Source organism: Winogradskyella ursingii (genome assembly GCF_013403975.1).
GTDB lineage: Bacteria > Bacteroidota > Bacteroidia > Flavobacteriales > Flavobacteriaceae > Winogradskyella > Winogradskyella ursingii.
In genome coordinates this window covers 1-115,343 of the sequence record NZ_JABFDH010000005.1, presented here as the reverse complement: position 1 = coordinate 115,343, position 115,343 = coordinate 1, and the positions used below count along the sequence as shown (strand labels likewise).

General features: G+C 35.5%; 113 protein-coding genes and 1 tRNA gene (1 of these 114 running past the window's edge). 61 read left to right on the top strand and 53 right to left on the bottom strand.

What is annotated here, in order from left to right; translation table 11 throughout:
- Positions 1-11, top strand: partial view of a helix-turn-helix domain-containing protein gene (locus HM983_RS13325; RefSeq protein ID WP_179346169.1) — the end only. 1,021 nt of this gene lie to the left of the window's left edge; the window shows 11 of its 1,032 coding nt (coding positions 1,022-1,032); the start codon falls outside the window, past its left edge; its stop codon occupies positions 9-11.
- 205 nt (positions 12-216) lie between these two features.
- The gene (locus HM983_RS13320) at positions 217-1,266 is read left to right on the top strand and encodes a helix-turn-helix domain-containing protein (RefSeq protein WP_179346167.1); all 1,050 of its coding nucleotides are present in this window, start codon (positions 217-219) and stop codon (positions 1,264-1,266) included.
- Here HM983_RS13320 and HM983_RS13315 read toward each other — a convergent pair.
- A complete protein-coding gene (locus HM983_RS13315) occupies positions 1,244-1,951 on the bottom strand; it encodes an SOS response-associated peptidase family protein (RefSeq protein WP_179346165.1) in 708 nt (235 codons plus the stop codon). The genes HM983_RS13320 and HM983_RS13315 overlap by 23 nt on opposite strands.
- Positions 1,952-2,172: 221 nt before the next feature.
- On the opposite strand from HM983_RS13315, the gene HM983_RS13310 reads away from it, so the two are divergent.
- Positions 2,173-3,222, top strand: a complete 1,050-nt coding sequence (locus HM983_RS13310) for a helix-turn-helix domain-containing protein (protein WP_179346163.1) — start codon at positions 2,173-2,175, stop codon at positions 3,220-3,222.
- A gap of 50 nt (positions 3,223-3,272) precedes the next feature.
- Here the strand turns inward: HM983_RS13310 and HM983_RS15970 are convergent, their stop codons facing one another.
- From HM983_RS15970 to HM983_RS13295, 4 genes are all read right to left on the bottom strand, one after another.
- Positions 3,273-3,407, bottom strand: a complete 135-nt coding sequence (locus HM983_RS15970; protein ID WP_262886487.1) for a hypothetical protein — start codon at positions 3,405-3,407, stop codon at positions 3,273-3,275.
- 208 nt (positions 3,408-3,615) lie between these two features.
- On the bottom strand, positions 3,616-4,065 hold the full coding sequence (locus HM983_RS13305; protein ID WP_179346161.1) for a ferritin-like domain-containing protein: 450 nt from the start codon (positions 4,063-4,065) through the stop codon (positions 3,616-3,618).
- A 149-nt stretch (positions 4,066-4,214) separates the two neighbouring features.
- Complete coding sequence (locus HM983_RS13300; RefSeq protein ID WP_179346159.1) at positions 4,215-5,297, bottom strand: DNA topoisomerase IB; 1,083 nt, start codon at positions 5,295-5,297, stop codon at positions 4,215-4,217.
- Positions 5,298-5,318: 21 nt separating this feature from the next.
- On the bottom strand, positions 5,319-5,753 hold the full coding sequence (locus tag HM983_RS13295) for a hemerythrin domain-containing protein (protein ID WP_179346157.1): 435 nt from the start codon (positions 5,751-5,753) through the stop codon (positions 5,319-5,321).
- Between the two features lie 196 nt (positions 5,754-5,949).
- Here HM983_RS13295 and HM983_RS13290 point away from each other — a divergent pair, with 196 nt between their 5' ends.
- Entirely contained in the window at positions 5,950-6,981 is a 1,032-nt protein-coding gene (locus HM983_RS13290; protein ID WP_179346155.1) for a helix-turn-helix domain-containing protein, read from the top strand.
- A gap of 11 nt (positions 6,982-6,992) precedes the next feature.
- On the opposite strand, the gene HM983_RS13285 is transcribed toward HM983_RS13290, so the two are convergent.
- Genes HM983_RS13285 through HM983_RS13275 form a run of 3 tightly spaced genes read right to left on the bottom strand, consistent with a single transcriptional unit; the run spans position 6,993 to position 7,892 of the window.
- Positions 6,993-7,202, bottom strand: coding sequence for a DUF6327 family protein (locus HM983_RS13285; protein ID WP_179346153.1), 210 nt, complete (start codon positions 7,200-7,202; stop codon positions 6,993-6,995).
- A gap of 3 nt (positions 7,203-7,205) precedes the next feature.
- Positions 7,206-7,553 (bottom strand): phage holin family protein, encoded by a 348-nt coding sequence (locus HM983_RS13280; protein ID WP_179346151.1) that lies wholly within the window; start codon positions 7,551-7,553, stop codon positions 7,206-7,208.
- 3 nt (positions 7,554-7,556) lie between these two features.
- Positions 7,557-7,892 carry a YtxH domain-containing protein gene (locus tag HM983_RS13275; protein ID WP_179346149.1) on the bottom strand — a complete coding sequence of 112 codons (336 nt, stop codon included), beginning with the start codon at positions 7,890-7,892 and terminating at the stop codon, positions 7,557-7,559.
- Positions 7,893-8,074: 182 nt separating this feature from the next.
- Between HM983_RS13275 and HM983_RS13270 the strand changes: the two genes are divergently transcribed.
- Together HM983_RS13270 and HM983_RS13265 are read left to right on the top strand one after the other, a co-directional pair.
- A complete protein-coding gene (locus HM983_RS13270) occupies positions 8,075-9,439 on the top strand; it encodes an NAD-dependent succinate-semialdehyde dehydrogenase (protein ID WP_179346147.1) in 1,365 nt (454 codons plus the stop codon).
- A 10-nt stretch (positions 9,440-9,449) separates the two neighbouring features.
- Positions 9,450-9,602, top strand: a complete 153-nt coding sequence (locus HM983_RS13265; protein ID WP_179346145.1) for a hypothetical protein — start codon at positions 9,450-9,452, stop codon at positions 9,600-9,602.
- A 58-nt stretch (positions 9,603-9,660) separates the two neighbouring features.
- On the opposite strand, the gene HM983_RS13260 is transcribed toward HM983_RS13265, so the two are convergent.
- Positions 9,661-9,738, bottom strand: a tRNA-Pro gene (locus tag HM983_RS13260).
- A gap of 99 nt (positions 9,739-9,837) precedes the next feature.
- Between HM983_RS13260 and HM983_RS13255 the strand changes: the two genes are divergently transcribed.
- The 16 genes from HM983_RS13255 to HM983_RS13180 all read left to right on the top strand — a co-directional run bounded on the left by HM983_RS13255 (position 9,838) and on the right by HM983_RS13180 (position 24,171).
- Positions 9,838-10,938, top strand: a complete 1,101-nt coding sequence (locus tag HM983_RS13255) for a PQQ-dependent sugar dehydrogenase (RefSeq protein ID WP_179346143.1) — start codon at positions 9,838-9,840, stop codon at positions 10,936-10,938.
- Positions 10,935-11,450 (top strand): c-type cytochrome, encoded by a 516-nt coding sequence (locus HM983_RS13250; RefSeq protein ID WP_179346141.1) that lies wholly within the window; start codon positions 10,935-10,937, stop codon positions 11,448-11,450. Before HM983_RS13255 ends, HM983_RS13250 begins: the two co-directional genes overlap by 4 nt.
- A gap of 48 nt (positions 11,451-11,498) precedes the next feature.
- Complete coding sequence (gene udk / locus HM983_RS13245; protein WP_179346139.1) at positions 11,499-12,104, top strand: uridine kinase; 606 nt, start codon at positions 11,499-11,501, stop codon at positions 12,102-12,104.
- The gene (locus tag HM983_RS13240) at positions 12,104-12,430 is read left to right on the top strand and encodes an FtsB family cell division protein (RefSeq protein WP_179346137.1); all 327 of its coding nucleotides are present in this window, start codon (positions 12,104-12,106) and stop codon (positions 12,428-12,430) included. Before udk ends, HM983_RS13240 begins: the two co-directional genes overlap by 1 nt.
- On the top strand, positions 12,423-13,808 hold the full coding sequence (locus tag HM983_RS13235) for a methylmalonyl-CoA mutase subunit beta (RefSeq protein WP_179346135.1): 1,386 nt from the start codon (positions 12,423-12,425) through the stop codon (positions 13,806-13,808). Before HM983_RS13240 ends, HM983_RS13235 begins: the two co-directional genes overlap by 8 nt.
- 3 nt (positions 13,809-13,811) lie before the next feature.
- Complete coding sequence (locus tag HM983_RS13230; protein ID WP_179346133.1) at positions 13,812-14,456, top strand: hypothetical protein; 645 nt, start codon at positions 13,812-13,814, stop codon at positions 14,454-14,456.
- A complete protein-coding gene (gene scpA, locus HM983_RS13225) occupies positions 14,456-16,579 on the top strand; it encodes a methylmalonyl-CoA mutase (RefSeq protein ID WP_179346131.1) in 2,124 nt (707 codons plus the stop codon). Before HM983_RS13230 ends, scpA begins: the two co-directional genes overlap by 1 nt.
- Before the next feature lie 194 nt (positions 16,580-16,773).
- A complete protein-coding gene (locus HM983_RS13220; RefSeq protein ID WP_179346129.1) occupies positions 16,774-17,574 on the top strand; it encodes an HTTM domain-containing protein in 801 nt (266 codons plus the stop codon).
- Between the two features lie 21 nt (positions 17,575-17,595).
- A complete protein-coding gene (locus HM983_RS13215) occupies positions 17,596-18,477 on the top strand; it encodes an SDR family oxidoreductase (RefSeq protein WP_179346127.1) in 882 nt (293 codons plus the stop codon).
- 106 nt (positions 18,478-18,583) lie between these two features.
- On the top strand, positions 18,584-19,351 hold the full coding sequence (locus HM983_RS13210; protein ID WP_179346126.1) for a ParA family protein: 768 nt from the start codon (positions 18,584-18,586) through the stop codon (positions 19,349-19,351).
- Positions 19,351-20,259 (top strand): ParB/RepB/Spo0J family partition protein, encoded by a 909-nt coding sequence (locus HM983_RS13205; RefSeq protein WP_179346124.1) that lies wholly within the window; start codon positions 19,351-19,353, stop codon positions 20,257-20,259. The genes HM983_RS13210 and HM983_RS13205 overlap by 1 nt, the downstream gene beginning before the upstream one ends.
- A complete protein-coding gene (locus tag HM983_RS13200) occupies positions 20,246-20,851 on the top strand; it encodes a DUF5683 domain-containing protein (RefSeq protein ID WP_179346122.1) in 606 nt (201 codons plus the stop codon). The genes HM983_RS13205 and HM983_RS13200 overlap by 14 nt, the downstream gene beginning before the upstream one ends.
- 1 nt (position 20,852) lies before the next feature.
- Complete coding sequence (dapB, locus tag HM983_RS13195) at positions 20,853-21,554, top strand: 4-hydroxy-tetrahydrodipicolinate reductase (RefSeq protein WP_179346120.1); 702 nt, start codon at positions 20,853-20,855, stop codon at positions 21,552-21,554.
- Positions 21,555-21,616: 62 nt separating this feature from the next.
- Positions 21,617-23,221, top strand: a complete 1,605-nt coding sequence (gene lepB / locus HM983_RS13190; protein WP_179346118.1) for a signal peptidase I — start codon at positions 21,617-21,619, stop codon at positions 23,219-23,221.
- A 27-nt stretch (positions 23,222-23,248) separates the two neighbouring features.
- Positions 23,249-23,866, top strand: coding sequence for a WbqC family protein (locus HM983_RS13185; RefSeq protein ID WP_179346116.1), 618 nt, complete (start codon positions 23,249-23,251; stop codon positions 23,864-23,866).
- Positions 23,863-24,171, top strand: a complete 309-nt coding sequence (locus tag HM983_RS13180; protein WP_179346114.1) for a DUF6122 family protein — start codon at positions 23,863-23,865, stop codon at positions 24,169-24,171. Before HM983_RS13185 ends, HM983_RS13180 begins: the two co-directional genes overlap by 4 nt.
- Here the strand turns inward: HM983_RS13180 and HM983_RS13175 are convergent.
- The 8 genes from HM983_RS13175 to HM983_RS13140 form a co-directional block, all read right to left on the bottom strand.
- The gene (locus HM983_RS13175; protein WP_246277515.1) at positions 24,163-24,930 is read right to left on the bottom strand and encodes an endonuclease/exonuclease/phosphatase family protein; all 768 of its coding nucleotides are present in this window, start codon (positions 24,928-24,930) and stop codon (positions 24,163-24,165) included. The genes HM983_RS13180 and HM983_RS13175 overlap by 9 nt on opposite strands.
- 254 nt (positions 24,931-25,184) lie before the next feature.
- Positions 25,185-26,057: a rhomboid family intramembrane serine protease gene (locus HM983_RS13170; protein ID WP_179346110.1), complete on the bottom strand. Its 873-nt coding sequence runs from the start codon at positions 26,055-26,057 to the stop codon at positions 25,185-25,187.
- Between the two features lie 3 nt (positions 26,058-26,060).
- The gene (locus tag HM983_RS13165) at positions 26,061-26,813 is read right to left on the bottom strand and encodes a rhomboid family intramembrane serine protease (protein ID WP_179346108.1); all 753 of its coding nucleotides are present in this window, start codon (positions 26,811-26,813) and stop codon (positions 26,061-26,063) included.
- Positions 26,814-26,816: 3 nt separating this feature from the next.
- Positions 26,817-28,670 (bottom strand): DNA mismatch repair endonuclease MutL, encoded by a 1,854-nt coding sequence (gene mutL, locus HM983_RS13160; protein WP_179346106.1) that lies wholly within the window; start codon positions 28,668-28,670, stop codon positions 26,817-26,819.
- Positions 28,670-28,954, bottom strand: coding sequence for a riboflavin synthase subunit beta (locus tag HM983_RS13155; protein WP_179346104.1), 285 nt, complete (start codon positions 28,952-28,954; stop codon positions 28,670-28,672). Before HM983_RS13155 ends, mutL begins: the two co-directional genes overlap by 1 nt.
- Before the next feature lie 8 nt (positions 28,955-28,962).
- The gene (locus HM983_RS13150) at positions 28,963-29,193 is read right to left on the bottom strand and encodes a hypothetical protein (protein WP_179346102.1); all 231 of its coding nucleotides are present in this window, start codon (positions 29,191-29,193) and stop codon (positions 28,963-28,965) included.
- Positions 29,194-29,435: 242 nt separating this feature from the next.
- Entirely contained in the window at positions 29,436-29,942 is a 507-nt protein-coding gene (gene ribH / locus HM983_RS13145) for a 6,7-dimethyl-8-ribityllumazine synthase (RefSeq protein ID WP_179346100.1), read from the bottom strand.
- A 3-nt stretch (positions 29,943-29,945) separates the two neighbouring features.
- Entirely contained in the window at positions 29,946-30,713 is a 768-nt protein-coding gene (locus tag HM983_RS13140) for a tetratricopeptide repeat protein (RefSeq protein WP_179346098.1), read from the bottom strand.
- Between the two features lie 140 nt (positions 30,714-30,853).
- Between HM983_RS13140 and recF the strand changes: the two genes are divergently transcribed.
- The 7 genes from recF to HM983_RS13105 all read left to right on the top strand — a co-directional run bounded on the left by recF (position 30,854) and on the right by HM983_RS13105 (position 36,830).
- A complete protein-coding gene (recF, locus tag HM983_RS13135) occupies positions 30,854-31,933 on the top strand; it encodes a DNA replication/repair protein RecF (RefSeq protein WP_179346096.1) in 1,080 nt (359 codons plus the stop codon).
- Positions 31,930-32,355: a lipocalin family protein gene (locus HM983_RS13130; protein ID WP_179346094.1), complete on the top strand. Its 426-nt coding sequence runs from the start codon at positions 31,930-31,932 to the stop codon at positions 32,353-32,355. The genes recF and HM983_RS13130 overlap by 4 nt, the downstream gene beginning before the upstream one ends.
- Positions 32,356-32,388: 33 nt before the next feature.
- The gene (locus HM983_RS13125; RefSeq protein ID WP_179346092.1) at positions 32,389-32,685 is read left to right on the top strand and encodes a DUF721 domain-containing protein; all 297 of its coding nucleotides are present in this window, start codon (positions 32,389-32,391) and stop codon (positions 32,683-32,685) included.
- 4 nt (positions 32,686-32,689) lie between these two features.
- The gene (locus HM983_RS13120; protein ID WP_179346090.1) at positions 32,690-33,427 is read left to right on the top strand and encodes a class I SAM-dependent methyltransferase; all 738 of its coding nucleotides are present in this window, start codon (positions 32,690-32,692) and stop codon (positions 33,425-33,427) included.
- Positions 33,428-33,516: 89 nt separating this feature from the next.
- Complete coding sequence (locus HM983_RS13115) at positions 33,517-33,999, top strand: CIA30 family protein (protein WP_246277514.1); 483 nt, start codon at positions 33,517-33,519, stop codon at positions 33,997-33,999.
- Positions 34,000-34,063: 64 nt separating this feature from the next.
- On the top strand, positions 34,064-36,484 hold the full coding sequence (locus HM983_RS13110; RefSeq protein WP_179346086.1) for a penicillin acylase family protein: 2,421 nt from the start codon (positions 34,064-34,066) through the stop codon (positions 36,482-36,484).
- The gene (locus HM983_RS13105; RefSeq protein WP_179346085.1) at positions 36,474-36,830 is read left to right on the top strand and encodes a hypothetical protein; all 357 of its coding nucleotides are present in this window, start codon (positions 36,474-36,476) and stop codon (positions 36,828-36,830) included. Before HM983_RS13110 ends, HM983_RS13105 begins: the two co-directional genes overlap by 11 nt.
- 18 nt (positions 36,831-36,848) lie before the next feature.
- Here HM983_RS13105 and HM983_RS13100 read toward each other — a convergent pair whose 3' ends face one another.
- The 6 genes from HM983_RS13100 to bshC all read right to left on the bottom strand — a co-directional run bounded on the left by HM983_RS13100 (position 36,849) and on the right by bshC (position 43,280).
- Positions 36,849-37,076, bottom strand: a complete 228-nt coding sequence (locus HM983_RS13100; RefSeq protein WP_179346083.1) for a DUF3820 family protein — start codon at positions 37,074-37,076, stop codon at positions 36,849-36,851.
- 3 nt (positions 37,077-37,079) lie between these two features.
- Entirely contained in the window at positions 37,080-37,622 is a 543-nt protein-coding gene (locus HM983_RS13095) for a DUF922 domain-containing protein (protein WP_179346081.1), read from the bottom strand.
- 5 nt (positions 37,623-37,627) lie between these two features.
- Complete coding sequence (locus HM983_RS13090) at positions 37,628-38,029, bottom strand: OsmC family protein (RefSeq protein ID WP_179346079.1); 402 nt, start codon at positions 38,027-38,029, stop codon at positions 37,628-37,630.
- 1 nt (position 38,030) lies between these two features.
- The gene (locus tag HM983_RS13085; protein WP_179346077.1) at positions 38,031-39,932 is read right to left on the bottom strand and encodes a PBP1 and LysM peptidoglycan-binding domain-containing protein; all 1,902 of its coding nucleotides are present in this window, start codon (positions 39,930-39,932) and stop codon (positions 38,031-38,033) included.
- A 98-nt stretch (positions 39,933-40,030) separates the two neighbouring features.
- Complete coding sequence (guaA, locus tag HM983_RS13080) at positions 40,031-41,566, bottom strand: glutamine-hydrolyzing GMP synthase (protein ID WP_179346075.1); 1,536 nt, start codon at positions 41,564-41,566, stop codon at positions 40,031-40,033.
- A 118-nt stretch (positions 41,567-41,684) separates the two neighbouring features.
- Positions 41,685-43,280, bottom strand: coding sequence for a bacillithiol biosynthesis cysteine-adding enzyme BshC (bshC, locus tag HM983_RS13075; RefSeq protein ID WP_179346073.1), 1,596 nt, complete (start codon positions 43,278-43,280; stop codon positions 41,685-41,687).
- A 114-nt stretch (positions 43,281-43,394) separates the two neighbouring features.
- On the opposite strand from bshC, the gene HM983_RS13070 reads away from it, so the two are divergent.
- The 8 genes from HM983_RS13070 to HM983_RS13035 all read left to right on the top strand — a co-directional run bounded on the left by HM983_RS13070 (position 43,395) and on the right by HM983_RS13035 (position 52,219).
- Complete coding sequence (locus tag HM983_RS13070; protein WP_179346071.1) at positions 43,395-45,884, top strand: M14 metallopeptidase family protein; 2,490 nt, start codon at positions 43,395-43,397, stop codon at positions 45,882-45,884.
- Between the two features lie 103 nt (positions 45,885-45,987).
- Positions 45,988-48,828 carry a M16 family metallopeptidase gene (locus HM983_RS13065; protein WP_179346069.1) on the top strand — a complete coding sequence of 947 codons (2,841 nt, stop codon included), beginning with the start codon at positions 45,988-45,990 and terminating at the stop codon, positions 48,826-48,828.
- 14 nt (positions 48,829-48,842) lie between these two features.
- A complete protein-coding gene (locus HM983_RS13060) occupies positions 48,843-49,202 on the top strand; it encodes a bleomycin resistance protein (RefSeq protein ID WP_179346067.1) in 360 nt (119 codons plus the stop codon).
- A gap of 27 nt (positions 49,203-49,229) precedes the next feature.
- Positions 49,230-49,592 (top strand): DUF2200 domain-containing protein, encoded by a 363-nt coding sequence (locus HM983_RS13055; protein ID WP_179346065.1) that lies wholly within the window; start codon positions 49,230-49,232, stop codon positions 49,590-49,592.
- A 103-nt stretch (positions 49,593-49,695) separates the two neighbouring features.
- Positions 49,696-50,406 (top strand): flavodoxin family protein, encoded by a 711-nt coding sequence (locus tag HM983_RS13050; RefSeq protein ID WP_179346063.1) that lies wholly within the window; start codon positions 49,696-49,698, stop codon positions 50,404-50,406.
- 168 nt (positions 50,407-50,574) lie between these two features.
- The gene (locus HM983_RS13045; protein WP_179346061.1) at positions 50,575-51,159 is read left to right on the top strand and encodes an SET domain-containing protein; all 585 of its coding nucleotides are present in this window, start codon (positions 50,575-50,577) and stop codon (positions 51,157-51,159) included.
- 88 nt (positions 51,160-51,247) lie between these two features.
- Positions 51,248-51,622, top strand: a complete 375-nt coding sequence (locus HM983_RS13040; protein ID WP_179346059.1) for a VOC family protein — start codon at positions 51,248-51,250, stop codon at positions 51,620-51,622.
- 54 nt (positions 51,623-51,676) lie between these two features.
- Complete coding sequence (locus tag HM983_RS13035) at positions 51,677-52,219, top strand: DUF4287 domain-containing protein (protein ID WP_179346057.1); 543 nt, start codon at positions 51,677-51,679, stop codon at positions 52,217-52,219.
- A 4-nt stretch (positions 52,220-52,223) separates the two neighbouring features.
- Here the strand turns inward: HM983_RS13035 and HM983_RS13030 are convergent, their stop codons facing one another.
- Together HM983_RS13030 and rimO are read right to left on the bottom strand one after the other, a co-directional pair.
- Positions 52,224-53,345: a M23 family metallopeptidase gene (locus tag HM983_RS13030; RefSeq protein ID WP_179346055.1), complete on the bottom strand. Its 1,122-nt coding sequence runs from the start codon at positions 53,343-53,345 to the stop codon at positions 52,224-52,226.
- A 68-nt stretch (positions 53,346-53,413) separates the two neighbouring features.
- Entirely contained in the window at positions 53,414-54,718 is a 1,305-nt protein-coding gene (gene rimO / locus HM983_RS13025) for a 30S ribosomal protein S12 methylthiotransferase RimO (RefSeq protein WP_179346053.1), read from the bottom strand.
- A 119-nt stretch (positions 54,719-54,837) separates the two neighbouring features.
- On the opposite strand from rimO, the gene HM983_RS13020 reads away from it, so the two are divergent.
- Positions 54,838-55,920 (top strand): serine hydrolase domain-containing protein, encoded by a 1,083-nt coding sequence (locus HM983_RS13020; RefSeq protein ID WP_179346051.1) that lies wholly within the window; start codon positions 54,838-54,840, stop codon positions 55,918-55,920.
- A gap of 51 nt (positions 55,921-55,971) precedes the next feature.
- On the opposite strand, the gene HM983_RS13015 is transcribed toward HM983_RS13020, so the two are convergent.
- The 13 genes from HM983_RS13015 to HM983_RS12955 form a co-directional block, all read right to left on the bottom strand.
- Positions 55,972-57,642 (bottom strand): amidase family protein, encoded by a 1,671-nt coding sequence (locus HM983_RS13015; protein WP_179346049.1) that lies wholly within the window; start codon positions 57,640-57,642, stop codon positions 55,972-55,974.
- A 134-nt stretch (positions 57,643-57,776) separates the two neighbouring features.
- Positions 57,777-58,751: a signal recognition particle-docking protein FtsY gene (ftsY, locus tag HM983_RS13010; RefSeq protein WP_179346047.1), complete on the bottom strand. Its 975-nt coding sequence runs from the start codon at positions 58,749-58,751 to the stop codon at positions 57,777-57,779.
- Between the two features lie 230 nt (positions 58,752-58,981).
- Positions 58,982-59,134, bottom strand: coding sequence for a DUF4295 domain-containing protein (locus tag HM983_RS13005; RefSeq protein WP_115817435.1), 153 nt, complete (start codon positions 59,132-59,134; stop codon positions 58,982-58,984).
- 8 nt (positions 59,135-59,142) lie between these two features.
- Positions 59,143-59,325: a 50S ribosomal protein L33 gene (gene rpmG, locus HM983_RS13000; protein ID WP_179346045.1), complete on the bottom strand. Its 183-nt coding sequence runs from the start codon at positions 59,323-59,325 to the stop codon at positions 59,143-59,145.
- Positions 59,326-59,360: 35 nt separating this feature from the next.
- Positions 59,361-59,597 carry a 50S ribosomal protein L28 gene (gene rpmB, locus HM983_RS12995; RefSeq protein WP_179346043.1) on the bottom strand — a complete coding sequence of 79 codons (237 nt, stop codon included), beginning with the start codon at positions 59,595-59,597 and terminating at the stop codon, positions 59,361-59,363.
- Between the two features lie 78 nt (positions 59,598-59,675).
- Positions 59,676-60,923, bottom strand: coding sequence for a competence/damage-inducible protein A (locus HM983_RS12990; RefSeq protein ID WP_179346041.1), 1,248 nt, complete (start codon positions 60,921-60,923; stop codon positions 59,676-59,678).
- On the bottom strand, positions 60,923-61,264 hold the full coding sequence (locus tag HM983_RS12985) for an Hpt domain-containing protein (protein ID WP_179346040.1): 342 nt from the start codon (positions 61,262-61,264) through the stop codon (positions 60,923-60,925). The genes HM983_RS12990 and HM983_RS12985 overlap by 1 nt, the downstream gene beginning before the upstream one ends.
- Positions 61,265-61,876: a fumarylacetoacetate hydrolase family protein gene (locus tag HM983_RS12980; RefSeq protein WP_179346038.1), complete on the bottom strand. Its 612-nt coding sequence runs from the start codon at positions 61,874-61,876 to the stop codon at positions 61,265-61,267.
- A 97-nt stretch (positions 61,877-61,973) separates the two neighbouring features.
- The gene (locus tag HM983_RS12975) at positions 61,974-62,750 is read right to left on the bottom strand and encodes a 3'-5' exonuclease (protein WP_179346036.1); all 777 of its coding nucleotides are present in this window, start codon (positions 62,748-62,750) and stop codon (positions 61,974-61,976) included.
- A gap of 205 nt (positions 62,751-62,955) precedes the next feature.
- The gene (locus HM983_RS12970; RefSeq protein ID WP_179346034.1) at positions 62,956-64,308 is read right to left on the bottom strand and encodes a dihydrolipoamide acetyltransferase family protein; all 1,353 of its coding nucleotides are present in this window, start codon (positions 64,306-64,308) and stop codon (positions 62,956-62,958) included.
- 89 nt (positions 64,309-64,397) lie between these two features.
- The gene (locus tag HM983_RS12965; RefSeq protein ID WP_179346032.1) at positions 64,398-65,498 is read right to left on the bottom strand and encodes a glycosyltransferase family 2 protein; all 1,101 of its coding nucleotides are present in this window, start codon (positions 65,496-65,498) and stop codon (positions 64,398-64,400) included.
- Positions 65,499-65,504: 6 nt separating this feature from the next.
- A complete protein-coding gene (gene recR / locus HM983_RS12960; RefSeq protein WP_179346030.1) occupies positions 65,505-66,122 on the bottom strand; it encodes a recombination mediator RecR in 618 nt (205 codons plus the stop codon).
- Positions 66,123-66,208: 86 nt separating this feature from the next.
- Positions 66,209-69,214, bottom strand: coding sequence for a VPS10 domain-containing protein (locus HM983_RS12955; protein WP_179346028.1), 3,006 nt, complete (start codon positions 69,212-69,214; stop codon positions 66,209-66,211).
- Between the two features lie 73 nt (positions 69,215-69,287).
- Here HM983_RS12955 and HM983_RS12950 point away from each other — a divergent pair, with 73 nt between their 5' ends.
- Complete coding sequence (locus tag HM983_RS12950) at positions 69,288-70,754, top strand: sodium:solute symporter (protein WP_179346026.1); 1,467 nt, start codon at positions 69,288-69,290, stop codon at positions 70,752-70,754.
- Here HM983_RS12950 and HM983_RS12945 read toward each other — a convergent pair.
- Entirely contained in the window at positions 70,729-71,091 is a 363-nt protein-coding gene (locus HM983_RS12945; RefSeq protein WP_179346024.1) for a CoA-binding protein, read from the bottom strand. The two genes, HM983_RS12950 and HM983_RS12945, sit on opposite strands and share 26 nt — an antisense overlap.
- A 106-nt stretch (positions 71,092-71,197) precedes the next feature.
- Here HM983_RS12945 and HM983_RS12940 point away from each other — a divergent pair, with 106 nt between their 5' ends.
- Positions 71,198-73,666 (top strand): outer membrane beta-barrel family protein, encoded by a 2,469-nt coding sequence (locus HM983_RS12940; RefSeq protein WP_179346022.1) that lies wholly within the window; start codon positions 71,198-71,200, stop codon positions 73,664-73,666.
- Between the two features lie 342 nt (positions 73,667-74,008).
- Here HM983_RS12940 and HM983_RS12935 read toward each other — a convergent pair whose 3' ends face one another.
- The 4 genes from HM983_RS12935 to HM983_RS12920 all read right to left on the bottom strand — a co-directional run bounded on the left by HM983_RS12935 (position 74,009) and on the right by HM983_RS12920 (position 77,462).
- Positions 74,009-74,551, bottom strand: a complete 543-nt coding sequence (locus HM983_RS12935) for a cupin domain-containing protein (protein ID WP_179346020.1) — start codon at positions 74,549-74,551, stop codon at positions 74,009-74,011.
- 73 nt (positions 74,552-74,624) lie between these two features.
- A complete protein-coding gene (locus HM983_RS12930; protein ID WP_179346018.1) occupies positions 74,625-75,428 on the bottom strand; it encodes a helix-turn-helix domain-containing protein in 804 nt (267 codons plus the stop codon).
- A gap of 358 nt (positions 75,429-75,786) precedes the next feature.
- Positions 75,787-76,332, bottom strand: a complete 546-nt coding sequence (locus tag HM983_RS12925) for a hypothetical protein (RefSeq protein WP_179346016.1) — start codon at positions 76,330-76,332, stop codon at positions 75,787-75,789.
- A 119-nt stretch (positions 76,333-76,451) separates the two neighbouring features.
- Positions 76,452-77,462 (bottom strand): 3-oxoacyl-ACP synthase III family protein, encoded by a 1,011-nt coding sequence (locus HM983_RS12920; protein ID WP_179346014.1) that lies wholly within the window; start codon positions 77,460-77,462, stop codon positions 76,452-76,454.
- 217 nt (positions 77,463-77,679) lie between these two features.
- On the opposite strand from HM983_RS12920, the gene HM983_RS12915 reads away from it, so the two are divergent.
- The 3 genes from HM983_RS12915 to HM983_RS12905 all read left to right on the top strand — a co-directional run bounded on the left by HM983_RS12915 (position 77,680) and on the right by HM983_RS12905 (position 82,894).
- The gene (locus HM983_RS12915; protein WP_179346012.1) at positions 77,680-80,130 is read left to right on the top strand and encodes an alpha/beta hydrolase family protein; all 2,451 of its coding nucleotides are present in this window, start codon (positions 77,680-77,682) and stop codon (positions 80,128-80,130) included.
- A 164-nt stretch (positions 80,131-80,294) separates the two neighbouring features.
- Positions 80,295-82,205, top strand: a complete 1,911-nt coding sequence (htpG, locus tag HM983_RS12910; protein ID WP_179346010.1) for a molecular chaperone HtpG — start codon at positions 80,295-80,297, stop codon at positions 82,203-82,205.
- 104 nt (positions 82,206-82,309) lie between these two features.
- Entirely contained in the window at positions 82,310-82,894 is a 585-nt protein-coding gene (locus HM983_RS12905) for a Crp/Fnr family transcriptional regulator (protein ID WP_179346008.1), read from the top strand.
- Between the two features lie 214 nt (positions 82,895-83,108).
- On the opposite strand, the gene HM983_RS12900 is transcribed toward HM983_RS12905, so the two are convergent.
- The gene (locus tag HM983_RS12900; RefSeq protein ID WP_179346006.1) at positions 83,109-88,790 is read right to left on the bottom strand and encodes a T9SS type A sorting domain-containing protein; all 5,682 of its coding nucleotides are present in this window, start codon (positions 88,788-88,790) and stop codon (positions 83,109-83,111) included.
- 294 nt (positions 88,791-89,084) lie between these two features.
- On the opposite strand from HM983_RS12900, the gene HM983_RS12895 reads away from it, so the two are divergent.
- The 5 genes from HM983_RS12895 (at position 89,085) to HM983_RS12875 (ending at position 96,634) form a co-directional block, all read left to right on the top strand.
- On the top strand, positions 89,085-90,146 hold the full coding sequence (locus HM983_RS12895; protein ID WP_179346004.1) for a hypothetical protein: 1,062 nt from the start codon (positions 89,085-89,087) through the stop codon (positions 90,144-90,146).
- A gap of 14 nt (positions 90,147-90,160) precedes the next feature.
- Positions 90,161-93,613 (top strand): pyruvate carboxylase, encoded by a 3,453-nt coding sequence (locus HM983_RS12890; protein ID WP_179346002.1) that lies wholly within the window; start codon positions 90,161-90,163, stop codon positions 93,611-93,613.
- A 10-nt stretch (positions 93,614-93,623) separates the two neighbouring features.
- Entirely contained in the window at positions 93,624-94,259 is a 636-nt protein-coding gene (locus tag HM983_RS12885) for an MOSC domain-containing protein (RefSeq protein ID WP_179346000.1), read from the top strand.
- Between the two features lie 47 nt (positions 94,260-94,306).
- Positions 94,307-95,275, top strand: a complete 969-nt coding sequence (gene rlmF / locus HM983_RS12880) for a 23S rRNA (adenine(1618)-N(6))-methyltransferase RlmF (RefSeq protein ID WP_218841864.1) — start codon at positions 94,307-94,309, stop codon at positions 95,273-95,275.
- 123 nt (positions 95,276-95,398) lie between these two features.
- On the top strand, positions 95,399-96,634 hold the full coding sequence (locus HM983_RS12875; RefSeq protein ID WP_179345998.1) for a DEAD/DEAH box helicase: 1,236 nt from the start codon (positions 95,399-95,401) through the stop codon (positions 96,632-96,634).
- A gap of 65 nt (positions 96,635-96,699) precedes the next feature.
- Here HM983_RS12875 and HM983_RS12870 read toward each other — a convergent pair whose 3' ends face one another.
- Both HM983_RS12870 and HM983_RS12865 read right to left on the bottom strand, forming a co-directional pair.
- Positions 96,700-97,110, bottom strand: coding sequence for a hypothetical protein (locus tag HM983_RS12870; RefSeq protein WP_179345997.1), 411 nt, complete (start codon positions 97,108-97,110; stop codon positions 96,700-96,702).
- Positions 97,097-97,681, bottom strand: coding sequence for an RNA polymerase sigma factor (locus HM983_RS12865; RefSeq protein ID WP_179345995.1), 585 nt, complete (start codon positions 97,679-97,681; stop codon positions 97,097-97,099). The genes HM983_RS12870 and HM983_RS12865 overlap by 14 nt, the downstream gene beginning before the upstream one ends.
- A gap of 200 nt (positions 97,682-97,881) precedes the next feature.
- Here HM983_RS12865 and HM983_RS12860 point away from each other — a divergent pair, with 200 nt between their 5' ends.
- From HM983_RS12860 to HM983_RS12845, 4 genes are all read left to right on the top strand, one after another.
- On the top strand, positions 97,882-98,226 hold the full coding sequence (locus HM983_RS12860) for a DUF6249 domain-containing protein (protein WP_179345993.1): 345 nt from the start codon (positions 97,882-97,884) through the stop codon (positions 98,224-98,226).
- A 102-nt stretch (positions 98,227-98,328) separates the two neighbouring features.
- Positions 98,329-99,303, top strand: coding sequence for a peptidase associated/transthyretin-like domain-containing protein (locus HM983_RS12855; RefSeq protein WP_179345991.1), 975 nt, complete (start codon positions 98,329-98,331; stop codon positions 99,301-99,303).
- Positions 99,296-99,652, top strand: a complete 357-nt coding sequence (locus HM983_RS12850) for a DoxX family protein (RefSeq protein WP_179345989.1) — start codon at positions 99,296-99,298, stop codon at positions 99,650-99,652. The genes HM983_RS12855 and HM983_RS12850 overlap by 8 nt, the downstream gene beginning before the upstream one ends.
- Positions 99,653-99,665: 13 nt before the next feature.
- Positions 99,666-100,865: an MFS transporter gene (locus HM983_RS12845; RefSeq protein ID WP_218841863.1), complete on the top strand. Its 1,200-nt coding sequence runs from the start codon at positions 99,666-99,668 to the stop codon at positions 100,863-100,865.
- Here the strand turns inward: HM983_RS12845 and HM983_RS12840 are convergent.
- On the bottom strand, positions 100,841-101,521 hold the full coding sequence (locus HM983_RS12840) for a M15 family metallopeptidase (protein ID WP_179345987.1): 681 nt from the start codon (positions 101,519-101,521) through the stop codon (positions 100,841-100,843). The genes HM983_RS12845 and HM983_RS12840 overlap by 25 nt on opposite strands.
- A 33-nt stretch (positions 101,522-101,554) precedes the next feature.
- Here HM983_RS12840 and HM983_RS12835 point away from each other — a divergent pair, with 33 nt between their 5' ends.
- The 9 genes from HM983_RS12835 (at position 101,555) to HM983_RS12795 (ending at position 107,815) form a co-directional block, all read left to right on the top strand.
- Complete coding sequence (locus HM983_RS12835; RefSeq protein ID WP_179345985.1) at positions 101,555-102,154, top strand: alpha-ketoglutarate-dependent dioxygenase AlkB family protein; 600 nt, start codon at positions 101,555-101,557, stop codon at positions 102,152-102,154.
- Between the two features lie 457 nt (positions 102,155-102,611).
- Positions 102,612-103,538: an alpha/beta hydrolase family protein gene (locus HM983_RS12830; protein ID WP_179345983.1), complete on the top strand. Its 927-nt coding sequence runs from the start codon at positions 102,612-102,614 to the stop codon at positions 103,536-103,538.
- A 285-nt stretch (positions 103,539-103,823) separates the two neighbouring features.
- Positions 103,824-104,684: an SPFH domain-containing protein gene (locus HM983_RS12825; protein WP_179345981.1), complete on the top strand. Its 861-nt coding sequence runs from the start codon at positions 103,824-103,826 to the stop codon at positions 104,682-104,684.
- Between the two features lies 1 nt (position 104,685).
- Complete coding sequence (locus HM983_RS12820) at positions 104,686-104,865, top strand: hypothetical protein (protein ID WP_179345979.1); 180 nt, start codon at positions 104,686-104,688, stop codon at positions 104,863-104,865.
- Between the two features lie 8 nt (positions 104,866-104,873).
- Positions 104,874-105,032: a DUF4177 domain-containing protein gene (locus HM983_RS12815; protein ID WP_179345977.1), complete on the top strand. Its 159-nt coding sequence runs from the start codon at positions 104,874-104,876 to the stop codon at positions 105,030-105,032.
- On the top strand, positions 105,032-105,535 hold the full coding sequence (locus tag HM983_RS12810) for a hypothetical protein (RefSeq protein WP_179345975.1): 504 nt from the start codon (positions 105,032-105,034) through the stop codon (positions 105,533-105,535). The genes HM983_RS12815 and HM983_RS12810 overlap by 1 nt, the downstream gene beginning before the upstream one ends.
- A 5-nt stretch (positions 105,536-105,540) precedes the next feature.
- Positions 105,541-105,720: an Arc family DNA binding domain-containing protein gene (locus HM983_RS12805; RefSeq protein WP_179345973.1), complete on the top strand. Its 180-nt coding sequence runs from the start codon at positions 105,541-105,543 to the stop codon at positions 105,718-105,720.
- Positions 105,721-105,783: 63 nt separating this feature from the next.
- The gene (locus HM983_RS12800; RefSeq protein WP_179345971.1) at positions 105,784-107,049 is read left to right on the top strand and encodes a DUF819 family protein; all 1,266 of its coding nucleotides are present in this window, start codon (positions 105,784-105,786) and stop codon (positions 107,047-107,049) included.
- A 52-nt stretch (positions 107,050-107,101) separates the two neighbouring features.
- Positions 107,102-107,815 carry a DUF4369 domain-containing protein gene (locus tag HM983_RS12795; protein ID WP_179345969.1) on the top strand — a complete coding sequence of 238 codons (714 nt, stop codon included), beginning with the start codon at positions 107,102-107,104 and terminating at the stop codon, positions 107,813-107,815.
- 76 nt (positions 107,816-107,891) lie between these two features.
- Here HM983_RS12795 and HM983_RS12790 read toward each other — a convergent pair whose 3' ends face one another.
- The 6 genes from HM983_RS12790 to HM983_RS12765 all read right to left on the bottom strand — a co-directional run.
- Positions 107,892-108,158 (bottom strand): hypothetical protein, encoded by a 267-nt coding sequence (locus HM983_RS12790; protein WP_179345967.1) that lies wholly within the window; start codon positions 108,156-108,158, stop codon positions 107,892-107,894.
- Between the two features lie 316 nt (positions 108,159-108,474).
- Entirely contained in the window at positions 108,475-108,885 is a 411-nt protein-coding gene (locus HM983_RS12785) for a 6-pyruvoyl trahydropterin synthase family protein (RefSeq protein ID WP_179345965.1), read from the bottom strand.
- Positions 108,885-109,409, bottom strand: coding sequence for an isopentenyl-diphosphate Delta-isomerase (gene idi / locus HM983_RS12780; protein ID WP_179345963.1), 525 nt, complete (start codon positions 109,407-109,409; stop codon positions 108,885-108,887). Before idi ends, HM983_RS12785 begins: the two co-directional genes overlap by 1 nt.
- A 103-nt stretch (positions 109,410-109,512) precedes the next feature.
- Positions 109,513-111,504: an OmpA family protein gene (locus HM983_RS12775; RefSeq protein WP_179345961.1), complete on the bottom strand. Its 1,992-nt coding sequence runs from the start codon at positions 111,502-111,504 to the stop codon at positions 109,513-109,515.
- A 10-nt stretch (positions 111,505-111,514) separates the two neighbouring features.
- Positions 111,515-112,441: a PorP/SprF family type IX secretion system membrane protein gene (locus HM983_RS12770; protein WP_179345959.1), complete on the bottom strand. Its 927-nt coding sequence runs from the start codon at positions 112,439-112,441 to the stop codon at positions 111,515-111,517.
- Between the two features lie 28 nt (positions 112,442-112,469).
- The coding region (locus HM983_RS12765) for a DUF7507 domain-containing protein (RefSeq protein ID WP_179345957.1) at positions 112,470-115,343 on the bottom strand (2,874 nt) is incomplete at its 5' end.

The following is a 115,343-nucleotide window of genomic DNA, read 5'->3' as shown; positions in this document are numbered from 1 at the left end:
AAACTGCTTAACGAGACATCCTGTTATATACTATAAATCAAAGACTTGTATAATTATTTAGGGTCTTAAACTAAACAGAAACTGCCCAATACTGTTAGTCTTCGTTTCAATATTGTTAATGCCATTCATTTCAATTTCTTTTTTTTGTAACGCACTCAAAACTATTAGTTGAGCTATTTGGTGCGTTAAAATAATTCGAAAAAAGGGATCAAAAAGATGGAACTAATTAATATAGATCTTTCAATCAATCAACCCGTACTAGAACAAATTAATCATTTTATAAATGGCGATTTAAAAAAACTGCACAACGAGCAAACTTTAAAGTTTAACAACCATCTCGGAAAAGGCACTATTAGAAATATTATTTTCGAATGGGGAATTGCTCTAATTGATTATGATGTTCTTTTTAAAACAAACGTGAAGTTTAACTACAATTTATCTTCATCAAATCCTATTGAGTTCATTTTTGTTTCTGAAGGCAATTTGTCTTATGCCTCAGAAAAGAAAGGTGATAATCAAGAATTATTAGAGCTACAACGTTACCAAAATATCATTCTTTCTAACCTACCAAAATCTCAAAACATTTTTTCGTTCCCAGCGGGTCAGGTTGTTAAACTTAACGTTATACAAGTTTTTGCGAATGATAATTCTGAAAAATCTGGTAATAGTTTAGATAAACTTCAGAATTCTCTCCGATCTATCTTAGACGGAAAAGAAACAAATTTACCGTACAAATATCTAGGCAATTATAACTTGAAGCTTGCTGAAATTATAGAAACTTTAAATAATGAGGAAAATGAAGGTATCGTACGATTTTTGAATATTGAAGGTCAAATCAACCTTATACTGGCTCTACAGATATTAGAACACAAAAGTTTTGAAAATAAGTTATCGCTACCAAATTCTATATCTAAAGAAGATTTGTTAAAAACCAAACTGGTCAGTGATGACATCAATCAAAATTTACAGAAATCTTACACCATAGCAGAACTAGCTAAAAAGTACAACTTCAGTGCCAAGAAAATGCAACTTGGTTTTAAACTTTTATATAACCAGTCTGTTAATGAATATATTAGACTAAAAAAGCTGGATTTGGCCCAAGAGCTAATCAAAAATACAGATCTATCAATTTCTGAGATCGTATATCGGATAGGTTATAAAAGTAGAAGTTATTTTTCGAAAATCTTTTTTGAGAAATATAATATTCTCCCTGTAAAATATAAGGAATTAATAAAAGAGGGACTTATTGCTTCAGAGAAAGAATAGGTAAACCTTTGTATTTGGCAGGCTCTAAAATAGAATCGTATATAATATCATTTTTATAAAATTCTTTTGAAATGGTATGTGCTTCAAAATTCATTGTCTCCCAATAGTCGGGATGATTTATTAATGCATTAATATCCACATCAAACCATTCGTTATAGTTGTCACGGCTAAATGTTAAAGGAAAGTTTTTACCTAAATTATGTATATCTGTCAGTTGGTTATTACTTTTTGAGGTGACGATGGAAAACGACAAAAATCCATCATTTAATATTGAAAAGATACCCGCTATAGCAAACGGTTTATTGTTTTTTAAATGAACGTAAAAAGGGTAGATTTCTCCTTTATGAAGAAAAGTTGTAAAATATCCAGTTACTAAAATGATACACCTCTGCTCATTTGGCAATGCTTTAATCCAAGACAAATTAGAAATGTCCTCTAATGAGATATTTAATGTATTATTTATATTTTGAAAGTTTTTCCAATCTTCATTAAAAGATTGCGGCAATAATCCCCAAATAGCAAAATCGATAACTTTAGAATTTCTTTTACTTAAAATAGGCAACGACTGTTCAGACAATCCGTTGATAATTTCATTTTTCTGGTATAACAACGGATATTTAAATTTTGCATCAAAAGCCGACTCCATGTCCACCACTTCAGCTGTATTTGATAGTTTATAAAACATCGTTTTTATTTGCAATTTCGTGATAATTCTTACTTAAAATTGCCTTGAAAGCACTATATACTATCTCAAAAGATATTAATACGAAAAAGATTATTTACCAAATCATGTAAAATGTCCCCTTAATAACGTTAAAGAAAAATTTTTTTATGATAAAAACTGACAATTAGGATATTAATTTTACATGGAGAGAAATTAACTTTCTCATTTATAATTAGAGTGCTATGAATCATCCATTGTTTTCGACACCAGCAAAAACTCAATTCCTTAATCTTAATGATCTAAGGCAGTCAAAACCAACCCAACATATATACGATTACAATGTTCCACTTAAAGAGGGGAAAGGAATTATAAGATTTTTAAAATTGGATCTTGGCTTTAGGATAGTGGAAATTGATGCCTTTTTTAAAACGAATATTCAACTGAATCTATATCAAGAAGAGAATTACCTCTATTTTATTTATAATACTGAAGGGCAGGTCTTTCATCAATTTGATAAGAGCAAAAAAATTCATCATATTGAAGAATTGAAGCCTACAATTGTTGGCAGCAATAGTAAAGAAAAAGGCGCCTTATTATTTAAACCCAATTCATCGGTTAGGGTGAGTATGATCTGCATAGATCGATCTGTAATTTTTAAGGAATATGAAACTGAAGAATTAAATAATAGAGACGAAGTTAAATTATCAAAAACTGAAGGTTTATTAAAAGCTCTAAATAAGTTAAAAGAAAAATTATATAAATGTGAAATAAATCTTCCTTTGGCAGAACAGTTAAGAGCTATTGAACCTATGGAAATTCCGGATGAGTTTATAGAGCTACTAAATGTAAAAAGTAATTACGAAAAAGTACTCTCCATATTTTTAAACGAGTTTTACAAAGAGCAATATCTAGAAGCTAATCAAACAAATTTAAGTCATCTAGAATCTCAACAAATAAGAAAAATATCTGAATTTGTAATAGACCATATAGAAATTCAGCATAGTATAAAATCACTTTGCAGAGAATGCGGTCTATCACCAGCTAAATTACAAGAAGGTTTTAAAGCAATGCACGGTACAACTGTGTCGGATTTTATAAGAAATAAAAGATTAGAAAAAGCCGAGCGACTCTTTAAAACCACTGATCATAACGTATCTGAGGTGGTTTATATAGTAGGTATTACGAGTAGAAGTTATTTCTGCAAAATTTTTAAGAACAAGTTTGGATATAGCCCAAGCATGTTCATTAAAATGCACCGATCTAAGAATCGACATACACAAATTAGCGTATAAAAAAAGGCCTTGTTTTCAAGGCCTTTTTTTGTTTGTAAAAACGTGTTTATTTAATCTACAGAATCTTCTACGTCATCCACTACATCCTCTACATCGTCTGCCACATCGTTATTAGTTTCTCTGCAACTGGTAAATGCAGTTGACACTGTAAATAATAAAGCAAACATTAAAAGTAATTTTTTCATAATAATTGATTTAAATTAGTAATTGGTTGATATATATAATTGACTATAAATTTCGAGATTTTCAATCAACTATACATGCTCTAAGATAACAAAAATTGACTGATATGCTTAAATTATTTGAGTTTTCCAGAAAATAAATTGCAGTATGCACAAAAAAAAAGCGATTCAACATTGTAAGTTGAATCGCTTTCTTTTACTACTATCTAGATTATCTTAAATTTTCTAAAGACTTAATTTGAGATAAATCTGTTGAAATTTTATTTTTGTGAGCTTCTAAAACCGCACGAGTACTGCTTGGTAAGCTTGCTTCTTTTAAGACATCACTATATTCATCTACCGATGCTTTCTCCCCTCGTATAGCCTCTTCAAGCATTGACTCTGCATCATCTGCGCTAAACAAAGCTTTTACATCCATCCAAGCTCTATGCATAGCACCTGTCACACTACCACCTTTATCTACCTCTTTACCAAAGGATCTAATTTCTTGTTTTATTTCATGTCCAAAATCTCTTCTTTGATTGGATTTTCTTTCAAAAAATGTTTTTAAACCAGAATGATCCACATTTTCAGCAGCTTTATGATATCCTTTTTCGGCATCATAATTCTTCTCTAGCAAATCATTTAATTTGTTTCCTATTTCTTCAGAGTACGTTTTCATATTTATTTATTTTTTTAGTTGTAAGGATAGCTGACGCTAAGTGTGTATCCCATTAACACTTTATAGCATGATTTATACTATTATCATAAAGTTAAGGTCAAAACACTTCAAACCTTAATCCGTTTAAAACAGAAATTAACACAAACAAATTATGCCTTTAAATTAGGCTTGTAGGTACTTATTAATGACAGCATTGAAGACTCTGTATGATTTAAACCAGAGTATTTTTTGGAATATTTTTTTGAGAAGTAGGGAGCAATAGTTGAGTCTATATAACTTTCGGTAATCAGTGGGTGTGCGTAGTACTTTCTTACAACGTTTCTAGTATTACCCAGAGCTTTTGCTGCAGCGTCAATAGCAGTAAGTACATTTTTTTTTGCCTTATCCTCATTCTCCTCCAAACCTATGGACATGAGTGTTTCAAAACAGATTTTACTTGCGCCCCAAGTCCTAAAATCTTTAGCAGTAAATAAATCTCCCGAAATGTCGTGGATATAATTATTAACCATGGTACTATTTATGGTATGCTTTTCACCATGCTTATCATAATATTTAAATAATTCCCAACCTGGGATTTCTTCGCATCGTTCAACAAGTCGAATCAGTTTCTTATTCTTAACTGTAACACTATGCTCTTTTCCTCGCTTACCGACAAATTCAAACTTCATTCTATTGTTATAAATATCTACATGCTTGCTCCTTAATGTTGATAAGCCATAGGTGTTGTTGGATTTAGCATAATAAGAATTACCAATTCGTATATGAGTTTCTTCGAGCAACTTAACCACTAAAGCTAAAACTTTTGTCAAATTCCAATCCGAACCTTTTAAATCCTTATTTACGCGACGTCTCAGTTTTGGGAGTTGCTCTCCAAAAGCATACATTTTAAAAAACTTCGTTTGGTTTCTAAGAGTGCTCCACAGCTCATGATATTTATATTGTTTCCTGCCTTTTTCATCTCGTCCAATTGCTTGCATATGAGCTTTTGGAATGGAGGCAATTCTCACATCCTTCCAGGCTGGTGGAATAACCAAATTATTGATACGGCTTATGGTTTGGTCAGAGGAAATTTTTTTACCGTTTTTAAGATAGAAGAAATTACCGTCTCTAAGGCGCCTTTCTATATCGAGAATTTCATCAGAGGCATATACTAATCCAAAATTATCTATTAAAAGTTCAGGATCTGTATAGAGCTGGTTGGCAAATTCTAAGTTTATCTTCTGAGATTTCATTAAATCACGTAGTGTACTTAATTACCTATGCTCTTCCATATAGTTGTTATAGGCAATAGCTAAATCAGTCTTCTGTTTTTCTGTTAAGACCTTACCAGAAAGTTGAAAAAAAGTGTGCTCTTCATCCTCTAGGTGATGTTCCACTTTATGTTTTAGCTCTTTCGCAGTTTTTAGCCAAGCAGAAGAATCCTGCCCTGTATCTTCCAATTTTTCTACCAGCTCGTCGATTTCATGGTGTTCAGCAATACCGTGTCTAGCATGTTCCTGCATCATATCACTCGGTATTAACGGCTTATAGAAGTGACGTTCTTCTGCATTGGCATGAAGATCTAGCTCTTTTCTAAGCTCCTTGAACAAATGCGTACGTTGCTCCGTGTCGCCAGAGGTTTTTACTAGTTTATCTAACAAATTTCTTTGAATGTCGTGATCCTTTCTTATAGCTTCAAAAATGGTCATAGTATTAAATTTAATAACAAAGCTATAAAAACTAGACCTACGGCTTTTAGCTCAAAGACTTAAAAATTTAACTTGTTTAGGTCGTTTGCACCTAACATGTTTAATTCAATTTAATATTTGTTTAACAAAACAATAGTTAGTCTAACCTTAAGTTTGGCTAAATTTGCTTAGAATTTATATTTATAAAAATTTGAAAATGATAGAAATCGCAGTTCATCCATCTGATAGTAAAGATTTATTATATCAGATTAGTCAACAACTCAATGCCGAAATTAATGAGCGTTGGGGCGAGCATGTTTTAAATGTTAAAAACAATTTGGCTATAGGTAAAATAACGTTTATTCCTTTTGATTGGGGCGTTAATTTATTGGATTTTGACATTACCTTTCAGAAAGATTTTGTTTTAAAAATTGAGGCAGAGGATTTTAATCCGATAAGGTTTATCTACAATCTGGAAGGCTCGTTTACACATCGTTTTAGCATTGACAACAAAGAGCACAAAACGGAACAATTCCAATCGGTAATTTTCACCAATAGATCAGAAGGCAAAAGTTTTATACATTTTCCTAAAGGAGAAAAACTTAAAATAAATATCATCCAAATTGTCCGTAAAGATTTTCTAAAAAAGCGTACAACCAATGTTTCAAGCTTAAATAAGAAACTTTATGATGTTTTTATGGACCAAGATTACGAGAAAAGATTTGCCCATTATGGTGAACTTAATTTAAAAATGGCAGACCAAGTTAAAGCCATACATAAAATTAAGAGTAAGGGCATGCTTAAAATTTTAAAAGTTGAAGCAAAGGTGTATGAAATTTTATCAATGCATATACAGCAGCATGAGCGTTCTACAACCGGCAGATCCATACCACCATCTTTAACCAAAAAGGAGTTAACCTTAATCAAGCAGATAAGTAACGTTATACAAAAAGAACCGGCTAGACCGTATTCGTTAGATTTACTCTCATCTAATTATGGTCTGTCTCAGTCTAAATTGCAGGATGGCTTTAAATTTTTATTTAAAAGAACTGTTACTGAATTTATTAGGCACGTAAGACTAGAGCAAGCTAGAGATCTAATGAAATCCTCCGATCTCAATATCTCTCAAATTGTTTATACAATTGGCTTTACGAGCCGGAGTTATTTTTCTAAAATTTTTAAGGAAAAATTTGGAATATCACCTAACGAATTCAAAAAGCAGATTGTCTCTAAGGTGAAATTAATGTAAGTTTTTTTTAATTATTTTCTGAAGAATATTCTTTTAAGAATTAGCATAATCCCATATTTACTGGTGAATTTGAGCGCAGAAGTAATCCAATTTAAAGGTTTTAGCTCATCCTTATACTCGTTTTTAACTAATTTAAGCTCCTCCCAAGCAATATCTCGTTCGAGCTTAAAGCGCTTTAGGTCGCTTTCTATTTGTTCAAATGTGGTATATACTTTACTCATAAATTATTTAAAAAATTTCATGGATATTTTGCTAATGATTTTTCTATCAATTACAGACTTACAGAAAAAAGCGATTAGCGCTAATATTAGATAAATTAGACCAACAACGATATAACCCATAAATCTATTCTCCATTTCATCACCAATATATATGGCTAATGAAACGGACAAAAAAAGTATACCAACAAACGCTAAGCCTCCAATAATCAAAAGTTTTAACAATAAACTAATCGAAAAGGTTAACTGCTGAAATACTTTAAGCTTAAAATATTGGCGAGACGTTTTTATATAACGCTCACCAATATCAGTTGCTTTATCTGTCGTATCACCAAATGATTCAAAAACACTCATATATTATGATGTCTTTTTTTGCAGATTCTTATTTTTTTGTTTCAAATCCTTAAGTTTGGCCTCGAGAGTAGTTATAACGTCTTCAGCTTTATAGCTCGCATTGGAAACAATAGATTCAACTTGATCTTCTAGATTACCTTTCTGATTTGCTAAAGTATTTCCAATATTATTTCTTATTTCAGAAGCTCTGTCCACTACAACGTCTCGTCCATGTGCTGCTTCTTCTGCTATTCTTCTTCTAGTTTCGCTACCTCTATCTGGTGCAAACAATATTCCTAATGCTGCTCCTATTGCTGTACCTGCAAGTACACCTAAAAATGTATTTCCGTTATCACTCATTGTATTATGTTTTTTTTGTTAATTTCTATTAGTACAAATCTCGCTTAAATGTACTATATCTCTTAACTCTTAAGGTACAATTTTTAACTTGAATAATAAATATTATTTGCATTAAGTTTTTAAGTAAACGCACTAAGTTTCAATAATTTCTATACCTAAATTTGTACTTAAAACTAAGGATTATGAATAAGACCGTCCAAACACGAAATCCATATAACAATCAAGCTTTAAAAACTTACAATATCCATACCAAGGAAGAAGTGAAAAAGAAGCTTCAGTTGGCAGAAAATCAATTCAATGAATGGAAAAAGTTAGAGATTCAAGACAGAGTGGATTTACTCATTAAGCTCCATGACGAAATGCAGAAGCAAAAGAATAATCTCAGTGAATTAATGACTTTAGAAATGGGCAAACCCATCAAAGAAAGTGAAGCTGAAATTGAAAAATGCATGCTTTTAATAAAATTTTATATCACTAATGCTGAAGACTTTCTTGCCGACGAGTTAATTGAAACAGATGCTCATGAAAGTTTTATAAGTTATGATCCAATGGGTTGTATACTCGCAGTGATGCCATGGAACTATCCGTTTTGGCAAGTTTTTAGATTTGCCATTCCAACTTTAACAGCTGGCAATGTTGCCATGCTTAAACATGCAACAAATGTGACTGGTTGTGCTCTAGCAATTGAGCAATTATTTCTTTCGGCAGGATTTCCCAAAGGCACATTTCAAACACTTATTGCAGAGCACGAAACAATAGACGATATTCTAGGAGATGATACCATAAAGGCCGTGTCTTTAACAGGAAGCGAAAAAGCTGGCAGACATATTGCCGAAATTGCAGGTAAAAACCTAAAAAAATCATTGTTAGAGTTGGGAGGTAATAACGCATGTATTATATTAGAAGATGCAAACTTAGATGAGCATATTGAAACCATTGTAAAGGCAAGAATGCAAAATTCGGGTCAAAGTTGTATTGCCGCAAAACGATTTATAGTTATAGACAAAATTTATGACGAATTTTTAGATAAATTTACAGCGGAAGTTAAAAATTTAAATTACGACGATCCTTTAAAAAAATCAACAACAATGTCTTGTTTGGCAAGACCAGATTTAGCTGATACATTAGAAGAACAAGTTGAAAAATCAATTGAAATGGGAGCAAAAGTTCATTATGGTAATAATCGGAAAGATGCCTACTATGAACCAACAATTTTAACTGAAGTTACAGATAAAATGCCTGTATTTAAAGAAGAAACTTTTGGGCCAGTTGCTTCAATTATAAAAGTTAAATCAGCAAAACAAGCTTTTGAATGTGCATCTGATTCCAAGTTTGGATTAGGCACAATGATTTTTACAGAAGATCATAAAAATGCATTGAAGCATACACTCGAAATTGAAGATGGAGCATTTTTTATAAACGAAATGGTGAAATCAGATCCTCGACTACCTTTTGGAGGTACAAAAGCTTCAGGATTTGGAAGAGAATTGTCTAAAGAAGGAATCATGGAGTTTGTAAACAAGAAAACCGTATTTATCAATAAATAAACTAAACATTATGAAATTTGTAAAAGAAGACGAAGAAGAAAGAAGAGATTATATTCTTCAAAAAGATAAAACCACTATATTTACTGCAAGGTTTGTCATTATTGCACTAGTTATATTAATCATTGCTGTGGTTGCCTCAGGCATTCACTTCGAATGGTTTTAAAAATAAAAATAATAAAAACAAAAAAAGCTCAGTTTTACTGAGCTTTTTTTAGAATACTTGGTCGGGGTGGCAGGATTCGAACCTGCGACCTCCGCGTCCCAAACGCGGCGCGATAACCGGGCTACGCTACACCCCGAAATTATAGTTGAATTTCGGATTGCAAATATATAGTTTTTCTTTAGAAACCAATAACAATTCACTAACTTTAAAATTCAACTTTTTTATAATTTTCAACATGAAACTAAAGTTCCCACTATTTTGCATCATTGCCATATGTATACTCACATGTGCCCAAGACAAAAATCCAGTAAATACCAAAAACACCCATGAAGTTGTTGTTGATGAGCTTAATATTCCATGGGGTTTTACTTTTCTTCCTGATGGAGCAATGCTTATAACAGAAAAAGCAGGAGAATTGATTCACTTTAAAAATGGTAAAAAAACAAGTATTTCAGGTTTACCTGATATTTATGTACGTGGCCAAGGTGGATTTATGGACATAATCCTACATCCAAATTATGAAGAAAATGGATGGATCTATTTTTCATACGCTTCAGAAAAAGGTGAAGGTGACGGTGGCAACACCGCCATTGGTCGCGCTAAATTAAATGGCAATTCTTTAAACAATTTAGAGGAACTGTATAAGGCAAGTCCCAATTCAAAACGCGGACAGCATTTTGGCTCACGGTTGGTCTTTGATGAAAATGGCTACTTGTTCTTTACCATTGGTGAGCGTGGCGACAGAGATACCAACCCTCAAGATATAACACGTGATGGCGGCAAAGTTTACAGAATTCATGATGATGGCAGAATCCCTGAGGACAATCCTTTTGTTGATAAAGCAGATGCCAAAAAAGCCATCTGGTCTTATGGTCATCGGAATCCACAAGGCATGATCAGGCATTACAACACCAACGAAATTTGGACTCATGAGCACGGACCTAAAGGTGGAGATGAAATCAACATTATTAAAAAGGGTGCCAATTACGGTTGGCCAGTGATAAGCTATGGTGTCAATTACAGTGGAACAAAATTCACGGATAAGACTAAAATGGAAGGCATGGAGCAACCACTTCATTATTGGGATCCCTCTATAGCACCGAGCGGAATGGCTTTTATAAGCAGTGATAAATATGGCGACTGGAAAGGCAATCTACTGGTTGGTTCTCTAAAATTTCAATATTTGGATATGTGCACCATAAAAAATGGCAAGGTAACTAAAGAAGAAAGACTGCTCGACGGACTTGGGAGAGTAAGATGTGTAGAACAAGGCCCAGATGGTTATATTTACGCTGGTATCGAAAATTTAGGGATTGTAAAACTATTAAGAAAATGATAAAATATTTAAAATTTGCATTAGCACTTTCGTTAATTGTGTCATGTAACTCGAATGACAAAAAGAGTAACAATGCCGCAAAGCAATCGTATCCGGTTGCGGCAAAAACAAATTCAGAAAATGAAATTAAGAAAATAGAGGAAGAAACACCGAAAACGCAAGATCAAAAAACATTAAAAGCCCAAAGTATAGAGCGTGGTAAAATGGTATATGACGATATGTGCATTACCTGCCACATGGCAAATGGAGAAGGTGTACCAAAAGCGTTTCCTCCTGTTGCAGATTCAGATTATCTTAGGGAAAAGCAAACAAAAAGTATTATAGGTATCAAAAAAGGTATGACGGGTGAAATGGTAGTCAATGGTGTTACTTACAACAGTGTTATGTCTCCCCTGGGACTTAGTGACAAAGAAGTTGCAGATGTTATGAATTACATTAATAACGCTTGGGGAAATGAAATTGATAATTTTGTAACTCTAGAGAAAGTTTCAAAAGCTTTGGCTTCTGATTAAGTCTAAAAAAATTAAATTTGTGGGTCTTAACCCAAATATAACGCAGTCATGTTAATTATAGGAATTGCTGGTGGTACTGGCTGTGGCAAAACCACGGTCGTCAATACTCTTTTAGATGAGCTTCCCGAGGGTGAAGTTGGTGTTATTTCGCAAGATTCATATTATAAAGACACCTCTCACCTTAGTTATGACGAACGTGTAAAAATCAATTTCGACCATCCGCGTTCTATAGATTTCGAACTTTTAGAAGCACACCTAAAAGAATTAAAAAAGGGCAATTCGGTAAATCAACCAGTTTACTCCTTTATAAAACACAATAGAACGGTAGATGTCATTGTTACCCAACCTAGAAAAGTGATGATCGTAGAAGGTATTCTCATTCTTTCGCATGCTGAAATCCGGGATCTTTTCGATATTAAAATATTTGTACATGCCGATTCGGACGAGAGATTAATCAGACGATTAAAACGTGACATCTCTGAACGCGGGCGCGATTTGGACGAGGTTTTAACACGTTACCAAAACACCTTAAAACCAATGCATCAACAATTTATAGAGCCTATGAAAGAATATGCAGACATCATAATTCCCAACAACAAATACAACACTGTAGCTGTAGATATCGTTAAAACTATAATTAACGAAAAATTATAATGGCAAAATTCAATTCAAAATATCTAAAACCCTTCAAGAATATATATATTCTGGTATTGGTGGTATTTGTGATTTGGATGCTTTTCTTTGATGCACACTCATGGCTGTTACATCACGAACTCAACTCAGATATTGATGAGCTCAATTACCAAAAAGAGCATTACCGAAAAGAAATGATTAAGGATAACAAAGCAATTAAGGATTTGAGTTCTGAGGAAGGCATTGAGCGTACCGCAAGGGAAACCTATTATATGAAAAAGGCCAATGAAGATATTTATATTATTGAATACGAAGACAGTTTGAAAAACGATAATGAAGATGAGTAAAAAATTATTCAACGAATTTGAACCTGTGTCACCCAAAGTTTGGAAACAAAAAATCCAAGTTGATCTAAAAGGTGCGGATTATAACGAAAACTTAATTTGGAATAGTAACGAAGGTATCGATGTAAAGCCCTTTTACCATTCAGATGATTTTGAAAAGTGGCCAGAAATATCAAACACAAAGGCTGCTGAATGGAAAATTTGCCAAACCATTGAAGTCAAAGATGCCAAAACCGGAAACATTACTGCAAAAGATGCTATTCATCGTGGAGCAGAAAGTATAAATTTCATTTTAAATTCTGAAGAAATTTCAATTGAAGATTTACTCCAAAACATTGATTTGATTACCATTCCTGTTGAATTAAAATGTAATTTTCTATCCGAAGATTTTGTCGAAAAAATCAAATTTGTCATTTCGAGCAATAGCAAGAAATCCCACAACCAAATTTTCTTACACAAAGACATTATCCACAATTTGGCCAAAACAGGTAATTGGCACAACAACCTAAAAGATGACCATTCAAAATTTGAAGCTATTGTAAAACAGACCAAACAATTAAGTGTTGACCTCAGCCTTTATCAAAACGCAGGAGCAACAATGGTGCAACAATTAGCTTACGGCTTGGCTCATACAAATGAATACCTCAATAGTTTTAAAGAAAAGAAAGACTGGTCGCTTAGCGAAGTCGAAGTAACCTTTAATGTTGCCGTGGGATCGAACTACTTTTTCGAAATAGCTAAACTTAAAGCACTCAGACAACTCTGGGCAACTTTGGCTCCAGAATATGGTATTAATGGAAATTGCAGAGTAATAGCCACACCAACCAAGCGCAATAAAACAATTTACGATTACAATGTAAATATGCTTAGAACCACAACCGAATGCATGAGTGCAATTTTAGGTGGTGCAAATATCATAAGCAATTTACCGTACGATGTTTTATATCACGAACCAAATGAATTTGGCGAACGGATTTCAAGAAATCAATTATTGGTTTTAAAAAATGAAAGCTATTTTGACAAGGTTAATAACCCATCTGATGGAGCTTATTATATCGAAAGTTTATCAGAGCAACTAGCGGAAAAAGCCTTAGAACTTTTTAAGGATATTGAAAAAAACGGAGGCTTTTTAAGCCAACTAAAAGAAGGGACCATTCAACGAAAAATAAAGGAAAGTGCAGCAAAAGAACAATCTGAGTTTGATGAAGGACAACTTACACTTTTAGGCACCAACAAGCATCCAAATCCTGCTGACAAAATGAAAAATGAACTGGAAATCAGTCCATTTTTGAAAAAAGAAATAAGAAAAACATTAATTGAACCAATTATTGAAAAAAGATTGTCGGCTAATTTGGAAATCAGTAGATTAAAGAAGGAATAAAACATGGTATTGAGAAAAACTATAGTGGGTGTTTTTTATGTAATTCTACTGAGTTCAACTTCTTGCATAGAAATAGCCAAAGGTATTAACGATTGGACCCAAACACAAGATGTTAATGAGGTAGAAAGTAAGATGCATTATCTCGGAGATGATGGAATAAAATTGTTTCTTCCTGTTACTTTTAAAAACTATCCTACTATAGATTATTTAAAACTTTTAGATTCTCTTGTTGTAGATAATAAGCAAATGGAGATAGAGCGCACCCGAGTAAAATTTATGAGAGAACTAGAAGGCAATCATTATATATATTTTGATAATACTGTAAATGCTACTTTTACACTCAACACTGTTCCCTATCTTCCAATTTATCGTCAAGATGCTAAATTTATTTTAGGAATGATGAGAAAAGGTCAAGAACAGATGTCTGAAGAAACAGAATTGGTATACGAGAAAATTACAGCAAAGCATAACGATAATGGGACTACCCAAATCTTCAAAGCTATTTTTAAAGTTGAAGACACAAAACTTCGACAACAATCGTTTCAGCATGCCTATTATATCTCATCCAATAACAAGACAGTATTAATTCACTTATTAGCTCCGTTTCAAGCCAACTTTGACCCTTACATCGAAAAAATGATAATGTAATGAGTAGAACAAACCTTCAACATATAAAATTAAAGTCTGAAGTCAAAAGCCAAAAGCAGGAAACCAAAGAGGCTTTCCAAACGGCTGAGAATATCGACGTAAAATCAACGTATTCAAAAGAGGACATTCAAGATTTAGAACACCTCAATTTCGTGGCTGGTATAGCACCAAATCTTCGTGGACCTTATTCTACAATGTATGTGCGCAGACCTTGGACCATTAGACAATATGCTGGATTTTCAACAGCCACTGAGAGTAACGCATTTTACAGACGTAACTTAGGAGCAGGACAAAAAGGCTTGTCCGTTGCATTTGATTTAGCAACACATAGGGGTTATGATTCAGACCATGAGCGCGTTGTAGGTGATGTTGGCAAAGCAGGTGTAGCTATTGATTCGGTTGAGGATATAAAAATATTGTTTGATCAAATTCCGCTGGATAAAATGTCCGTTTCCATGACCATGAACGGAGCCGTTTTGCCCATTATGGCATTTTACATTGTGGCAGCAGAAGAGCAAGGTGTAAAGCCAGAGCAGTTGGCTGGCACCATTCAGAATGATATTTTAAAGGAATTCATGGTGCGTAACACCTACATTTACCCACCTACTCCATCCATGAAAATCATCTCGGATATCTTTGAATATACAAGTCAAAACATGCCGAAATTTAATAGTATCAGTATTTCGGGATATCACATGCAAGAAGCTGGAGCAACTTGCGACATTGAACTCGCGTACACTTTGGCAGACGGATTAGAATACATAAAAACAGGTTTAGAAGCTGGCATGGACATCGATTCTTTTGCTCCTCGCCTATCCTTCTTTTGGGCGATTGGCATGAATCATTTTATGGAAATCGCCAAAATGAGAGCTGCGCGTATGCTTTGGGCAAAATTGGTAAAGCAATTCAATCCTAAAAATTCAAAATCTTTAGCGTTAAGAACACACTGCCAGACCTCGGGATGGAGCTTAACAGAACAAGACCCATTCAACAATGTAGCAAGAACTTGTATTGAAGCCTCAGCTGCGGCTTTTGGAGGCACACAAAGTCTACATACAAACGCTTTGGATGAAGCCATCGCATTACCCACGGACTTTTCGGCAAGAATTGCGAGAAACACACAAATCTATTTACAAGAAGAAACTCAAATTACAAAAACAGTAGATCCTTGGGCTGGTAGCTACTATGTTGAAAAGCTTACTCATGACATCGCACATAAAGCTTGGGAACTTATTGAAGAAGTTGAACAACTGGGTGGAATGACAAAAGCCATTGAAGCCGGAATTCCAAAATTACGTATCGAAGAAGCTGCAGCCAGAAAACAAGCACGCATCGATTCAGGACAGGATATCATCGTTGGAGTCAATAAATACCGATTGGAAAAGGAAGATCCAATCCAAACCCTGGAAGTGGATAACCAAACTGTCCGAAATGAGCAGATTGAGCGTTTAAACGAAATCAAATCCACACGTGATAGTGATGCGGTTAACCAAGCACTTTCAAAATTAACGCAAGCCGCAAAGTCAGGTAGAGAAAATTTATTAGCTTTAGCAGTAGAAGCCGCAAGACATCGTGCGACTTTAGGCGAAATCAGTGATGCATTGGAAGCCGAATTTGGACGTTACAAAGCGCAGATAAAATCATTTAGTGGAGTGTACAGCAAAGAGATAAAAGACGATAGCAGTTTTAAGCGAGCAAGGGAATTAGCAGATCAATTTGCCGAGCAAGATGGGCGACGACCGCGAATTATGATTGCCAAAATGGGACAGGACGGCCATGACAGAGGTGCAAAAGTTGTTGCAACTGGTTATGCAGATGTTGGTTTTGATGTTGATATTGGCCCACTCTTCCAAACACCAAAGGAAGCCGCAAAGCAAGCCGTTGAAAATGACGTGCACATTCTCGGAGTGTCTTCTCTTGCAGCTGGGCATAAAACGCTTGTTCCGCAAGTTATAGAAGAACTCAAAAACTATGGAAGAAATGATATTATGGTGATTGTTGGTGGAGTTATCCCAAAACAGGATTACCAATATTTATTTGATGCTGGTGCAGTTGCAGTTTTCGGTCCTGGTACTAAAATCAGTGATGCTGCAATTCAAATTTTGGAGATATTGATTGATTAATTGTTAATTTAAAAAAAATTGAAAAACAACTACGTTTTCTTCATTAATAAAAAAACAGATACTTTCCTGTTCATTGCAAGCGTAGTCGTGTTAATCGCTTTATCAACAACACTTCGAGTTTATCACAATTTTGATAATTCTATGCAAAAGAAATCCAAGGTTGAGAGTATCAAAAACAACTAATCTATCATTCCATGTCAACTGAAAAAATTGATAGGTTTTTATTTTCAGCTATTCATCCAAAACCACTGATAATTTTCCGAATTCTGGTCGCGGTCATGATTGCATTCATGTTTGCTCCAAGAGATTTGAATCCTATTTATCCATTAACAGAATTTCCAAGTCTTATTTCGGTTGTATTTAGCGACGTTTATCACGTTATCATTTACATCTTAATTATTCTGTTCGCTCTCGGCGCGAAGTCACGTATTGCTGCACTCATTTTGTTCATTCTATTAGTACCTCACGATTTTCTCAACGAAGGCAGAAAAAGCAAACAGGTCATCCTCTGTGTCTTAATGTGCTTTGTGTTTTTAAAGTCATTACCTATTTGGCAATTCAACAAAAAGAATTTTGATACAACTATTTTGAGCCCAATGTGGCCAATGCGTTTAATTCAAATTCAATTATCACTAATTTATGGAATAAATGCGATCGCTAAATCAACACCATATTATTTAAGCGGAGATGCTTTGATAGACATGTCTACTGCCTATAAAAACTTCCATGTCGATTTTTCCAGTGGCTTTTATGATTTGGGATTTGTTGAAGTTCCAATTGTTGTTCTTGCTATTTCCAGTGTTTTAATTGAATACTTTTTGGCTATCGGTTTTTGGTTCAAAAAAACTAGGTGGATTGCTCTGATTGTGGGAGTTGGTTTTCATATATATTTAACAACAATAATGAGTATCTTTATGCTTGACTATGTGAGTATATTTCTTTATCTCGCATTCATCATTCCCTTTCAGTTTAAACCAAAGAATACCTTATCTTAGAATTTTAAAAGCAAATTTTCAATGAATAATACAAAACAAATGCTCAGAGATGATGCCCTTAAAGGTAAAACTATAGTCGTTACCGGAGGCGGAAGCGGACTAGGCAAAGCCATGACCAAATATTTTTTAGAACTTGGTGCTCATGTTGCCATCACCTCGCGCAATTTAGACAAGCTCAAAAACACAGCAAAAGAACTAGAAAGAGAAACTAATGGTAAATGTCTGCCTGTGCAATGCGACGTGCGTGAGTATGACCAAGTCGAAGCCATGCGAGATACTGTCATTGAAGAATTCGGAAAAGTAGATGTGCTCCTGAACAATGCTGCTGGAAATTTTATTTCCCCTACTGAACGTTTATCTCACAGAGCGTTTGATGTGATTTTGGATATTGTTTTAAAAGGTACCAAAAACTGTATTTTGGCATTCGGTAAACATTGGATAGACAACAAACAAACCAATGTTAATGTTTTAAATATCGTCACTACCTATTCTTGGACAGGTTCAGGATATGTGGTGCCAAGCGCAGCAGCGAAAGCGGGTGTTTTGGCAATGACAAGAAGTTTGGCAGTAGAATGGGCAAAATACGGCATGCGTTTTAATGCCATTGCACCAGGACCATTCCCAACCAAAGGCGCTTGGGATAGATTGATGCCAGGCGACCTTCAGGAAAAATTTGATATGTCCAAAAAAGTACCGTTAAAACGTGTTGGAGAACATCAGGAATTGGCAAATCTTGCCGCTTATTTAGTATCTGATTTTTCAGCTTATGTTAACGGTGAAGTTATTACTATTGATGGTGGTGAGTGGCTAATGGGAGCGGGAGAATTCAATATGCTTTCTGAAATAACTGAAGACCAATGGGATGATTTGGAAAAAATGATTAGAGCCAAAAAAAATAAGTAATCATAAATTTTATTTGTGTTGGAGTTGCTAATAACTATTAACAACTTCAATTTCCCAAACTCATAAATAATCGTATTTTTAAACCCTTAAACAACCAAATCATTTAATGGGTAAAATCATTGCAATTGCTAATCAAAAAGGAGGTGTGGGCAAGACCACAACCTCAGTAAACTTAGCGGCTTCCCTTGGTGTGCTAGAAAAGAAAGTCCTACTTATAGATGCAGACCCTCAAGCCAATGCAAGTTCTGGTTTAGGTATCGATGTCGATAATGTAGAAGTGGGTTCATACCAAGTTTTAGAACACACAGTAGACGCAAAGGATGCCATTATTGAATCCAACGCACCTAATGTGGACATTATTCCTGCGCATATAGACCTCGTAGCCATCGAAATTGAACTAGTCGATAAGGACGAACGAGAATATATGCTAAAAAAAGCCATTACAGACCTCAAATCAGATTACGACTATATCATTATAGACTGTGCACCATCATTGGGATTATTAACTTTGAATGCTTTAACAGCTTCAGATTCTGTAATTATCCCTATTCAATGTGAATATTTCGCACTGGAAGGCTTGGGTAAACTTCTTAACACGATTAAAAGTGTTCAGAAAGTGCATAATGAGGCCTTGGATATTGAGGGCTTATTATTAACCATGTTTGATTCTCGTTTGCGCTTATCAAATCAAGTTGTTGAAGAAGTGCAAAAACACTTTACAGATATGGTTTTTGACACTATTATTCAACGTAATGTACGATTGGGAGAGGCACCGAGTTATGGTGAAAGCATTATTAACTATGACGTAAGTAGCAAAGGAGCTGCCAATTACTTAAATTTGGCAAAGGAGTTGATTAAAAAAAATGAAGGATAATGGCGAAGGCGACAAAAAAACAGGCATTGGGTCGTGGACTTTCAGCATTATTGAAAGATCCAGAGAACGATATAAAATCTGCTGAAGATAAAAATGCGGACAAAGTTGTAGGTAATATAGTGGAATTGGAAATTGATAGCGTTGAAGTGAATCCGTTTCAACCAAGAACCAATTTTAATGAAGAAACCCTACGAGAACTAGCTTCATCCATCCGTGAACTTGGAGTCATTCAACCCATAACTGTTAGAAAATTAGCATTTAACAAATACCAGTTAGTATCTGGTGAACGTCGTTTTAGAGCTTCAAAATTAATTGGGCTTGAAACCATTCCTGCATACATACGTATTGCCAATGACCAGGAATCGTTGGAAATGGCCTTGGTAGAAAATATTCAACGTCAAGATCTAGACCCTATAGAAATAGCATTATCTTATCAACGATTAATTGATGAAATTAATCTCACCCAAGAGCAAATGAGCGAACGTGTTGGCAAAAAGCGCTCTACGATCGCTAATTACTTAAGATTATTAAAGCTAGACCCAATTATACAGACCGGAATGCGCGATGGTTTTATAAGTATGGGACATGGTCGTGCAATGGTTAATATCGAAAGCCAAATTGACCAATTGGAAGTTTATGAAAAAATCATAAGTAATAAATTATCCGTAAGAGCAACCGAAGCTTTAGTCAAGAGTCTAAATAATGATGCTCCTGAAAATGAAACCAAAACCACTTCACCTGAAATACCAAAATATGTTAAGAAAGGCATAAAGGATTTTTCTGAATACTTTGGGCATAAAATAGACGTTAAGGTAGCTAAGAACGGAAGCGGCAAAATTACAATTCCATTTCATTCGGAAGAAGACTTTAACCGTATAAAAAAATTAGTGCAACGTGCTAAATCATAAAGTTTACACACTTCTATTTGTCTTTTTTTTGACATGGTGTTCCTTTTCGCAAGTTATCCAAGACAGTACAAACCTAGGATTGGACGAAAGTGTCGTAGTGCTTGAAAAAGAACAAATAGTACAAGAGGAAATCGATCCTTTGAGACCTGCAAAAGCGGCTTTTTACTCTGCTATTTTCCCTGGTTTAGGACAAGCTTACAACAAAAAATACTGGAAAATCCCGATTGTTTGGGGAGCTATTGGTACAGGCGTTTACTTTTATGTCCGTAACGACAAACAATTTGATCGTTACAGAGACGCATACAAAAGACGGTTGGCTGGATTTAATGACGATGAATTTTCTGACGCTAACGGAAATCCTTTAATCTCCGACGATGGACTAATTAGAGCACAACAACAATTTAGGAGAAATAAAGAAGTGGCTTTATTAGTCACTTTTGGTCTTTATGCATTCAACATTATAGATGCCAATGTAGATGCACATTTACTTCAATTTAATGTGGATGAAAACTTGAGTCTCGCACCACATTACCAATACAATCAGTGGGAAAATACAGGTGATTTGGGCGTCACTCTAAATTTTAAATTTTAACATGAATATAGCTTTACTCGGTTATGGCAGAATGGGAAAAAGCATTGAAGCCATTGCTTTAGAACGTACACACAACATAACCTTAAAAATTGCTAATGAAAATGATACTTTCAACTTTTCTGACGTAGATGTTGCTATAGATTTTAGTGTACCAACTGCTGCCGTTTACAATATTAAAAAAGCTTTAGATGCTAATGTACCTGTAATTTCCGGTACCACAGGGTGGCTAGAAGAATACGATGCAATCATCGATTATTGCAATTCTAAAAACGGTACGTTTCTTTACGCTTCAAATTTTAGTTTAGGCGTGAATCTTTTTTTCGAAGTGAACAAAAGATTAGCACAACTTATATCCAAAGTAGAAGGTTACTCTACTAAAATGGAAGAAATACACCACACCCAAAAATTGGATGCACCAAGTGGTACAGCCATTACCTTGGCAGAACAGATTATTGAGGAAACCAATTACACAAAATGGACTTTGGATACACCTAATTTAAATGAGATACACATAGATGTCAAACGTATTGAAGGTGTTCCAGGTACACATGAAGTGAATTACAATTCTGAAATAGATTCCATAAGTATTAATCATACAGCCCATAGTAGAAAAGGCTTTGCCTTAGGCGCAGTGATTGCAGCGGAATGGATTAAAGATAAAAAAGGCATCTACACCATGAAAGATGTGTTAAACATTGGTTAATTTGCCAAAACTTTGAAACAAATTAAAATAATTTTCAACTTACACTAGAAATATCCTTAGTTATGACTTGGACCCAATGGTTTATTTTTTTACTCATTATACAAATTATTCATGGTCTTGGCACATGGAAACTCTATATAAAAGCTGGCAAAAAAGCCTGGGAAGCGTTTGTACCAATTTACAATGCAGTAATTCTCATGAAAATAATCAGTCGTCCATGGTGGTGGGTAATTCTTTTGTTTTTACCAATCGTGAATTTGATTATGATTCCTGCTGTTTGGGTAGAAACCGCACGTAGTTTCGGAAAAGACAGCAAACTTGATGCGTTAATAGCCATCGTAACTTTAGGATTTTACAATTATTATTTGAATTATGCCGCAGACGTCAACTATATAGAAGATCGTAAACTCAAACCAAAAACCGCTGCTGGAGAATGGATTACTTCCATTCTTTTTGCGATTGTTGCAGCTACAATAGTTCACACTTATTTCTTTCAACCATTTGTAATTCCTTCGTCTTCTTTGGAAAAGTCACTTTTAGTAGGAGACTTTCTCATCGTGAGCAAAATTCACTATGGTCCAAGAGTACCAATGACCACTATTGCAGCACCGATGGTACACGATACAATACCTGTTCTCGGAGTAAAGTCTTATTTACACAGTGACGAATATGAAAAAAGAAACACGTCTTGGAAAAACATGTTTCAATTACCTTATTTAAGATTACCTGGATTTGAAAATGTAGAACGTAACGATATTGTCGTTTTTGGACAACCTGCCGATACTTTGCTGGACATGAATAAGTTTGAACCAGACCGTAATTACTATAAACCTATTGACAAAAAGACCAATTTGGTGAAGCGCTGTGTTGGTTTACCTGGTGATACCTTAGAGCTCAGAGATGGTTATGTATTTATTGACGGTAAACAAAACATATTACCTAATAGAGCAAAAATTCAATTTTCGTATGAAGTCACTTTTAAGCGTGCATTACAACCAAATAGAATTCTTAGCATATTAAAGAATCACGATATTACAGATGGTGTTGGTCGTGGCTCTTCCGAAAATTCATATTATGTTTCAGCAGCTTCCGACGAAGCTATTGCGCGATTAAAAAATCATCCTGAAATTTCCGGTATTTCTTCCATCAAAAGAACTCCAGACACGAAAGAAGATATTTTTCCTCGCGACGATAATTACAATTGGAATATAGACCAATTAGGGCCAATTTATATTCCAAAAGCAGGTGATAACGTTGCGTTAACCATGGCAAACTTGCCCATATACAAACGTGCCATTTCAGAATATGAAGGAAATAAAATAGTTTCACGTGGCAATCAAATTTTTATCAACGACAAGCCCGCTACATCCTACACCTTTAAGCAGGATTACTATTGGATGATGGGTGATAACAGACACAATTCTATTGATGCAAGATTTTGGGGCTTTGTGCCATACAATCACATTATCGGTAAACCTGTATTTATTTGGATGAGTATTGATGGTATAAACGACGGTCTAAAGAACTGGAGCGTCCGCTGGGACCGTGTCTTTACTACTGTTGGTGGCGAAGGAGAACGTACGTCTTATCTCATTCCTTTTTTAATTTTGCTGGCTGCCATTTATGGTTTCAACAAGTGGAGAAAGAAAAAGAAGACCAATTCTTAAATAATTTCATTAAATTTTAAGGACAATATGAATTGTCTTTTGCATCCCACATACTTTCCCAATATTGCACATTTTGTGGCAATGATAAATGCTGAAAATATTTATTTTGAAGTATGGGACAATTACCAAAAACAGAGTTACAGAAATCGCACCGAAATCTATGGGGCTAACGGCAAACTAGCACTGACTGTTCCTGTTATCTATACTCAAAAGAATCGACAACTCTATAAAGACGTTTTAATTGCTAATAAAGAAAACTGGCAGTTATTACATTTAAAATCTTTACAATCCGCTTACCGCATGTCACCTTTTTTTGAATATTATGAAGCGGATTTGATGCCTCTATTTGAAAAACGGTTTAACTATTTATTGGATTTTAATTTTGAATGTTTTGACATAGTTTCAAAGTGCATGGAATTAAAATTGCATTTTCAAGAAACAGAAACGTTTGAGAAAACACCAAATGATAAAACAGATTTCAGGAATTTAGTCCGCAAAAAAAACGAGGTTGACACTCTAAAACCATATACTCAAGTATTTACTGAGAAACACGGTTTTATACCTAATTTAAGTATATTGGATTTACTTTTTAATGAAGGCCCAAATACAGAACTTTACCTTAACAAACAAATACTCGCAACATGATACAGCCTTTGATCCATTACGGCTTGCATTTTGGATTACCTCTTCTGGTTGCTTTATTGTTTTTTGGAAAACAATGGCTCAAGGCATATGGCATTATGCTATTGGGTCTTATAATTGATTTGGATCATCTATTGGCAAATCCAATGTTTCAACCAAATCGGTGCAGCATTAATTTTCATCCTCTCCACTCTTATTATGCTATTGCTATTTATCTTGGTTTATTGATCCCTAAAAAAACAAGAATATTCGCAATAGGCTTAATAATTCACATTATTGCAGATGCAACAGATTGTGCCTTAATGTAATTTCAGCGTAGCTTTAATGGGATAATGGTCGGATAGTCGTTTTTCATATGTTTTGAAAGCATTTACTTCAAAAGCTTCATCAACCAAAATAAAATCAATCCTAACAGGAAAGAACTTAAAATCGTAAGTTCTACCAAAACCGTTGCCGGCTTCCTCAAAAGCATCTTTGTAATCCCCTCTTAATTCTTTGTAAACGTAAGAGTAGGCCGTGTTATTAAAGTCGCCTGCAATGATGGTTTTGTAATTGGTTGCGGACATGTGTTTTAATAACAATTCAGCTTGATTCTGTTGCGCCTTAAAAGTTGAACTAATTCGTTTAAATAAATGTTCGGAAGATTCTTTTTTTAATGCTTCAATCTTTGTATTGATTCCTGAAGACTGCAGATGTACGTTGTAAACTCTAATAGTATCTTTATTCTTAACTACATCGACAAATAAAGCATTGTTCGTTGAATTCGGAAATTCCAATGATCCAGAATTTACAATTGGAAATTTTGAATAAATACATTGTCCTCCCTTAACTTCTTTGGTATAAGTGGCATTGTATCTGTTATAACCTTTAAGTCTTACAGGCTTACCTCGCGTGTATTCCTGTAGGCACAAAATGTCGGGTTGCTCATTGTAAATAAAGTCAACAATGTCTTCTTTCACGTTTTTATTCGGAAGCCAACGGTATTCATTAAACAAACGAACATTGTAAGTCATAACGGTAAAATTTCCTGAATCCTCAACCAGTTTTGATGCCTTGAATTTATACATGAGATTAACGTAAGAATAGCTTAACAATAAAGCTATAAGGGACAATAGCATTTGCTTCTTAACCTGAAATAGCCAATACAAAAAAAATAGTAAGTTGATTATTAACAAAAAAGGCACTCCAAGACTTAAAACAGATACAAAACCAAATTGCTTGGGTGAAACATAAGGTAGTAAATAAGATAACAACAATAAAAAAGCGGCCAAGGAATTGACCAGAAATACAATTTTATTAATAAAACTCAATCCTTTCATAATTAATCTTTACCGACCTCAAACAAGAATTTTTTTTCTTCTGCAGAAATACTCTCGTAACCACTTTTACTGATTTTATCGAGAATGGCATCTATCTTTTTCTGTTTATCTAACACGTCGGAAGATTTTTTATTGGAAGGCTTATTATAACTGGTTTTAGCTTTAGTCTTATGAACGGTTTTAAGTTTCGATTTTGGTTTGAACCAACTTGCCACGGTGTCCATTATACTTTCAAAACCTTTACCTATGTCCTGTCCTTTTTGTAGTTTTATTGCATAAAAATAACCCAATAGAGCGCCTCCCAAATGTGCAATATTCCCACCTTGATTGAGTCCGAATAAACCCAATAAATCAAAAATAATGAGCGCAATGGCAATATATTTCAATTTAATATTGAACATTAAAATCCGAACTTCCGATTCCGGCATATAGACTCCTAAGAAAATTATAAGTGCCCTAATACCTGCTGAAGCACCGATCAATCCTAAAGTTGGCACCAACAAATGACTTGGCAGAACATTATAAACAAACAGGAAGGCAAAACCACCAACAATAATTCCCAAAAAGTAAATATTCAGTGCCATTTTTGGCCTAAATAGATTGAGTAACATTCTAGAAATATAATAAAGCACCAACAGATTAAATAGCAAATGAAAAAAACCATAGTGCGTAAAACCATAAGTTATTAACGTCCATGGCATAAGTATAAAATCGAAAAAATCAGCTGGTAATTTAAGATAATGCAATGGGTCGCTTTCACGCCCAAATACGGCAATTAATTTACCAATTATAAACACCACGATGTTGATGACTATAATTTTTTCAAACGTATTGAAATTGTTAAACTTATATTTTAAATCATCAAAATTACTCATAGCCTAGTTCCATCGGTATTTATCAGATTCGTTCTTTTTCCAAAAGTACATCAATAAAAACCCTGTTAATGCACCACCAACGTGAGCCATATAAGCGGTATTACTTGGGCTAAAAATAGATTGCCCTGTTAATCCCGAAAATAAATCTAAAGCAATTATCGCTGGAATAAAGTACTTTGCTTTAATAGGAATTGGTAAAAATATCAGCATCAATTTTGATTCTGGAAATAACATGCCAAAGGCGACCAATACTCCCATAATAGCACCTGATGCACCTACCATTGTTGAATTAAAAGCACCCACGAAACTTTGGAAATTATCACCCAAAATAGATTTCCAAGCAGTATTATATTTTCCTTCGCCCAATATACTTAACACTTCTGCCTGAGAAGCTCCGGCTTCAATTAAAGTTTCTAATCCAGTATTGAATTGAAAATACAAAAATGCCACTTGAATTACTGCCGCTCCGAGACCTGACAGCAAATAAAAAGTTAAGAATTTCTTCCAACCAAAAATCTGCTCAACTGCCGTACCAAACATCCATAAAGCAAACATATTAAATAGGATATGCATAAATCCTCCATGCATAAACATATGTGTCACTACTTGCCATGGATGAAATAAAGGGTTCTTGGGAAAATACAGAGCAAACCATTCATAAAACGCCTCGCCATTACCAATGAGCATTGTGCCCACATACATGACCACATTAATTATCAATAGATGCTTTACCGCATCGGTTATTCCTTGTCTCATAAACTACATAAATTTCTTTTCGATATCATCCACTCCAAGCGTAATAAACGTTGGTCGGTTGGTTGGTGATACATTGGGTTCTTTGCAGGCAAACAAACTATCTACAATATGTTCTTGTTCTGTACTGTTAAGAGCTTGTCCGTTTTTAATTGCCAAACTCTTTGCCATAGATTTAGAAAGCAAATCAGCCGAACTAAAATTAGCATCAGGCACATCATTTTCAACATCACTTATCAATTGCTCTAAAATAATTGACACTTCGCTTTCTGGCACTCCAACAGGTACTCCTGTAATTTTCACCTCTTTTTTACTCAACTCATAGAATACAAATCCGGTATGTTCTAAATCTGCTTTAAGTTGACTTATAATATTAGTTTCATTTGGTGTAAAATGAAGTTGCAACGGAAATAATAACTGCTGACTTGTGGCTTCTTTAATTGTTATATGTCTTAGAAAGTTTTCATACAAAATCCGCTGGTGAGCTCTGTTTTGGTCAATAATAAGCATCCCAGATTTCAGGGTGCTTACAATATATTTTTGCTGCAGCTGAAACGTAGTTTTCTTCGTTTCTAAAGCTGAATCACCGTTAAAAATGGATTTGGTTTCGGCCTGACTTTCAAAAGTCATTTCACCAAAATCCTGAGGCGTGTTATTACCTTTTGATTCTAGACCAACATAAAGACTTTCCCACGAAGCCGACGGTGCTTTCTTAAAAGATTGCTGATTTTTATTATGCTGAGTACCGTCATTAGCAAAAGGGTTAAAGCCTCTATCGACTTCTATCGCAGGCGCCATAGCACTTTTATTTTTATAATTGTAGGGTGTGTTTAGGTTGCTTTGGTGTTCAAAATCCAAAACTGGTGCAATGTTAAATTGCCCTAAACTATGCTTAACGGCAGAACGCAAAATAGCATACAGCGTATGCTCATCGTCAAATTTTATTTCGGTTTTTGTGGGATGAATGTTAATGTCTATGGATTTTGGATCCACGGTTAAATTTAAAAAGTAACTGGGATGATAACCGTCCTTTAGCAAACCTTCAAACGCTGCACTAATGGCATGGTTGAGATATGGACTTTTAACAAATCGATTATTGACAAAGAAAAATTGTTCAGACCGTGTTTTTTTAGAATATTCTGGTTTACCAACAAAACCTGAAATCTTAAGTACTTCAGTATCTTCATTGACTGGGACTAACTTTTCATTAGTTTTTGTACCAAAAATATGCACCACGCGTTGTCTATAGTTCTCGCTTGGCAAGTCGAACAGTTGGCTTCCGTTATGATAAAACGCAAAAGCTATATTAGGATGCGCGAGAGCCACGCGATGGAACTCATCCGTAATATGCCTCAGTTCCACAGTATCGGATTTTAAGAAATTTCGTCGTGCTGGAATATTAAAGAACAGATGTTTTACGGCCACCGACGTTCCCGCGGGAGTTACAGTTACTTCTTGCGATTTAACATCAGATCCTTCAATTTCAAGAGCAGTACCCAATTCATCGTCTGGACGTTTTGTTTTTAATTCTACATGAGCAATCGCAGCAATACTGGCTAAAGCTTCGCCTCTAAAACCTTTGGTGTGCAAGCTGAATAAATCTTCGGCAGAGCTAATTTTGGATGTCGCGTGACGCTCAAAACTCAACCGAGCATCCGTAACGCTCATACCCTTTCCGTTATCTATGACTTGAACGAGGGTTTTTCCAGCATCTTTAATAATAAGTTTTATTTCTGAAGCATCTGCATCTATGGCATTTTCAAGTAGTTCTTTAACTACAGAAGCGGGACGCTGAACCACTTCACCAGCTGCAATTTGGTTGGCAACATGGTCTGGTAAAAGTTGAATAATATCTGTCATTAGCTGTTTGGCAAGAAGATGGACAGGTCAAAATCTATAATAAAAAGGAATAGTAATATCAGCACACCCACAATTATAAGCACACGTTTATTAACGCTGTCATCTGGGTTGTGTTTATAATCGTCAACCGCAGCATTAATTTTTCCTTTTATCCCTTTTGCTGGGCTAACCGTTTTTCGGTATTCGTCAAATTTATGTTTGAGTTCATAAGGACTTCCTTCGCCTTTATAATAACGTGGTGTATAATTAAATTTTTTGTTTTTTTTCAGTTTCATCAATCCCATAATAGCTTCTATTTAATATATCCGTTGAGGATATAGATTAAGACAAAAAGTGAAATGAGCATGACGATCAATACTGGCAAGGATGTAAAAATGTTGCCACGACGATTGGTCGTTTTTTTGATCTCATTCCATTTCTCTTCAAAGTCGTCCTTCGACTTCTGCTCCCGATGGTTCTCGGAATTAGAATCCTGAAAGCGAGGCTTGTAATTAAATTTCCTATTCTTTTTTTGTTTAAACAAAACGAACAAATTTTTATAGCCTGATTATCTCAAAAGTACTTAAAATACTAGGAAATACTTCCAAAGAATTCCTTAAAATTATCAACAAAAAGGATGCCACATACTGAATTTGCAGTCGAAGTTGAAAATGAAGTTGAAATATCAGCACTCAAATCAAAACTATAATGAAATTGATATTTTCAAAGTTTCAAACTTAGCATACCTTATATTGCAACTGAGTACTGCTGACCGAATACCGTCTACTAACTGGTCGTCTTACGAAGATGTGACATTTTTATAGCTGCGATAGCGGCTTCAGTACCTTTATTGCCATGCTTTCCGCCAGAACGATCAATCGATTGCTGCATATTATTATCTGTAAGCACACAAAAAATGACTGGTATATCCCCTTTTAGATTAAGATCTTTAATGCCTTGAGTAACACCTTCGCAAACAAAATCGAAATGTTTGGTTTCACCTTGTATCACACAACCAATCACAATGATGGCATCAAGCATACCAGAATCTGCATAGAAACTTTTGGACATTCTAGCAGCACCGTAAGTAAGTTCAAATGTACCTGGTACATTCCAGCGAACAATATTTTCTTTTACCGCACCACAGTCTATCAATGCATCAAACGCACCTTGCCACAGACCTTCCGTGATTTTATCGTTCCATTCTGAAACAACAATCCCAAACCGAAAGTCTTTCGCGTTTGGGATTGTGGATTTATCGTAATTGGATAAATTATGATTTGCCGTAGCCATAGTTTATGAGCTTGCTGCTTCTGCTTTTCCTATCAACACTTCTGTATTACTAGCTTCAGTAGACGTTGGAAATTCGTTTTTAATTCGTTTTAAATAATCCAAGGCTGTATCGTACTGTTCTAGATCCATCGCTACAAGAGCCGCTTTCATTAAGTACAATGGTGTTGTAAACTCGTTGGTATTTGCTTTAAAAGCCTTTTCGTAATATTCTAAAGCTTCTGGTAATTGGTTCAACTGCACAAATGCATCACCAATACCACCTTTAGCAATTGGGTCTAACATGACATCATCACTTTTAAAATCACTTAAATAAGTAATGGCATTCTGATAATCTTTCATATTTAAGTAAGCCATACCAGCATAATAATTGGCTTGGTTTGCCGCTGGTGTTCCACCATATTCGTTGATGATATCCAACATGCCGTATTTACCTTCACCTCCGTTGAGTGCCATATTATAGAGAGAATCCGAAGACACACCGCTTACAGCATCATCAAAATATTGTTTTGCAGTGTACATTTCGTTCATTGCTTCCTTTTCAGCAGGTTCAGCAATAAATTCATCGTAACCCAAATAGCCCAAAACAACCAAAACTATGGCGCCAATAACACCGATAATGTATTTTTGATTTTTTACAACCCATTCTTCTGTTTTGGAAGCACCTTCGTCCAAAGTATTAAATACCTCAGCTGTTGTTGAGTTTTCCTCTACAACTTCTTCCTTCTCTTTTTTATTTTTGGGTTTGTAGCCTCTTTTCTTATACGTTGCCATATGCTTGTCTATTTGTGCGTGCGCAAAAATAAAATTTTTATTGGGATTTAAAAGCCTATTTATTTGTTATTTTTGAATAATCCAAACCACATTAAAATGCTTTGCTAAGCCACTAAAATTGGGCAAACCATTCTATATTTATGATTCTAAACACCCTCTCGCTAGTCAATTACAAAAATTTTGAAACTCAGGTTTTTGATTTTGACGCCAAAATCAATTGCTTTGTTGGCGCCAACGGTATCGGAAAAACAAATGCATTAGATGCAATCTACCATTTGGCATTTGGAAAAAGTTACTTTAATCCCATCGCTTTACAAAATATAAAACATGGTGAAGAATTCTTCATGATTGATGGCAATTTTACCAAAAATGACCGTACCGAAAAAATAATTGTGTCATTAAAGCGTGGGCAGAAAAAAATCATAAAGAAAAATGGTAAAGCTTACGAAAAATTCAGCGAGCACATTGGGTTTATTCCACTTGTAATAATCTCGCCAGCAGATCGTGATTTGATTATTGAAGGTAGCGACACACGACGTAAGTTTATTGACAGCGTGATTTCACAAAGCGATAAAACCTATTTAACTGAACTGATTAATTATAATAAAGTGCTTTCTCAAAGAAACGCTCTGCTAAAATATTTTGCTCTCAACAATACCTTTAATGCAGATACACTGGCCATTTACAATGAGCAGATGCATACGTTTGGCACAGAAATTTTCAAAAAGCGAGATGCGTTTTTACAAACTTTTATTCCTATCTTCAAACAGCGCTACGAGCAAATCAGCCAGAGCAAGGAAGATATTAATTTGACTTATAAAAGCGATTTATTTGATGATGAATTGATTTCAATATTAAAAGCAAATATCAATAAAGATAAAGCTTTACAATATACTAGTGTTGGGACACACAAGGATGATTTGGTGTTTTTAATTGATGAACATCCGATTAAAAAATTTGGCAGTCAAGGACAACAGAAATCATTTTTAATTGCATTGAAACTGGCACAATTCGATTTTATAAAACAACAATGTGATGTTGCTCCCATTCTTCTATTGGATGATATTTTTGATAAATTGGATGAAAATAGAGTAGCGCAAATTATTAGGTTGGTAGATAATGATGAATTCGGACAAATTTTTATCAGCGACACCCATGCCGAACGTACTGAGGATATTGTGAAACAGATTCATCAATCTTACAAAATTATTAAACTATGAAAAAGTTATACCTACTGATTTGTATTTTGGTTATCAGTTGCTCAAAAAATCCTGAAACTTACCTTGAGCACCTCGAAGGTTACTGGGAAATTAAATCTGTGACTATGCCAGATGGAAAAGAAAAAGATTATCGATTCAACGAAACTATAGATTATATTAGCTTTAACGACAGTTTAAAAGGTTTTAGGAAAAAGTTAAAACCTGGAATCAACGACACTTATTTAACTTCGGACGATGCTGAAGCATTGACCATAAAACTAGAAAATGACAGTTTAAATATTTATTATTCAACTCCATTTTCAAATTGGAAAGAAACCATTTTAAATGCTACCCAAACAGAGCTCAAAGTGGTAAACGAAAACAATATTGTATATTTATACGAGCGTTATGCACCTATTATTTTAGATGTAGAAACTGATTGATAAAATAAAATAGCTTCCAAATAGAATTTAAAAATGGCAAAGCGAAACAACGACAATCAACCAATACAAGATATTCTAAAAGAGTTTGTTAAATCAAATAATTTACAAACTGGATTGGACAAGGTTAACGTGCGCGAAGCTTGGGCAAATTTAATGGGTAACGGAGTTAATAATTACACCACGGCCATTGAACTAAAACACGAAACACTTTACGTACAACTTAGCTCTAGTGTTTTACGCGAAGAACTTAGTTACGGCAATGCAAAAATCGTTAAAATGCTCAATGAGGCTATTGGTAAAGAAGTGGTGAAAAAATTAGTGCTCCGCTAAATTCATGAACCAACCTTTAAATTATTCAGACAATCAAGAGCCAAATTATATAGGTCACAAATACCCAATACAGTGGTCTATGAGTAGAGCCGAAAAAGCTACTCTCATTGAAATACTTAACTATATCAAACCAACAGTTGCCATTGAAATTGGCACATACAATGGTGGAAGTTTACAGGTCTTAAGTGACCATTCAGAGAAAGTTTATGCGATTGATATAACACCAGATCATCGAGATTCACGATGCGATAATTTTGAAAACGTCACTTATCTTATTGGTGATTCTAAAACTGAACTGCCAAAATTGATTCATAAAATTGCTAAAAATGAAGAAATTATTGAATTTATATTAATAGATGGTGACCATAGTACTGAAGGTGTTCTGCGGGATTTATATAATGTATTACAAATTGTACCGAAAAAACCTGTGACTATTATCCTTCATGACAGCTTTAACCCAAATTGCAGAGCGGCGATGAAAGCTTTTGATTACAATAGTAATCCTTATGTTAATTACGTAGAACTGGATTATGTAACTGGAGCTTTTAACCATGATGGCCTTTTTAGAGAAATGTGGGGAGGATTTGCGTGTATTCAAATGCAGCCCGATAAGCGTCAAGTAGATTTAGTAATTTCAGAATATCAAGCCAAGCTGTATAAGATCATCTATTATAAGTCTAAACATTTCTACAAGAAATTTTTCGGGTTTTTAAAACCTTTCTATCGCATATTTAAAAAATAGTTTCTTTTGTAAATTGCTTTGTATCTTTACATAAAGAAAAATTCATGCGCTATTTAAGTATATTTATCATTAGCATACTCCTACAAACTATGACAATTTTTGATTTTAACACTGAGAGCAATATTAATAACTGGAACATTGTTGATGATGTCGTCATGGGAGGAAAATCCAATGGGCAATTTGAATTAAATGATCAAGGACACGCGGTATTTTCTGGCAAAATTTCATTAGAAAACAATGGTGGTTTTTCTTCTATACAATACGGTTTTGAAACTATTGAAACCAATTCGTATTCCAAATTTTTGATACGCGTTAAAGGTGATGGAAAGAAATATCAGTTCAGAGTAAAAAATACCAAAGACCAAAGGCACTCTTTTATTTACGAATTTACCACCACCAAGGAGTGGCAGAATATTGAGATTCCTTTTTCTGAAATGTATCCCGCTTTTCGTGGCAACCGATTGGATATTCCAAACTATGATGGCGAGCAAATGGCAGAAATCACCTATCTTATCGGAAACAAAAAAGAAGATCGTTTTCAACTTCTCATCGATTTTATAAAAATTCATTAATTCAAACATCTAAATTTTAAAGTAAATATTATTTAGTATTTTGATGTCCTCTTAATTTTCATACATGAAATATTTTAAATTAATTGTAACATTACTGCTCGTTATACTTGTGTTCTATGGGCTTAATACCAAATTTGGATCAGTTCCACCGTTAGGTAAATTCTTAAACCCGTATACAGGCATATGGCAAAATGAAACCGATGAATCCTTAACCGGAAACATTTCAATTTCACATTTAAAGGATGATGTGACCGTACATTATGACGAACAATTGATTCCACACGTTTTTGCCCAAAACGAAACCGACCTTTACAGAGCACAAGGTTATTTAACCGCAAAACACCGCTTATGGCAAATGGAATTTCAAACCTATGCGGCAGCGGGTAGACTTTCTGAAATTATAGGAGAAAACGCACTGGATTACGACCGTCAAGAACGCAGACGCGGCATGGGTTACGGAGCAGAACAAGCACTAAAAAAAATGAAAGAAGATCCGGAAACACAAGCCTTTGTTCAGGCTTATGCCGAAGGTGTCAATAGTTATATTAATCAATTAAATGAAAAAACTTACCCTGTAGAATATAAACTATTGGATTACAAACCAGAAGCATGGACACCTAAAAAGACTGCTTTATTACTTATGTACATGACAAAAATGTTAGCAGGTGGTGATGACGATATGGTGAACACAAACGCGCTACGCCTATTAGGCAAAGAGCGATTTGATTTGTTATTTCCAGATTTTTTCGACATAACTGATCCCATTATTCCAAAGGAAACCGATTGGAGTTTTATTGATGTACCACAAACTGAAAATCCAAATACTGAGGTCGTTCTAGATTCCATAGCCGAAATTATTGATCAACCCAATCCGGATAATGGCAGTAACAATTGGGCGGTTTCAGGTGATAAATCATATTCAGGAAACCCTATTTTGGCAAACGATCCTCACTTGGGTCTTAATCTACCTGCCATTTGGTTTGTGATGCAACTGAGTACACCAAACCACAATGTATTTGGAGCAACAATTCCCGGCGCTTTGGGAGTGATCTCTGGGTTTAACCAAAAAATTGCTTGGGGCGAAACCAATGCCACTCGAGATGTAATTGATTGGTATAAAATTGAATTTAATGAAGATAAAACAAAATATAAATATGATGGAGGCTGGAAAGACGTATCCTATAGAATTGAGGAGATTAAAATAAAAGGACAAGAAACTTTCAGGGATTCCATTTGGTTTACGCATCATGGTCCTGTGGTGTATGATAGCAATTTTAAATCGAATCTCGGAATGGCTGGCTATGCCATGAAATGGGTTGGGCATATTGGCGGTAACAATCAAAAAACATTTTTAGAATTAAATAAAGGTGAAAATTATGACGATTACGTTAAAGCACTGAGTCATTACACAGCACCTGCACAAAATTTTGTATTCGCTTCAACGGAAGGCGATATTGCCCTTTGGATACAAGGATTATTGCCTAACAAATGGGAAGGCCAAGGTAAATTTATCATGGATGGTAGCCAACCTGAAAATGACTGGCAAGGGTTTATTCCGCAACAATTTAATGCGCATGTGAAAAATCCTGAACGTGGTTTTGTGAGTTCTGCAAATCAGCATCCTGTGGATGAAAACTATCCGTATTATGTTTTTAATGACGGTTATGAGACATATAGAAATCGTGTGATTAATGATTTTTTTAATTCAAAGGAAAAATTTGACATCCAAGATTTTAAGGATCTGCACAATAATAATTATAATCTTAAAGCGGCTGAAATTGTACCATACATGTTAGAAAATATGGATGTTTCAAATTTAACCGCTGAAGAAAAAGCAATATATAAAGAAATTAAAAATTGGGAATTTAACAATGACATTGAAGAAGTTGGGCCAAGTATTTTTAGGCAATGGTATGGCAATGTGTATGATTTGGTTTGGGATGAGTTTGAGGCGGACAGTACGGCACTTTCAACACCATTCACATATCAAACCACTTATTTGTTAAAAAACCATGGTGAAGACGAATTTATGGATATCGTTGAGACACCAGAGAAAGAAACCGCTAAAGATCTTTTTCTTTTAGGTTTTAAGAAAGCTGCAGAACGGTTAATGGAAATAAAAGACGAAAAAGGAGATTACACTTGGCAAAAATACAAAGCCACTTATGTTGGTCACTTGCTACAAGCATTACCAGCATTCTCACGTTTTGATGTACCAATTGGAGGAGATCGAAGCATAGTGAATGCTACTTCCGAAAATCACGGACCATCATGGCGAATGATTGTTGAAATGACATCTCCGCCTACTGCTCTAGGAATTTATCCGGGTGGACAGTCAGGAAACCCAGGCAGTAAGTATTATGACAACTTCATAGACGATTGGGCAGCTGGCAAATACCATAAGCTCAACTTTTTACAATCCAATACCGCAACCGATGCTATCATTGGAACACAAACTTTAAAACCTATTTTTAATGAGCAATAATATTCTCAATTTTATAGCAACTATAGTGCTCGCCTTCATTTTATCCTTATTTATGGGATGGCCTTCTGTGATGACAGCAGCATTGGCTACAGCTTTATTTATTCCATTAAAAAAAGCGAGTGTATTTTTTATTCCTTTTCTGGCCATACTACTGTTTTGGATTGTTTATAGTTTTATCTTGAGTAATGGAAACGACTTTATTTTAGCAAAACGCATAGCTACATTGTTATCTTTAGGAGGTAATGCTTATCTATTGATGCTAGTAACCGGAGTTATTGGAGGTCTCGCTGCAGGAGTAGCCGCTATGTTTGGAAAGCAGTTGCGGTTAGTGTTCGGAAAGAATTAAGTTCTTTTTAGTTAAAAATCACTTTTTAAACTCTCGTTTAATCGTATAGATTAATTCTTCTAAACCATTGATTTTTATATCATACATTTGCGTCATCATTCTGCCTAGCTTCCCCTCAGGAAAGCCTTTTTGTTTAAACCAGGTGAAGTAATACTCTGGTATATCTACTAAATAACGATCTTTGTATTTACCAAAAGGCATTTTATAATGAGCAAGTTCTATAAGTGCTTCTTTGCTACCTTCCAAGGCTCAGACTTTGAAATTATCAAGTTTCTTTAACTCTAACTCTATGAAAAGTTCCCATTTCTTCTGCATTTCAGGATTCATAGAATGGTTGCTTTCAAAATCGTATCGCTTTTGGGTTTTGTCCAAAGCCTCATTGATAGAGTTATGAAGCCTTTTCAGTTGACCCTTAATGTTTTGGTTCGGTTTTAATTTTGATAATTTTTCCCTAAACATCCTTGCATACAATTCAGTTATGTCAAAATGCAGCTGCTCATGCGCCAAAATATAATCGTCTGCCATAGACTCAACGTACCAAGATTTATTTGGATAAAAATGTGACTCTACAGTCGCTGTAAAGTCCACAACACGATTACGATTCGTGGTTTTAATAGAGAAACCAAATGTAATACCAGAAGCAGTCAATGCCACAGCATCCGAGTTTGGGTTTGGTGCAGACTTAAAATCAGACCAATCCAATTTTTTTGATTCAGTCCAAAGCATCGGCTCTTCGTTGGATGGATTTCCAACTAGAAAGAAAAATGATAATAGTGCTATGAGAATTTTCATCTATTTTACTCCCAATGAAATGTAATATTTTTTTCAATATCTGGATGCAAACTGTAATGCACAGGGCATGTACTTGCTGTACGCTCTAATATGGTTTTCAATTTATCATCAGCTTTAAACGGAAAGTTAATGACAATGTCAATTTTTGAAATCCTTCGTGGGTCACTTGCCATAGTTTTTGTAACCTCAGCAGTTGTGCCAGACATATTCACTTCTAAATCTGCCGCCTTTATGCCCATAACCGTGAGCATACAATTGGCCAACCCTGTTGCTATAGTGTCTGTTGGTGAAAACGCTTCACCTTTACCATTATTATCTATTGGTGCATCAGTAATGTAGGAATCCTGAGATTTGAGATGAACATTTTCAGTTCTTAAATTACCGATATAAGTTACTTTTGATGTCATATTAATTTGCTTTAACAATTCTAAGATCATCGTATTTCACGATATATACAGCCTCGTTCACGTAACCTCCAAACAATGATTTATTGTATCTGAATTTATTTTCCACGTACTCAGTCTCGATGGACTCGTCTGAAGCTTGAAACAAATCGTCTTTATAAGCTAAACGCATCAGAACATCTAACGTTATATCAAAACCACGTACTGCATACTTACTTGGCGAAACACCATATTCTTTGCGGTATGCTTTAACAAATCCATTGGTACTATTTTCATCAAAATCTTTGTTCACGGATGGATAATGAAATTTGAGGTTTGATAAATGGTAGTTATCGATATTCTTACCTTCAAAAGCTTTATTCTTATCTAAAGTGGCCAAAATGAGTTCTTTTTTCAAATCAATTAAACCATTGAGCATACTTATAACACTAGATGCAAAGGCATTACTATCCGTTTCTAAAAAAACAATCGTTTTTCCTAAGGTAAACACATTTTCCAAATCTGTTGGATATATGAAGTGGGCATCATTACCTTTTTTATCTTTTCTTGAAAAAATAAGTTTAGCCGAAGGAAATTCTCTTTTCAGCATTTCGCTTCTTGCACGATTGGCTTGATCAGAAATAATAACAATCTGATTTAAAAGACTATCTGCTTTTACAAAATCTATCATAGCTTTTTGCAACAACTTATCTTCTGGTATCGTTTGAAAGACGTTATTATAAACGTCTTTAGGTTTATTCATTGCGGCAATTACAGGGACTTTATCTCCCCTGAGCGCAGAAGCCACACGATCAAAACTTTTTTCTTCCATAGGACCAATTACTGCATCATATTCGGAAAAATTGTTTTCACTTAATAACTCCCTTATATGTGAAGCTTGATAACGCGTATCAAACACCCTTAACTCCGTTGAAATTCCCAGCTGTTTTGCTGAATCTAAAGCCATTATTGCACCAGCATGAAAATCTAACACAATAGGTAATAATCTATTGTCTTTAATCATTGCCTTTGTTTCTTCAATTGAATCTGTATCTATCCTATCTAAACGAAAAGGCATCATTAAAGCAATCTTTTTCTTTTTAAAATTAGTCAATCGTTTTTCCAATGACGTCATTTCCACATCTCCCAATATTTCCATTACATCTACCGATGCAGGTACTTTTAGAACCATGCCGTTTTTAAGTCCCGTTTCTTTAAGATCAGGGTTTAGTTCTTCCAATTCTTCTTGAGTTAATCCTAACTTTACTTTAAGCCGGAAGAAACCTTCTGCTGGTTGTACTTCGTAATAATTATATTCAGATTCAATAGCCTTTTCTTCATTATCCGAAATATTTGGAACGTTCAATTCATCTCCAGGTTGTATCACGTCCTTCATTCGTGGATTTAATGCTTCCAGCTGTTCTACTGTAATCCCGAATTTGTAAGCGATTCGCCATTTGCCTTCTTTTGGTAATACGGTATATTTTTTTACCGTATTATTTAATGTCTGCTTAGAAATGATAGTTCTGTATTTAGGTATTTTAATTCTATCCCCTTTCTTTAAATTCTCAGAATATAATTGACGGTTTGCTTTTTTAATTTCGTCAATAGTGACATTGTATTTCTGTGACAAGCTAAAAAGTGTTTCCTTACGTCTTACCTTATGTTTTTCGTAACCGATGAGCTCACGCTTTTCTTCTACAATATCGTCATTCTTAACGCGCGTATCTGGAATAATTAATACAGAATTTGGTTGAAACTTTCGTTTGGCATCTGGATTAAGCGCATATATGTCAAAAGGAGTTACCATGTATTTTTTGGCAATAGTCTCAATGGTTTCACCTGGCTGTACTTTGTGCGTTTTGTAATCTTGAGCGTTTAAGCTAATTACAAATGCCAATAATATGATGGATATAAAATTTTTCATGTTCTATTTATTAGATATACGCTTTGACATTATCAATGGACTTCAATAATTAAATCCATCATTATTTACAAAGAGATCCAGCTTCCACTGAAATTTATTTATTCCCATTCAATGGTTGCTGGTGGTTTTGAGCTGATATCATAGACAACTCTGTTCACACCTTTTACTTTATTTATTATTTCGTTTGAAGTTTTTTGCAAAAACTCATAAGGTAAATTTACCCAATCTGCCGTCATTCCATCCGTACTTTCAACAGCTCTTAACGCTACGCACTTTTCATATGTACGTTCATCTCCCATGACTCCAACGCTATTTACCGGCAGCAACATTGCACCGGCCTGCCAAACCTTATCATATAAATTCCAAGACCTTAGATTGTTGATAAAAACAAAATCTACCTCTTGTAATATACGCACTTTTTCTGGCGTAATGTCTCCCAAAATCCTAATGGCCAAACCTGGTCCGGGAAATGGATGACGACCTAATAATTGTTTGTCCATATTCATAGATGCACCAACGCGTCTCACCTCATCTTTAAACAATGCTTTCAATGGCTCAACAACTTTCAATTTCATAAAATCTGGTAATCCACCAACATTATGATGACTCTTTATAGTAGCACTTGGACCTCCTGTTGCTGAAACACTTTCTATTACATCTGGATAGATGGTACCTTGCGCTAACCACTTTACATCTTTTATAAGATGTGCTTCATCGTCAAAAACCTCAATGAACACACGACCTATCGTTTTTCGTTTTTCCTCCGGGTCGCTCTTTCCTGCCAAAGCATCCAAAAAGCGTGCCGAAGCATCTACACCTTTAACGTTTAATCCCATGCCTTCGTATTGGGTAAGCACATCTTTGAATTCATTTTTTCTTAAAAGTCCATTATTTACAAAAATGCAGTATAGGTTTTTACCAATGGCTTTGTGCAACAACATGGCCGCTACAGAAGAATCTACTCCACCAGATAAACCTAAAACTACTTTATCATCACCAATTTTATTCTTTAGTGATTCAACAGTTTCTTCAACAAAAGCATTCGGTGTCCAATCTTGATCAACCTTAGCTATTTTTACTAGGAAATTTTGAAGTAATTGATGCCCATCTGTTGTATGATAAACTTCAGGATGAAACTGGATTGCATAGGTTGCTTCATCTTGAATTTTATAAGCTGCATTTTGAACATCATTTGTACTAGCCAATAAAATCCCACCTTCTGGTAATGTTTTTATGGTATCGCTATGACTCATCCAAACTTGGCTGCCTTTATGTATATTCTCAAAGAATTCCTCATCTGGTTTTACATATTCCAAATTGGCCCTTCCGTATTCTCTTGTATTGGACTCTGCTACTTCACCACCTGAAAAATGTGCTAAATATTGTGCACCATAACAAACGGCAAGCATAGGTTTTTTACCTCTGATTTTTGAAAGATCCGGATGCAGAACGGCTTCTCCTCTCACGGAATTTGGACTACCAGATAGAATTACCGCTTTAAAACTATCGGAATCGGTTGGAATCTTATTAAAAGGGTGGATTTCGCAATAAATATTTAATTCTCTCACACGACGCGCTATAAGCTGTGTGTACTGCGATCCGAAATCTAAAATTAGGACTTTGTTGTGTTGCATGTGCAAAAATAAGGATTGATGGGGAATTTATGATTTACGATTTACGATTTTTTGAATAGTTTTTAACAGTTTACAATGATAAAATCCAAATTCAAAGCTAGTAGAAATGACTTTTGAATTATATTGTGATTATTGCAAACTCACTCTTTAATGGCTCAAGTCTATTCATTAATTCCGGGATTAAATCTTCTCCATATTCCAAATACAATTCCGAAAAATTAGTGTTTCGCTCCTGTAAACTCTTATTAGGAAACAATTGTTCTTGCAATTCTGTGCAACGACTAATTTGATCTGCTAGTTTCTTTTTCTGTGCTTTTAACAGCCGTTTCTCAAGATGTTTCAGGCCTTTAACTTGTTTTACTTCTTGTGCTTTTACTGCACCCAAAAAGGATTTATCGGTTTGCTCCGCCAGTTGATATAAATCTTCAAATTGTTTTACCAAAAAGTTGGCCTGCTCAGAAAAATCAATATCTATGTTTGAAATTTTACGGACTTTCTTATTAATAAAACTTGCTCTATCCAAGAATAAATCCGCATCCGAAATGTCGAGGTTTTTGAGTTTTTCAGATTGTTTAATTGTTTTTATTATGGCTGAATTTCTCAATAATAACATAGGAAACGGAACACTCTGTGCCTCAAAGTTAGATTTTAGTTGCAGCCAATAAATCAGTTCTCCTCCACCACCAATGTAACAGAGGTTGGGTAAAACTACCTCTTGATATAGCGGACGCATGATCACGTTTGGCGAAAAGCGCTCAGGAAATTCTTCGACGTGTTTTAGCAATTCTGTTTCGGACCACCTTATATCCGTATCAAGCACTTGATAGATTCCATCTATATTAACAATTCGTTCACGTAGTCCGTCTTTGAGGTAGAAAAGGTTAATTTCCCTTGGATTTACTTGAATCGTTAGCTCTAAACCCTCAAGTTTTTTATTCGTTTCAGTAACTGTTTCAAAGGCAGATTCTTCCAAAATCTCTTTCTTCATCTGTGGAAGGAACAAACGTTTTAACCTTTTGTCGTCTGCATCTAAAACGACCAAACCATAATTCCCAAACAATTCGTTAGCTAAATAGCGCGTGGCATCAGCTAAATTATTGTGATTGAGGTAGGCCTTTTTGAACCATTCTTTTAATTGTTCGGCATGTTTTCCTGGGCCGAATTCAGCTGAAACAACCTCAAAAACAGCGTCTAAACCTTCGGTATTAAAATGACCTACAGCTCCAGTTTGCTTACTGTTCCATTGAATCTTTTTTCCTTTAAAATTAAAATAATTAATTTCCTCAAAATCATGATCTTCGGAAGCAATCCAATAAATTGGAACAAAATTATAATCTGGAAAATTCTGCTTTAATTCTTTCGTTAAGTTTATAGTTGAGATAATTTTATACAAGAAGTATAGTGGTCCTGTAAATAGATTTAACTGGTGGCCAGTGGTAATCGTAAAAGTGTTTTTTTCTTTTAGGCTTTCAATGTTATTAGAAGTAAGTTCTGAAGCATTAATATTTTGATATTGATCTTTAAGAACTTGTGTTATGATATTTCTAGGCTCGCTACTAAATGACAGCGATTTTTCTTCAATCTGCGTTTTAAAATTTTCCAACTTGGGAAACCTATTGTAAAACGGCTTTAATTCTGTTTTTTCATCAAGGTAATCACAAATAAAATCAGAGAAATAACCCGTTTCCCTAAACGAAATGAAGTCGGTTGGCATAAAAATGTTAATTAAGCCCTAAATATAATACCATTCGTTTTTTTAACTGCTAAATTTTAGTTAATTCGCCTATGCTTAGTATATTTACTAGCATTCAACTAAACTATATTTTAAATGCAGAAATTAATTCTTGTTCTCTTCGTTGCCCTCAACTTTCAAATCTCCTCATTTTCACAAACTGTTCAATCCCCAAGCGCTTTTTTAGGTTATGATATTGGCACACAATTCAGCCGGCACCATCAAGTTATAGATTATTTTAAAAGTGTTGCCAATGCAGTTCCAAATCAGATGAAACTTGAAAAGTATGGCGAAACCAACGAACGTAGACCATTGTATTTGGCCTATATTTCAAGTGAAGAAAACATTAACAATCTTGAAACTATCCGAGAAAACAACCTTAAAAATGCTGGTTTGGCAGATGGCCAACCTAGCTCAACCGATACCGCTATTGTTTGGTTAAGCTATAATGTTCACGGTAATGAAGCCTCTAGTACAGAAGCTTCTATGCTCACGTTATACAAGCTACTGACAGAAAAACAGGAATGGTTAAAAAATACAGTCGTTATTATGGATCCATGCATTAATCCAGACGGTCGTGACCGCTACGTCAATTGGTTTAATGAAACGGCAAGCAAGCCTTATAATGTAGACCGTCAAGCCAGCGAACACCAGGAACCTTGGCCAGGTGGAAGACCTAACCATTATCTTTTTGACCTTAATCGTGATTGGGCTTGGGCTACACAAGTTGAAACCAAGTCGCGCTTACAAGTATATAATAAATGGATGCCACATATCCATGTCGATTTTCATGAACAGGGCATCAATGAGCCATATTATTTTGCTCCTGCTGCAGAACCCTTTCATGAAGTTATAAGTGATTGGCAACGCGACTTTCAGACACAGATTGGTCAGAATCACGCCAAATATTTTGACAAGGAAGGTTGGTTGTTTTTTACAAGAGAGCGTTTTGATTTGTTTTATCCGAGCTACGGAGATACCTACCCAACATACATGGGCGCGATTGGCATGACTTACGAACAAGGAGGACACGGTATGGCTGGACTTGGAATTCTGAATGACGAAGGTCATGTACTAACTTTAGTTGAAAGACTTACACATCATACCACGACTGGACTTTCTACCGTCGAAATTGCTTCGAAAAATGCTGAAAAATTGAATACTGAATTTTCTAAATTCTTTGATAATTCAAATTTAAAATACAAAAGCTACGTCGTTGCAGGTAATCCTGACAAACTGAATAGTTTAAAGGAACTATTGAATAAACACGAAATTAAACACGAAAGTGCCACAGGAAACAAAGTTTCAGGTTATAATTACAAAACAGGCACTCAAAGCAATATGGAAATTGATGGTAATACCGTAGTTGTGCATACCAACCAGCCAAAAGGCAAAATGGTTAAAGTCCTTTTTGAGCCAGATGCAAAACTATCGGATTCGCTTACTTACGATATTACAGCTTGGTCTATACCTTATGCTTATGGATTAGACGCTATCGCGAGTACCTCTAAAGTAGCGAGCAAAACCAACGTTATTGGTAAAATGCCAACAGTACTTCCCAATGCTTATGGATATGTAAGCAAATGGAATTCTATGAAAGATGCTAAATTTTTGGCCGAATTACTTAAACAAGATTTTAGAGTGCGTTTTACCGAGAAGCCTTTCAGTTCAAATGGTTCTAAATTTGATCGTGGCTCGCTGATTATCACAAAAGGTGACAATTTGCAGATGAAAGATTTTACTTCAAAATTAAATGTAATAGTACAAGAGCATAAACAAACCTTGACGTCAATCAACTCGGGATTTTCAGATACATTTCCCGATATTGGCTCACCTGATATTAAGTTAATTAATCCGCAAAAAATAGCTGTACTTTCTGGAGAAGGTACTTCTTCGTTGAGCTATGGTGAGATTTGGCACTTTTTTGAACAACAACTTAATTATCCTCTGACATCAATTAATACTGATAATTTGGACCGTACAAATCTGGATAAATTCAACGTTCTCATTATGCCAAATGGTTATTATGGCAGTATTTTAAATGATGATAACATGAAAAAAATAAAAAGCTGGGTACGCAGTGGCGGAAAGGTTATAGCCATTGATGGTGCATTACGAAGTTTTGCAGGAAAGGACGGTTTCAGCTTGAATTTCAAAAAAGCAGATGAGTCAACAGAAGAAGAGAAAAAAGATAATCTAACTCCTTACGCAGACCGCGAGCGCGAATACAGTAACAACCTCATTACAGGTGCAATCTTTAAAACAGAAGTAGATAAAACTCACCCTATGGCTTTTGGTTATGGTGATGACTATTTTACTCTAAAATTAGGTAGTTCTGCATACAGTTTGCTAGACAATGGTTACAATGTCGCTTATTTAAAAGATACCAAAGTATATTCTGGATTTGCTGGTCAAGAAGCATTAAAAAATTTAGATAAAACTTTAGTTTTTGGAGAAGAACCAATGGGAAGCGGTAGTTTTATTTATATGGTCGATAATACGCTTTTTAGAAGTTTTTGGGAAAACGGGAAATTGTTTTTAGTAAACTCAATTTTCTTTGTTAATCATAATGCGTATGAACTTTAATTTTTGATATATAGACTGAACTTCAAAATTGTTCGCTAAAATTAATATCACTCCAACCCATATCGTTAATAATTCGATTTAAAAATCAATAAAAAATTAAACTATGAAATCCATCAAATCAACGTTTTTATCCTTAATCGTTCTGTTCTTAATCGCATCCTGCAAACAAAACGAGAAAAAAGACACAGCAGAATTTAGAGTCGATTACGAAAAATTTACTTTGGATAATGGCTTGCAAGTCATTCTTCATGTAGACAAATCAGATCCTATTGCCGCAGTAGCGTTGACCGCTCACGTAGGTTCTGCACGTGAAAAAGAAGGCAGAACCGGTTTTGCTCATTTATTTGAACATCTTTTGTTTTTGGAATCTGAGAATCTCGGTAAAGGTGGTCTTGACCAAATGAGTGCACGTATTGGTGGCTCAGGTGCCAATGGTTCTACAAGTCGTGATCGCACCAATTATTTTCAAACGGTTCCAAAAGACGCTTTGGAGAAAATGATCTGGGCAGAGGCTGATAAACTTGGTTACTTTATTAATACTGTCACAGAACCCGTTTTGGCAAAGGAAAAACAAGTCGTAAAAAACGAGAAAAGACAGGGTGTAGACAATCGTCCTTATGGTCACAACTCTGCGGTTATAAATAAAAATCTCTACCCTGAAGGGCATCCTTATAGCTGGGAGGTTATTGGTTCTTTGGAAGATTTACAAAACGCCACCTTAGATGACGTAAAAGAATTTTACAGACGCTGGTATGTGCCTAATAATGTAACCCTAACTATTGCTGGAGATATAGATGTAGAACAGACTAAAACATGGGTAGAAAAGTATTTCAACGAAATTCCTCGTGGAGAAGATATCCCAAAAATTGAAAAGCAGCCTGTTATATTAAAAAATTCTAAGCGACTTTATTACGAAGATAATTTTGCCCGTGCACCTAGATTAAGCATGACGTGGCCTGGAGTTCCTCAGTATCATAAAGATTCTTATGCGTTAAGTGTACTATCAGATTATTTGTCTAACGGAAAAAAAGCACCACTTTATAAATCTATAGTAGAGGACCAGCAATTGGCAAGTAATGTCGGAATGGGTCAATATAATTCTGAAATTGCAGGTCAGATAATGTTAAATGTTACTGCCTATGACCAAAAAGATTTAAATAATGTAGCTGCCGCAATCAACGAAGGTTTCAAAAATTTTGAAGTGGATGGTATTTCTGAAGCAGATTTAAACAGAATAAAAGCCGGACAAGAAACCGATTTCTACAATGGGCTTTCAAGTGTATTGGGCAAAGGTTTTCAACTCGCTCAATACGAAATTTTTGCTGGAGATCCAGGTTTCATCAATCAAGATGTAAAGAATATTTTAGCCGTTACATCAGAAGATGTAATGCGCGTTTATAACACCTACATTAAGGACAAAAACTTTGTAGCCACTAGTTTTGTGCCAAAAGGGCAAAAGAATTTGGTGTTAGATAATTCACAATTGGCAGAAGTAACAGAAGAAAAAATTATAGAAGGTGCAGAAGAGACCTTTGATCCAAGTATTGCAGCAGAATACGAAAAAACGCCAAGCAGCTTTGACCGTAGCGTAGAACCTGATTATGGCGAAAGTCCAGATTTAAATATTCCAGAAGTTTGGAAAAAAGAACTAGAATCTGGGATTAAAGTATTTGGTATTGAGAATGCTGAAGTACCGTTAGTTCAATTTGAAATGCAAATTGAAGGTGGGCTCTTACTTGAGAATACCGATAAAGTTGGTGTGTCCAACCTCTTAGCTAACCTTATGACTAAAGGTACGAAGAACAAAACACCAGAAGAACTTGAAAATGCTATCGAAAGTTTAGGTGCTCGTATCAATGCCTACGCTACAGACAACAGCATTGTTATTTCCGGCACGACATTATCAAAACATTTTGATGCAACAATGGATTTAGTAACAGAAATTTTATTGTTGCCACGTTGGGACGAAAAGGAATTTGACTTGCTGAAGCAGGGCACTATCAGTAGCATACAACGTAGCAAAGCCGATCCAAATAGTATTGCAGAAAACGAGTTCGCCAAGATACTTTATGGCGACGATAACATTTTTGCTCATAATAATAGAGGTTCTGAAGATTCCGTCAAATCCATCACTATGGCAGATTTACAGAATTATTACAATGCCAATCTTTCACCGAAACTAACCAATATGCACATTGTTGGGGCTATTGACGAGAACAAAGTGATTTCAGCACTAAAAATTATAAATGAAACATGGGAACCCAAAGACGTTGCGATGCCTGAAATTTCGATGCCGTTATACCCTGAAAAATCAGCCGTATATTTTTACGATGTTCCTGGTGCTAAACAGTCTGTCATCCGTTTTGGTTATCCTGCCTTAAAAGCAACACACAAAGATTATTATCCAGCCAACGTAATGAACTATCGTTTGGGAGGTGGCAGTTTTGCTTCGCAATTAACACAGCAATTACGTGAAAACAAAGGTTATACTTACGGAATTGGTTCGAGATTTTCAGGTACAGAATATAAAGGTGAATTTATAGTCGGTAGTGGTGTCCGTTCTAATGTTACCTACGAATCTGCTGCTTTAGTAAAAGAAATCTTGGAAAATTATGGTGCAAATTACTCTGAAGAAGATCTAGAAGTCACTAAAGGCTATACTATAAAAAGTAATGCCAGAGCTTTTGAAACTTTGGGTGCAAAATTAGATATGCTTACTAACATTAGTAATTATGGCTATGAAGATGATTATGCAAAACAACGAGAAAATCTAGTGAGCGAAATGACCGTAGATGATATTAAAACACTTATTGAAAAATACATCAGACCTAACCAAATGATTTATTTAATCGTTGGTGATGCTCAAACACAGTTGGATAAATTAGAGAATTTAGGATTTGGAAAACCAACTTTATTGAATGGAGAGAATAATACTTTAAAATAATAACATGTAATATTATGTTCACAGATATCCATCCAAAATTACCGATGCGCAATAAAGCAATTACCAAAGATTATTACATCAATAAACTAGGTTTTAAAGTGTTGGATAGCGAGGATTTTGATGGATACTTAATGATAACAAAGGAAACTATTGAAATCCATTTTTTTGAATTTAAAAAATTAAAACCCAGAAAGAACTATGGTCAAGTCTATATTAGAACGAATAATATAGAGCAGCTATATCAGGAATTTTTGGACCATGACATAGTAATTCATCCTAACGGAAAATTGTCCATACAACCATGGGGACAAAAAGAGTTTTCCCTACTTGATCCAGATTCTAATTTGCTCACGTTTGGACAAGGGATATCGTAAGATGCCAGATTAATATATTTTTAAACTATGAAACCAACAGCAGCACATAATGAGCGTATGGCTAATATGACTTTCTCATCGGTCTATCCACATTACGTAACTAAGGTAGAAAAGAAAGGCAGAAGTATAGATGAACTACACCAAGTCATCGAATGGCTCACTGGTTTTAACGAAGAAAAGCTGAACAAATTGATTGAAGAAAAAGTGACATTCAAAACGTTTTTTGAACGTGCTCAATTAAACCCAAATGCAAAACTTATCAAAGGTGTAATTTGTGGCTATCGTATCGAGGAAATAGACAATCAACTCACTAAAGAAGTAAGGTATTTGGATAAGTTGGTAGATGAATTAGCAAGAGGGAGAAAGATGGAAAAAATATTACGCTCTTAAGAACGGCTATTAGCATTTTCCATCTTATCGCATCAAACTTATGGCTGGTATGTTACCAGTTTTGAAGCAGTTATTGTTATCTTTAATTATAAAATAAGATATTATGACTCAACCAGATTTTTCTAACTTAAAAGCTATTTACATAAACTGCACATTAAAAAAATCGCCAAGACAAAGTCATACCCAAGGCTTAATTGATGTCTCAAAAAAAATAATGGAAAAGGAACAGGTGCAAGTCGAGGAAATTCGATTTGTAGATCACAATGTGCCACCTGGAGTTTATCCAGACATGACGGAATACGGTTGGGATAAAGACGAATGGCCAAAATTATTTGAACGTATTTTTGATGCGGATATATGCATTATTGGCACACCCATATGGTTGGGCGAAAAATCTTCTGAAACCACTAAGCTCATTGAGCGTTTTTATGCCATGAGCAGTGAGCAAAACGAAAAAGGACAATACAAATTTTATGGTAAAGTTGGCGGTTGCATCATTACCGGTAACGAGGATGGCATCAAACATTGCGCCATGAACATTCTTTATTCGCTACAACATATTGGGTATTCCATTCCGCCACAAGCCGATTGTGGTTGGATTGGAGAAGTTGGGCCAGGCCCAAGTTACCTAGACGAAGAATCTGATGCAAAGAATAGTAATTTCACAAATAGGAATACCACTTTTATGACCTATAATCTAATGCATCTTGCTAAAATGCTTAAAGAAAATAACGGTTATCCTGCTTATGGAAATTTACCCGAAGCATGGGAAGATGGTACGCGTTGGAATTTTGAAAACCCAGAATATAGATAATTTTATATGTTTTGTCTTAAGTCGGTCCGAGTGATTTTAGTCTCGAACACTTTAGAGAGTAAAATTGTATCGAGAATCTTTATTCAATAAATTCTTTCTTATTGTTAACTGAAAATTCAACCAAAGTGACGAATTTTATAAATATATAACGCGATTAAAAGAAGTTAAATGATACATCCTAAAACTGAACTGAAATTCATAAATGATACTATTGGCTATGGAGTAGTCGCCAAAGAATTTATTCCTGCAGGAACAATTACCTGGGTTTTAGACAAATTTGATAGAGCATTCAGCCAAACGGAAGTACAGGCTATGGATGGGTTTTATCAGGATATAATAGACACATACGCTTATAGAAATAACAAGGGAGAATTCATCTTATGCTGGGATAACGGTCGATTTGTCAACCATAGTTTTAACTCAAATTGTTTAACCACGGCGTATGATTTTGAAATTGCAATACGTGACATCCAAAAAGGGGAGCAATTAACGGATGACTATGGTTACCTCAATGTCTCGGAACCTTTTGATGCTTATGATGAAGGCACGGAAAGAAAAACCGTTTACCCAGATGACTTAGTAAATTTCCACAAACTATGGGATAAAAAATTATTGCATGTTTTTGGAAAAATCATCCAACAAAACCAACCTTTAAAAGTTTTGATTTCAGACAAATTATGGTCGAAAATTGAAAATATTATTAAAGGTGATGAGGAAATGGACTCCATTCTAACTAATTATTTTAGAGGTTGAAATCGTTTTGCAATTCTAAATATGAGCATATTTCAAATTTATTTGATTTAACTTTATTAAATTTGAATTATTTAAAACCCTCATTATTATGAAATTAGGATCATTTTCAATAAGTCTAGCAGTAAAGGATATAAAAGCATCAAAAGCATTTTACGAAAATTTAGGATTTTCTGTTTTTGCCGGTCAATTAGAGAAAAATTACCTCATCATGAAAAACGAATCGACCTTAATTGGTTTATTTCAAGGAATGTTTGACAATAACATTCTAACTTTTAATCCCGGTTGGGATCAGGATGCCAATACTCTTGAAAATTTTGATGATGTGAGAGATATTCAAAAGCATTTAAAAAACCATGATGTTACATTTGCCAGTGAAATTGACACTAGTAGCGATTCTGGCCCTGCAAGTTTTGTGATTTTAGACCCAGATGGTAATGCCATATTGATTGACCAGCATGTTTAATCACATATTTTTTGGAATCTTAAAAAAATAATTATCAATCAAAAAAATAAATTTATGGATGCTGCACTACAAACAATGGTAAATAACATGCCGGAGAAAACTGGTAAATCATTGTCAGAATGGAAGAAAATCCTTAAACAGGAAAAATTCACAAAACATTCTGAAGGTGTTAATTTTTTAAAAAAAGAGCATGGAGTTACACATGGTTTCGCTAATACAATTGTTTCATTATCGAAAGAAGAAAATAAATCTGATGAGGATTTAATAACCTCTCAATATCAAGGAAAGGAAAACCTCATCCCTATTTACGAACAACTAATTGCAACAGTAAAGGGATTTGGCAAGGACGTTATCATAACGCCTAAGAAAACATCTGTTAGTGTGGTAAGAAAACGCCAGTTCGTTCTGATAAAACCAGCAACCAAATCCCGGATTGATTTAGGTCTTAAGCTTCCTGATAAACCAATTACCGATAGACTCAGTAATTCTGGACCATTTGGCACTATGTGTACACACAGAGTGCAACTGACTTCAGTTAGTGATGTTGATGAGGAATTGACCGAATGGATGCATGAGGCATATGAATTGGCCAAATAAAAATTTATTTAATTGGTTTAACTAAAGATTCATGCATAAAACCTTGAAGTGAATCATTTACTTTTAAATGATACCAACGGTTATTTTTAGCAATAACAATCACCGAAGTTTTGTCATTTAAATCTTGAATTTTTTCATTATTCACTCCTGCCCCAAGTCTTAACTCATTATTTTTCAAACGTGTAACTCCCTCATTTATCACGTCTAATTTCTCAAATCCTGGAACCTCTGTATGTTTAACAAACGGATACGGATCAACAGCTCCACCTCTAGTATAGATTCCAAAATGCAAATGAGGTGCCGTAGTTTTAGCATTTCCTGTATTACCTACAAAACCGAGCGTATCTCCAATTTTTACGCGCTTACCACTTGCAACAACTATACTATCCAAATGTGCATAATAGAGCGATTGCCCAAATAATCCATCTCGTAACCAAACTTGTTTGCCTCCCAGACCTCGATTTCCAGTATTTGAAATAAATCCCTCTGTAGCCGCAACCACAGGTGTACCTCGTTTTGCAAAAATATCGATGCCTTTGTGAGATCGCGTTCCACCACCACGTGGAGCTCCCCAAAAACTTTGAACTGCCCTATTGTTTTTCCCACTAACAGGAAAAGCTAAAGTCGGCTCTGTATAAAACTTAATAGAAAAATTTATTGTTTTGGAAAATTCCGGAAGAATTACAACCTTATACTTACCGGTTTTGATCACATCAAAATCAATTTTGTTTGATTCTGGTTCGTTAGTAAGTAAAGGCTTTTCAGACATTATAGAGTCAGTTTCAAATTCGAATACATCGATGGCCAATTGCAAACTATCCGCTATAATATCAGATTCAATTTTTAATCGTTCTCCTCTCTGCAATTCAATAGTATAAGATAAAACGCGAAAATCTAAACTGTCGGATTTAGCAGATAGTACTGAGGGTAATTCTAATTTAAGCCTATTCTTTTTGGCATTTGAATACAAGAATTCGTAGCGTTTAACCAACGTATCATTGTTCTCAAAAGTTCTTTCAAAAATTTCTCTTGCAGAAGGATTGGTAATAGCATCAGAAACTTTCTGGACTTGTTTACATGATGCTAAAACTATAAAAACAAGAACAAATCTAAAGTGCGATTTCATACTTGTAATTAAGCATAAATCGTACCAAAACAATATCCTAATTGATTGAAATATTTGCTTAAATAGTATTACAAGACTACCTCACCGTAAAGATCAAAGTCCTCCGCTTCAGTGACTTTAATAGTTGTAAACTCACCAGTTTTCAAATAAGTCTGAGTAGCATCAATCCGCACTTCATTATCTACATCTGGCGAATCATATTCTGTTCTACCAACAAAATAGTTTCCTTCTTTACGGTCTATAACCACTTTAAATTCCTGACCAATTTTTGCCTGGTTGAGTTCCCAAGAGATCTGGGATTGGATTTCCATTATTTCATTGGCCCGTTGCATCTTCACTTCTTCTGGTACATCGTCTTCTAAATTATAAGCGTGTGTGTTTTCTTCATGAGAATAAGTGAAGCAACCTAAACGCTCAAAACGCATGTCTTTTACCCATTGCCTTAGAGTTTGGAAATCTTCTTCCGTTTCACCAGGATAACCAACTATAAGAGTGGTTCTAATAGTCATTTCCGGTACTTTATTCCTAAACTCTTTCAACAAATTAGTGGTTTTTTCTTTGGTAGTACCACGACGCATACTTTTCAAAATTGAATCTGATATGTGCTGAAGCGGTATATCTAAATAATTACAAACCTTTGGTTCACGCTGCATTACGTCCAAAACGTCCATTGGGAACCCTGTAGGAAATGCATAATGTAAACGAATCCACTCGATGCCTTCAACTTTTACCAAATTCTCGAGTAACTCTGCAAGATTTCTTTTTTTATAAAGATCTAATCCGTAGTAGGTCAAATCTTGTGCAATAAGTATCAATTCTTTAACTCCATTGGCCGCCAGTTTTTCGGCTTCTGTGACCAACTCTTCAATTGGTGTAGATTTATGCTTACCTCGCATCAAGGGAATGGCGCAGAAGCTACAAGGTCTGTCACATCCTTCGGCAATTTTTAAATAGGCGTAGTTTTTTGGAGTTGTTGTTAAACGTTCACCAATCAATTCGTGCTTATAGTCGGCTCCTAGAGCTTTTAATAAACCTGGTAATTCTGTGGTTCCGAAATACTGATCCACATTTGGGATTTCCTTTTGTAAATCTGGTTTGTAGCGTTCGCTCAAACATCCCGTTACAAAAACCTTATCCACTTCGCCAGCTTCCTTTTTCTGCATGAATTCCAAAATTGTATTCACGCTTTCCTCTTTCGCATTATTTATAAAACCGCAGGTATTGATAACAACGACATTACCTTCCTCCTCATGTACAACATCTTTTCCGCTCGCCTTTAATTGGCCCATTAGCACTTCACTGTCGTAAACATTTTTACTACAGCCAAGGGTAACAACGTTGATTCTATTCTTCTTTAAGGTTTTAGTTCTCATGGCAATTTTAAATCAGTTTGCAAAGATACGTAACTAATTGTGATTTACGATTTATGGTCAATAGGATTGTATCTTTTAAACCTTTTTATAATTTCGATGTCCTATTAAAAAACCAAATCATGAAACCAGCGCGCTTAACCTATTTATTTTTTGGCTTTCTATTGCTAGTGGCTTGCTCATCAAGAGACAATACCAATCAGGAAGAAGAAGAAAATACTTCTGATAATATTTATTTTCCACCTCTTAATACTGATCAATGGGATACAAAATCCATCTCGGAACTTGGTTGGAATGAAAATGAACTACAACCTTTATTGAATTACTTAGAAGAAAAAAACTCAAAAAGTTTCATCATTCTACATGAAGGAAAAATAGTTGTTGAATCTTATTTTAATGGTCACAGCTCAACATTACCATGGTATTGGGCCAGTTCTGGCAAAACATTGACAACAGCAATTACTGGTATTGCTCAAGTAGAAGGATTGATAGACATTAACCATCCTGTCTCTGATTATATCGGGTCGGGCTGGACAAGCGCCCCAACAAACAAAGAAAGTTTAATTACTTCTAAAAATTTATTGACTATGACCTCTGGGTTAGATGACAGCTTAGGAGATAATGTATCTTCAGAAAATCTTCAATATGAAGCTGACGCCGGAAATCGCTGGGCATATCACAACGTTTACAGGAAATTACAAGATGTTGTTGCAACGGCTTCTAACAAAACGTTTACTGAATATTTCAATATAAAATTGAAAAACAAAATCGGGATGACTGGTGCTTGGCTCGAAACAGAAAATTTTAACGTATATTGGAGTAATACAAGAAGTATGGCTCGTTTTGGGCTCTTGACTTATGCAGGAGGAAAATGGAAAAATGAACTGATTCTTCCCGAAAACTTTTTGAATGACGCCATAAACACGTCACAGAACTTGAACGAAGCTTATGGATATATGTGGTGGCTTAATGGAAAAGCCACTTATAGATTACCACAAACACAACTGGAATTCAGCGGTAGCTTAATACCGAATGCACCAACTGATATGTATTGTGCACTTGGTAGGGATGATCAAAAGATTTACATCGTTCCTAGCAAAAAATTAGTTCTAATAAGAATGGGCAATGCTGCAGATGACGAAAATTTTGCACTTTCTGATTTTGATGATGAGCTCTGGCTACGAATAAATGCTTTGATTGATTAAAACATCAATTAATAGCCACTATACATAGCATAATATGTGAGTTACGCTATTTTAATTATAGTTCTTTGGTGCGACCCGCATTTTTGATGCCTGCTCATACACATAAGCCCAAGCCAACAATTGCTTTTCAGTTAAAGGCTGAGAAATAAATGTCAACCCTCTCGGCGCACCCTTTTTGGTATAACCCATAGGGACAGTCAAGGCAGGATATTCTGCCACTGCCGCAAAACCTGCGTGATAATTGTTGATGGACAAGAATCCATCGAGATCATGAGCTCTCATTGGCTTATCAAAATATTGACGACCGTTAGTTTTTAAAGTATCCTTAATACGCTCCAAGAACTCTTCATCGCCAGTTTCGTCAGCAATACCTTGAAATAGTTTTTGACCATACGGCATTGTATTAAGAGAATCTTTAATGTTGTAAGCCATCATATCTGCAACAGTACGTTCTTTAATATTTTTGTTGGCGTAATTTTCCATATAAGCTGGCAGATCTTTTTTCATGTCTAAATTGAGAAGTCTAATAAAATTTGGCAAGTTTAATTTCTCCTCATCAATTTCTACAATTGTTGCACCTTGTTTTTTTAGAGTTTCTAATGCACTTGTGTACAAAGTATCTTCCAACAATCGTTTTGGTGCACCGAACCTCTTTCCCCGTAGAGATGTATTTTTTAAATCCTCGAAGAAATAACCATCGTCCCATTTTTTAGCCATGGACTTTGTATCACTCTTATCCTCACCGTAGATTGCATCCATTACAATGGCATTATCCTTAACCGTCCTGGTAATTGGACCAGCCGTATCCAAAGTTGAAGAAATTGGCACAATACCGCTTCTGCTCACCAATCCGATGGTAGGTTTGAGACCAACTGTAGAATTTTGACTTGCTGGTGATAATATAGATCCTGAAGTTTCACTGCCTATGGCTGCCGCTGCAAAATTGGCCGCAACGGAAACTCCACTACCTGAACTTGAGCCACCTGTGTCTATAGTTCTTCTACCATATGGATTTAGAGTTTGCCCACCAACAGCAGAATACCCACTTGGGCATTCTCCACAGAAAAAATAGGCCCATTCACTCAAATTTGCTTTTCCTAAAATCAAAGCTCCTTTTGACTTTAATTGACTTACTATAAATGCATCTTCCGTAAAATTATTCTTTAACGCAACAGCACCAGCTGTGGTTGCCATATTCTCAGTATTGATATTATCTTTTAACAAGATTGGCATTCCGTAAATTGGATGACTAACATCGTCTTTATCTTGATCTAATTTTTGAGCCTGCTTAATAACGTTCGGGTTAATTGCAATTACTGAATTCAATGATAACTTATTTTCGCGATCAAACTTTCTGATGCGGTATAAATAGAATTTAGTCAATTCTTCATAGCTAAATTTATTTTTAGAAATATGATTCTGAAGTGTCTCTATATCCTGTTCAAATATTAAAGGTTTTAACCGCTCGTAGTCATCATCCGTGAAATCCGTCATTTGGGGATTGATAGTTTCCCATATTTCAGCTTTTGTAAGATTTTTAGAATCTAAAACTTTAAATTCCCTAAAATCCTTAGTAGAAATAGAACTTAAGTCATCATCTCCAACCTCAGTATTATCTATTTTGGTTTTTGATGCATCTTTTGGTGTACGAGGGTCTGAAGAGTTCGTGTTTTTACAAGAAAAAGCTATTAATAAAACGAGAATGAAAAGATAGTTACGCATAGTGGATATTTTTTATAAAAATACGAAATGAAATGAAATAATTGTTAACGAAAAAGACCTCACAGCTTTTGAAACTTGTAAGGTCTTTCCATATAATAACTAAATTATAATATGCTCTTATATTTCGCAGAAGTTTATTTGAAGAAAGAATCCACAAACTCGTATTTATTAAATACCTGCAAGTCTTCAATCCCTTCACCGACTCCAATATATTTCACCGGAATCTGAAACTGGTCAGAGATACCAATAACGACTCCTCCTTTTGCAGTCCCGTCTAATTTGGTAACTGCCAACGAAGTAACTTCTGTCGCTGCCGTGAATTGTTTGGCTTGTTCAAAAGCATTTTGTCCTGTAGAACCGTCTAGAACCAACAACACATCATGTGGTGCGTCACCAATTACTTTTTGCATGACACGTTTTACTTTGGTGAGCTCGTTCATTAAATTGACTTTATTATGAAGTCTTCCTGCTGTATCGATAATAATAACATCTGCATTTTGATTGACACCAGATTGAACAGCATCGAAAGCTACTGAAGCTGGGTCACTTCCCATTTTTTGTTTTATCATTGGTACCTCTACACGATCCGCCCAAACTTGTAATTGGTCTATTGCCGCAGCTCTAAACGTATCTGCTGCACCAAGCACTACTTTTAAGCCTTTCTTTTTAAATTGATATGCTAGTTTACCTATGGTTGTGGTCTTACCAACACCATTAACACCAACCACCATTAATACGTAAGGTGTTTTTGAGCCATCGTCTTGTTTAGGTAAGTCAGGAATTTTATACTCCGTTTCTTCTCCAGACTTCGTTTCAGAAAGTAAAGCTGCTATTTCTTCTCTTAAAATTTTATTTAGTTCTGAAGTGCCTAAATATTTGTCCTTTGCAACACGTTCTTCAATACGCTCAATGACCTTTAATGTTGTATTAACTCCGACATCGCTGGTCACTAAAATTTCTTCAAGATTATCCAAGACATCGTCATCTACTTTAGACTTTCCTGCAACAGCTTTATTTAATTTATTAAAAAATGAAGATTTGGACTTTTCCAGTCCTTTATCCAGTGTTTCCTTTTTTTCTGAAGAGAATATATTTTTGAAAAAACTCATATTTTTATTTCATTGTCTTTTCGACTTACTTCGCAAAGTACTTTCCATCAAATTATTATTTGATCACAGCAAAGCTCAATGTGATTGTCTTATTACTTTTATATGGATTCTATAACAACAACCTTGCCCGTATAGTATTACTGCAAAGTTGTCAGTCTTTGTCTCAAATATAGCCATAAAAAAACTGCTTTCAAATGAAAGCAGTTTAGTAATATCTTTATTCTAAAAGATTATTTCTTGTTTAAAAAGTCATCAACAAATTCTGGTGCCATAACCGATTCTACGAACATGTAAGCTCCAGTTTTTGGTGACTTCACCATTTTTATCGCTTTTGTCAAACGCTTTGATCCTGTCTGTAAAGACGCTACTGATTTCTTTGCCATGTCTTAAGTTATTTAATTTCTTTATGAACTGTCATACGCTTAAGAATAGGATTAAATTTCTTAATCTCCATACGGTCTGGCGTATTCTTTTTATTTTTGGTTGTAATATATCTTGAAGTTCCTGGCTTACCAGAAGCTTTGTGCTCTGTGCACTCTAAGATTACCTGTATTCTATTTCCTTTTTTTGCCATAATATTGCCACGCCCTTAACGAGGTATGTTTTATGTTATTTGTAAAATCCTTTTGCTCTAGCTTCTTTTAACGCTGCAGAAATACCAATTTTATTGATGGTTTTAAGTGCAGATGTAGAAACTTTTAACGTTACCCACTTATCTTCTTCAGGGATGTAAAAACGCTTTTTTACCAAGTTGGCATTGAACTTGCGCTTTGTTTTGTTCATAGCGTGAGAAACGTTGTTTCCCGTCATTGCTTTTTTTCCTGTAAGTTCACAAACTCTAGACATTTTTCCTCTTATTTTTAAACAGGGTGCAAATTTAGTAAAACTTTACGTTTCAACAAATATAAAATATTACTTTTTTTATTAAATACCTTCAATTTCTTTTTGAAGCATTTCAAACGATTTGTTAGCAGCCTTCATTATTACCTTTTCTCTGTGGTTACTAAAATTGAAAACTTCTGATCGTACACCAGCTTTTGTGGCAATAGCAATCCACACCGTTCCGACCTCGGCATCAGAATCTCCTTTGCTTGGCCCAGCATTTCCTGTGGTACTTATAGCAAAATCTGTATCAAACAATTGCCTTACGTTTTTTGCCATAGCTTCAGCAATTTCTTTGCTCACAACGGAATACTTCGAGATTTCATTTTCAGGAATATTTAAAATATTCACTTTAGATTTCGTGGAATAACTCACAATGCTACCCTTAAAATATGCTGATGCTCCTGCATTTGCTGTAAATGATTGTGATATTCTTCCTCCTGTACAACTTTCAGCTATGGATAGGGTTTTCCCTAATTCAGTAAGTTTCTTGCCAATAATAGCTTCAATTGATAAGTCTTCTTCAAATCCAACAAATATGTCTTGGAGTTGTGGCAATACCAAATCTATTTGGTTTTGGATTTCTTTTTCCACAATCGCTTTGTCCAACGATTTGCCGGACAAACGCAAACGTACTCGACCAAGACTAGGCAAATAGGCTAATTTTATAAAATCCGGAAGTGCGTCTTCCCATGCTTCGATACGCTCTGCAATGGCACTTTCACCCAAACCATAGGTTAATAGTGTCCTGTGCATAATAAAGGGAAAATTGAATTTTTTACGCAATCTGGGAATGACCTCATGGGTTATCAAAGCCTTCATCTCATAAGGTACTCCTGGCAGAGACACAAACACTTTACCATTTCTCTCAATCCACATGCCTGGTGCTGTACCAAATTGGTTCATCAACACTTCTGCCTTAGAAGGAACCAAAGCCTGTTGTCTATTAAGATTGGAAATTGGCGTGCTTATATATTTTGCAAATAGCGCTTCTACATTTTTAAGAACGGCCTTGTCCTCAACTAAAGTATCGTTAAAATAGTCGCAAATAGTGTGTTTGGTAATATCGTCCTTTGTGGGACCGAGTCCACCAGTGATAATAATAATATCAGCATTTTCCTCTGCTTCTTTTAAAGCCTTTAGAATATGCGCCTTATCATCTTGAATGGAGGTGATTTGATAAATTGAAATACCAAATTTGTTGAATTCTTTTCCTAAAAAAGCCGAATTGGTATCTACAATCTGGCCAATGAGAATCTCATCGCCAATAGTAATGATTTCTGCTTGCATTATAGCCCGAAATCTGATTTCATCTCATTTGTAGCATCTTCTACTCCCTGTAAGAGCACTTGCAATTCTTGATCAACGTTATTGTCCGTTTGCTCAAATTTACCCCAATCCTGTATTTTTATTAATTCGTCATATACACTTAGCTCGAACAAATCAATGGTGGGTTTCATTTTATGAGCTGCCTGATAGGTTTCTTGGAAATCTTTGGCTGGAACAGCTTTCTTAAGTCGCGCCGCATCTTCTGGAACTTCTTCAATAAAAGCGGCTGCTAATGCTGCTACGAAATCTTCATCGTTATCGGCCATTTCGCGAACGCGATGCAATTTGTAATGTTGTGGCATTTATTTAATTTTTATGGAAAACATTTCGTCATTTTCAATGTATCCTGTTAACCTGTCATCTGCAAAAACTTTACCAACACCTGCTGGTGTTCCTGTAAAGATAATATCTCCAATTTTTAAAGTGAAATATTTTGACACATATTCTACAAGTTCATCGATTTTCCATAGCATTAATTCTGTATTTGCAGATTGAACGACCTCCTCGTTTTTCTTTAAACTGAAGTTGATATCGTTAACATCCTTAAATTTGGATTTTGACAACCATTTTCCAATAACAGCAGCACCATCAAAGCTTTTGGACTTTTCCCATGGTAGTCCTTTTTCCTTTAATTGCTTTTGAAGATCACGCGCAGTGAAGTCGATTCCGAGCCCGATTTCATCATAATATTTATGTGCGAATTTTTTGTCTATATACTTGCCAACTCTATTGATTTTTATCAAAACTTCAACCTCATGATGCACATCATCCGAAAAATCAGGTATAAAAAACGGTTGTTTTTTTAGCAGTATGGCAGTATCTGGCTTGATAAACACAACAGGATCTGTTGGTTTTTCGTTTTCTAGCTCTTTTATGTGGTCGGTGTAATTGCGACCTATGCAGATTAGTTTCATGACAATATATTTGTTCTTCCGCACTTGATGCGAAATCAATTTCGTTAAACATTAATTCCTAATTTGTGGATTCTGCCGTAGGTAGAAATGACAATAATTAGCTTAATTTATTATTAAATTGTCTCAGCTTAATCGCTGTCAATACTTTTTTGGTATAAAGCGGAAAATCTGCATTAAGCAACCACCCAAAATAACCTGGCTCCTGCTCCATCACGTCCAAAACACGTTTGCCTTTATGCTTACCAAACGAAAAGCATTCTTCTCCTTTTTTATTAAAAATCAAGAAGCCAGCAAAATCAGCGAATTTTTTACGAGAGCTAAATTCCGCTAAAAACTTAGTGTCATTTTCTAATGACTCGTACTTATCTAATTGTGCTTTTAAAACTTCATAAGTTGCTTTGGTGTCAGCTTCTGCACTGTGTGCATCATCTAAGTTTTTATCGCAGTAAAATTTGTATGCTGCACTTAGCGTACGTTGCTCCATTTTGTGAAAAATGGTTTGCACATCTACGGACTGTCTACCCTTCATGTCAAAATCTATTTCTGCTCGTAGCATTTCCTCTGCCAAAAGCGGAATATCGAAACGGTTGGAATTAAAACCTCCTAAATCCGAATCCTTAATCATATTGTAAATTTCTTTTGAGAGCTCTTTAAATGTTGGTTTATCAGCCACATCTGCATCGGAAATACCATGAATGGCTGTTACCTCTGCTGGAATTGGCATTTCAGGATTTACAATCCAGGTTTTGCTATCCTCCTTTCCGTCTGGATAAATTTTTAGAATTGAGATTTCTACAATTCGGTCTTTTGAAATATTGATGCCTGTTGTTTCCAAATCGAAAAAACAGATGGGTTTGTTTAAATTGAGTTGCATATTTACTTTCTTATTGTAAAGGTAATTAGTTATTTTGAACTTGATCTTTAAGTTTATGATAAACCCAAAGAGTATTAGCTCTGATAGATTTGACATTTTAAAAACAAAAAAAGCACAGTCCTAAAAATTGTGCTTTTTATTTTCGTTGTAAGTTACTAAATCAACCCGCAAATTATCGGGTTTTAGTAATAACTCTATTTTAGCATTAAATCTCTCGATTCACATCCCAAGCTTCTAAATAATCTTTAACGGCTTTTACAAACTGCCCACCAAGTGCACCATTGACAACTCTATGGTCGTAAGAATGAGATAAAAACATTTTATAACGAATGCCTATAAAATCTCCTTCTGGCGTTTCTATAACAGCTGGTACTTTTCTAATGGCACCTAATGCTAAAATGGCAACTTGCGGCTGGTTAATAATTGGTGTACCCATAATACTGCCAAAAGTACCCACATTGGTTACAGTGTAAGTTCCACCCTGAATGTCGTCAGGACTTAATTTATTTTCTCTGGCCCTTTTGGCTAGATCATTCACTTTTTTAGCCATACCCAATAAATTCAATTGATCTGCATCTCTGATTACAGGTACAATTAAATTACCATCTCCCAATGCAGCAGCCATACCTAAATTGATATGTTTCTTTTTAATTACTGTATCACCTTGCACGGAAATATTAATCATCGGGAAATCCCTAATGGCTTTCGCCACAGCCTCCATAAATATTGGCGTAAAGGTTAGGTTCTCTCCTTCACGCTTTTTAAAGCTTTCTTTGTGCTTGTTTCTCCAATTCCAAATATTAGTAACATCTGCTTCAATGAACGATTGTACATGTGCAGAAGTCTGAACAGAATCTACCATGTGCTTTGAAATGAGCTTGCCCATTCTGGACATTTCTATGATTTCGTCTTCACCTGAACTTTTAGGAGCTACAGTTGGTTTTTCTGAATTTTTATCTTTTACGGGTTGTTGAATATGTGTTTTTTGAGCTGGAACTGCAGGTGAAATGGATTCTTGTGGTTTCTCATTACCACGAGATTCTACGTATCCTAAAATATCATTCTTAGTTACACGACCATCTTTCCCAGTCCCGTCAATACTATCTAATTCAGATTGAGAAATCCCTTCTTGTTTCGCGATATTTCGCACTAAAGGTGAATAAAAACGCTCTCCAGAAGATGTAATTGGCTCAGTGGTTTCTTTGGCAGCAGTTACAGATTGTGTAATTTCTGCAGCTTCTTTTGGCGGTTGTACGTCAGTTTGTGACTCTTCTTTCTCTTCTACCTTCTTTTCTTCAACTTCGCCGTTATTATCACCGTCGGTTTCAATAATAGCTATGGTTTGACCCACTTGAACTACGTCGTCTGCATTAAATAATTTTTCAACCAATACTCCGTCCACCTCACTTGGTACTTCACTATCTACTTTATCGGTAGCGATTTCCAAAACAGCTTCATCGGCCTCAATGGTATCTCCAACTTCTTTGAGCCAAGAGGTAATCGTTGCTTCTGCAACACTCTCTCCCATCTTAGGTAACTTAAGTTCAAACTTTGCCATATCTATAATTTGAAGGTCTTTATTGTATAATTGACTGCAAAATTAGTAAAAAAACACTTGTTTTACTGAATTTTATTCAATTTAAATCATCAGAAATGGAGCACTTCGCCTCTTTGGACGCTGCTATCACTTCCGATGATAAATGTACTATTTTTTGGCAAAATCCTATATGAAATAGATTTTGAAGTGTCACTCGATTTCATATATTCGATGATTGCCTTATAACCAAGATGATTTGCGTCTAGAACAACTTGGGAGTTTTCTGAGATTTCAGGTAATCTAGAAACCTGAGTAAACGGTTGCTGTAATTTTGAAGTCATTGTCTCAAAATTTCCGTTGGAAACTAGAATAGATTTTTTAATTTTTATTTTCTTCAATTTTGGAATGGATTTCCCCTTCTGAGACCCAACCTTTATTGCTAGTTTTACCATTGCCGTAAAGAGCGAATTTCGTTCAAAATGTTTTCTGTAAAAAATAGCCATAGCTTGGTAAAATCGTTTAGCATATACTTTATCTTTGAAGGTACTCTCTCCTTTAAAATGGATAATGGATGTTTTACCAAAATAAAAATTGCTATATCCTGCTTTCAATATTTTAAAGGATAAATCGATATCCTCTCCATACATAAAATAATCTTCGTCAAAACCACCGACTTCATTATAAACATCACGTCTTAACATCATAAATGCACCAACTAAAATGTCGGTTTTGCCCACATCATCATTTTCAATATTTCGATTGTAATAATGGTCGGACTTGCCCATCATTTTTTGGAATGCAATCTTTGCTGTAGGTATATGTCTTTTACTTTCAGGGAGAAATTTTCCCGTTCCATCAATTAATTGACAGCCCACTATACCGAAGTTAGATTTACTTTTAGCAAATTCAAGGATTTGAATAAAAGTATCTTCGGCAATAACAGTATCCGGATTAAGTATGCAAATGTATTCGCCCTTAGACTCTGCCACTCCTATATTATTCCCTTTCGAGAATCCTAAATTTTGTGTATTTTCTATTAATTTTACTTCGGGAAATCGCTCTTTCACCATTTCGCAACTATCATCAGAGGAGCTATTGTCGACCACTATAATTTCTGCCTCAATGGACTTGAGTGCGTCTTGAACACTCTGGAGGCAAAGCTCCAGAAAATAGCGCACATTATAATTGAGAACAATAACAGATAGCTTCAAAATAGTTTAGGACTTTAGTGAGGTTTCAAAAGGCACTCTGTCTATAATACTGCGACCCAACGTGATTTCATCTGTGTATTCAAGTTCGTTTCCTGCTGCTACACCTCTAGCAATTGTTGAGGTGGTCACTTTATAATCTTGGATTTGTCTAAAAATGTAAAAATTTGTTGTGTCACCTTCCATTGTTGGACTCATTGCAAAAATCAATTCTTTAACCTCTCCCTCCTTCACTTTATTCACCAAAGTATTTATGTTTAAATCCTGTGGTCCTATGCCATCCATCGGTGATATTTTACCTCCTAACACGTGGTACAGACCTTTAAATGAGCTGGTATTTTCAATAGCCATTACATCTCTCATATCTTCAACCACACAAATTAGTGCTCTATTTCGGTTTGGGTTTCGACATATTTCGCAAAGTATATCGTCGCTTATATTATGGCACGATTTACAGAAATTAATTTCTGCTCGCACTTTGCTCAGGGCATTTGCCAATTGATAGGTCTGCTCTTCTGGTTGGCGCAGCATATGCAAGACTAATCTCAATGCCGTTCGTTTACCAATACCTGGCAATTGCGACATTTCGTTAACTGCATTTTCCAATAATTTAGATGAAAATTCCATGATTACGAAGTTACTTAATTTTGAGCATAAAAAAATCCAATTGCAGAAGAACTACAATTGGATTCATTTAAATATGATTATAGAGATTAATTAAGAATAAGTTTCTTAGTCACTTCTCCTTTTGTAGTATTCAATTTTACAAAATACATACCTGATCCGTAGGCCGAAGTATTAATTTTTAGCCCATTTTGTAAGTTCACCTTTTTTGTGTAAAACATTAATTTACCAAGTGTGTTATAAATCTTAACACTTACATCTTCAGATTGATTCCATTTCAAATTAATTTCATCATTACCAGGATTAGGATACATCGACAAATCTTGGATATTAAAATCATTTACACTGAGTGCCGGATTATAAATATCTGATCTCCAGAGACCTCTTCCATAGGTAGCTGCGTATATTTTATCGTCGGCCGTATTTATCTCCAACTCATTAATTCTTACGTTAGGCAATCCATTACTAAAGGGCGCCCAAGTATTTCCTAAACTGTTATCGGTATAATAAATTCCGTAATTCATGCCCACATACAGTCCGTCTTCACCATTATCTTGCCACGCTAATGCTTGCGCGGAAAAATTTGGTAAATCAAAGCGCATAGATGTCCACGTTGCACCATTATTTGTACTCACATAAACTTTATCGCTATTTGTCGTAGCAATTGCCACCTTGCCTGGATCGGTTGGGTGTACAGCGATTTGATTTATTCTTCCTCCATTTAAGTCTAATCCTGATTGTCTCCATACGCTACCACCACTTATGGTATACCAAAACGCACCATTTATTGCCAAATACATATATTGATTATTGCTTGGTGCAATTTTTAAATGATCTATACTCGCGTTAAAATCTGGTGATATTGTAGTCCATGAATTTCCTCCATTTGTTGATTTATAGACTAAATCAAAAGCACAATAAAGCGTATTCTGAACTGTTGGATCTTGCTCAAAAGGGACAATCCAATTCCAGTTATTTTGTCCGCCTTTACCATCTGGTTGTCCCATACCAAATACGCTATTTCCTCCGTTAAAAGATTTTATAAAAGAACCAAATTGAGAAGTCCCATAGATAAGATTTGAATCGTTTTTATCTACAAAACCTTCCATACCGTCTGCTCCCCACCAATCTCTCCAGACACCGTCTGCTCCTAGCACTGTCGATCCATTATCTTGTGAACCTCCAGTAACTATAACAGGGTTAGTTTGGCTAATTCCAATTTTATAAAATTGTCTAATACCTAATCCCGGTGTTAAATCGGTGTAGTAATTACTATTGATCACCGTAGGATTTTCTGCTTTATAAATACCTCCATCCGATCCAACAAATAGTTTAGGATTATTTCCATCTTTCACAAACATTAATAAATCAATATCTGCATGGCAATAACCAATATTTTGTCCATTAGCACTATTTGGCGTCCATTGGGAAGTTATATTAAAACTAGTTCCTCCATCAGTAGAACGCCATGTATTAATTCCCGCAATGTGTACATCATTTGCATTATCTGGATTAACTGCCACATCCATATCTCTTGGAGCTTGACCACGACCTGCATCGTTACTATCTTCAGGGTCTGAAGAGTAGCCAAAATAATTTTTATTTGCGTGATTTAATTTCGAAAAATTCTGACCTTGATTGGTAGATTTGTGAAATGCTCCAAATGCACCACCAGCCGCCTCTACTACATAAACAACATTCGGATCATCTTCAGAAACTCCGATCATTTTAGCTCCTGATGAAAATTCATTAGGTGAAGATTCAAAACCGTCTGAAAATATAACACCATTATTTGGAGTTTCTATCGATACATCATCTAGAGTCAAGCCTCTTCCCCATTTTGAAGTGCCCTCAAAGGCTAAATAATAATCAGCAGTAGGATTAGGGAGAGCTAATGTCACATCGTTCCATATGTTTGATTCTGTAGTATATTCCGCCAATTGCACCCAACTTCCGGCTGAAGAAGTTTTGTAAAAAACTCTCAACTCATCAACATCGCCTGCCCAATTCACATTTGTAAAAGAGAACTTAACTTCTGGACTGGCAGCACCACCTAAATCCATTGAAGGAGTTACCAACTTAGTCCTATGCTGATTAAAATTACCAACATAAAAAAGTGCCATCCCAGTGCCTGTGTTTGGACTAACTGTATTGTTTTGGTTAGAAGATGCTGTTGTCCAGCCTGAATTGGCATTCTCAAATTCCTGAGTCCACGCACTCAAGCCATCAGGAGCTGTAAAAGTTGTGCCTCCATCTGTAGAAATGTAGAAATTATTTCCAGAAGCATATATGGTATTAGGGTCACCAGGTTTAAACTCAAAATCGTATCCATTTGTTGCTCCATTGGTAATTATGGACCAAGTAACACCATTATTTGTTGATTTATAAAGACCTGCACCCTCAGCACTAGCATATATTTTTGAGTTATCTGTTGGATGTATAAGTATTCTATTAACATTACCTCCAGGCAAACTACCTTGAAGTGTCCAAGTTGCACCACTATCCACAGACTTAAAAATAGAACCACTTTTTGAACCCCAATAATAAGTTGAATTATCTAGCGGATCTATAGCCAAAGCATACACATCGATATTGGCTAAATTATCAGTCAATACGGTCCAATTTGTTCCACCATCTATTGTTCTCCATACTCCACCTGTTTCACCACCAACAATAATATGGTTAATGTCACCATCCTCAACGGCAATTGATGTGATTCTCCCAACACCTGGATTATAACCAGAAGTTGCATTCCAATAGGTTGGACCCATTTCTTCCCACGTACCTACCACTGTTCTATCTGCAATACCCTCCTCTACCATTCTCGCATTGTAAGCTTCAAGTTCGTTGTAATAAAATTCTGGTGATTTTAGTTTTCCTGTTTCGTCCATTGCGCGTTCAGCAAAATACTGCCAACGTTTAAATGGTTTAAAGCCTGTTCCTCTTTCTCTCCCTACGGTATCGAAATGACGTTCTGCAACTTCGCTAATATATTCAACCGTGTGTGTGCCTTCTGCTATTAAAGTTCTATAATCCTGAGCGTAGGATAATGTTCCCACCAAGATTACTGTAAGGATCAGTGTAATTCTTTTCATATTTAGTTTAATTTTTAAGGCTTATTATGGCAAAAGTACTATTTTTCATAAAATTTTCTTAAAAAATTATTTTATGACCCCATTATCCATTCTATTATTAATCGCAGCTTATTTCGGCGTCCTTATTGTCATATCCTATTTTACTGGTAAAGAAGACTCAAATGCTGCTTTTTTTAAGGCAAATAAATCGGCTCCATGGTATTTAGTTGCCTTTGGAATGATTGGAGCATCACTATCTGGAGTGACCTTTATTTCTGTACCAGGAGCTGTTGAAGCCAAACAGTTTGGATATATGCAAGTAGTGTATGGCTATATTTTGGGTTATTTGGTTATAGCATTTGTATTACTACCATTATATTACAGACTCAATCTCACTAGCATTTACACCTACCTCAAAGACCGTTTTGGAAATGTAAGCTACAAAACTGGATCTGTAGCGTTTTTAATTTCTCGTACTGTTGGTGCATCTTTTAGATTGTTTTTGGTAGCCAAAGTACTTCAACTTTTAATCTTTGACCGCTTTGGAATTCCGTTTCTTATAACGGTGATCATTACCATTGGGTTGATTTGGCTTTATACTTTTAGAGGTGGCATTAAGACTATAATTTTTACTGATACGCTTCAGACGTTGTTTATGTTAGTTTCTGTTGTGGTGACGATTGTTTTTTTGGCTTCTGCGTTAGATTTGAATTCCTTTTCTGAAGTTGTGACTAATGTAAAAGATAGCGCTTTAAGTAAAACATTCTTTTTTGATGATGTCAACGATCCTCAATATTTTTGGAAAAGCTTTCTCTCAGGAATTTTCATCACAATTACCATGACTGGTTTAGACCAGGATATGATGCAGAAAAACCTGACCTGCAAAAACCTACGTGAGGCTCAGAAAAATATGGTCTCATTTACTATTGTTCTCGTTTTTGTAAACCTACTTTTTATGGCGCTTGGTTTAATGCTCACTCAGTATGCTGAGGCCAATGGTATTACAGCAAAAAAAGATGATCTTTTCCCGACAATAGCCATGCTTCCAGAAATTGGTGTAGTGACTTCTGCATTTTTCTTGTTAGGACTAATTGCTGCTGCATATTCCAGTGCCGATTCTGCACTGACTTCACTGACGACTTCATTTTGTATAGATATAATTGAGATCGACAAAAAACCTCAAGCTGAACAGAAAAAAACACGAAAGAAAATCCATGTTCTTTTTAGCGTAATTTTAGTATTGGTCATCATATTATTTGATGTAATCTTTACTGATGTATCTGTTATATGGGAGTTATTTAAAGCAGCCGGATATACTTACGGCCCACTATTGGGTCTATTTGCTTTTGGTTTAATTACCAAATCGCAAATAAAAGACAAGTGGGTTTGGGTCATCGCTATTGCAGCACCATTGATTTCATACGTTTTAAACCTCAATTCTAAGGAACTGTTTAACGGTTATGAAATCGGTTTTGAAATCTTAATCGTAAATGGTCTGTTGATGTTTATAGGATTGGCGCTGTTGAGAAAGAAGTCTAATACTGATTCGTTGCCAGCATAACCAATGTACAGGCGACTTCAACTTCAATATTATTATCTTTTAAAATTGCATAAAAGTATGGGTTTTCTGTACCTGGATTGAAAATTACACGTTTTGGATTTAGTCCAACAATGTATTCATAGTAGGGTTCTTGCCGCTTTGGGTTGAGATAAAGAGTTATTGTATCAAGCTCCTTATATGCTTTTAATTCTGTATCTATTTTTACTCCATTCACTTCACCTTCCCTCAATCCAAAGGCTTTGACTTCATGGCCAGAATTTTTAATTCTATTAATTGCAATATTGGAATAACGGCTTGGATTGAGCGATGCTCCAATGACGAGTGTTTTCTTTTTCATTTTGTTAAAACCTTGTTAAGTTATGTTAAAGAGGGTAACGTAATGTAAAGATAGTCGTCTAGCTAGAAAGAAACAAACATCAATCAATCAAAAAAATCAATCAAAAATGAAGCATTTCCTTCTAATGCTTTTAATGGTCTCATCAGCCATTTTAAGCGCACAACCCAAATCAAATTCAGACATTAAAAACGGTTCAATATCTGGTCGTATTATAGACGCTCAGCTCAACGAGCCCTTACCTTACGTGAATGTCATCGTCAAAGATTCTGCAGATAAGATTATTACAGGTAGCATCACTAATGCCGATGGCACTTTTAATATTGAAAAAATTCCTGAAGGCGCTGTAAATATTGAAATAAAGTTTATTGGCTATAAAACTATTTTAAAACAAGTAACCATCGGAAACGACAATTACCAAATTGAAATGGGAGACATTCTTCTAGAAGAAGATATCGAAAGTCTGGACGAAGTCACCGTCGTCGCAGAAGTCTCAACCATTCAACAAAAAATAGATCGGAAGGTTATTAACGTTGGAAAAGACCTCACTACCACAGGCCCAACAGCCTCAGATATAATGAATAATATACCGTCCGTGAATGTGGACCAACAAACAGGTGGTATTTCACTTCGTGGTAACCAAAATGTTCAGGTCATGATAGATGGAAAATTATCCAACATTCCTGCGGCTCAATTATTGAAACAGATTCCTTCAACCTCCATTAAACAAATCGAATTAATCACCAATCCATCAGCAAAATACAATCCTGAAGGAATGAGCGGTATTATTAATATCATTCTACATAAAAATGTAAACATTGGCTTTAACGGTAATGCAAATGTTGGATTGAGCTATCAAATTGAACCAAAATTCAATAGTTCTATTGATGCAAATTACCGAAATGGTAAGCTCAATTTTTATGGAAGTTATGGCAATAGTTTTTCAGACAATGTAAATGAAGGTAGCGTATCACAAGTAGAAACCGGACTAACCCAAGAGTTAGATATCTTAAATGAAAATAATAGCCACCTATTTAAAGTGGGTGTTGATTATTACTTAAACGATAAAAATACATTCTCGTTTTTTACAAATCAGAATCTTTATGATGGCGGAGCGTTGGTAAATACCGCAGTCATTTCATCAAATAATGCAGCTACACAATTACAGTCTATTGATGGTACCAGTGAAAACAACAGCGAACAATACAATTTTAATTACAAACTAGAATTTGATGAAGGTCATAATATTGAGCTCGAAGCAGATTACAATACGTACGATGGCAACTCAACAACATTAAATCTCTTCAGTGGCGTAATTGTACGTCCCAATTTTATAGAAAACACAGATATTGATCGTACCAACACCACGATTAATTTAGATTACGTGAACCCATTAACTGAAAAATCAAAACTCGAAGTTGGGCTACAGGCCAGGTTGTTTGAAAATATAATTAACTATAATTCAGATGCTCGAGTACGTGATGATAATGGTAATTACATTCCGACACAAACTTCATTTGATTATACTCGTGATATTTATTCTGCTTATGCTAGCTATGGCTTAACATTAGAAAAATGGTCATATAAATTAGGCATTCGAGCAGAAATGGTAGAAGTTGACGCCTTTGCTGTTGATACTGATTTAACGGACAATACCACAACTGATTTTCCTTTTGAAAACGACTATTTTCAGGTGTACCCATCGGCATTTGTTACGTACTCGGCTTCGGATAAAAATTCTTATCAGTTCAGTTTTAGCCGTCGTGTAGATCGGCCAGGCGTTGGACAGGTAAATCCAATACCAGAATTTAACACTGCATTGATTTCACAATTTGGGAACCCCGAATTAACACCACAGTTTACAAATTCGTTAGAAACAAATTACACTCGTAATCTTGAAAAAGGCAGTATTACCGCTGGTGTATTTTATAGATTAATTGAAGACGAAATTAACCAAGTCGTGATTGTTGATCGATCGGATTTATCTTCTGGACGTGTAATTTTAACCAACGGCAATTTTGACACCACGAACGCTTACGGTATTGAACTTTCAAGCAATTACAGGCCAACCAAATGGTGGAGTTTTAATGCCAGTTTTGATTTGTACAACCAGAAACAAAAAGGTATTGCCGAATCTATTGACCCGACCATAGTTAATCCTGTAGAAAGTGATGTGATACAAACTACGGTAGAGGTCGACAACTTGGTTTACAACTTTAGAGTATTTAACAATTTTAAAGTCACTAAAAATTTATCGCTTTCGGCATTTGGGTTGTATCGAGGTAAGGAAACCGGGCTTAATTTTGAAGTGGACCCAATTTACTTTGTGAATCTAGGCTTACGTTATAATTTCCTAGAAGACAACAGAGCAACTTTTAGCCTTAACTTTAGCAATGTCTTTGACACTCAAGAAATAAGTGTTTTAAGTGAGCGTCCCTTTGTACAGAATGTAAATTTTGAAGGTGAATTTAAAACCATTTATGCCGGTTTATCTTATAGATTTGGAGGCGGTAAATACAGAGCAAAATCTAGAAAGGATCGTGATGACAATGAAAAAGATGGAGGAGGTTTCTTTTAAGAAATAAAGAAAATTGTCACACTGAGCGCAACATAAGTGTTTTTTAATTAAAGAAAACATATTTAATAGTTCACATAAATAGTTGATGGTTAGTGTTAATGTGAAACTATTAAATTAGAAAACCCTGATGACTTAAAGTTGTCAGGGTTTTTGTTAAATATGCGTTAAACTTAAAATTCCATGAAATAAAACCGAAAGTTTTACGTCTATATGGGTGAGATAAGTTTTAAGTAATAGTAATTATAAATTAATTTTTATAATAGTGTTAGTTAAGTTGGTTAATAGCGAGAAAGCCCAAACATTAAATGTTTGGGCTTTCTTTTTGACATAGTTAGTGGTGTTTTAAACAAAGTTAATACCATACTTTCCGCAAATTTCCGTTACCTTTTTAAAATCAGGTGGTCCAGAAGGCAGTTTAGCTAGTTCTATAAACATATGCTCTATTCCTGCCGGAAAAGCAGACGTAATCATTTTGGCTTTTTCTGTACCAACAATTTTCCAAGCATGCACTATATTTTTTGGAGCAAAAGCGATATCTCCAGCATTTAAAATTTGGGTTTTTCCATCAACCATTATTTCAACTTGACCTTTTACCACCCTAAAAATTTCATCTTCCTTAGTATGAACATGTGGCGGAATACCAACGCCGGGCTCGACATTATCTACCCATTCAACAATTTGGTTTTCTGTATCACTTCCTACTAATTTATGTGTTTGTATGTCTCCAATAACATTGAGAATAGTACCTTCTGAATCCTGAACAATTTTAGGATTATTAGAGAGAAAGTTTATTTCTTTGAATTTTAAATCCCCCTTTAAAATACTTGGTATCAACGCCAATCCCAATCCAAAACCAGATGTTTTTAAAAATTTCTTTCTATCCATGATTTAGTTTTATTGCAAGGTATACTAACCAATAAAGTGAATCAATGTGAAAAACTCGGTAAAATCTTAGAATTTAGGCTTGTCTAAGAGCCGAAGGTGTTGTTCCCGTATGGGTTTTAAAGAAATAACTAAAGTAATCGGGTGAAGAAAACCCTAAGTCAAAACCTATTTCTTTAATGGTTTTGTTAGTGAATTTTAGAGCGTAACGCGATCTCATTAGCAGCTGCTCTATGATGATGTTTTTTGAACTTACTCCCAAAACTTCTTTTACACATTCATTCAAATATTTTGGTGAGACATTAAGCTGATCGGCATAATAAGACACTTCATGGTCGTTCATAACTTTTTCGTCTACTAATTTTTTGAAACTATACACCAATTGGGTTCGAGCATTATTATTAGACGCCACAGACTTAATATTACATTGTCCATCACAATACACAAAAAAGGTATTCAGCAGCGATAAGATAGCGTCCTCTTTATGGTTAAGCTGTGAGCCTACCAATTCATCAATCATTTCCAAGATGGCTTGGGTTCGTTTTTCAATACCTGGACTTAATTTAAACAAAGGAATTTCACCCGTATTAAACAATCGCACCTTATTGATATGAAGCTTACTCAAAAGCGGATGATCCAACACCTTATTCGGTAGATATAAAATATAGCCAGAGGATTTAGTAGTATTACCTTTTAAAACCTTCCACCGATATTTTGGATCTAGAAACAGAATAGAGTTGGACACATTATGATAAAGCTTATGGTTTATCTTTAAGCCTTCGACCTCATCTTTTATCCAGCATATTACAAATGTTTCACTATCTCGGTTTGAAACCGTGTCATTTAAAATTTGTGATATTTTGATTTTATCGATTTGCATATGCAATTGAAACCTATTCTATTCTTAATCAAGATCATAATTGATTTATAAATTTATGAAATTTTCAATTGAATAGCAGTAACCTTCTTGAAAGAGAAAAATTAAGTTTAAAATTAGAAACAGAAGTCAGAATATGATAGCACTAATTTCTAGTTTATAATTACTGTACACCAGAAAAAAAGAACCGCCAAAAAATAGCACCTTCCAAATCGCAAGAACCCGACCAAAAAATGAAATTTCTTTATCGTACAACTTTCTATTACGGTTTTGTTTGCTATTATTTTCGGGCTACATGAACGTTTTCAAATATTACAGGTGGACATGTTTGAATTTTTGAATTGCTACCTTCTGGTATTTTCTATTCATTATCCAATTCGTCCCTGATTATATGACGTATGTTTTTCCTTTGAATTTTGTTCCGTGCAGATTTATCTTTTGCTACATATTGATTCTTATCCTCCTTAAACCACATATGATTTTCAGTTAATCCAGAACCTTGTTTAATCATAAGTCCATTGTACGGACAATTAGCATATCCGCAATTATGTTTGGAATATTCCCCGAAATTTCTGTGTTTTATTCTTTTTTCAGCTAATATTTTTTGTTGATTTACTTTTATATCGTCCCAAAGCTGTCTTGCATCAGCTTGGGTTAAATCCATTCCAAGAGTTGTCAAATCAAAATTAGTTTTAGGATCTTTGAGTTGATAAAAATTAAATGTCTTTCCGAAAGTAGAATTGGCATAATCACGAATTTCAATTCGGTCATCCAAATTCAATTTTTCATTTTCACAAATCGAGCGATACATACCCAAAGTGTTGAAATCAGTGTATTTTTTATGATTGTCAATAAAATGAAAATATTCACTCTTGTGTAATTGGTTAAATTTCCTTCCTATTTTCATTTTAAATTTGTAGTCAACACTTCACTAAAACACATGCTCTAAAATCTTAAAGCAATTCAATATAATGAGGTAAGCGATTTTTTTTAAAAAGGGAAAAACTAAAAATTGTTTCTAACTGCCTACCATTTAATAATCACACTTCCCCAAGTAAAGCCACTACCAAAAGCAGCTAAAACTACCGTATCGCCCTCTTTTACTTTACCTTCTTCCCAAGCTTCAGTAAGTGCTATGGGTATTGATGCCGCCGTGGTGTTTCCGTAGTTCTGAATATTATTAAATACTTGGTCATCCGACAAATCAAACTTACGTTGTATAAATTGTGCTATTCTCAAATTTGCCTGATGCGGAATAAGCATATCAATATCTTCTTTTTTCAGATTGTTCTTCATCAAGCCTTCCATAATCACTTCGCTAAAACGCACTACGGCATTTTTAAATACAAACTGACCGTTCATGTATGGAAAATAGCTTTCGTCATTATCATCATTTTCCTCTAAAATATCCGTAACCCAACGTGTTCCCATTCCTGGTGCTTTGACTACCAGTTCTTCGGCATGTTCTCCCTGGCTGTGCAGATGGGTAGACAGAATACCTTTTGAAGTATTTTCTTCTCGAGTTAAAACTGCCGCTCCTGCTCCGTCTCCAAAAATCACAGACACTCCTCGACCTCGAGTAGTTTTATCCAAACCGTGTGAATGCAGTTCGCTACCAATCACCAACACATTTTTATACATGCCCGTTTTTATAAAATTATCGGCAACTGATATGGCGTATACAAACCCAGAACATTGGTTACGCACATCCAAAGCTCCTACAGTTTTTATATCTAGCGCATGCTGTACCTGTACACCTGGTCCAGGAAAATACATGTCTGGACTCAACGTTGCAAATATGATAAAATCTATGTCATCTTTATCGATTCCGGCTCGTTCAATAGCTTGCTTTCCAGCTTTCACGCCCATAGTTGCTGTTGTATCACCATCTCCGTCCTTTACCCAACGTCGTTCTTTGATTCCTGTGCGTTCCTGTATCCATTCGTCACTAGTATCCATAAGTTTGGACAAATCTTTATTGGTGACTACATTATCAGGAACATATTTACCTAAGCCTATTATTTTTGAATTGTACATCGAAAATTTATTTTAGTTTCCTCAGTTTACAACGAACTCGACGATGTAAGAGTGGGAATCTCATTAAACACATAGACCGCAAATTTAACCTATTTACTACTATACAAAAGCCAAATCGTTATGCATGCATAACAGTAGTCCTAATTTTAACATCTCTCTCACATTTAGCCATTTCAATTTTAAGTACCTTCAAGGCTCTAATCAATTTAAATAAAACATGAAACTAATCTTAAAAATTCTTGTGTGTTTTACACTTGCAAGTGGCTTCGCACAGCAAAATTTAACTTACCAACAACCCTCTGAAGAAATAATGAAACTGGCCGATGTAGAACTCGCTCCGAGTGTACAAATTGACAGTAAAGGCGAAAACATGGTGCTGCTTTACAGAGACCAATACAAATCTATTTCAGAGTTGTCCGAAACCGAATTAAGGTTGGCAGGGTTGCGAATTAATCCTGTTACAAACATTGGGAGTAGAACTAGTTATACCACTAATCTTAAAGTAAAGAAAACTTCAGATAAAGATGCTAAACAAGTTACCGGGCTACCAGAAAATGCTAGACTATCTGATTTCAGATGGTCACCAGATGAATCCATGATTGCTTGCTTAAATACTACAGATAAAGGTGTTGAAGTATGGGTTTTAAACATCAACGACGCAGAAGTAAACAAAATAACCGATGCCTCAGTCAATGCAAACATGGGCAGCACTCTCAATTGGTTTAATGACAACCAACATCTTTTGGTAAAAATGTTACCAAGCGATAGACAACCATTGATAGATGCTGATACAGCGGTACCTACGGGACCGACTGTTTCTGTAAGTGACGGTTCAAAAGCACAAAACAGAACTTATCAAGATTTATTAAAAACACCAAATGACGAATTTAATTTTGAGCAATTATCACGTTCAGAAATTAAAAAAGTATCCGTTAATGGGGCCGCCAGCGATTTTCTTGGGTCAGACATGTATCGTGGCATTGATTTTTCGCCCAATGGTGAATATGTAATGATCACTACAATAGATCGTCCTTTCTCTTATTTGGTAACCTATAGTAGATTCCCTTATGAAGAAACCATATATGACACCAATGGCAATGTAGTTAAAACTGTCAATAAAGTCCCTCTAGACGAAGTAAGACCACAAGGTTTTATGGCAACAAGAATGGGTAAACGTAATATGAATTGGAGAGCTGACCAACCAGCAACTCTAGTTTGGGCCGAAGCTTTAGATAAAGGTGATCCTGAAGTAGAAGCAGAATATAGAGATGCAGTCTATCAACAAAAGGCACCGTTTACTGGAGATCCAAAGTTACTTTTAAAAACCAAGCAACGCTTTTCTGGTATAACTTGGGGCGACGAAAATACAGCCATAGCTTACGATTATTGGTGGAATACAAGAAACACTAAAACGTATTTATTCAATCCATCCAAACCAAACGAAAACGCTAAAATCATCACAGATAGAAGTTATCAAGACGTGTATAGCGATCCAGGAAATTTTGTGACAACAAAAAACAAAATGGGAAGCTATGTTTTAGAGATGGACGACAACAAGCTTTACCGCATGGGAGAGGGCTATTCTAAAGAAGGACAATTCCCTTTTATAGATGAATACAATATTAAAACAGGAAAAACAAAACGCCTTTATCAATCTGAATATACAGATAAATTGGAGAGTTTGATGTCTGCAATAGACATGGAAGACGGAGAAATCTTAGTGAGAATAGAATCTCAAACCGAATATCCTAATTATTATATCAGAAACATAAACAAGAACAACGATCTAACTGCCATTACAGACTTCGAAAACCCATTTAAAAGTCTGGCAGATGTAAACAAGCGTGTAATTAATTACAAACGTGACGATGGTTTGGATTTAGATGGTACACTCTATTTACCACTTGACTACGAGGAAGGCAAAAAATATCCAATGATTCTTTGGGCTTATCCTCGAGAATACAAAGATAAAGCTACTGCTGCGCAAAGTACTTCAAATCCAAACGAATTTGTATATCCATCATGGGGCTCACCTATTTATTGGGTGACCCAAGGTTATGTAGTATTGGACGATGCCGCATTCCCAATCGTAGGAGAGGGAGAGAAAGAGCCTAACGACACATTTAGAGAACAATTAGTAGCCAACGGGAAAGCTGCTATTGATGCCGTTGACAATATGGGCTATATAGATAGAGATAGGGTCGCAGTAGGTGGCCACAGTTATGGTGCTTTTATGACAGCCAACTTATTGTCACATTCAAACTTATTTGCAGCAGGTATTGCAAGAAGTGGCGCATATAATAGAACATTGACGCCATTCGGATTTCAAAGTGAACAGCGCAGTTATTGGGATTCACCAGAAACGTATTATAACATGTCGCCTTTTATGCATGCTGACAAAATGAAAACCCCTTTACTTTTGATTCATGGTGTGGCAGATAATAATTCTGGTACTTACCCTCTACAAAGTGAACGTTATTTTAATGCGCTCAAAGGTCTCGGAGCTCCTGTAAGATTGGTTATGTTACCAAAAGAAAGCCATGGTTATAGAGCTAAAGAATCTATTATGCACATGCTATGGGAGCAAGATCAATGGCTCGATAAGCACGTGAAAAACAAAGAAGAAAAAGAAGAGCCTATTGAGAATACTGAAAAGATGAAAAATTAATTTTAATTTCATATCAATACATAGCCGCTCAATTTGAGCGGCTTTTTTTATGTCATCTTGTCACAAATGTTTAGTTGGTATTTTATTTGTCTAGTAGTTCAACATAATTAAAACAATATATAATTAGATTTCTGCTTACGCAGGAATGACAAAAACTACATATTATGGCAAAAGGAAACATTAACGTATCGGTAGAAAATATCTTTCCGTTAATTAAAAAGTTTTTATACAGTGACCACGAAATCTTCTTACGTGAGCTCATTAGTAATGCAACAGATGCGACATTAAAAATGAAGCACCTCACCAGCATAGGTGAAGCAAAGGTTGAATATGGTAACCCAATTATCGAGGTAAAAGTTGATAAAGAAGGTAAAAAACTTCACGTCATAGACCAAGGTGTGGGTATGACAGCAGAGGAAGTTGAAAAATACATTAACCAAATTGCATTTTCTGGTGCTGAAGAATTTTTGGATAAGTACAAAGATTCAGCTAAAGATTCTGGTATTATAGGACACTTCGGTCTTGGATTCTATTCTGCATTTATGGTGGCAGATAAGGTTGAAATTATTACTAAATCTTATAAAGATGAACCTGCCGCACATTGGACGTGTGATGGTTCACCAGAGTTCACTTTAGAGAAAGCAGATAAAACTGAAAGAGGTACGGAAATCATTCTTCACATTTCTGAAGATTCAACTGAATTTTTGGAGGAAAGTAAAATCCGCGAGTTGTTGAACAAGTACAACAAGTTTATGCCAATTCCAATCAAATTTGGAACAAAGGAAATAAACGATCCAGATTTTACGCCTAAGACCACAAAAGATAAAGACGGCAAAGAAACTACCGAGCCACACAAAAAAATTACGGTTGATGATATCATCAATAATCCTGATCCAGCATGGACCAAACAGCCATCGGAATTAGAAGAAGAGGATTATAAAAAATTCTACAGAGAACTGTATCCAATGCAGTTTGAGGAGCCGTTATTTAATATTCATTTGAATGTGGACTACCCATTCAACCTAACGGGAATATTATATTTCCCAAAAATGACGAATGACATCAACATTCAAAAAGATAAGATTCAGCTGTATCAAAATCAAGTATTTGTAACCGATAATGTTGAAGGTATTGTACCAGAATTCTTAACGATGTTGAGAGGTGTGATTGATTCGCCAGATATACCATTAAATGTGTCCCGTTCTTACCTACAAGCCGATGGTAATGTAAAGAAGATTTCATCTTACATTACACGAAAAGTGGCAGATAAGTTAAAATCCTTATTTAACAATAACCGGGAGGATTTTGAAAAGAAATGGGACGATATCAAAATTGTAATTGAATACGGTATGCTTTCCGAAGAAAAATTCTTTGAAAAAGCAGACGCATTTGCACTCTATCCAACAGTAGATGGAAAATATTACACTTTTGAAGAGTTAACCAACGCCATTAAAGCAAAGCAGACTGACAAGGATGATAAAATGGTAATTCTGTATGCTTCCAATAAAGATGAGCAACACGCTTACATTGAAACTGCAAAGGCCAAAGGTTACGAGGTATTACTTTTAGATTCACCAATCGTTTCGCATTTAATTCAGAAATTGGAAACAACAAAAGAAAATATTTCATTCGCACGCGTCGATGGTGATCATATAGACAACCTCATCAAAAAAGAAGAAAATGCCATCTCAAAATTATCTGATGAAGAAAAAACTAAATTAGATGAATTACTGAAAGATGTTGTGCCGTCAGAAAAGTTCATGGTACAATTAGAAGCTATGGATAGCGATGCTTCACCATTTATCATTACGCAACCAGAATTTATGCGACGTATGAAAGAAATGCAAGCCACTGGTGGCGGAGGCGGTATGTTTATGGGCAATATGCCGGAGATGTACAACCTTATAGTGAATACAAATTCTGAATTGGTCGGAGAGATTTTAAACACCAAAACCAAAAAGAAACAAGAACGTTTGATTAATCAAAGTTTAGATTTGGCACGTTTGTCACAAGGGCTACTCAAAGGTGAAGAGCTTACGAACTTTATCAAGCGAAGTTATGACATGATAAAATAAGAATTTTAAATAACAGAATAAAAAACCACTTTGTTAATTCAAGGTGGTTTTTTTATATTAATGAAATTTGAATTAATTATTATACTTTTAATAAAAACTAAAAAATGTCTCAACAAGATTCGCATATAAATACAATTTTTAAAAATGTACCATTATCTGACGAAGAACTTGAAAGAATTGATATAGTTCTTCATCACGAAGAATATAAGAAAGGGGAAAAAGTTTTCGAATCTGGAGATATCGTCAACAACATGTATTACATTTGGAGTGGCTGTCTTAGAACTTACTGTATCGAAGAAAATGGCAAAGAGCATACATTACAATTCGGAATTAAGGATTGGTGGATCACAGATTTTTCGGCTTTTTTCTCTCGGTCAGAAGCAATGATGAATCTCGAAGTGATTGAAAATGCGAAGATCTACAAACTTTCCATTCAAGATTGGCAAAACCTCTGCAACGATATAGTAAGCATAAACACTTATGGCAGAAATAAACTAGAGAGTGCCTTTAGTATGTTTCAGAGAAGAATACTGTCTAACATGTCTCTGTCGGCTCAAGTACGGTATAAAAATTTTGTCAAACAATATCCAGACATAGAGGCAAAGGTGAAAAATTACCATATAGCTTCCTATTTAGGTATAACAAATGAAAGCCTTAGCAGAATAAGAAAAGAAATTTATAAAAAATAATTATCGTTATTATCATATATCAATTTATGGTTCAATCATTTAGTATAGTTTCGCACCTGTACTTTAAACCCTAAATAAAAAAGTACAACATTAACAATCCCAAGTTGGTTAATAGCTAAAAAGCGTAAGTTTAAAACACTTACGCTTTTTTAGTTATTACAAAATACCATTAAAAAAGACCACCTTTAGATGGTCTTTTCTACTTAAGAAGTAATTAATCTAAAACTAATTTGTGAGAAGTTCTACCTTTGTCAGTAGAAACATTTACAATGTATATACCTGAAGTCATTCCGGTAATATCCAAATTGTTTATACCATTACCTAAGGCCAATTTCTGAACCAGTTTACCGGTCATTGAAATAATTTCAACATTTATATTCCCAGAAACCGAATCGTTAATGACAATATTAAATTGTCCTCTTGTTGGATTAGGATAAATATTCAATACAGATACTTTATTAAAGTCCTCGACAGACAATACTTCTTGAGCTTCAAAAGCACCTATATCACGTGCATCTCCAAATACGGCCTGATCAATTTGATCATTAAAATTGTCAGCCGGATCACCTGCATCATAAGCTGGAGATTCTGCTAATAGCTGATGCGTAAATGTTGTACCACCATTATCTTGCAATGGACCTAACATTGGATTACCTCCTAATATATTAAAACCATTGTCTGCAATTGTACCCGAAGTATCATTATCAGAACCAGCCGTATTTAATGCAACAATAGAGTTCTTTAAGGATACACTACTACCTGCATTAATACCACCACCATTTCCAGATGTCGTATTCATAGCAACCGTAACAGCATTAAGATCTAAACTTGTACCATTATTGGTTAAACCACCACCAGAAGTTGATGCTGAATTACTAGACACTGTACTTGTCATAACCGTTGTAGCTCCACCAGTTTCGTTATAAACTCCTCCACCTTCGCTAGCTGAGTTTCCTGAAATTTCAGAAGTTGTAACCATCATAGATGATCCAGCATTCCAAAGTCCACCACCTTCAACGGCAACATTATTTCTTACAGTACTTAATGATACTGTTGCTGTAGCAGCTCCACCTAAATGAAGTCCACCTCCATTACCTGGTGCAGCACCTGCATTATTATTACTTAAATCTGTACTAGACATGTCCAAGGATCCTGCAGCCATTTCTATACCACCACCTGCTCTATTAGAAGTGTTACCAGTAATTGTAGCACTAGAGACAGTTACTGATCCTCCATCAACACCTTGAATACCACCACCAGAACCAGCAGCTCCTGTGGCTGTATTATTGGTTATTGACACACCATTTTGAACAATTAGCGTTCCACCATTATTAAATAGTGCTCCACCACCATTTGAAGCGTCATCTCCTTGAGCATCATTTTCACTTAATGAAGTTCCATCAACGGTCATCGTTCCTGAACCATTCCAAAATCCTCCACCTTCTGCAGCAGCACTATTCATTGATACAGTACCTCCAAAAATCAAGTTATCTCCAGGTCCTGTTACATGGATCGCTCCTCCGTTTCCAGGTCCTCCATCGGCTGTAAAACTACCGTTGTTCAATCCTGCGGTATTACCTGTGAAATTAACATTAGTTAATGTATTTACATTGGCGCTCAATGACCAATCCTCAAGTCCACCTCCAGCTCGGCTGGCTGCGTTATCCGAAATTGTCACAGGAGATCCTTCCGTTCCATTGATGGTCAACATTGTACCTGTTGCCATGAGGATTCCACCACCGGAACCTTGAGTTCCTGAAGCGAAGTTTCCTGAAATAGTTGTTCCTTCATTGATTACAACAGATCCCATACCGTCTTCGGCGAAGATACCTCCACCTCCAACAATCTCTACATTCTCACCACCAACAAAGTTACCTTGCGCATCGTTTCCTGATATAGTAGTACCATTAATAGTAAGTACTCCTTGGTTGTTCCAAAGTCCACCACCTTCTTTAGCGGCTATGTTACCATTTACAGTTCCTCCCGTGATAGTAACAGGTGCTGCTCCACTAACGTGAAGTCCTCCACCATTACCAGGTGCTCCTGCACCAGTAACAGCTCCCGTAAAATTATCATCCAGGTTGACATTTGTAAGCTCTACCGAACTGTCACCATTGGTCTCAATTCCACCACCTGCACGGTTAGATGTATTGCCAGTTATTGAAATTCCATCTGCAATTAAAATACCTGCAGCATTTAAAATTCCACCACCTGTTGATTGTGCTCCATCGGCCACGTTATTTGTTATTGCCGTTGAACCTAATAAGTTTAAAGTACCGCCTTCATTAAAAAGTCCGCCACCACCAGCAGCTCCAGCTACCTCAACATCATTTCCTGATGCTGTATTTTGATCTATCGTAGTATCGGCAATGCTCATTGTACCAGAACCGTTCCAAAATCCACCACCTTCGTTGGCTGCCATATTCATAACTGCAGAGCCACCACTGATCATGTTATCTCCAGGTCCCGTTACGTGGATCGCTCCACCGTTTCCAGGTCCTCCATCGGCTGTAAAACTACCGTTGTTCAATCCTGCGGTATTACCTGTGAAATTAACATTAGTTAATGTATTTACATTGGCGCTCAATGACCAATCCTCAAGTCCACCTCCAGCTCGGCTGGCTGCGTTATCCGAAATTGTCACAGGAGATCCTTCCGTTCCATTGATGGTCAACATTGTACCTGTTGCCATGAGGATTCCCCCACCAGAACCTTGAGTTCCTGAGGCGAAGTTTCCTGAAATAGTTGTTCCTTCATTGATTACAACAGATCCCATACCGTCTTCTGCAAAGATACCTCCACCTCCAACGATTTGTACAGGAGGGCCAGCAACGAAATCACCTTGCGCATCGTTTCCTGAAATAGTAGTACCATTAATAGTAAGTACACCTTGGTTGTTCCAAAGTCCGCCACCTTCTTTAGCGGCTATGTTACCATTTACGGTTCCTCCCGTGATAGTAACAGGTGCAGCTCCACTAACGTGAAGTCCTCCACCATTACCAGGTGCTCCTGCACCAGTAACAGCTCCCGTAAAATTATCATCCAGGTTAACATTTGTAAGCTCTACCGAACTGTCTCCATTCGTCTCAATTCCACCACCTGCACGGTTAGATGTATTGCCAGTTATTGAAATTCCATCTGCAATTAATATACCTGCAGCATTTAAAATTCCACCACCTGTTGACTGTGCTCCGTCGGCCACGTTATTTGTAATTGCCGTTGAACCTGATAAGTCTAGCGTACCTCCTTCATTATAAATTGCACCACCACCAGAACCGCCTGGCACTTCATCATCATTTCCTGATGCTGTATTCCCATTTACTGTATGGTCAACTAAGGTCATGGTACCAGAACCGTTCCATAAGCCACCACCTTCGTTTGATGCAGTGTTTCCGTTTGTTGTACCTCCTGTAATTATTGAATTTCCAGGACCAGTCATATGCAAACCACCACCATTTCCTGGTGCAGATGCTGTTGAGTTATTGTTTAACGTTACATTTGTTAAAGTGATTGTTCCCACGGCTTCATTTGAGGAATTATCCTCAATTCCACCACCTGCTCTATTGGCCGAGTTATTGGTAATTATAGCACCTGTAACATCAATTGAGCCTCCAGCAACATTTTGAATTCCTCCACCAGAACCCGATGTTCCGCTAGCTATGTTATTTACAATATTGGTTCCGCTCGCAACAACTAACATTCCTCCATTATTGAAGATTCCGCCTCCACCATTATCGGCAGAATTACCAAAAGCTTTGTTGTTGTCTATAAAAGTGTTCTCATAAAATGTTCCACCTTCAATACTCATTGAACCTCCGTTGTTCCAAAGCCCACCACCTTCTGATGCTGCTTCGTTCAAAAATACTATACCACTAATCGTAACATCTGCAGAGTTGCCAGTAATATGAACTCCACCACCATTTCCAGGATTTGGTGCTCCTCCAGTGGCTAAACCATTCACATCATTTAAAATAAGTGAAATATCGATTAAGTTTGCTGTACCGTTTATTATTTCAATAGCACCACCTGCTCTATTTGCTCCATTAGAAGAAAGAAAGATTGTATCAGTATTTAAAGTACCACCTGTACTCAAAATTGCACCACCTGACCCTGAAACACCAGTTGCTACATTACTAAATATATCTGCAAATGAATTTACATTCATTGTACCTCCATCATTATATAAAGCTCCACCACCTTGCTCTGCAAGATCACCAGTAGCTTCATTTTCACTTAATTGTGTGTCAAAGCCTGTAACGGTCATAGTTCCAGTACCGTTCCAAAGCCCACCACCTTCTACAGCAGTGTTGCGTTCTACTAAGCAATCTGTAAATGTAGAGTCTCCACCACCACTAATGTGATAAGCACCACCATTACCTGGTGCTCCATTTGCTCCTGTAGCAACATTATTTCTAAAAGTAACATCGTTAAATGTATATAGTTCGCCAGGAATTGATGCTATCTCAATTCCACCACCTGCTCTATTTGCAGTATTGTTTGAAATTGTTAGACCATCTACATTTATGGTACCTGGAGTTAAGCTAAAAATTCCTCCACCAGAACCGGCAGAACCTGAAGCCATGTTGTTTGTAATTAAAGTGCCGTTTCTAACAATAAGCTCACCTCCATTGTTAAAGATACCTCCACCTCCATCATCGGCAGCAGCTCCTTGTGCATCGTTTCCATTAATTTCAGTTCCGTCGACGATCATTGTACCAGAACCATTCCATAATCCACCGCCTTCTCTAAAAGCAATATTGCTGTTTACTGTACCGCTGGTAATTGTTGCGTTACCTGGTCCAGTAATATGAAGTCCACCACCATTTCCCGGCGCTGAACCTGCTGTGTTATTATTAAGATTTACGTTGGTTAAAACTAATGTACCAACGCCATTAGTAGAGTTATCTTCAATACCACCACCTGCTCTATTGGCTGAGTTACCTGTTATTGAACTCATCGAAACTGTTACAGTTCCTCCATCAACATTCTGAATTCCGCCACCAGAACCAGCCGCTCCAGTAGCTGTGTTTCCGCTAAGTGTAACATTATTCTGAACAATTAAAGTTCCACCATTATTAAATAAAGCTCCACCACCATTGTCTGCAGCAGCACCTTGTGCATCGTTACCGTTTAAAATTGTTCCGTCTACTGTCATTGTTCCAGAACCATTCCACAGGCCTCCACCTTCAGAAGCTGCAATATTATTGTTAGCCGTACCACCAGTAATCATTGAATCACCAGCACCTGTAATATGCAGGCCTCCTCCATTTCCTGGAGCAGCAGTTGCACCCGATCCGATACCGGCACTATTGTTATTTAAAATTACGTTGTTAAGCGTAATTGCCAAACCAGCTCCAGAGTTATCTTCAATACCTCCGCCAGCTCTGTTGGCAATGTTGTTTGAGATTTCTGAGTCATTAACAATTAGAACACCACCTACATCAACAAAAATTCCACCACCTGAAGGTGCTGGAGTCGCTGATCTAATTGCTTTATTATTAGTTATAACACAATTATTAATTGTAAGTGTTGCGTCAGAGATTTTAATTCCGCCTCCATCGACACAAACACCATTTGTTATCGTAAGGTTATTAAACTCTACAGTTCCTGCTCTCAATCTAAAGATTCGATTATCAAAATTGGCATCGATAATAACAGTTCCTCCTGAGGGACCGCTTATTGTAAGATCTTTATCAATCTCTAAATCATCATATATAGTTACTGTAGTAACAGCTCCATCAAAAGTAATTGTGTCTCCGTTGGATGCATCTACAATTGTTTGCCGCAGTGATCCTGGTCCGTCATCTGCACCGCTCGTAACGACCTGTGCAAAAGAAGTTGTCGAAATAAAAAATGCCATTGCGGAAGCAATAACAAGAGTAATTTTGTTTCTCATTGTGAAATAATTTTGGTTAATAGGTTTAGCTGTTGCCCCTTTTGGGTTTGAGACATAATACCTACGATAATCGAGAAGACGGAGTTTTATAATTTTCAACTGTTAACATTTTTTTAACACTTAAAAACGATTAATCGTCATTAATATCGATAAAAGAATGTTTTTTTGATAAGAAAAATACATTTTTGGTATTAATTTGACAATTAGTGGTTTTTCACATTTATATTATATGTAATAATTTCTATTGCTTTTATGTGAATTAAAATTTACCTTATGCGCATCGAACTGTATTAAATGGACAAAAAGCTTATTTCAAAAAAAAAACCAGCCTATCCGATAAGTGATTTGCTATCCAATTATCTAAGCGAACAGGGTCGAAATATAAAAATCCCAATTTTTTATGATGATCTTTTAAGATTTCAAGGTGCTGTTGAAATATTTGACGATAATGGTGATGACACTTTATGGATAAGTTGTTATTATGCAGAATACGAGAGAGACGAAATCGAGAACAGCCTTAAACAAATGTATTCCATTCTGCACTCAGACGGTAGTGACAGCATTATACCATATCTCAATATAGATAGTATTGATTTCTGCACCTTCGGAAACACAAAACCATTCAGAGTAAAAGTCAGAAACATCCTCAATGACAACTATATCTTTCTTTATGTTAAAAAAGCCGATGCCTCGCGTATTTACGGTTTAGAGTTAGAACATTTATTATCACCAAACCATATTACTTTTTTAGTCCATAAAGACACATTAATAGAAGAACATATTTCTGGAATTCCCGGTGACACTTTCATAAGCAACCATCTCGATACGCTTCCGGAACAGGATAAGCGTGCTTTGGCAAAAGAATTTGTAAAATTTAACGAACGCTGTTTCGTAAGGCTATTGGCAGATATGCGCTCTTATAATTATGTGATTGTTATAACCCATGATTTTGACAGAATACAATATAGAATTAGAGCTATAGATTTTGACCAACAAAGTTACGAAGGCAACCCAAAAGTCTATAAACCCCAATTTTTGAAGGAGAATAATCCTTTGGTAAAAATGAGTTTAAATGTATTGGCGCAAGCATCCATAGAACAATACGAAAAAGAAGAACGTTCGTTACTCGCTAAACGTGCAACGAGCGAACACGAAAGATTGGAAGAGCTAGTAAATTGCATGAAGGTTGATACCATTTCAACTCCAGAAAAAATAAAAGAGCTAAAATCTGGCCTTTTCAAATTAACTGGTGATGTTAATTTCAAAAAGTCGGAAAACATGGGAGAACTGCTCAATAACGCTCTAGATTTTATAATCAGAAACTACGTAAACGAAAACCCTTATATCATCAAATAAATCCAACCACAAACATGAAAATCAAAAAGGTTTTAGTCGCCAACCGAAGTGAAATTGCCATTAGAGTTTTGCGCGCTTGCGCAGAATTGAACATTGCCACAGTAGCAGTTTACACTTATGAAGATCGCTACTCGCAACATAGAAACAAAGCTGATGAATCTTATCAAATTGGTGCCGATAACGACCCTTTAAAACCTTATCTAGATATAGAAGAAATTGTGGCTTTAGCAAAAGCTAAAAATGTAGATGCTATACACCCTGGTTATGGCTTTCTCTCTGAGAATTCAGAATTTGCCAGACATTGTGCTGAAAATGACATTATCTTTATTGGGCCAGATCCAGATGTAATGGATGCCCTTGGAGACAAAATAACAGCAAAAAAAATAGCTGTAAAATGTAACGTTCCAATCATTGAAAGCAACAAAAAACATCTAGATTCACTTAAAACCGCACTTTCCGAAGCGCACACTATAGGATATCCATTGATGTTAAAAGCAGCATCTGGTGGTGGTGGTCGTGGAATGAGAGTTATTAGATCTGATGAAGATTTAGAATCTAATTTTAATTCTGCTCGTAACGAAGCACTCAATGCCTTTGGAGATGACACCATGTTTCTTGAAAAATATGTCGAAAATCCAAAACATATCGAAGTTCAGATTGTAGCAGATAGACATGGAAATATCAGGCATTTATTTGAGCGTGACTGCTCTGTGCAGCGACGGCACCAAAAGGTGGTAGAAGTTGCACCTTCCTATAATGTAGCTCAAGATGTCAAGGATGCACTTTATAAATATGCAGTTGATATTGCATCGGAAGTTAATTATAACAACATTGGGACGGTAGAATTTTTGGTTGATCAAGAGGATAACATCTATTTTATAGAAGTCAACCCAAGAATTCAAGTTGAGCACACCGTTACCGAAATGGTTACAGGTATTGACCTCGTAAAAACCCAAATCTTTGTAGCTGGTGGCTATAAATTATCGGATCAACAAATTAAAATTTACGGACAAGAGTCACTTGCTACATATGGTTTTGCTTTGCAGTGTAGATTAACTACTGAAGATCCCGAAAATAATTTTACACCAGATTATGGCACTGTTACCACCTATCGAAGCGCTTCAGGTATGGGCATTAGATTAGATGCAGGTAGCATTTACCAAGGTTATAACGTTAGCCCATTCTTTGACTCTATGCTTGTAAAAGTTTCAGCACATGGCAGAACATTAGATGGAGCTGTTAGAAAAATGGTGAGAGCTTTAAGAGAGTTTAGAATTAGAGGTGTTAAAACCAACATCCATTTTTTACAGAACGTTATTCAGCACGAAACTTTTAGGGATGGAAAAGTTTCTGTTAATTTTATTCAGAATACTCCTGCTTTATTCGAAATCAAGCTACCGCAAGACCGCACTTCGAAAGCTTTAAATTATTTGGCAGAAGTGGTTGTTAATGGCAATCCTGATGTAAAATATATCGATCAGAATAAAGTATTCAGAAACCCTTCCACACCAAAATTTAGCACTAAAGATGCCTTTCCAAAAGGTACTAAAGATTTGCTTTCTGAACTTGGCCCTGAAAAGTTTTGCGAATGGTTAAAAGCCGATAAAAAAATTCATTACACAGATACCACGATGCGAGATGCGCATCAATCTCTTTTGGCAACACGAATGCGCTCATTCGATATGCTAAAGGTTGCCGAAAGTTTTGCCAAAAACCATCCAAATACGTTTAGCATGGAGGTTTGGGGAGGTGCTACTTTTGACGTGTGTTTACGTTTTCTGCACGAAAGCCCTTGGACAAGGTTAAGAGAATTAAGAAAAGCTGTTCCCAACATTCTATTTCAGATGTTGTTAAGAGGCTCAAACGGTGTTGGCTACAAAGCATATCCTGACAATCTTATTGAAAAATTTGTTGAAAAATCTTGGGAAAATGGTGTGGATATTTTTAGAATATTTGATTCTTTAAATTGGGTCAAAGCCATGGAACCAAGCATTAATTATGTAAGGAAAAATACTGGTGGCATCGCCCAAGCTGCACTAAGTTACACAGGTGATATTTTAGATACCAAACAGACCAAATACAATCTTAAATATTATACACAACTCGCCAAAGATCTTGAAAATGCAGGTGCTCACATGATAGCGATTAAAGATATGGCAGGTTTATTAAAACCATATGCAGCAACTGAGTTGGTCGCAGCTCTTAAAGACACTGTTAATCTTCCCATTCATTTGCATACGCATGATACGTCTTCATTACAAACAGCCACTTATTTAAAAGCTATTGAAGCTGGAGTAGATGTGGTCGATGTGGCTCTGGGTGGGCTCTCGGGACTTACCTCGCAACCCAACTTTAATGCGGTTGTAGAAATGATGAGATACCATGAACGGTCGCATGATTTTGACATCAACAAACTAAATCAATTCTCAAACTTTTGGGAAGACACCAGAGAATTATACTATCCATTTGAATCTGGACTAAAGGCTGGTACGGCAGAAGTGTTTCAGCATGAAATTCCTGGTGGTCAATATTCAAATTTACGTCCTCAAGCTACGGCTTTAGGACTAGGAGATCGTTTTGATGAAGTTAAGAAAATGTATGCTGCCGTTAATAGTATGTTCGGTAACCTGATTAAAGTGACACCGAGTTCTAAAGTGGTTGGCGATATGGCTATATTCATGGTGACTAACAACCTTACTCCTGAGGATGTGATGTCTCGAGGTGAGGAAATATCATTTCCAGAATCCGTAATTAATTTTTTCAAAGGTGACCTGGGACAGCCTGTAGGTGGTTTCCCTAAAAAACTTCAAAAGATTATTCTAAAAAACAAGGAGTCGTATACGGACAGACCCAATGCACATTTAGAACCAATTGACTTTACAAAAGAATATGCTACGTTCAAAAAGAAGTTTCAAAAAGGTTTTACCCGAGCTATTGAGATAGAAGATTTCCTATCATACACATTATATCCGAAAGTATTTGAAGCAGCACATGAAAATTATAAAAAATACGGCAACATTGCTTTGATACCAACCAAAAATTTCTTCTATGGCATGAAGCTGAGGGAAGAAATATTAATAGAGTTGGAAATGGGAAAAACCATTATAGTAAAACTTCTTTCGGTTGGTATTCCCAATGATGAAGGGGTAAGAATTGTATTCTTCCTGGTTAATGGCGAAAACCGATTTGTTGAAGTGCTCGATAAATCCATGAACATCAAAAAAATTGAAAACACAAAAATAGATCCAGAAAACGCAGGTGAAGTTGGCGCACCACTTCAAGGTTCACTATACAAAGTATTGGTTAAAAAAGGACAAACCGTAAAAGAAAACGACCCACTTTTCGTCATTGAAGCCATGAAGATGGAAACTACAGTTACAGCACACAAAGCTGGAAAAGTAAAGTCCATTTCGCTCAGTGCTGGCAGCATGGTGAAGCAAGACGATTTGGTAATCACGATTGAATAATAGAAATTGAATGAAAATCATTTCTACCAATATTGCCAAACCAAGAACATTTTATCATAACGGAAATGAAGTTACTACTGGCATTTATAAGAAGCCAATTGATCACTCTATTTATCTTGGAAAGGATAATGTGAAAGGTGACGAAGTTTCAGATCGACGTGTACATGGAGGTGAATTTAAGGCATGCTATCTGTTTTCAGCAACACATTATCCGTATTGGAAATCACGATACCCAGAATTAGGCTGGACATATGGCATGCTGGGTGAGAATCTAACGGTTGAAAATTTGGACGAAAAAAAATTAATTGTTGGTGACATTTATAATGTCGGAGAAGCCCAAATACAAATTACCATCCCTAGAGAACCTTGTTTTAAGTTTGCCCATAAATTTGGTACTGATGCAGTTTTACAACAATTTGTTGAGCATGGCTGTCCTGGAACCTATGTTAGAATATTGAATGAGGGTAACGTAAAAAACAACGACAACTTTAAATTGGTTGAAAGATCTAAACACAGTATTTCAATTCATGAATTGTTTCAACTTCTATATGCTAAAAACAAAAACGAATCTCATATAAAATTAATGATTGAGCATGATGCTGTTCCTGAAAAATTAAAAAAGAGATTAAACTATTTTTTGAAATGATATTGGAGTTTCTTTTAATTTATCTTTGACCACAAATTAATTTCGTTTTGCAGAAAAAAGAACATCCCAAAATAAAATCACAGCTTCATCCCAGAAGTCGCCACAGAGAACGCTATAATTTTGATGAATTAATAAAGAGTTCTCCAAAATTGGCAGCCTTTGTCGCACCTAATGACTACGGTGACGATTCTATCAATTTTTTTGATCCTGAAGCCGTAAAAGCACTGAACAAAGCACTTTTAGTCCATCATTACAATTTAGAATTTTGGGATTTACCTCAGCATTACTTGTGTCCACCAATTCCGGGACGTGCAGATTATATTCATAATATAGCTGACTTGTTACACGAAAGCGCACAACACTTTGGCAAAACCGAAATCCCAAAAGGATCAAGAATTAAAGGTCTTGATATTGGCGTTGGTGCTAATTGCATTTACCCTATTATTGGTAATCATGAGTATAGCTGGTCTTTTGTGGGTAGCGACACGGATGAAACTGCTGTAGCTTCGGCCAAAACAATAGTAGAAAATAATACAAATCTAAAATCTAATATTGAAATTAAACTTCAGGAACAGCCTAATTCAATTTTAAAAGGCATAATTCAACCCAAGGACCAATTTGATTTCACTATTTGTAATCCGCCATTTCATGCTTCGCTTGATGAAGCGCAAAAAGCAAGTGCTAGAAAAAATAAAAATCTTAGAGGTAAATCCAATCTTAAACCTGTATTGAATTTTGGTGGACAGCATAACGAGTTATGGACTAAAGGTGGCGAATTCCGGTTTGTAAAAGACATGATTTACGAGAGCCGAAATTTCGGAAAACAATGTTTTTGGTTTACGAGTTTAATCTCTAAAGAATCCAACCTTAAACCGCTCTTCAAAATTTTGAAGAAAGTAAATGTTGAAAGTTTTAAGACAATTGAAATGGGACAAGGTCATAAGATCAGTCGCTTTATAACTTGGACATTTTTATCTGATCAGGAACAAAAAGACTGGGTTAATAAACGTTGGTAGAATATTGTTCTACATTTGCATTACACTTTTTGTCATTCCTGCGAAGGCAGGAATCCACTTTATTAATTTTTAATATAGATTCCTGCCTTCGCAGGAATGACAGATGTTATAAACTGAAAAAATATGTCATTTAAAGACCTAAAACTCATAAAACCATTATTGAAAGCTACCGAAGCTTCTGGTTATACAGAACCCACTTTAGTACAGCAAAAAGCAATTCCGCTAGTTTTAGAAAAAAAGGATGTAATTGTTTCTGCACAAACAGGAACGGGTAAAACAGCCGCTTTTGCATTACCTATTTTACAGCAGTTGTTCGACAGACAAGATGCACCAAAAAAAGGGAAGAAAATAAAGGCATTGATTATAAGTCCAACTCGTGAACTTGCAATTCAGATACAGCAGAATTTTAAAACTTATGCTCAGTTTACCAATTTACGCTCTTTAGTAGTTTTTGGCGGAGCTTCCATTGAGCCTCAAATTGATGTTTTGAAAAAAGGTATTGACATTTTAGTGGCTACACCTGGACGTTTGCTCGACTTGCACAAACAAGATTACGTTAACTTGGACTATGTTGAAAACTTTGTTTTGGACGAAGCAGATTTAATGCTAGCCATGGGTTTTATAGATGATGTTAAAAAAATTGAGCGACTCTGCCCAGAAAACAAACAAACTTTGTTGTTTTCTGCTACAATTCCTTATAAAATTGAGGAATTGGCTAAAACTATTTTAAAAGATCCCGAGCGGATTGATGTGACACCAACACATTCCGTTGCAAAGGACATTAGTCAAGTATTGTATTACGTGCCAAAACGAAATAAAATAGAACTCTGTTTGCATTTAATGAGAAATACCATAAAAGGGAACGTGCTCATATTTCGACGTACCAAATTTGGCGTGAACAAATTAGAGCAGACACTTCTTAAAAATGGCTACAAGGTTGATACCATTCACGGAGATAAGAACCAAAGTGATCGTCAAACAGCTTTAAATAAATTTAAAAACGGCTATGTGAATGTGCTCATCGCAACCGATGTCGCAGCGCGTGGTATAGACATTGACGAACTGGACAACGTATTTAATTTTGATATGCCCAACGTGGCGGAAACGTACGTGCACAGAATTGGTAGAACTGGTAGAGCTGGAAACATTGGTAAATCTTATGCCATGTGCTCGGCTGACGAAAAGAGCTATGTAAAGACGATTGAGGAGTATATTAATGTTCAGATTCCTGTTGAAAATGAACATCCGTATCCATTAGATCCAAAAGCAAAACCTATTGTTCACAAAAAGAAAGGCAGCAAATACAAAAAAGGCAGAAAAAGTATAGCTTCTAAGAAGAAGAAAAAACGGTGGTATTGAATTAGTTTATTAGATATGGCTTGTTAATTTTCAAATCATCTTTGTACTTAAAACAGAGTAAATATTTACGCCTGAATCGACAGACGGTTATTAAAATACTGCTTTAAAAGTGGAATTTGAATGCATAACATAATGGCGAACAATACTACCGCATATATTAATGTATTAGAAAAATCTAACGATAGTCCTTCTAAAAGGTTGAAAGAAAAGTCAGGTAAATTATAGCGCTCTAATAAACTTGTATTGTTATTTGGTGCGCTTAAACGCATATAGACAATTAAACTTACAAAGGTAGCTGCCATAAGCCACCACACATATTTTGGTATTAATGGTTGGTAAACGATTTTTTTTGTTTCAGATAAGCTTTCAATTTTTGACATTACTTTATTTGTAAAGTCAACTGGTGCCTGATCTAAACTATCTGCAGACATTAATTTGCCCATCAGTTCTTCTAATCTTTTATCATCCTCTTTCATAGTTCATTTTATTTTGTGGTAGCAAATATTGCTCTAAAATAACGGCCAGTTTCTTTCGCGCTCTAAAAAGCTTCACTTTTGCTGTGTTAGCTTCAACATTTATAATTGTGGATATTTCATCTAAAGATAATTCTTCAAAATAAAATAAGGTCAAAATAGCGCTGCATTCTTCTGGCAGTTGATTAATGCATTGTTTTATCAGTTCGCTTTTTTCTTGGTTTATCATGTGTTCCAAAGCATTGTCTATAACATCTAACTTATCAAAAGTATATTCATCTATAGTGACGTTATTCAAATGCTTTTTGTTCTTTTTTATGTTGTCCAAACACGTATTGTAGGTAATTCTATAAATCCAAGTCGAAAATTTAGAATCGCCCTTAAACTTATCTAACGATTTAAAAACCTTAATAAACGTATCCTGTGCCACCTCTTCTGCTTCTTCTCTACACTTCAACATTCTTAACGCCAAACTAAAGACCAAATTCTTGTATTGCTCAACTAATTGAGCATAAGCTTTAGTCTCGCCATTAGTGATAGCGTCAATTAGTTTATTTTCTTCGTTGGTGGTCATTCAATATTTAAGACGACAACATACACAACAAGGTTACATTAATTAGACAAAATAAATATTTTAAAATTCTTGTAACCTAAACTCAAAACGAATCGTCATAAGGTATGAATTGAGTCAGCAATTTATTTTGAAGTGCACCGAAACATATTGTGACCAATTCTACCTAACACTTAAAATTAATCAATTAAAAAACAAATATCATGAACGAAGAAATTTTAATACCACTTAGTCTTTTTGCTGCAATTTTTGGAATCGTATACTTATATTTTTCCACTCGAAACAAAGAACGTTTAGCATTAATCGAAAAAGGTGCTGATGCTAGTATTTTTAATATTGGCAAGCGCTCAGGTTCCTCATGGAAAGTTGTAGTCATTAATTTGGCTTTTCTTTTAATGGGTATTGGATTGGGTGTTTTTGTAGCAAATATATTAGACACATACACTAGTCTTGATGAGAATGCCGTTTATCCTGCGATGATATTCTTAATGGCTGGCCTGGGCTTATATGTTGGGTATTCCCAAACTAAAAAAGCCCTGGATGACTAATTACAAACATCAATCAATCAATTAAAAACGAAAAGACGCTTCAATAATGAAGCGTTTTTTTATGCGTTCAAATAACGTATCTTTAAAATCTTAAATTAAAAGATGTCCAAAGTCCTATTTTTATTCTTATTGCTTTGTAATATTTGCGTCGCGCAAATTACTGTTTCTGACAGTATCACAAAATACCCTGTAAGCTACGCTACCGTATCGTTTGGCAACGGCAACGGTCTTTTTGCCGATGATGAAGGTCAGTTTTATTTTTCGAAAAAGCTGTATCCAGATATTGATTCTTTATTTATTTCGGCATTGGGCTATAAGGATTTGAATGTTGCTACAGCAAATCTGCCAAAACAGCTTTACCTGCAGCCACAAGCTGATGAACTGGACGAAGTGGTGGTTGGTGTTAAACGTGATAGAAAATATAATACCGAAGAAATAAAGCCCTATCTAGACGATGACTACTACAGCTCTTGGTTACCAACTATAGAATCTGAAATTGCAGTATATTTTCCGAAAGAATCATCAAACGATCAAAAACTAACTTCGGTTTTATTTCCCATTGCTTTGGAATCCAAAGATTGGAAAAAAAGAAAACGAAAAAATGCCGAAAAAAAAGAGTTTTCCACCCTGTTTAAAGTTAAATTCTATAATACAGAAAACGGTCTACCGAGTAAAACACTTACCTATAAAACTATTGTTTTTAGAGCTACCGAAAAAGATGGTGATGTTTACGAACTCAATGTTGAAGATAATAATATCTACATACCAAAGGGAGGTTTCTTTGTGTCGCTTCAGGTTTTGGGCTACACTGATAAAGCCGGAAAACTATTACCCAACAAAAAATACAAAGAGATAAAATCTAAAAACGGTGTGGTAAAAATTCCAACAAATTTTAGACCACTTCTCCCGTTCACGGACGAAATAGAAACGAAAAAAACGTTTGTTAAACGTGTATTCATCAATGGTAATAACTGGGTGAAATTTGATACTGGCAACGGATTTAAGTCCAGTCTCTTAGATAAGGGTCTTTACAATTACGGTATCGGTATTAAGTATAAAATATACAAAGATGATTGAACCCTTAGGACTTTACATCATGGCTGGTATTTATATTTTCGCTGGTTTAATGCATTTTATCAAACCGAAAATGTACTTACGGATAATGCCAAGGTATTTACCTTACCCTAAAGCATTAGTTTTATTGAGTGGTTTGGCAGAAATAGTTTTAGGAATAGGATTATGCATTCCTGCAACAAAACCGTTTGCTATTTATGGTATCATCGCCATGTTAATAGTATTTTTATTGGTACATTTTTACATGTTGTCTAATGAAAAAGCTTCTGCAGGCATCCCAAAATGGATTTTGATTCTACGGATTCCACTTCAATTTGGTTTGATGTATTGGGCCTGGATGTATTTGAATTAAAAATGCTTACAAATTGAAAACCAATAACATTACTCAAAGAAGTAATTGGGTTCTACCTATTATTATTTTTTCACAATTCTGTTGCACATCAACATGGTTTGCTGGCAATTCTATCGTTGACGAACTTAAAATTGCTTATAATCTAAGTGACCAATCTCTCGGCGATATTAGTTCTGCGGTGCAATTCGGTTTTATTTTGGGCACTTTTGTATTTGCAGTACTTACTTTGAGTGATCGATTTTCACCTTCAAAAATATTCTTTGTTTGCGCCACTATTGGAGCTGTTTTTAATTTTGGCCTACTATATAATGACAATACAATGTCTACCATTTTGAGCTTTCGGTTCTTTACTGGTTTTACATTGGCTGGCATTTATCCTGTTGGTATGAAAATTGCCGCCGACCATTATAAAAAAGGCCTAGGAAAATCCCTCAGTTTATTGGTTGGCGCTTTGGTACTGGGAAAATCATTTCCCCATCTCATCAAATCATTTGATTATACCCTACAATGGGAAACTGTTATTTACGCTACCTCTATGATGTCAGTAATTGGTGGCATACTCATTTTGTTTGTAAGCAACGGACCTTACCAAAAATTAGCTAAAAAATTTGACGCTACTAAAATCATAAAAGTTTTTAAAAATAGCTCACTCAGATCTGCAGCGTTTGGATATTTTGGCCATATGTGGGAGCTGTATGCGTTCTGGACGTTTTTGCCTGTTTTTCTTTTGGGTTTTTCTGAATTTCATCAAACCCAAATCAATATTTATTTCATTTCGTTTTTGGTGATTGCCGTTGGAGCCATGGGCTGTGTGTTGGGTGGATTATTATCAAATAAATATGGCACTAAAAAGATAGCCTCTCTATCTATTGGTATTTCTGGCATGTGCTGTGTGCTGTCACCATTGTTTTTTATACTTGGCTACCAGCAGATTTTCATAATATTTTTGCTTATTTGGGGAATGGCAGTAATTGCAGATTCGCCATTGTTTTCGACCATGGTAGCTCATAGTGCTCAACCAGAATCCAAAGGCACTGCTCTAACCATCGTTAATTGTATTGGTTTTGCTATTACTATAATTAGCATACAATTACTCAACACAATCTTTAGCCCTAACCATAATGTGGCTTTTGCATTTTTGATTTTAGCAATTGGACCCGTTTTAGGGTTATTAGGATTGAGATTGAATCATTCCACCACAAAATCAAAATAAGTATTTGGGAAAGGTTCCCAACGTAAGGTAAAATGCCACCATTCTTTCGGATAGTTTCTAAAGTTATGTTTCAACATTACGGTTTGCAGCAATTCTCGGTTGGCTTTTTGTTCATTTGAAATGCCTTCGTAATTCACCCAGGATTTCTCACCAAAAAAATCATAAGGACTTCCCATATCCAATGGCTCACCAGTCTCACCATCGGTGATGGTCAAGTCTAATGTACTACCTCTACTATGACCCGATTTTGAAGCAATGTAGCCAGCCTTGAACAAGTTTCGTTTGTTCACTTCAGGATAAAACTCTGATTTGTTTATCGTATCATTTAAATCGCGCGCCCAACGGATAAAGTGATTGACGGCTCTTTGTGGTCTGTAACCATCATAAACCTTTAAGCATAAATTCTGAAGCTGTAATTCTTCATGAACTAATTTCAGTTTTTCAGCTGCTGGCTTGGTAATAATAAGACGGTTGGCTTTGTAACCGTCAATGGTATCACCAACAAAATTATGGTCTGAGTAATAGCGCAGTTCCACATCCAAATCCTTAATTACATCTTGTGCATAAACAAATCCATCCGGTAATTCATTTTTGGACTGAAAGCCAAAATGTATCAGCACTATACAAATAAGAAATATGTTGGTTTTGATGTTCATAATCTTAATGCTAATTTAGAGAAAAAATAAACTATGAACTTGTTTTCAGGCGACAAACAATCAATCGAGCTTCCAAATGCTGAACTTATTTACGTTCCTGATTTTTTCTCAGAAGCAGAGGCCAACAATTATTTCGAAACATTAAAATCTAAAACAAGCTGGCAACAGGATGATATAAAAGTTTTTGGTAAAACCTATAAACAACCTCGCCTAACAGCACTTTTTGGAGAAGGTGATCAAGCCTATAGCTACTCTAATATCGTGATGCATCCCGAGCCGTTTACTAAAGAACTTAAAGTCATTAAAAATAAGGTTGAAAGAATAAGCAATTCAGAATTCAACACCGTTTTGTTGAATTTGTACAGAGACGGCAACGATAGCAACGGCTGGCACGCAGATAATGAAAAAGAATTGGGTAAAAATCCCGTAATTGCTTCGGTAAGTTTTGGTGAAAAGAGACCATTTCATTTTAAGCATAAAACTTTAAAAGAACAACGTCACAAACTGAATTTAAATCACGGAAGTCTCTTGATTATGAAGGGTGAAATGCAACACTACTGGGTACATCAGATTGCTAAGACAAAACAAAATATAGAACCCAGAATAAACTTGACTTTTAGAAAATTGATTTAAAAATGTAATGCCAAGAATGTAATTAGTTAAGTTAAAATAACCAATTAAAATTGACGGTGGCTGAGCAAAGTCGAAGCTATAGAAATCAAAAAGCCGAGATCCCTCAATCTCGGCTTTTCTTAATTTGCTTTTTTTATTATGTAAGTAGATTCAGGGTTTCTAAGTCAACAACATAATGCAAATATTAATTAATTAATCCATTGAACTAAAAACTAAATTTTAGTACAAGTCAAATATATAATTGATTTTCATTTTCAACGTCTAAAAACTATTTTAATCGATGAAATACAATTAAATTTAACATTTTAAGTTGAAAACATGTATTTCGTCGATGAAATGCAGTTTAAAAATTTTTGTTTTTCATTCAATTTGAATAATAATTTATCATTATTTATGTTTCAAATATGAAAATAAGATTGAATATCAATTAACTTTATACCTCTAAAATCCATTTTATATGAAAAAGCTCTTATTTCTTATTTCATTCGTTAGCTTTTCAATTGTATTTTCTCAAAACAAAAACTTTGAAGAAAAAGAGTTAACCATAACTAAATGGATCGACGGCACGTTGCTCAAACCACTAAATACTGTAAAACCTGATTTAGCGATAATCATAGCTGGATCTGGACCAACTGATAGAAATGGTAATCAAAATTTCCTTAAAAACAATTCGCTTAAAAAATTAGCCGAAGGCTTAACTAATAATAATATCGCCACGTTTAGATATGACAAGCGTATCGTTAAACAAATTAAAACCGGTAATGTCGATGAGAATATAATGTTTAATGATTTTGTCACCGACGCAACAGATGTTATTGAATTTTTTAAATCTAAAGACGATTATAATAAGATATATGTCATAGGACATAGTCAAGGTAGTTTGGTTGGCATGCTAGCCGCAAAAAAACAGGCAGACGGATTCATCTCACTAGCAGGTGCAGGCCAAAACATAGGAGATGTCATTGTTGAGCAGGTCACCAATATGGCGCCACAACTTGGTGAAGAAGCTAAACGGGTCGTTGGCATATTAAAAACTGGAAAAACCACTTCTGATTTTCCACCAGCTTTAATTTCCTTATTTAGAGAAGATATTCAACCCTTTATGATTAACTGGATGTCGCACAATCCTACAGAAATCATTAAGGATTTAACTATGCCTATACTCATTATTAATGGCACCAAAGATCTTCAGGTATCCGTTAATGAAGCAGAAATGCTCAAGTCAGCACACGAAAACGCTGCACTCAAAATTATAGAAAATATGAATCATGTGCTCTTCGAAATAAAAGGGGACGATTTGGAAAACTCAAAATCCTACAACGAATCGCAAAGAGCTATTTCGCCAGAGCTTATTTCTTCAATTTCTGAATTTATTAAGAATTAGAAAATACTTTCTCATTTATTCAAAAAAAAGCATCCCAACCACGGGATGCTTTAACTAACTAACCAACCAAAATGTAATGCTACGATTTTGTAGTTGTTACAACGTGGTAACTATCGTATTATTCATTACGATTAGTATATTACAAATGGTATGCCAAACTTTATTCTAAAGATTTTTTCTTCAAACTGTAACAAAACTTTTGATTTGCACACTAATAAATTAAATCATATCTTTATGATATCATATTAATATTAAATTAATACTAATCAATTAAATGTATCAACCATGAAAGAAGAAAAACTCATTGTACCCGCAAATGGCTATTTAATGCTATTTCTGTTTTTAATATTATTCTTCGGAAGCATTGCGCTTATTCCAATCACTAAGACCGGATGGTCAGCCTTTGGAATTGTTACCGCTTTGGTACTGGCTTTCGGATTTTTAATGGTACAACCAAACGGATCTCGCGTATTGCTATTGTTTGGAAAGTACGTAGGTACTGTAAAAAGAAACGGTTTTTATTGGGTGAACCCATTTTACACCAAAAAGAAAATCTCATTAAGAGCGAGTAACTTTGATAGTGAGCGTCTAAAGGTGAATGATAAACTCGGCAACCCAGTAATGATAAGCACCATTTTGGTTTGGCGCGTAGAAAATACCTATAAAGCTGCATTTGATGTCGATAATTATGAAAACTTTGTTCGCGTACAAACCGATGCTGCAGTTAGAAAATTAGCGAGTATGTATCCATATGATAATTTCGCGGACGAAGGAGTAGATGAAGATATTACACTAAGATCTAGTGTTAACGAAGTAAGCGAAGCCCTTGAAAAGGAGATTGACGAACGTCTTACTATTGCAGGTATTGAAGTTTTAGAGGCGCGAATTGGTTATCTCGCTTATGCAAATGAAATCGCCAACGCCATGCTTAAGAGACAACAAGCTACTGCGATTGTTGCAGCTAGACATAAAATTGTAGAAGGGGCAGTAAGTATGGTAGAAATGGCCATTGAGCAACTGAACAAAAAAGACGTTGTGGTTTTAGACGAAGAACGAAAAGCTGCTATGGTTAGTAATTTAATGGTTGTTCTATGCGGTGACAGAGATGCCTCACCAGTAGTTAATGCAGGAACTTTAAATCATTAAAATGAATAAAAACCAAATATTGAGCATTAGTTTGGGCAGTAGTCTTGGTACTAGTATTGGTATCACTATTGGAGCTGTAGTTGGCAATGTAGCCATGGGTGTGGTTTACGGCTCTATTATTGGTCTTTGCATCGGAGTCGTAATTGCATTAGCAATTTTTAAAGAAAATACTAAAGAATAAGAAAAATCATGAAAGAATATAAAGTAGAAATGCCAAAATTAGGCCTTACGAATAGACATCAAAAATATGAAGATTTTTTGAATCAATATGCCAGAGAAGGATGGATCGTGAAACATATTGTACCAAATTCTTCAATGGTGATATTTGAACGTGATAAAAACAGATAATGAGAATCTTTAAAGAAGAACAGCGATTTACTCAATTATGGCTCATCATGCTGATTTTAATCAGTATGTTGGTACCAGTTGGTATTGTTTTGGGTACCTATTTTAAAAATCCCAATAGCTTTTCGGTATTAGAACTCACTATTATTTTACTGGTTGTGTTGTTGGCTTCAAGTATTATATTTTTATTCAAGTTAAATACTAGAATTGATGAGAAAGGTGTTCATTATCAATTCTTTCCTTTTCATTTAAAATATAAAGTCATCTCATGGGCAGATATCAAAGAAGCCCATGTCAGAAATTATGATCCTATTGGAGAATACGGTGGCTGGGGAATAAGGGGTGGTATACTGTGGAACAAATCAAAAGGAAAAGCCATCAATGTATCAGGTGATATTGGGATACAACTCAAGTTGAAAAATGGTAAAAAGCTTTTGATTGGTACTCAACAGAAAGCCGAAGCAGAAAGCGTTTTAAACACTTATCAAGCAAAAATTAATAATTAAAACAGATGTCAAAGAAAAAAGCATTTGCATTAAGAATCAATGAAGACATGTTGAAGGCTGTGGAAAAATGGGCTGCGGATGAGTTTCGCAGCACTAATGGCCAGATTGAATGGATGCTTATGAAATATCTTAAAGAGCACAACAGGCTTCCAAAAGAAAAGCAAAAACCCGATAACAAAAAGTGATCATGATTGGTCACTTTTTTTAGTTACTAATTTTTGTATTTTGCGTTTCAAAATTAAACTGAAATGGAAAACCAACCTGTATTTACCAATGATGCCATAGTGTTCGGATTATTAATGATTGCTTTGGGATTCGTCTTTTTTACCGAATCGAAAAAATCAGGTTTTTGGCCTAAATTCTACCGTATAGTTCCGGGACTTTTAATGTGTTATTTAATTCCTGCTATATTTAATTCCGTTGGTTTAATATCAGATGAGATTTCTCAGACATATTTTATTGCCAGTCGTTATTTATTACCTGCATCACTAGTATTATTGACTTTAAGTATTGACTTAAAAGCCATCTTTAATTTAGGCTGGAAGGCCTTGGTCATGTTTTTTACAGGAACCATTGGTATTATTATCGGTGGACCAATTGCTATTTTATTGATTTCAAGTTTTTCTCCAGAAACAGTTGGTGGCGCAGGTTTTGATGCCACTTGGAGAGGACTTGCTACACTTGCAGGAAGCTGGATCGGTGGTGGAGCTAACCAAGCCGCAATGTTAGAAATTTATGAATTCAACCAAGAATTATATGGAGGCATGGTTTTGGTGGATATCGTTGTGGCCAATATTTGGATGGCAATTATTCTTCTTGGTATCGGTAAACGAAAAAAAATAGACAATTGGCTTAAGGCAGATAACACTGCTATTGATGAGCTTCAGAACAAAGTGCAGGCTTTTAGTGATAAAATTACCAAAATACCTACTACGACAGATTTTATTGTGATTTTAGCCCTCGCTTTTGGTGCCGTAGGTATTGCACATTTTGGGGCGGATCATATTTCTGTATTTCTAAAAAATAATTTTGAAGCAGTTAGCGATACTAGAAGTGCACTTTCATCCTTTGGTAGTGGTTTCTTTTGGTTAATCTCTATTGCTACATTAATTGGAGTACTTCTTTCGTTTACAAAAGCTAAAAACTACGAAGGGGCAGGCGCAAGTAAAATAGGCAGCGTATTTATATATATTTTAGTCGCTACAATAGGTATGAAAATGGATTTAGGTAAGATTTTTGAAAATCCAGGCCTCATTTTAATTGGATTAGTATGGATGGCCATACACGCAGTATTATTAATTTTAGTTGCCAAACTTATTAAAGCACCTTATTTCTTTTTGGCTGTTGGCAGCCAAGCAAATGTTGGTGGCGCAGCATCTGCACCTGTTGTAGCTGCGGCTTTTCACCCATCACTAGCAACTGTTGGTGCATTGCTCGCGGTTTTTGGATATGTCGTCGGAACTTATGGTGCAATTTTATGTGCGGAACTTATGAAAATTGCCGCAGCAGGTTAGCATTTTAAAAACAATTATAAGATATTTGCGCACCTAAAAACTAAAGCAAAAAATGACCAGAATTTATAAAGCCCTAAGCATAATCCTTTTATTAGTACTCACTATTTCATGCGGAAAAGATTCAGATTCAAATTTTAAACTGAAAGGAAAAGTTAAAGGGCTAAAAAAAGGAATAGTTTATCTTCAAAGGGATGGTGATTCTACTATAATTGATCTTGATTCTATGGTTATTTCGGGTGAACCTGAATTTACTTTAACTACCACGATCGACGAACCAATTTTATTTTACCTTAAATTATTTAAGAACGATGGTGAGGAGCATTATATTCCGTTTTTTGCAGATAAAGGAACGACAGAAATAAATACGACGCTGAAGAATTTTAATTTTGATGCTGAAATCAATGGTTCTGAGCAGCAAGAACTATTAGAATCTTATTTGAAGGTGATGTCTAGATTCAACAATCAAAATTTAGATTTAATAGAGCAAAATTTTTTAGCACAGAAACAGAAAGACACTCTTTTGTCGGATTCACTTTCAACTCAATCACAACGATTATTAAAGAGAAAATATTCTTACACTATACAATTTGCAATGACCAATAAGGACAGTGAGGTTGCACCGTATTTGGCACTTTATGAAATTCCGAGTGCTAACCCTGTTTATATCGATTCGGTTTACAACAATCTTAATGAAAATATCAAAAATTCTTTTTACGGTAAAAAACTGAAAGAAGTTATTGATACACGTGCTTCTGTCGAAGAATAAATTACTTAAATAAGATCACAAAAAAAACTTCAGTTTTTTAATAACTGAAGTTTTTTTTAATCTAAATTTTTTATTCTTAGAGCTTATTAATCTTAGCTACCAGTTCTCTTCCTTTGGTTTCAAGATCATTATTTATAGCTTTAAAATGTGCTTTTTTGTCTTCTACATTGCGATCATTAACACGTGCAATTAGCTCATCGAACGTTGCAATAGCCTCTTCAATTATCGCTTCACTTTCTTTGGTAGGTTTTTGTGTATTAGACAATTCCCAAATGTAAACTGCCTCAATAATATCTCCAAGAACAAAGTTGATATCCTTTTTTAAATCTCTTTTATTTGCCATGATTGTTATTTTTTTAAATCGTGGCAAAAGTACTAAATCTAAACGGTAATTCTTTATTTAATTATTGTTGAAAATATTAATATGACCTTATAGAAATTTTAGCATTTAAAGTAAATTATTTTGTTGATACCGGAGTTGAAATTTTTTCTCCTTAAACGGTATCCGAAGTTGTTTTAATTTTCACCAACACAAATCCATCAAAGCGCACTTAATTAACAAAGTAATCTAACTTATTTGCTTTGTTTATGATTACCATTGTAAATGATAGAAAGATCATCTGGGACAAAACTTATTTAATTGCTTTCACCTACACAACTTATTCTCCAGAATAAGTCACAAAATTACGTGGTGTTTCGTAAAGAGTGATTTCCAAATGAAATTTAGAATCTAATTTGGGTTTTATTTTATTGTATATGATTACTGCTATATTCTCTGCTGTTGGATTGAGTTCTTTAAATTCTGCAACTTCAACATTCAAATTTTTATGGTCAAAGGCATCTTCAACTTCAGATTTAATGATGTCTTTTAAAATTTTTACGTCAATCACATAACCTGTTTCTGGATCAATATCGCCAGTCACACTTGCAATCAATTCATAATTATGGCCATGAAAATTGGGATTATTGCACAGTCCAAAAACAGCTTCATTTTTCTCAAAACTCCAATCTTTTCTATAAAGACGATGTGCTGCATTAAAATGTGCTTTTCTATGAACTGTAACTTTCATTATTTAGTGATATTAATATATTCGTAAAATTTCTCGAAAATAATTTTGAACCAAGCTGTGTAGATTTCTGGATTTGAAACCATATCGGTCTTTACAGCTTCTAAAGACATCCATTTCCAATCGCCTACTTCCTCTGGATTGATATTGGGTTCTTCATTGAAATAGCCAATCATTATATGGTCGTATTCATGTTCAGTCAGGCCATTGTCAAAAGGTGCTTTGTATATAAATGAGGTTGTTTCTTTAAGTTCAGTTACAAAACCCATCTCTTCTTGTAATCTGCGTTTTCCTGCATCTAAATTACTCTCACCGTCTCGTTGGTGACTACAACACGTATTGGTCCACAAACCAGGTGAATGATACTTTTCTAATGCACGCTGCTGTAGCATTAGCTCATTTTTTTCATTAAATACAAACACGGAAAATGCACGATGCAACAACGCTTTTTCATGTGCTTCCATTTTTGGCATTAAGCCAAGTTGATTATCGTTTTCATCTACTAGGATGACTAGTTCTTCTGTCATAAATGCTAAATTACTATCTTAAACCGTAAAAGTATAAAGGATTTAACAAAAAAATAGCCGTTTAAAAAATAAACGGCTATTTAGAACGGTACTATATTATCAGCTAGTTTTCAGGACATTTTTCGCCTTTAAAACTTGTAATTATAAATTCGCTTCTTCTGTTTTCTTGATGCTCTTCTTCAGAACAGCTAGAGGTATCAGTTTGTTCACATCCACAATCATTAACTAATCTATATTCTCCATAACCTTTGGCTGTTAAACGGTCGTCCGTAATATCATTTTTAATTAGATAATTACGAGTAGACTGCGCTCTTCTATCTGATAGTTTCTCGTTATAGATATCTGTACCTCTGCAATCTGTATGACTACGAATATCAATGGTCATTGTTGGGTACTGATTGAGTACCGCTATGACTTTTTGCAATTCAATTTCGGCATCGTATCTAATGTTGGACTTATCAAAATCAAAATATATGATCGGTATATCAAGAATCTTCGCTAAGTCATCACATGGATTTACTTGCTGCTCATCTTTGTCTAACAACAACTCGATCTCTAAATCTTGTTTTTTACTTGGGGTTGTAAATCGTTTTTCATCTGAAATATAAGTTTCTTTCTCCCCTCTTATTAAGTACTCTTTATCACACTCTAAATCGAACTCAAATGTTGCTTCTTGTCCAACCGTTTTACGCTCTAGTTCTTCTCCGGTTTCATTATATAAAACAACGACAGCTCCAGGTATTAATTCAAAAGAGTCTTTATCTTTAACAGTACCTGTGACCAATTGAGTGCATTCGGGTTCAATGAAAGAATAAATATCATCACTCCCTTTTCCTCCTTCTCTATTGGAACTAAAATAAACCTCCTTGGTCACAACATTTTCGTAATAACCAAAATCATCCGCAGCGCTATTTACAGGTTTTCCAACATTTTGAATAGTAAAATTGAAATTATTTGGCGAACTGTTTCTATAATTTTGGTCTAGTTCTCTTGATACAAAAACATCTAACCCTCCCAATCCAGGAAAACCACCAGATGAATAATAAAGATCACCACTAGTATTTACAAAAGGAAATGTTTCTTGACCCTCAGTATTAATGGAAGTCCCTAGGTTTTCTGGTTCACCAAGCGTACCATCTTCATTAATATCGACAACAAAAATATCGGACATGCCATAGGTGCCTGGCATATCTGAAGCAAAATAAAGCTTCTTACCGTCTAGCGTAATTGTTGGATGGGCAACGCTGTAATCTTCACCATTAAAATGGATAGATTGAATATTTTCCCAATCTCCATCCTCACTTCTTGTGGCTCTATAAAGTTGAAGTCTATTTATGCCAGTATCATCTTCCTTATATCTTAAGTTGTAATAATTATTTCTAGTAAAGTACATATACATTCCATCTGGAGAATATGCCACACTAGACTCGTGATACTTTGTATTGACGTCTCCTCCAATCTCAGAAACTTCTCCGTAATTTCCTTCTACTGATTTTTTAACAGTGAATAAATCTAAATATGGTTGTTCGTTCCATCTGTATTTACGACCACCTCCACGCGACGATGCGAAAACAATTCCATTACCATCTACAGTTGGAGACGTTCCAAAATCGGAGTATTCTGTATTGAATTCTAAATTATTCGGCTGAATATCGTCCCTGCTTACGGCTTCAATATCAGACTTATAATCTACCTTAGACATGAAAGCTCTTCCACGTAAATCATCCGGTTTTAAGTCGTTGAATTTTTTCATCCATTCATTGGAAGCATCATAATTTTTTGATCCCTTGAGCGCCATCGCATATCTAAAATAATATTCAGGGTCTATAACTTCATTTAAAGCCATAAGCTCTCCATACCATTTGGCAGCTTCTTCCATTTTATTTTGAAAATAGAAAGAATTGGCCAATTTCTGAAGTAAGTCTACCGATCTATAGCCTTTATTAGCTACTTCGAGCAAAACCTCACTCGTCTTTACGTAGGCGAAATCCCTATAGTCATCCTGTACACTTTGTATTTTACCCTTTTGGGCATAAATTGCTACCGAAAAGAAAGCAATACTTGTAATAATTAAATATCTAAATGTTTTTTTCATAATCATATGTTTAGAAGAATCGCGGAGATAAAATTCTACCTAGTCGTTTAATCTCGAATCGCAAAATAAGCTCATGCGTGCCACTATTATAATTGTTTAGACCTGTTGTTGTTAAATCGTAACCATAGCCAATGTACGTTCCAGGTGTTACTTGAAAACCTACAAGGCCACTTACAGAATCGTCCCACCTGTAAGCTAATCCCAAAGTCAATTGTTTTTTAAACAACAAGTTAGCAGAAATATCTGCAATGATCGGAGCACCAGACACACCTTTGATTAAAAAAGCAGGTTTTAATTCTGTAGTTTTACTAAGATTAAAAACATAACCACCAATTGCATAAAAGTGCATGCGCTCAGTAGCTACAGATTCTTGGAAATCATCATAATGTTCGGTTTCCAAAAAATTAGGAATGGCTAGACCCAAATACCACTTTCTTGTGTGCATGTACAAACCTGCTCCGACAGTTGGCGAAATAAGATTTATATTATCTTGAAAAGCTGCATCAGGATCTTGAAATCTTCCTTTGCTCCAATCCGTATCTAGCATATGAAACCCACCTTTTACTCCAAATGAAAGCTTCAAATCGTTTTCGTTTAAAGGAATAGTGTATGAAAAATTTGCATCGACAAACGACTCTCTGGCTGGGCCTAATGCATCACTAACAATATTTAGTCCTATACCAATTCTTTCGTTCCGTAAAGGAGCATGAATACCCAAAGATTGAGTTTGAGGTGCACCATCGATTCCGACCCACTGAGATCTATGTACACCAACCACACTAAGAGTTTCTCTTTGACCTGCATAGGCTGGATTAACACTTAACGTGTTGTACATATAGTGTGTATATTGTGGATCTTGTTGTGCAAAACTATTAGCACTGCATAGTGTAAATACTAAAACTACTAATCCTTTTATTATTGATGATTTATGTATCATTTTAATATATTTTATAATTCAGTGTTTCTTAGTTTTTTCTATTTATATATAACCATCCAACTCTTGGTTCTGAGCCATCTCCAAGATCAAGAACGTAGTAATATGTGCCTACTGGCAATTTATCTGAATCGTTAATTACAGCTCTACCGTTAGAAGTACCGTCCCAATCATTTTGATATCCTCTTTTAGAATAGACTATATTACCCCATCGATTATAAACTTCTAACTTATTATCTGGAAATCTTTCTAAACAATCTATTGTGAATGTTTCATTCACTCCATTTCCATCTGGTGAGAACTCGTTATAGATGGTTAAACAAATAGGATCTACAGTAACACTATCAGAATCATTACCAATATTTACATCAACACCGCCAATTGCACTTTGTACCGATGCCGTATTGGTGTAATCACCGATACCTAAAACCTCTACTGTTAGTTCCAATATTTCGACTTGATCTGGATTCAGTTGAGCAATAATCCATTCACCATTGACTTCAGAATATGTTCCAGCAGTTAAGGCTGGTGGTGGAACAAATGTAAACCCACTTGGTATTTGCTCATTAATGACAATATTGGTTGCAGTTACATTACCAATATTTGCTACTTCTATTGTAAATGTAACATTATCACCAACTACAGGCCTTAATTCATCTACAGTTTTAATTACTTCAATATCAAAAAATGCATTGACTTGAGTTATAGTCGGATCATCCGGATCACCATCACCATCATTATCAACATCATTTGGATTATTAGGGTCGTCACTTGTATCATTCACATCATCATTCGGGTCATTCAAATCACCAGCTGGTGCTTCTCCATTGACAGTTGCTGAATTGATTACGCTTCCAGCATCAATATCATTTTGAGTAATTTGATATGTAGCTGTATAAGTAGTATCATCGACTTCTCCAGGAATTAATTGTGCAATTGGTCCACCCATTAAATTTAAATTTGGTAAAGCATCCTGCACAACTATATCCGTTAATGTAACATTTCCTGTATTCTCAACGGTAAATTCATAGGAAATAATATCATCAATACCACCAGCTATCCCATCATTATTAGAATCAACTAATGGCAATGCAGATTTCAACAAACTAATACTTGGATTTGGATTAATAATTGTTTCTGTTGGATCGTCTTCAGTATTACCATCCGTATCATCTCCATCATCACTTGTATCATTCACAGTTCTGTCATCCGGACCATCGCCACTCGCAACTACACTATTATTAAATCCACCAGAATCGATAGCATTCTGTTCAATAATATAAGTAGCTGTATATGTAGCTATTTCACCAACCAATAAATTTCCTTCAGTACTTCCTAAATCTCCACTGACAAATGTTGGACCAGAGAATAAAGTTAAAGTGTTTCCATTGGCATCAACAAATGTGTCTACCAACATGACATTATCTAAAGTCACATTACCTGTATTAGTAACTAAAATAGTATATGTTATTTCATCATCTAAGCTTGGACCGGTAGGTACAATATCATTTGTAATTGTAACAGTCTTTACAACTTCAATTGATGGATTTTGAACAATCACGGTATCAGTCGGATCGTCCGGATCTCCATCTCCGTTATTATCATTGTCAGCAGGATTGTTCGGGTCATCACTGTCGTCTGTAACGCTACCTCCCTGAGGGTCCGTACCATCAGCCATTGCTTGGTTTGTCACTGTACCAGCATCGATGTCCGCTTGAGTAATTGCATAAGTCGAAGTGTAAAAGATAGGGCTTTGTGGTGCAACCGCAAGGTCATCTACTTCGGTGTCTCCGTCCTCGTCGGTGCCGCCACTTACATAGGTCGGTGTCGGCAAAGCACCTGTTCCTGTAAAGTCCGATGCATCCTCAGTAACCGTTACATTGAACACAGTCACATCACCAGTATTCGTTACCGTATAGTCGTAAGTAATGATATCTCCAACGCTAACGACGCCGTCAGCCCCTACGTCCAAGTTGCTCGTTTTAGTAATGCTGATCATTGGATTCTGTGGTATTACAGTAACTGTCGGATCGTCCGGATCTCCATCTCCGTTATTATCATTGTCAGCAGGATTGTTCGGGTCATCACTGTCGTCTGTAACGCTACCTCCCTGAGGGTCCGTACCATCAGCCATTGCTTGGTTTGTCACTGTACCAGCATCGATGTCCGCTTGAGTAATTGCATAAGTCGAAGTGTAAAAGATAGGGCTTTGTGGTGCAACCGCAAGGTCATCTACTTCGGTGTCTCCGTCCTCGTCGGTGCCGCCACTTACATAGGTTGGTGTCGGCAAAGCGCCTGTTCCAGTAAAGTCCGCTGCATCTTCTGTAACTATTACGTTGAAAACCGTAACGTCACCAGTATTCGCTACCATGTAGTCGTAAGTGATAATATCTCCAACACTAACAACGCCGTCAGCTCCTAAGTCCAGATTGCTCGTCTTAGTGATGCTTATCATTGGATTTTGTATTATCTCGAATGGTGTTACGTCGTTCGTTGGATCGGCATCGTTGTTGTCACCGTTGACATCGTCAAGGTCGTCCGTCTCCTCGTTGGAAGGGTCCGCTACAGTGGTACCGTCGGCCTCCGTTCCTGTATCAGATACGTCCGTGACGTCATCCGTGTTGCCCGGTGAGCTCGCCGTAACGTCCGCCGTGTTCTCTATTCCTCCGGCATCAACATCACTCTGTAGTACCGTATAACTTGCCGTACAGGTCGTGCTCGCACCTGGTGCAAGGCTCGTCGCCACACAGCTTACCGTACCCACTACCGGGTCGTTGACCGATATGCCTGTCAAGGTTACATTGCCCGTGTTCGTTACCGTAAAGCTGTAGTTGACCACATCGTCGACCAAGCCCGCTCCACCTCCAGGTGTCACGCTCGATACGCTCTTGAGGATCTCTATACT

Coding starts and splice junctions, on each gene's coding strand:
- dapB (WP_179346120.1), top strand. CDS start 20,853: ATGAATATAGCTTTACTCGGTTATGGCAGAATGGGAAAAAGCATTGAA.
- HM983_RS13205 (WP_179346124.1), top strand. CDS start 19,351: ATGGCGAAGGCGACAAAAAAACAGGCATTGGGTCGTGGACTTTCAGCA.
- HM983_RS15970 (WP_262886487.1), bottom strand. CDS start 3,407: ATGAAAAAATTACTTTTAATGTTTGCTTTATTATTTACAGTGTCAACT.
- HM983_RS13300 (WP_179346159.1), bottom strand. CDS start 5,297: ATGAAATCTCAGAAGATAAACTTAGAATTTGCCAACCAGCTCTATACA.
- HM983_RS13140 (WP_179346098.1), bottom strand. CDS start 30,713: ATGGCAACGTATAAGAAAAGAGGCTACAAACCCAAAAATAAAAAAGAG.
- udk (WP_179346139.1), top strand. CDS start 11,499: ATGTTAATTATAGGAATTGCTGGTGGTACTGGCTGTGGCAAAACCACG.
- HM983_RS12825 (WP_179345981.1), top strand. CDS start 103,824: ATGAAAGAAGAAAAACTCATTGTACCCGCAAATGGCTATTTAATGCTA.
- idi (WP_179345963.1), bottom strand. CDS start 109,409: ATGACAGAAGAACTAGTCATCCTAGTAGATGAAAACGATAATCAACTT.
- HM983_RS13050 (WP_179346063.1), top strand. CDS start 49,696: ATGACTCAACCAGATTTTTCTAACTTAAAAGCTATTTACATAAACTGC.
- mutL (WP_179346106.1), bottom strand. CDS start 28,670: ATGACAGATATTATTCAACTTTTACCAGACCATGTTGCCAACCAAATT.
- HM983_RS12860 (WP_179345993.1), top strand. CDS start 97,882: ATGAACGAAGAAATTTTAATACCACTTAGTCTTTTTGCTGCAATTTTT.
- HM983_RS12895 (WP_179346004.1), top strand. CDS start 89,085: ATGGACAAAAAGCTTATTTCAAAAAAAAAACCAGCCTATCCGATAAGT.
- HM983_RS12985 (WP_179346040.1), bottom strand. CDS start 61,264: ATGCCACAACATTACAAATTGCATCGCGTTCGCGAAATGGCCGATAAC.
- ftsY (WP_179346047.1), bottom strand. CDS start 58,751: ATGAGTTTTTTCAAAAATATATTCTCTTCAGAAAAAAAGGAAACACTG.
- HM983_RS12990 (WP_179346041.1), bottom strand. CDS start 60,923: ATGCAAGCAGAAATCATTACTATTGGCGATGAGATTCTCATTGGCCAG.
- lepB (WP_179346118.1), top strand. CDS start 21,617: ATGACTTGGACCCAATGGTTTATTTTTTTACTCATTATACAAATTATT.
- HM983_RS13275 (WP_179346149.1), bottom strand. CDS start 7,892: ATGAGTGATAACGGAAATACATTTTTAGGTGTACTTGCAGGTACAGCA.
- rpmG (WP_179346045.1), bottom strand. CDS start 59,325: ATGGCAAAAAAAGGAAATAGAATACAGGTAATCTTAGAGTGCACAGAG.
- HM983_RS13220 (WP_179346129.1), top strand. CDS start 16,774: ATGTCAACTGAAAAAATTGATAGGTTTTTATTTTCAGCTATTCATCCA.
- HM983_RS13020 (WP_179346051.1), top strand. CDS start 54,838: ATGAAACCAGCGCGCTTAACCTATTTATTTTTTGGCTTTCTATTGCTA.
- HM983_RS12955 (WP_179346028.1), bottom strand. CDS start 69,214: ATGAAAAGAATTACACTGATCCTTACAGTAATCTTGGTGGGAACATTA.
- HM983_RS13250 (WP_179346141.1), top strand. CDS start 10,935: ATGATAAAATATTTAAAATTTGCATTAGCACTTTCGTTAATTGTGTCA.
- HM983_RS12820 (WP_179345979.1), top strand. CDS start 104,686: ATGAATAAAAACCAAATATTGAGCATTAGTTTGGGCAGTAGTCTTGGT.
- HM983_RS12870 (WP_179345997.1), bottom strand. CDS start 97,110: ATGAAAGAGGATGATAAAAGATTAGAAGAACTGATGGGCAAATTAATG.
- HM983_RS12935 (WP_179346020.1), bottom strand. CDS start 74,551: ATGGATAGAAAGAAATTTTTAAAAACATCTGGTTTTGGATTGGGATTG.
- HM983_RS13180 (WP_179346114.1), top strand. CDS start 23,863: ATGATACAGCCTTTGATCCATTACGGCTTGCATTTTGGATTACCTCTT.
- HM983_RS12890 (WP_179346002.1), top strand. CDS start 90,161: ATGAAAATCAAAAAGGTTTTAGTCGCCAACCGAAGTGAAATTGCCATT.
- HM983_RS12975 (WP_179346036.1), bottom strand. CDS start 62,750: ATGCAACTCAATTTAAACAAACCCATCTGTTTTTTCGATTTGGAAACA.
- HM983_RS13090 (WP_179346079.1), bottom strand. CDS start 38,029: ATGACATCAAAAGTAACTTATATCGGTAATTTAAGAACTGAAAATGTT.
- HM983_RS13215 (WP_179346127.1), top strand. CDS start 17,596: ATGAATAATACAAAACAAATGCTCAGAGATGATGCCCTTAAAGGTAAA.
- HM983_RS13155 (WP_179346104.1), bottom strand. CDS start 28,954: ATGGGATTGATGAAACTGAAAAAAAACAAAAAATTTAATTATACACCA.
- HM983_RS12770 (WP_179345959.1), bottom strand. CDS start 112,441: ATGATACATAAATCATCAATAATAAAAGGATTAGTAGTTTTAGTATTT.
- HM983_RS13045 (WP_179346061.1), top strand. CDS start 50,575: ATGATACATCCTAAAACTGAACTGAAATTCATAAATGATACTATTGGC.
- scpA (WP_179346131.1), top strand. CDS start 14,456: ATGAGTAGAACAAACCTTCAACATATAAAATTAAAGTCTGAAGTCAAA.
- HM983_RS12980 (WP_179346038.1), bottom strand. CDS start 61,876: ATGAAACTAATCTGCATAGGTCGCAATTACACCGACCACATAAAAGAG.
- rimO (WP_179346053.1), bottom strand. CDS start 54,718: ATGAGAACTAAAACCTTAAAGAAGAATAGAATCAACGTTGTTACCCTT.
- HM983_RS13115 (WP_246277514.1), top strand. CDS start 33,517: ATGACAATTTTTGATTTTAACACTGAGAGCAATATTAATAACTGGAAC.
- HM983_RS13070 (WP_179346071.1), top strand. CDS start 43,395: ATGCAGAAATTAATTCTTGTTCTCTTCGTTGCCCTCAACTTTCAAATC.
- HM983_RS13125 (WP_179346092.1), top strand. CDS start 32,389: ATGGCAAAGCGAAACAACGACAATCAACCAATACAAGATATTCTAAAA.
- HM983_RS13285 (WP_179346153.1), bottom strand. CDS start 7,202: ATGAGTAAAGTATATACCACATTTGAACAAATAGAAAGCGACCTAAAG.
- HM983_RS13255 (WP_179346143.1), top strand. CDS start 9,838: ATGAAACTAAAGTTCCCACTATTTTGCATCATTGCCATATGTATACTC.
- HM983_RS12905 (WP_179346008.1), top strand. CDS start 82,310: ATGTCTCAACAAGATTCGCATATAAATACAATTTTTAAAAATGTACCA.
- HM983_RS12805 (WP_179345973.1), top strand. CDS start 105,541: ATGTCAAAGAAAAAAGCATTTGCATTAAGAATCAATGAAGACATGTTG.
- HM983_RS13270 (WP_179346147.1), top strand. CDS start 8,075: ATGAATAAGACCGTCCAAACACGAAATCCATATAACAATCAAGCTTTA.
- HM983_RS13170 (WP_179346110.1), bottom strand. CDS start 26,057: ATGAGTAATTTTGATGATTTAAAATATAAGTTTAACAATTTCAATACG.
- HM983_RS13005 (WP_115817435.1), bottom strand. CDS start 59,134: ATGGCAAAGAAATCAGTAGCGTCTTTACAGACAGGATCAAAGCGTTTG.
- HM983_RS13030 (WP_179346055.1), bottom strand. CDS start 53,345: ATGAAATCGCACTTTAGATTTGTTCTTGTTTTTATAGTTTTAGCATCA.
- HM983_RS13185 (WP_179346116.1), top strand. CDS start 23,249: ATGAATTGTCTTTTGCATCCCACATACTTTCCCAATATTGCACATTTT.
- HM983_RS13040 (WP_179346059.1), top strand. CDS start 51,248: ATGAAATTAGGATCATTTTCAATAAGTCTAGCAGTAAAGGATATAAAA.
- HM983_RS13055 (WP_179346065.1), top strand. CDS start 49,230: ATGAAACCAACAGCAGCACATAATGAGCGTATGGCTAATATGACTTTC.
- HM983_RS13105 (WP_179346085.1), top strand. CDS start 36,474: ATGAGCAATAATATTCTCAATTTTATAGCAACTATAGTGCTCGCCTTC.
- HM983_RS13060 (WP_179346067.1), top strand. CDS start 48,843: ATGTTCACAGATATCCATCCAAAATTACCGATGCGCAATAAAGCAATT.
- HM983_RS13315 (WP_179346165.1), bottom strand. CDS start 1,951: ATGTTTTATAAACTATCAAATACAGCTGAAGTGGTGGACATGGAGTCG.
- guaA (WP_179346075.1), bottom strand. CDS start 41,566: ATGCAACACAACAAAGTCCTAATTTTAGATTTCGGATCGCAGTACACA.
- HM983_RS12930 (WP_179346018.1), bottom strand. CDS start 75,428: ATGCAAATCGATAAAATCAAAATATCACAAATTTTAAATGACACGGTT.
- HM983_RS13175 (WP_246277515.1), bottom strand. CDS start 24,930: ATGTATAAATTCAAGGCATCAAAACTGGTTGAGGATTCAGGAAATTTT.
- HM983_RS13295 (WP_179346157.1), bottom strand. CDS start 5,753: ATGACCATTTTTGAAGCTATAAGAAAGGATCACGACATTCAAAGAAAT.
- recF (WP_179346096.1), top strand. CDS start 30,854: ATGATTCTAAACACCCTCTCGCTAGTCAATTACAAAAATTTTGAAACT.
- HM983_RS13230 (WP_179346133.1), top strand. CDS start 13,812: ATGGTATTGAGAAAAACTATAGTGGGTGTTTTTTATGTAATTCTACTG.
- HM983_RS13110 (WP_179346086.1), top strand. CDS start 34,064: ATGAAATATTTTAAATTAATTGTAACATTACTGCTCGTTATACTTGTG.
- HM983_RS13165 (WP_179346108.1), bottom strand. CDS start 26,813: ATGAGACAAGGAATAACCGATGCGGTAAAGCATCTATTGATAATTAAT.
- HM983_RS12785 (WP_179345965.1), bottom strand. CDS start 108,885: ATGAAAGTTACAGTTCATAGAAAAGCACATTTTAATGCAGCACATCGT.
- HM983_RS13015 (WP_179346049.1), bottom strand. CDS start 57,642: ATGCGTAACTATCTTTTCATTCTCGTTTTATTAATAGCTTTTTCTTGT.
- HM983_RS12875 (WP_179345998.1), top strand. CDS start 95,399: ATGTCATTTAAAGACCTAAAACTCATAAAACCATTATTGAAAGCTACC.
- HM983_RS13085 (WP_179346077.1), bottom strand. CDS start 39,932: ATGAAAAATTTTATATCCATCATATTATTGGCATTTGTAATTAGCTTA.
- HM983_RS12810 (WP_179345975.1), top strand. CDS start 105,032: ATGAGAATCTTTAAAGAAGAACAGCGATTTACTCAATTATGGCTCATC.
- HM983_RS12855 (WP_179345991.1), top strand. CDS start 98,329: ATGTCCAAAGTCCTATTTTTATTCTTATTGCTTTGTAATATTTGCGTC.
- HM983_RS12850 (WP_179345989.1), top strand. CDS start 99,296: ATGATTGAACCCTTAGGACTTTACATCATGGCTGGTATTTATATTTTC.
- HM983_RS12840 (WP_179345987.1), bottom strand. CDS start 101,521: ATGAACATCAAAACCAACATATTTCTTATTTGTATAGTGCTGATACAT.
- HM983_RS12775 (WP_179345961.1), bottom strand. CDS start 111,504: ATGAAAAAAACATTTAGATATTTAATTATTACAAGTATTGCTTTCTTT.
- HM983_RS12815 (WP_179345977.1), top strand. CDS start 104,874: ATGAAAGAATATAAAGTAGAAATGCCAAAATTAGGCCTTACGAATAGA.
- HM983_RS13095 (WP_179346081.1), bottom strand. CDS start 37,622: ATGAAAATTCTCATAGCACTATTATCATTTTTCTTTCTAGTTGGAAAT.
- HM983_RS12865 (WP_179345995.1), bottom strand. CDS start 97,681: ATGACCACCAACGAAGAAAATAAACTAATTGACGCTATCACTAATGGC.
- HM983_RS12920 (WP_179346014.1), bottom strand. CDS start 77,462: ATGTACAATTCAAAAATAATAGGCTTAGGTAAATATGTTCCTGATAAT.
- HM983_RS13120 (WP_179346090.1), top strand. CDS start 32,690: ATGAACCAACCTTTAAATTATTCAGACAATCAAGAGCCAAATTATATA.
- HM983_RS13210 (WP_179346126.1), top strand. CDS start 18,584: ATGGGTAAAATCATTGCAATTGCTAATCAAAAAGGAGGTGTGGGCAAG.
- HM983_RS12795 (WP_179345969.1), top strand. CDS start 107,102: ATGACCAGAATTTATAAAGCCCTAAGCATAATCCTTTTATTAGTACTC.
- recR (WP_179346030.1), bottom strand. CDS start 66,122: ATGGAATTTTCATCTAAATTATTGGAAAATGCAGTTAACGAAATGTCG.
- ribH (WP_179346100.1), bottom strand. CDS start 29,942: ATGGCTACGGCAAATCATAATTTATCCAATTACGATAAATCCACAATC.
- HM983_RS12940 (WP_179346022.1), top strand. CDS start 71,198: ATGAAGCATTTCCTTCTAATGCTTTTAATGGTCTCATCAGCCATTTTA.
- HM983_RS13235 (WP_179346135.1), top strand. CDS start 12,423: ATGAGTAAAAAATTATTCAACGAATTTGAACCTGTGTCACCCAAAGTT.
- HM983_RS13290 (WP_179346155.1), top strand. CDS start 5,950: ATGATAGAAATCGCAGTTCATCCATCTGATAGTAAAGATTTATTATAT.
- HM983_RS13130 (WP_179346094.1), top strand. CDS start 31,930: ATGAAAAAGTTATACCTACTGATTTGTATTTTGGTTATCAGTTGCTCA.
- HM983_RS13280 (WP_179346151.1), bottom strand. CDS start 7,553: ATGAGTGTTTTTGAATCATTTGGTGATACGACAGATAAAGCAACTGAT.
- HM983_RS12830 (WP_179345983.1), top strand. CDS start 102,612: ATGAAAAAGCTCTTATTTCTTATTTCATTCGTTAGCTTTTCAATTGTA.
- HM983_RS12950 (WP_179346026.1), top strand. CDS start 69,288: ATGACCCCATTATCCATTCTATTATTAATCGCAGCTTATTTCGGCGTC.
- HM983_RS12945 (WP_179346024.1), bottom strand. CDS start 71,091: ATGAAAAAGAAAACACTCGTCATTGGAGCATCGCTCAATCCAAGCCGT.
- HM983_RS12790 (WP_179345967.1), bottom strand. CDS start 108,158: ATGGCAAATAAAAGAGATTTAAAAAAGGATATCAACTTTGTTCTTGGA.
- HM983_RS13310 (WP_179346163.1), top strand. CDS start 2,173: ATGAATCATCCATTGTTTTCGACACCAGCAAAAACTCAATTCCTTAAT.
- htpG (WP_179346010.1), top strand. CDS start 80,295: ATGGCAAAAGGAAACATTAACGTATCGGTAGAAAATATCTTTCCGTTA.
- bshC (WP_179346073.1), bottom strand. CDS start 43,280: ATGCCAACCGACTTCATTTCGTTTAGGGAAACGGGTTATTTCTCTGAT.
- HM983_RS13305 (WP_179346161.1), bottom strand. CDS start 4,065: ATGAAAACGTACTCTGAAGAAATAGGAAACAAATTAAATGATTTGCTA.
- rpmB (WP_179346043.1), bottom strand. CDS start 59,597: ATGTCTAGAGTTTGTGAACTTACAGGAAAAAAAGCAATGACGGGAAAC.
- HM983_RS12885 (WP_179346000.1), top strand. CDS start 93,624: ATGAAAATCATTTCTACCAATATTGCCAAACCAAGAACATTTTATCAT.
- HM983_RS13065 (WP_179346069.1), top strand. CDS start 45,988: ATGAAATCCATCAAATCAACGTTTTTATCCTTAATCGTTCTGTTCTTA.
- HM983_RS12900 (WP_179346006.1), bottom strand. CDS start 88,790: ATGAGAAACAAAATTACTCTTGTTATTGCTTCCGCAATGGCATTTTTT.
- HM983_RS13035 (WP_179346057.1), top strand. CDS start 51,677: ATGGATGCTGCACTACAAACAATGGTAAATAACATGCCGGAGAAAACT.
- HM983_RS12925 (WP_179346016.1), bottom strand. CDS start 76,332: ATGAAAATAGGAAGGAAATTTAACCAATTACACAAGAGTGAATATTTT.
- HM983_RS12800 (WP_179345971.1), top strand. CDS start 105,784: ATGGAAAACCAACCTGTATTTACCAATGATGCCATAGTGTTCGGATTA.
- HM983_RS13240 (WP_179346137.1), top strand. CDS start 12,104: ATGGCAAAATTCAATTCAAAATATCTAAAACCCTTCAAGAATATATAT.
- HM983_RS12915 (WP_179346012.1), top strand. CDS start 77,680: ATGAAACTAATCTTAAAAATTCTTGTGTGTTTTACACTTGCAAGTGGC.
- HM983_RS13265 (WP_179346145.1), top strand. CDS start 9,450: ATGAAATTTGTAAAAGAAGACGAAGAAGAAAGAAGAGATTATATTCTT.
- HM983_RS13320 (WP_179346167.1), top strand. CDS start 217: ATGGAACTAATTAATATAGATCTTTCAATCAATCAACCCGTACTAGAA.
- HM983_RS12835 (WP_179345985.1), top strand. CDS start 101,555: ATGAACTTGTTTTCAGGCGACAAACAATCAATCGAGCTTCCAAATGCT.
- HM983_RS12970 (WP_179346034.1), bottom strand. CDS start 64,308: ATGGCAAAGTTTGAACTTAAGTTACCTAAGATGGGAGAGAGTGTTGCA.